This is a genomic window from Pseudomonas sp. DE0010 (genome assembly GCF_007680745.1).
In the GTDB taxonomy this organism is placed as follows: Bacteria; Pseudomonadota; Gammaproteobacteria; order Pseudomonadales; family Pseudomonadaceae; genus Aquipseudomonas; species Aquipseudomonas parafulva_B.
Map to the genome: position 1 here is coordinate 57,287 of NZ_VEJQ01000007.1, position 115,343 is coordinate 172,629.

97 protein-coding genes and 2 riboswitches (2 of these 99 running past the window's edge) are annotated in these 115,343 nt (G+C 63.5%); of the genes, 62 read left to right on the forward strand and 35 right to left on the reverse strand.

Annotated features, from left to right (window positions below; translation table 11 throughout):
- The 3 genes from FS767_RS07560 to FS767_RS07570 all read left to right on the forward strand — a co-directional run.
- Positions 1-2,379 carry the 3' portion of an Hpt domain-containing protein gene (locus FS767_RS07560; RefSeq protein ID WP_256674243.1) on the forward strand. The gene continues 2,571 nt to the left of window position 1, outside the view, so 2,379 of the gene's 4,950 nt are visible here — the last part of the coding sequence; its start codon lies beyond the left edge, outside the window; it ends in the stop codon at positions 2,377-2,379.
- On the forward strand, positions 2,372-2,854 hold the full coding sequence (locus FS767_RS07565) for a chemotaxis protein CheW (RefSeq protein WP_144964739.1): 483 nt from the start codon (positions 2,372-2,374) through the stop codon (positions 2,852-2,854). Before FS767_RS07560 ends, FS767_RS07565 begins: the two co-directional genes overlap by 8 nt.
- 68 nt (positions 2,855-2,922) lie before the next feature.
- Complete coding sequence (locus FS767_RS07570) at positions 2,923-3,540, forward strand: hemolysin III family protein (RefSeq protein WP_023532881.1); 618 nt, start codon at positions 2,923-2,925, stop codon at positions 3,538-3,540.
- Positions 3,541-3,581: 41 nt separating this feature from the next.
- On the opposite strand, the gene FS767_RS07575 is transcribed toward FS767_RS07570, so the two are convergent.
- Both FS767_RS07575 and FS767_RS07580 read right to left on the reverse strand, forming a co-directional pair.
- Positions 3,582-4,301 carry a 16S rRNA (uracil(1498)-N(3))-methyltransferase gene (locus FS767_RS07575; protein ID WP_144964740.1) on the reverse strand — a complete coding sequence of 240 codons (720 nt, stop codon included), beginning with the start codon at positions 4,299-4,301 and terminating at the stop codon, positions 3,582-3,584.
- A 102-nt stretch (positions 4,302-4,403) separates the two neighbouring features.
- On the reverse strand, positions 4,404-5,810 hold the full coding sequence (locus FS767_RS07580) for an adenosylmethionine--8-amino-7-oxononanoate transaminase (RefSeq protein WP_058638876.1): 1,407 nt from the start codon (positions 5,808-5,810) through the stop codon (positions 4,404-4,406).
- A gap of 206 nt (positions 5,811-6,016) precedes the next feature.
- On the opposite strand from FS767_RS07580, the gene FS767_RS07585 reads away from it, so the two are divergent.
- The 3 genes from FS767_RS07585 (at position 6,017) to FS767_RS07595 (ending at position 9,329) form a co-directional block, all read left to right on the forward strand.
- Positions 6,017-7,921 carry an FAD-dependent oxidoreductase gene (locus FS767_RS07585; protein WP_144964741.1) on the forward strand — a complete coding sequence of 635 codons (1,905 nt, stop codon included), beginning with the start codon at positions 6,017-6,019 and terminating at the stop codon, positions 7,919-7,921.
- 243 nt (positions 7,922-8,164) lie between these two features.
- Complete coding sequence (locus tag FS767_RS07590; RefSeq protein ID WP_058638878.1) at positions 8,165-8,716, forward strand: cytochrome b; 552 nt, start codon at positions 8,165-8,167, stop codon at positions 8,714-8,716.
- A 34-nt stretch (positions 8,717-8,750) separates the two neighbouring features.
- Complete coding sequence (locus tag FS767_RS07595) at positions 8,751-9,329, forward strand: YceI family protein (protein ID WP_058604050.1); 579 nt, start codon at positions 8,751-8,753, stop codon at positions 9,327-9,329.
- Between the two features lie 49 nt (positions 9,330-9,378).
- Here the strand turns inward: FS767_RS07595 and FS767_RS07600 are convergent, their stop codons facing one another.
- The 4 genes from FS767_RS07600 to ahcY all read right to left on the reverse strand — a co-directional run bounded on the left by FS767_RS07600 (position 9,379) and on the right by ahcY (position 14,814).
- Positions 9,379-11,259 (reverse strand): DEAD/DEAH box helicase, encoded by a 1,881-nt coding sequence (locus FS767_RS07600; protein WP_144964742.1) that lies wholly within the window; start codon positions 11,257-11,259, stop codon positions 9,379-9,381.
- A 218-nt stretch (positions 11,260-11,477) separates the two neighbouring features.
- Positions 11,478-12,266: an ABC transporter substrate-binding protein gene (locus FS767_RS07605; protein WP_144964743.1), complete on the reverse strand. Its 789-nt coding sequence runs from the start codon at positions 12,264-12,266 to the stop codon at positions 11,478-11,480.
- A gap of 133 nt (positions 12,267-12,399) precedes the next feature.
- Positions 12,400-13,245: a methylenetetrahydrofolate reductase [NAD(P)H] gene (metF, locus tag FS767_RS07610; RefSeq protein ID WP_144964744.1), complete on the reverse strand. Its 846-nt coding sequence runs from the start codon at positions 13,243-13,245 to the stop codon at positions 12,400-12,402.
- Between the two features lie 159 nt (positions 13,246-13,404).
- Positions 13,405-14,814, reverse strand: coding sequence for an adenosylhomocysteinase (gene ahcY, locus FS767_RS07615; protein WP_027914022.1), 1,410 nt, complete (start codon positions 14,812-14,814; stop codon positions 13,405-13,407).
- A gap of 20 nt (positions 14,815-14,834) precedes the next feature.
- A riboswitch (S-adenosyl-L-homocysteine riboswitch) is annotated at positions 14,835-14,931 on the reverse strand.
- A gap of 178 nt (positions 14,932-15,109) precedes the next feature.
- On the opposite strand from ahcY, the gene FS767_RS07620 reads away from it, so the two are divergent.
- Positions 15,110-15,511 (forward strand): acyl-CoA thioesterase, encoded by a 402-nt coding sequence (locus FS767_RS07620; RefSeq protein ID WP_023533000.1) that lies wholly within the window; start codon positions 15,110-15,112, stop codon positions 15,509-15,511.
- A 34-nt stretch (positions 15,512-15,545) separates the two neighbouring features.
- On the opposite strand, the gene FS767_RS07625 is transcribed toward FS767_RS07620, so the two are convergent.
- Positions 15,546-16,781 carry a sodium:proton antiporter gene (locus tag FS767_RS07625; protein ID WP_144964745.1) on the reverse strand — a complete coding sequence of 412 codons (1,236 nt, stop codon included), beginning with the start codon at positions 16,779-16,781 and terminating at the stop codon, positions 15,546-15,548.
- Positions 16,782-17,023: 242 nt separating this feature from the next.
- Here FS767_RS07625 and FS767_RS07630 point away from each other — a divergent pair, with 242 nt between their 5' ends.
- On the forward strand, positions 17,024-17,857 hold the full coding sequence (locus tag FS767_RS07630; RefSeq protein ID WP_144964746.1) for a DMT family transporter: 834 nt from the start codon (positions 17,024-17,026) through the stop codon (positions 17,855-17,857).
- Positions 17,858-17,884: 27 nt separating this feature from the next.
- Positions 17,885-18,271, forward strand: a complete 387-nt coding sequence (locus tag FS767_RS07635) for an MAPEG family protein (protein ID WP_100850657.1) — start codon at positions 17,885-17,887, stop codon at positions 18,269-18,271.
- A gap of 27 nt (positions 18,272-18,298) precedes the next feature.
- On the opposite strand, the gene FS767_RS07640 is transcribed toward FS767_RS07635, so the two are convergent.
- The gene (locus FS767_RS07640; protein ID WP_144964747.1) at positions 18,299-19,450 is read right to left on the reverse strand and encodes a murein transglycosylase A; all 1,152 of its coding nucleotides are present in this window, start codon (positions 19,448-19,450) and stop codon (positions 18,299-18,301) included.
- A 119-nt stretch (positions 19,451-19,569) separates the two neighbouring features.
- On the opposite strand from FS767_RS07640, the gene FS767_RS07645 reads away from it, so the two are divergent.
- The gene (locus FS767_RS07645; protein ID WP_144964748.1) at positions 19,570-20,028 is read left to right on the forward strand and encodes a cytochrome c; all 459 of its coding nucleotides are present in this window, start codon (positions 19,570-19,572) and stop codon (positions 20,026-20,028) included.
- A 49-nt stretch (positions 20,029-20,077) separates the two neighbouring features.
- Here FS767_RS07645 and FS767_RS07650 read toward each other — a convergent pair whose 3' ends face one another.
- The 4 genes from FS767_RS07650 to FS767_RS07665 form a co-directional block, all read right to left on the reverse strand.
- The gene (locus FS767_RS07650) at positions 20,078-20,470 is read right to left on the reverse strand and encodes a DUF1090 domain-containing protein (protein ID WP_100850659.1); all 393 of its coding nucleotides are present in this window, start codon (positions 20,468-20,470) and stop codon (positions 20,078-20,080) included.
- Between the two features lie 138 nt (positions 20,471-20,608).
- Positions 20,609-22,306, reverse strand: a complete 1,698-nt coding sequence (ligB, locus tag FS767_RS07655; RefSeq protein WP_144964749.1) for an NAD-dependent DNA ligase LigB — start codon at positions 22,304-22,306, stop codon at positions 20,609-20,611.
- A 143-nt stretch (positions 22,307-22,449) separates the two neighbouring features.
- Positions 22,450-23,640 (reverse strand): methionine adenosyltransferase, encoded by a 1,191-nt coding sequence (gene metK, locus FS767_RS07660; RefSeq protein WP_023532964.1) that lies wholly within the window; start codon positions 23,638-23,640, stop codon positions 22,450-22,452.
- Between the two features lie 18 nt (positions 23,641-23,658).
- Positions 23,659-24,651, reverse strand: coding sequence for a metalloregulator ArsR/SmtB family transcription factor (locus FS767_RS07665; RefSeq protein ID WP_144964750.1), 993 nt, complete (start codon positions 24,649-24,651; stop codon positions 23,659-23,661).
- 228 nt (positions 24,652-24,879) lie between these two features.
- Between FS767_RS07665 and tkt the strand changes: the two genes are divergently transcribed.
- From tkt to FS767_RS07715, 10 genes are all read left to right on the forward strand, one after another.
- Entirely contained in the window at positions 24,880-26,877 is a 1,998-nt protein-coding gene (gene tkt / locus FS767_RS07670) for a transketolase (RefSeq protein ID WP_144964751.1), read from the forward strand.
- A 184-nt stretch (positions 26,878-27,061) separates the two neighbouring features.
- Positions 27,062-28,123, forward strand: coding sequence for an erythrose-4-phosphate dehydrogenase (gene epd, locus FS767_RS07675; protein WP_058604038.1), 1,062 nt, complete (start codon positions 27,062-27,064; stop codon positions 28,121-28,123).
- Between the two features lie 12 nt (positions 28,124-28,135).
- The gene (locus FS767_RS07680; RefSeq protein WP_144964752.1) at positions 28,136-29,299 is read left to right on the forward strand and encodes a phosphoglycerate kinase; all 1,164 of its coding nucleotides are present in this window, start codon (positions 28,136-28,138) and stop codon (positions 29,297-29,299) included.
- The gene (locus tag FS767_RS07685; RefSeq protein WP_144964753.1) at positions 29,299-29,550 is read left to right on the forward strand and encodes a hypothetical protein; all 252 of its coding nucleotides are present in this window, start codon (positions 29,299-29,301) and stop codon (positions 29,548-29,550) included. Before FS767_RS07680 ends, FS767_RS07685 begins: the two co-directional genes overlap by 1 nt.
- Before the next feature lie 74 nt (positions 29,551-29,624).
- A complete protein-coding gene (locus FS767_RS07690; protein WP_023532913.1) occupies positions 29,625-29,954 on the forward strand; it encodes an MliC family protein in 330 nt (109 codons plus the stop codon).
- A 118-nt stretch (positions 29,955-30,072) separates the two neighbouring features.
- Complete coding sequence (fba, locus tag FS767_RS07695; protein ID WP_023533056.1) at positions 30,073-31,137, forward strand: class II fructose-bisphosphate aldolase; 1,065 nt, start codon at positions 30,073-30,075, stop codon at positions 31,135-31,137.
- Positions 31,138-31,368: 231 nt separating this feature from the next.
- Positions 31,369-33,504: a bifunctional diguanylate cyclase/phosphodiesterase gene (locus FS767_RS07700; RefSeq protein ID WP_144964754.1), complete on the forward strand. Its 2,136-nt coding sequence runs from the start codon at positions 31,369-31,371 to the stop codon at positions 33,502-33,504.
- 31 nt (positions 33,505-33,535) lie between these two features.
- A complete protein-coding gene (locus FS767_RS07705) occupies positions 33,536-34,036 on the forward strand; it encodes a M48 family metallopeptidase (RefSeq protein WP_144964755.1) in 501 nt (166 codons plus the stop codon).
- 11 nt (positions 34,037-34,047) lie between these two features.
- The gene (locus FS767_RS07710; RefSeq protein ID WP_144964756.1) at positions 34,048-34,344 is read left to right on the forward strand and encodes a helix-turn-helix domain-containing protein; all 297 of its coding nucleotides are present in this window, start codon (positions 34,048-34,050) and stop codon (positions 34,342-34,344) included.
- Between the two features lie 145 nt (positions 34,345-34,489).
- Positions 34,490-35,227, forward strand: a complete 738-nt coding sequence (locus FS767_RS07715) for an ABC transporter substrate-binding protein (protein ID WP_144964757.1) — start codon at positions 34,490-34,492, stop codon at positions 35,225-35,227.
- 213 nt (positions 35,228-35,440) lie between these two features.
- Here the strand turns inward: FS767_RS07715 and yccS are convergent, their stop codons facing one another.
- From yccS to FS767_RS07750, 7 genes are all read right to left on the reverse strand, one after another.
- Positions 35,441-37,639 carry a YccS family putative transporter gene (gene yccS, locus FS767_RS07720; RefSeq protein WP_144964758.1) on the reverse strand — a complete coding sequence of 733 codons (2,199 nt, stop codon included), beginning with the start codon at positions 37,637-37,639 and terminating at the stop codon, positions 35,441-35,443.
- A gap of 124 nt (positions 37,640-37,763) precedes the next feature.
- The gene (locus FS767_RS07725) at positions 37,764-38,945 is read right to left on the reverse strand and encodes an NAD(P)/FAD-dependent oxidoreductase (protein ID WP_144964759.1); all 1,182 of its coding nucleotides are present in this window, start codon (positions 38,943-38,945) and stop codon (positions 37,764-37,766) included.
- A gap of 147 nt (positions 38,946-39,092) precedes the next feature.
- The gene (gene dbpA, locus FS767_RS07730; RefSeq protein WP_240928486.1) at positions 39,093-40,430 is read right to left on the reverse strand and encodes an ATP-dependent RNA helicase DbpA; all 1,338 of its coding nucleotides are present in this window, start codon (positions 40,428-40,430) and stop codon (positions 39,093-39,095) included.
- Positions 40,431-40,542: 112 nt separating this feature from the next.
- The gene (mdtD, locus tag FS767_RS07735) at positions 40,543-41,970 is read right to left on the reverse strand and encodes a multidrug transporter subunit MdtD (RefSeq protein ID WP_023533030.1); all 1,428 of its coding nucleotides are present in this window, start codon (positions 41,968-41,970) and stop codon (positions 40,543-40,545) included.
- A gap of 100 nt (positions 41,971-42,070) precedes the next feature.
- Positions 42,071-43,390, reverse strand: a complete 1,320-nt coding sequence (locus tag FS767_RS07740; RefSeq protein ID WP_144964761.1) for a TldD/PmbA family protein — start codon at positions 43,388-43,390, stop codon at positions 42,071-42,073.
- Positions 43,390-44,832: a TldD/PmbA family protein gene (locus tag FS767_RS07745; protein ID WP_144964762.1), complete on the reverse strand. Its 1,443-nt coding sequence runs from the start codon at positions 44,830-44,832 to the stop codon at positions 43,390-43,392. The genes FS767_RS07740 and FS767_RS07745 overlap by 1 nt, the downstream gene beginning before the upstream one ends.
- Before the next feature lie 118 nt (positions 44,833-44,950).
- Positions 44,951-45,322: a LysR substrate-binding domain-containing protein gene (locus FS767_RS07750; protein ID WP_144964763.1), complete on the reverse strand. Its 372-nt coding sequence runs from the start codon at positions 45,320-45,322 to the stop codon at positions 44,951-44,953.
- 32 nt (positions 45,323-45,354) lie between these two features.
- Between FS767_RS07750 and FS767_RS07755 the strand changes: the two genes are divergently transcribed.
- Positions 45,355-46,005, forward strand: coding sequence for a DMT family transporter (locus tag FS767_RS07755; protein WP_256674244.1), 651 nt, complete (start codon positions 45,355-45,357; stop codon positions 46,003-46,005).
- A gap of 18 nt (positions 46,006-46,023) precedes the next feature.
- Here FS767_RS07755 and FS767_RS07760 read toward each other — a convergent pair whose 3' ends face one another.
- Complete coding sequence (locus FS767_RS07760; RefSeq protein ID WP_144964764.1) at positions 46,024-47,826, reverse strand: acyl-CoA dehydrogenase; 1,803 nt, start codon at positions 47,824-47,826, stop codon at positions 46,024-46,026.
- Positions 47,827-48,446: 620 nt separating this feature from the next.
- Here FS767_RS07760 and FS767_RS07765 point away from each other — a divergent pair.
- Positions 48,447-48,884, forward strand: a complete 438-nt coding sequence (locus tag FS767_RS07765; RefSeq protein ID WP_256674245.1) for a hypothetical protein — start codon at positions 48,447-48,449, stop codon at positions 48,882-48,884.
- 145 nt (positions 48,885-49,029) lie between these two features.
- Here the strand turns inward: FS767_RS07765 and putA are convergent, their stop codons facing one another.
- Positions 49,030-52,983 (reverse strand): trifunctional transcriptional regulator/proline dehydrogenase/L-glutamate gamma-semialdehyde dehydrogenase, encoded by a 3,954-nt coding sequence (putA, locus tag FS767_RS07770; protein ID WP_144964766.1) that lies wholly within the window; start codon positions 52,981-52,983, stop codon positions 49,030-49,032.
- Between the two features lie 359 nt (positions 52,984-53,342).
- Here putA and putP point away from each other — a divergent pair, with 359 nt between their 5' ends.
- The 9 genes from putP (at position 53,343) to FS767_RS07815 (ending at position 63,919) form a co-directional block, all read left to right on the forward strand.
- Positions 53,343-54,821 (forward strand): sodium/proline symporter PutP, encoded by a 1,479-nt coding sequence (gene putP / locus FS767_RS07775; protein WP_144964767.1) that lies wholly within the window; start codon positions 53,343-53,345, stop codon positions 54,819-54,821.
- 170 nt (positions 54,822-54,991) lie between these two features.
- Positions 54,992-55,828: a 23S rRNA (adenine(2030)-N(6))-methyltransferase RlmJ gene (locus FS767_RS07780; protein WP_023532963.1), complete on the forward strand. Its 837-nt coding sequence runs from the start codon at positions 54,992-54,994 to the stop codon at positions 55,826-55,828.
- 232 nt (positions 55,829-56,060) lie between these two features.
- On the forward strand, positions 56,061-57,818 hold the full coding sequence (locus tag FS767_RS07785; protein ID WP_144964768.1) for a carbamoyltransferase: 1,758 nt from the start codon (positions 56,061-56,063) through the stop codon (positions 57,816-57,818).
- Positions 57,802-58,929 carry a glycosyltransferase gene (locus tag FS767_RS07790; RefSeq protein WP_144964769.1) on the forward strand — a complete coding sequence of 376 codons (1,128 nt, stop codon included), beginning with the start codon at positions 57,802-57,804 and terminating at the stop codon, positions 58,927-58,929. Before FS767_RS07785 ends, FS767_RS07790 begins: the two co-directional genes overlap by 17 nt.
- On the forward strand, positions 58,929-59,825 hold the full coding sequence (locus tag FS767_RS07795; protein WP_144964770.1) for an antimicrobial resistance protein Mig-14: 897 nt from the start codon (positions 58,929-58,931) through the stop codon (positions 59,823-59,825). The genes FS767_RS07790 and FS767_RS07795 overlap by 1 nt, the downstream gene beginning before the upstream one ends.
- Entirely contained in the window at positions 59,822-61,252 is a 1,431-nt protein-coding gene (locus tag FS767_RS07800; RefSeq protein WP_144964808.1) for a PIG-L deacetylase family protein, read from the forward strand. The genes FS767_RS07795 and FS767_RS07800 overlap by 4 nt, the downstream gene beginning before the upstream one ends.
- Positions 61,249-62,394: a glycosyltransferase gene (locus tag FS767_RS07805; protein ID WP_058604014.1), complete on the forward strand. Its 1,146-nt coding sequence runs from the start codon at positions 61,249-61,251 to the stop codon at positions 62,392-62,394. Before FS767_RS07800 ends, FS767_RS07805 begins: the two co-directional genes overlap by 4 nt.
- A complete protein-coding gene (locus tag FS767_RS07810; RefSeq protein WP_144964771.1) occupies positions 62,391-63,275 on the forward strand; it encodes a glycosyltransferase in 885 nt (294 codons plus the stop codon). Before FS767_RS07805 ends, FS767_RS07810 begins: the two co-directional genes overlap by 4 nt.
- 5 nt (positions 63,276-63,280) lie before the next feature.
- Positions 63,281-63,919 carry a CatB-related O-acetyltransferase gene (locus FS767_RS07815; RefSeq protein ID WP_058638908.1) on the forward strand — a complete coding sequence of 213 codons (639 nt, stop codon included), beginning with the start codon at positions 63,281-63,283 and terminating at the stop codon, positions 63,917-63,919.
- Here the strand turns inward: FS767_RS07815 and FS767_RS07820 are convergent.
- Positions 63,896-65,104 carry an acyltransferase gene (locus FS767_RS07820; RefSeq protein WP_144964772.1) on the reverse strand — a complete coding sequence of 403 codons (1,209 nt, stop codon included), beginning with the start codon at positions 65,102-65,104 and terminating at the stop codon, positions 63,896-63,898. The genes FS767_RS07815 and FS767_RS07820 overlap by 24 nt on opposite strands.
- Position 65,105: 1 nt before the next feature.
- A complete protein-coding gene (locus FS767_RS07825; RefSeq protein ID WP_058604010.1) occupies positions 65,106-66,962 on the reverse strand; it encodes a bifunctional O-antigen ligase/aminoglycoside phosphotransferase family protein in 1,857 nt (618 codons plus the stop codon).
- A gap of 146 nt (positions 66,963-67,108) precedes the next feature.
- On the opposite strand from FS767_RS07825, the gene msbA reads away from it, so the two are divergent.
- Together msbA and hldE are read left to right on the forward strand one after the other, a co-directional pair.
- Positions 67,109-68,914: a lipid A export permease/ATP-binding protein MsbA gene (gene msbA, locus FS767_RS07830; protein WP_058604009.1), complete on the forward strand. Its 1,806-nt coding sequence runs from the start codon at positions 67,109-67,111 to the stop codon at positions 68,912-68,914.
- A gap of 128 nt (positions 68,915-69,042) precedes the next feature.
- Entirely contained in the window at positions 69,043-70,464 is a 1,422-nt protein-coding gene (gene hldE / locus FS767_RS07835) for a bifunctional D-glycero-beta-D-manno-heptose-7-phosphate kinase/D-glycero-beta-D-manno-heptose 1-phosphate adenylyltransferase HldE (RefSeq protein ID WP_023532960.1), read from the forward strand.
- A gap of 138 nt (positions 70,465-70,602) precedes the next feature.
- Here hldE and FS767_RS07840 read toward each other — a convergent pair whose 3' ends face one another.
- The 4 genes from FS767_RS07840 to FS767_RS07855 form a co-directional block, all read right to left on the reverse strand.
- Entirely contained in the window at positions 70,603-71,574 is a 972-nt protein-coding gene (locus FS767_RS07840) for a hypothetical protein (RefSeq protein ID WP_058604008.1), read from the reverse strand.
- A gap of 46 nt (positions 71,575-71,620) precedes the next feature.
- Positions 71,621-72,433, reverse strand: a complete 813-nt coding sequence (locus FS767_RS07845) for an aldo/keto reductase (RefSeq protein ID WP_144964773.1) — start codon at positions 72,431-72,433, stop codon at positions 71,621-71,623.
- The gene (locus tag FS767_RS07850) at positions 72,430-73,605 is read right to left on the reverse strand and encodes an FAD-binding oxidoreductase (RefSeq protein ID WP_144964774.1); all 1,176 of its coding nucleotides are present in this window, start codon (positions 73,603-73,605) and stop codon (positions 72,430-72,432) included. Before FS767_RS07850 ends, FS767_RS07845 begins: the two co-directional genes overlap by 4 nt.
- 104 nt (positions 73,606-73,709) lie before the next feature.
- Complete coding sequence (locus FS767_RS07855; RefSeq protein WP_144964775.1) at positions 73,710-74,042, reverse strand: multidrug efflux SMR transporter; 333 nt, start codon at positions 74,040-74,042, stop codon at positions 73,710-73,712.
- 83 nt (positions 74,043-74,125) lie between these two features.
- Here FS767_RS07855 and FS767_RS07860 point away from each other — a divergent pair, with 83 nt between their 5' ends.
- Together FS767_RS07860 and waaA are read left to right on the forward strand one after the other, a co-directional pair.
- Positions 74,126-75,016 carry a LysR family transcriptional regulator gene (locus FS767_RS07860; RefSeq protein ID WP_144964776.1) on the forward strand — a complete coding sequence of 297 codons (891 nt, stop codon included), beginning with the start codon at positions 74,126-74,128 and terminating at the stop codon, positions 75,014-75,016.
- Between the two features lie 11 nt (positions 75,017-75,027).
- Entirely contained in the window at positions 75,028-76,299 is a 1,272-nt protein-coding gene (gene waaA, locus FS767_RS07865; RefSeq protein ID WP_144964777.1) for a lipid IV(A) 3-deoxy-D-manno-octulosonic acid transferase, read from the forward strand.
- 83 nt (positions 76,300-76,382) lie between these two features.
- Here the strand turns inward: waaA and FS767_RS07870 are convergent, their stop codons facing one another.
- Positions 76,383-77,816 (reverse strand): TolC family outer membrane protein, encoded by a 1,434-nt coding sequence (locus FS767_RS07870; RefSeq protein WP_058604002.1) that lies wholly within the window; start codon positions 77,814-77,816, stop codon positions 76,383-76,385.
- Between the two features lie 160 nt (positions 77,817-77,976).
- A riboswitch (TPP riboswitch) is annotated at positions 77,977-78,083 on the forward strand.
- A 154-nt stretch (positions 78,084-78,237) separates the two neighbouring features.
- Here FS767_RS07870 and thiC point away from each other — a divergent pair.
- Positions 78,238-80,118 (forward strand): phosphomethylpyrimidine synthase ThiC, encoded by a 1,881-nt coding sequence (gene thiC / locus FS767_RS07875; protein ID WP_144964778.1) that lies wholly within the window; start codon positions 78,238-78,240, stop codon positions 80,116-80,118.
- Between the two features lie 120 nt (positions 80,119-80,238).
- Positions 80,239-81,522 carry a putative hydroxymethylpyrimidine transporter CytX gene (gene cytX, locus FS767_RS07880; RefSeq protein ID WP_144964779.1) on the forward strand — a complete coding sequence of 428 codons (1,284 nt, stop codon included), beginning with the start codon at positions 80,239-80,241 and terminating at the stop codon, positions 81,520-81,522.
- On the opposite strand, the gene FS767_RS07885 is transcribed toward cytX, so the two are convergent.
- Positions 81,491-82,237: an RsiV family protein gene (locus tag FS767_RS07885; protein ID WP_023533033.1), complete on the reverse strand. Its 747-nt coding sequence runs from the start codon at positions 82,235-82,237 to the stop codon at positions 81,491-81,493. The genes cytX and FS767_RS07885 overlap by 32 nt on opposite strands.
- A 185-nt stretch (positions 82,238-82,422) precedes the next feature.
- On the opposite strand from FS767_RS07885, the gene FS767_RS07890 reads away from it, so the two are divergent.
- The 9 genes from FS767_RS07890 to FS767_RS07930 all read left to right on the forward strand — a co-directional run bounded on the left by FS767_RS07890 (position 82,423) and on the right by FS767_RS07930 (position 91,733).
- Positions 82,423-83,040: an NUDIX domain-containing protein gene (locus FS767_RS07890; protein WP_023532940.1), complete on the forward strand. Its 618-nt coding sequence runs from the start codon at positions 82,423-82,425 to the stop codon at positions 83,038-83,040.
- On the forward strand, positions 82,995-83,483 hold the full coding sequence (locus FS767_RS07895; RefSeq protein ID WP_205885101.1) for a DUF1249 domain-containing protein: 489 nt from the start codon (positions 82,995-82,997) through the stop codon (positions 83,481-83,483). The genes FS767_RS07890 and FS767_RS07895 overlap by 46 nt, the downstream gene beginning before the upstream one ends.
- 12 nt (positions 83,484-83,495) lie before the next feature.
- Positions 83,496-84,296, forward strand: coding sequence for a 3',5'-cyclic-AMP phosphodiesterase (gene cpdA, locus FS767_RS07900; protein WP_144964780.1), 801 nt, complete (start codon positions 83,496-83,498; stop codon positions 84,294-84,296).
- A 241-nt stretch (positions 84,297-84,537) separates the two neighbouring features.
- Positions 84,538-85,146, forward strand: a complete 609-nt coding sequence (locus FS767_RS07905) for a YqiA/YcfP family alpha/beta fold hydrolase (protein ID WP_144964781.1) — start codon at positions 84,538-84,540, stop codon at positions 85,144-85,146.
- Between the two features lie 35 nt (positions 85,147-85,181).
- Complete coding sequence (gene parE / locus FS767_RS07910) at positions 85,182-87,086, forward strand: DNA topoisomerase IV subunit B (protein ID WP_058603996.1); 1,905 nt, start codon at positions 85,182-85,184, stop codon at positions 87,084-87,086.
- Positions 87,083-88,069, forward strand: coding sequence for an esterase-like activity of phytase family protein (locus FS767_RS07915; RefSeq protein ID WP_144964782.1), 987 nt, complete (start codon positions 87,083-87,085; stop codon positions 88,067-88,069). The genes parE and FS767_RS07915 overlap by 4 nt, the downstream gene beginning before the upstream one ends.
- Complete coding sequence (locus FS767_RS07920; protein ID WP_058638923.1) at positions 88,066-88,584, forward strand: TIGR02281 family clan AA aspartic protease; 519 nt, start codon at positions 88,066-88,068, stop codon at positions 88,582-88,584. The genes FS767_RS07915 and FS767_RS07920 overlap by 4 nt, the downstream gene beginning before the upstream one ends.
- A 10-nt stretch (positions 88,585-88,594) precedes the next feature.
- Positions 88,595-90,850 (forward strand): DNA topoisomerase IV subunit A, encoded by a 2,256-nt coding sequence (gene parC / locus FS767_RS07925; protein WP_144964783.1) that lies wholly within the window; start codon positions 88,595-88,597, stop codon positions 90,848-90,850.
- A gap of 172 nt (positions 90,851-91,022) precedes the next feature.
- Positions 91,023-91,733 (forward strand): membrane integrity-associated transporter subunit PqiC, encoded by a 711-nt coding sequence (locus FS767_RS07930; RefSeq protein ID WP_023532908.1) that lies wholly within the window; start codon positions 91,023-91,025, stop codon positions 91,731-91,733.
- A gap of 85 nt (positions 91,734-91,818) precedes the next feature.
- Here the strand turns inward: FS767_RS07930 and FS767_RS07935 are convergent, their stop codons facing one another.
- A complete protein-coding gene (locus FS767_RS07935) occupies positions 91,819-93,261 on the reverse strand; it encodes a histidine kinase (protein ID WP_144964784.1) in 1,443 nt (480 codons plus the stop codon).
- Positions 93,262-93,395: 134 nt separating this feature from the next.
- Between FS767_RS07935 and serB the strand changes: the two genes are divergently transcribed.
- Positions 93,396-94,610, forward strand: coding sequence for a phosphoserine phosphatase SerB (gene serB, locus FS767_RS07940; RefSeq protein ID WP_058604066.1), 1,215 nt, complete (start codon positions 93,396-93,398; stop codon positions 94,608-94,610).
- Between the two features lie 75 nt (positions 94,611-94,685).
- On the opposite strand, the gene asd is transcribed toward serB, so the two are convergent.
- Genes asd through FS767_RS07950 form a run of 3 tightly spaced genes read right to left on the reverse strand, consistent with a single transcriptional unit; the run spans position 94,686 to position 97,946 of the window.
- Positions 94,686-95,549 carry an archaetidylserine decarboxylase gene (asd, locus tag FS767_RS23195; protein WP_078477903.1) on the reverse strand — a complete coding sequence of 288 codons (864 nt, stop codon included), beginning with the start codon at positions 95,547-95,549 and terminating at the stop codon, positions 94,686-94,688.
- A 9-nt stretch (positions 95,550-95,558) separates the two neighbouring features.
- Positions 95,559-96,368: a rhodanese-like domain-containing protein gene (locus tag FS767_RS23200; protein ID WP_256674246.1), complete on the reverse strand. Its 810-nt coding sequence runs from the start codon at positions 96,366-96,368 to the stop codon at positions 95,559-95,561.
- A gap of 42 nt (positions 96,369-96,410) precedes the next feature.
- On the reverse strand, positions 96,411-97,946 hold the full coding sequence (locus FS767_RS07950; RefSeq protein WP_144964785.1) for an HDOD domain-containing protein: 1,536 nt from the start codon (positions 97,944-97,946) through the stop codon (positions 96,411-96,413).
- Between the two features lie 130 nt (positions 97,947-98,076).
- Here FS767_RS07950 and motA point away from each other — a divergent pair, with 130 nt between their 5' ends.
- Both motA and motB read left to right on the forward strand, forming a co-directional pair.
- Positions 98,077-98,928 carry a flagellar motor stator protein MotA gene (gene motA / locus FS767_RS07955; protein ID WP_058605808.1) on the forward strand — a complete coding sequence of 284 codons (852 nt, stop codon included), beginning with the start codon at positions 98,077-98,079 and terminating at the stop codon, positions 98,926-98,928.
- A gap of 3 nt (positions 98,929-98,931) precedes the next feature.
- Positions 98,932-99,954, forward strand: coding sequence for a flagellar motor protein MotB (motB, locus tag FS767_RS07960; protein WP_144964786.1), 1,023 nt, complete (start codon positions 98,932-98,934; stop codon positions 99,952-99,954).
- An 80-nt stretch (positions 99,955-100,034) separates the two neighbouring features.
- Here the strand turns inward: motB and rsgA are convergent, their stop codons facing one another.
- Entirely contained in the window at positions 100,035-101,066 is a 1,032-nt protein-coding gene (gene rsgA / locus FS767_RS07965) for a small ribosomal subunit biogenesis GTPase RsgA (protein ID WP_023532943.1), read from the reverse strand.
- A gap of 139 nt (positions 101,067-101,205) precedes the next feature.
- Between rsgA and orn the strand changes: the two genes are divergently transcribed.
- Both orn and FS767_RS07975 read left to right on the forward strand, forming a co-directional pair.
- Positions 101,206-101,748, forward strand: coding sequence for an oligoribonuclease (orn, locus tag FS767_RS07970; RefSeq protein WP_144964787.1), 543 nt, complete (start codon positions 101,206-101,208; stop codon positions 101,746-101,748).
- A gap of 111 nt (positions 101,749-101,859) precedes the next feature.
- A complete protein-coding gene (locus FS767_RS07975) occupies positions 101,860-102,471 on the forward strand; it encodes a trimeric intracellular cation channel family protein (RefSeq protein ID WP_023532953.1) in 612 nt (203 codons plus the stop codon).
- A gap of 99 nt (positions 102,472-102,570) precedes the next feature.
- Here the strand turns inward: FS767_RS07975 and queG are convergent, their stop codons facing one another.
- Positions 102,571-103,635 (reverse strand): tRNA epoxyqueuosine(34) reductase QueG, encoded by a 1,065-nt coding sequence (gene queG / locus FS767_RS07980; protein WP_058637985.1) that lies wholly within the window; start codon positions 103,633-103,635, stop codon positions 102,571-102,573.
- A gap of 64 nt (positions 103,636-103,699) precedes the next feature.
- Here queG and FS767_RS07985 point away from each other — a divergent pair, with 64 nt between their 5' ends.
- The 11 genes from FS767_RS07985 to FS767_RS08035 form a co-directional block, all read left to right on the forward strand.
- Positions 103,700-104,560: an NAD(P)H-hydrate dehydratase gene (locus FS767_RS07985; RefSeq protein ID WP_144964788.1), complete on the forward strand. Its 861-nt coding sequence runs from the start codon at positions 103,700-103,702 to the stop codon at positions 104,558-104,560.
- Positions 104,548-105,030, forward strand: coding sequence for a tRNA (adenosine(37)-N6)-threonylcarbamoyltransferase complex ATPase subunit type 1 TsaE (gene tsaE, locus FS767_RS07990; protein ID WP_058605813.1), 483 nt, complete (start codon positions 104,548-104,550; stop codon positions 105,028-105,030). The genes FS767_RS07985 and tsaE overlap by 13 nt, the downstream gene beginning before the upstream one ends.
- A gap of 2 nt (positions 105,031-105,032) precedes the next feature.
- Positions 105,033-106,463, forward strand: coding sequence for an N-acetylmuramoyl-L-alanine amidase (locus FS767_RS07995; RefSeq protein WP_058605814.1), 1,431 nt, complete (start codon positions 105,033-105,035; stop codon positions 106,461-106,463).
- Complete coding sequence (gene mutL, locus FS767_RS08000; protein ID WP_058637987.1) at positions 106,460-108,349, forward strand: DNA mismatch repair endonuclease MutL; 1,890 nt, start codon at positions 106,460-106,462, stop codon at positions 108,347-108,349. The genes FS767_RS07995 and mutL overlap by 4 nt, the downstream gene beginning before the upstream one ends.
- Before the next feature lies 1 nt (position 108,350).
- Positions 108,351-109,322, forward strand: coding sequence for a tRNA (adenosine(37)-N6)-dimethylallyltransferase MiaA (gene miaA, locus FS767_RS08005; protein ID WP_144964809.1), 972 nt, complete (start codon positions 108,351-108,353; stop codon positions 109,320-109,322).
- A 94-nt stretch (positions 109,323-109,416) separates the two neighbouring features.
- On the forward strand, positions 109,417-109,677 hold the full coding sequence (gene hfq / locus FS767_RS08010; RefSeq protein WP_015272006.1) for an RNA chaperone Hfq: 261 nt from the start codon (positions 109,417-109,419) through the stop codon (positions 109,675-109,677).
- A gap of 12 nt (positions 109,678-109,689) precedes the next feature.
- Positions 109,690-110,991 (forward strand): ribosome rescue GTPase HflX, encoded by a 1,302-nt coding sequence (gene hflX / locus FS767_RS08015; protein WP_058605817.1) that lies wholly within the window; start codon positions 109,690-109,692, stop codon positions 110,989-110,991.
- A 96-nt stretch (positions 110,992-111,087) separates the two neighbouring features.
- Positions 111,088-112,266, forward strand: coding sequence for an FtsH protease activity modulator HflK (hflK, locus tag FS767_RS08020; protein ID WP_058637989.1), 1,179 nt, complete (start codon positions 111,088-111,090; stop codon positions 112,264-112,266).
- Complete coding sequence (gene hflC, locus FS767_RS08025) at positions 112,266-113,135, forward strand: protease modulator HflC (protein ID WP_144964789.1); 870 nt, start codon at positions 112,266-112,268, stop codon at positions 113,133-113,135. Before hflK ends, hflC begins: the two co-directional genes overlap by 1 nt.
- Before the next feature lie 287 nt (positions 113,136-113,422).
- Positions 113,423-114,610: an ATP phosphoribosyltransferase regulatory subunit gene (locus FS767_RS08030; protein WP_023532898.1), complete on the forward strand. Its 1,188-nt coding sequence runs from the start codon at positions 113,423-113,425 to the stop codon at positions 114,608-114,610.
- A 56-nt stretch (positions 114,611-114,666) separates the two neighbouring features.
- Positions 114,667-115,343: the 5' portion of an adenylosuccinate synthase gene (locus FS767_RS08035; RefSeq protein WP_144964790.1), read on the forward strand. 616 nt of this gene lie beyond the right edge of the window; only the first 677 of its 1,293 coding nucleotides appear in the window; its start codon is at positions 114,667-114,669; the stop codon falls past the right edge of the window.

The following is a 115,343-nucleotide window of genomic DNA, read 5'->3' on the forward strand; positions in this document are numbered from 1 at the left end:
CACCCGGACATGGACGTGCAACTGATCGACACACCGACCCCTGACGTAGCCCTCGACCCGGCGCCAGTACAGCCGTCCCAGGCTCCGGAAAGCGCCGGGGAAGAGCTGATGGAGGTCTTTCTCGAAGAAAGCTCGGACATCGTCGAGAGCGCTGCGGCGGCCCTGGCGCGGTGGCAGGCCGACCCACGCAGCACGGTGGAGGTGGACAACCTGATGCGCGACCTGCACACCCTCAAAGGGGTGGCACGCATGGTCGAAATCGGCCCCATCGGTGACCTGGCCCATGAGCTGGAATTTTTGTACGAGTTGCTCGCGGCAGGGCGCCTGCCACCGAGCGGGGCCTTGTTCTCGCTGTTGCAGAACTGCCACGACCGCCTGGCGCACATGCTCGATGCCGTGCGCCTGGGGCAACCGCTGCACGCTGCCACGGCGCTGATCGATTACATCCGCAACTTCAGCAGCGCAGGGCTGACCGACAGCGCGGCCGGCACCAGCCCGGTCGAAACTGCCGCCAGCGAAGGGCCGGCAGTAACCCCTGAGCGAGTACCGGGGGATATGGTCAAGGTCGATGCCGAATTGCTGGACGACCTGGGCAACCTGGCCGGTGAGCATTCGATCATCCGTGGGCGTATCGAGCAGCAGGTCAATGACGCCCAGTTCACGCTCAACGAAATGGAAACCACGCTCGAGCGCATGCGTGACCAGCTGCTGCGCCTGGATATCGAAACCCAGGGCCGGATCTCCAGCCGCCAGCAGATCGAAGGCGATGTCTATGAAGATTTCGACCCACTGGAAATGGACCGCCACTCGCAGTTGCAGCAGTTGTCGCGGGCCCTGTTCGAGTCGGCCTCGGACCTGCTGGACCTGAAGGAGACCATGGCCCAGCGCGCCCAGGAAGCCTATGGCCTGCTCCAGCAGCAGGCGCGGGTCAACAGCCAACTGCAGGAAGGCCTGACGGCAACCTTGATGGTGCCCTTCGAACGCCTGGTGCCGCGCTTGCAGCGCGTGGTGCGGCAGGTGGCGAGCGAGCTGGGCAAGCAGGTCGAGCTGGTGGTGGGCAACGCCGAGGGGGAGCTGGATCGCAGCGTGCTGGAACGCATGGTGGCGCCCCTTGAACACATGTTGCGCAATGCCGTCGACCATGGCCTGGAAAGTCGCGAAGCCCGATTGGCCGCGGGCAAGCCCGAGCAGGGCACGATCCACCTGAACCTGCTGCACGAGGGGGCGGACATCGTCATCGAGATGACCGACGACGGCGCCGGCGTGCCGCTACACGCTGTCCGGCTCAAGGCCATCAAGCGCGGCCTGCTGGACCCGCAGGCGCAGCTGAGCGACCACGAGATACTGCAGTTCATCCTCAGGCCGGGCTTTTCCACGGCCGAAAAGATCACGCAGATTTCAGGTCGGGGCCTGGGCATGGACGTGGTCCACGAAGAGGTCAAGCAGTTGGGCGGCTCGATGACCATCGAGTCGGCCCAGGGCAAGGGGGCGCGTTTTCAGATTCGCCTGCCGTTCACGGTGTCGATCAACCGCGCACTGATGGTGCACCTGGGCGATGAGCAGTACGCGATCCCGCTCAACATCATCGAAGGCATCGTGCGGGTACCGCCCGCCGAACTGGCGGCCTGCTACGAGCAGGAGCCGCCGCGCTACACCTATGCAGGCCATCAGTACCAGCTGCGCTACCTGGGCGAGCTGGTGCAGGGCGCCCCGCGTCCCACGCTGCTGGGCCAGAGCGTGCCATTGCCCTTGCTGCTGGTGCATTCGCAGGAGCAGTCGTTCGCCATCCAGGTCGACAGCTTGTCGCCCAGCCGGGAGATCGTGGTCAAAAGCCTGGGCCCGCAGTTCGCGGCCGTTGCCGGCCTGTCGGGTGCAACGTTGCTGGGGGATGGGCGAGTGGTGCTGATTCTGGACCTTCTGGGGCAGTTGCGCGGCCAGCAACGGCGGCTTGCTCGTCTGCCTGGAGGCACGCCACGTGGGTTGCTGCCGGCAGCAACCCCGGATCGCACCTTGCTGGTGATGGTGGTGGATGACTCGGTCACGGTGCGCAAGGTCACCAGCCGGCTCTTGGAGCGCCATGGCATGAGCGTGATCACCGCCAAGGACGGGGTGGATGCCATGGCGGTGCTGGAAGGGCACCGGCCCGATGTGTTGCTGCTGGATATCGAAATGCCGCGCATGGACGGTTTCGAAGTGGCGACCCGCATTCGCCAGGACGCCCGTCTCAAGGACCTGCCCATCATCATGATCACCTCGCGTACGGGGCAGAAGCACCGCGACCGAGCCATGGCCATCGGGGTCAACGAATACCTCGGCAAGCCTTATCAGGAGTCGGTATTGCTGCACAGCATCCTCCAGTGGAGCCAGTCCCATGCTTGAACTGATAGCCGGGCAGCGCAGCAGCCTCACCGGGCTGTTGCTGCCTTTGGGCGACCGTACGTTGGTGCTACCCAATGTGGCCGTGGCTGAACTCAGTGGACTGCGCAATGTGGCGTGCCAGCGCGGTGACCTGCCCTGGCACCTGGGCTGGGTCGACTGGCGCCAACAGCGCTTGCCCCTGATCGGTTTCGAAGCGGCCTGCGACAGCCACACGCCCTGTGGCGAACGGGCCCGCGTGGTGGTGCTCAACGCATTGGGCGACACGGGCTTGCGTTACCTAGCCTTGCTGCTGCAAGGCATACCGCGCTCGTGCAAGCTCGACAGCCAGCTCAACTACGTCGACGTGGCATTGGCACCCCTTGAGTTGGCCGCTGTCCAGGTAGGGGATCAGGTGGCGCGCGTACCTGACCTGGTGGGGCTCGAGCGCCTGGTCAGGGACGCGCAACGCAGCGGCAGGCTGCAAGCGCCGGGTTAGAGCGTGCGGCCGTTGTGCGTCGATTGTCGTGGCTGAAACTGGATGGGTTTCGAAAGGTCTTTAAGTGCATGTATTACGGTGAACGCTTCAATGCCTGGACCCACTTGGTGGGTGCGTTGCTGGCAGGCCTCGGTGCCCTCTGGCTGATCGTCGGGGCCATCCTGCAGGGAGACCCCTGGAAGATCGTCAGTTTCTCCATCTACGGCGGCACGCTGTTGCTGCTGTACAGCATTTCCACGCTGTATCACAGCACGCGCGGGCGGGCGAAGGTGATCATGCGCAAGCTCGATCACCTCTCTATTTACCTACTGATTGCCGGCAGCTACACGCCTTTCTGTCTGATCAGCCTGCGCGGGCCTTGGGGCTGGAGCCTGTTCGGCATCGTCTGGGGGCTGGCAGTACTGGGCATGCTGCAGGAAATCAAGCCGCGCTCCGAAGCACGGGTCTTGTCCATCGTGATCTACGCCGTGATGGGCTGGATCGTGCTGGTCGCCGTCAACCCGCTGCTGCAGGCGCTGGGTACCGCCGGTTTTGCCTGGCTGGCCGCAGGGGGCGTGTTCTACACCGTGGGCATCATCTTTTTCGCATTCGACCGGCGTTTTCGTCACTGGCATGGCATCTGGCACTTGTTCGTGATTGCCGGCAGCCTGATGCATTTCGTGGCGGTGTCGCACTACGTGCGTTGATCACCCCAGCCTGCGAGCACCGCCCGTGCGCCTGGGAAAGCTTAGAAATCACCCCAGAGCTGTTGTGCCACTGAAAGGGCCACCACGGGGGCGGTTTCGGTGCGCAATACCCGCGGGCCCAGGCGCGCCGCATGAAAGCCCGCTGCCTTGGCCTGCTCCACCTCGGGTTCGCTCAAGCCGCCTTCCGGGCCAATCAGAAAAGCCAGGCTTGCCGGTTTGGCATGACTGACCAGCGGTTCGGCTACCGGGTGCAACACCAGCTTGAGCTGCGCCTGGGTGGCGGCCAGCCACTGAGCCAGGGTGATGGGCGGGTGGATGATCGGCAGGCTGGAGCGGCCACACTGTTCGCAGGCGCTGATCGCCACTTGCCGCCAGTGGGCCAGGCGCTTGTCGGCGCGCTCGTCCTTCAGGCGCACCTCGCACCGCTCGCTGACGATCGGGGTGATCTCATTGGCGCCCAGCTCGGTGGCTTTCTGGATGGCCCAGTCCATACGCTCGCCCCGCGACAGCCCTTGACCCAGGTGCACCTGCAGCGGTGAGTCGGCTTGGCCAGCGAATGCCTGGTCCAGGCTCACGCGCACGGCTTTCTTGCCCACCTCCAGCAACTGTCCACGGTATTCCTGGCCGCTGCCGTCGAACAGCTGCACGGGGTCACCCGCCGCCATGCGCAATACGCGGCCGATGTAGTGGGCCTGTGCCTCGGGCAGGTCGTGTTCGCCAAGGCTCAGGGGGGCGTCGATGAAGAAGCGGGACAGTCTCATGGGTAAGCTCTGAAAAGGTAAGGACGACCGGAAGGCCCACGCCGGCATGACGCATGCAGCGCAGGTTCCGGCGCGGTCGCAGGCATGGCCTTTGACTCGCTATCAGCCCGGATCGCGAAAATCCGGGTGGAAGGTGCTGGGCACCGTCACGCGGGTGCTGTCGCGGGTGGCGATGTCGATGCCTTCGCTGGCCACTTCGGCCAGGAAGTCGATCTGTTCGGGCGTGATGATATACGGTGGCAGGAAATACACCACACTGCCCAGCGGGCGCAGCAGCGCGCCACGGGTCAGGGCATGCTCGAACACTTTGAGGCCGCGTCGCGCCTGCCAGGGGTAGGGCACCTTGCCGGCCTTGTCCTGGACCATTTCGATGGCCAGGACCATGCCGGTCTGGCGAATCTCGGCCACGTGGGCATGGTCGGCCAGATGCGCGGTGGCGCTGGCCATGCGCGTGGCCAGCGCCTTGTTGGCCTCGATCACGTTGTCCTGCTCGAAGATGTCGAGGGTGGCCAAGGCGGCCGCGCACGCCAGCGGGTTGCCGGTGTAGCTGTGCGAATGCAAGAACGCGCGCAATGTGCGGTAGTCGTCATAGAACGCCTGGTACACCTTGTCGGTGGTCAGGCAGGCAGCCAGGGGCAGATACCCCCCGGTCAGGGCCTTGGACAGGCACAGGAAGTCCGGGCGAATACCTGCCTGCTCGCAGGCGAACATGGTGCCCGTGCGACCGAAGCCAACCGCGATCTCGTCATGGATCAGGTGCACGTCGTAGCGATCGCAGGCTTCGCGCAAGAGCTTGAGATAGACCGGATGGTACATGCGCATGCCGCCGGCGCCCTGGATCAACGGCTCGATGATGACCGCGCTGATCGAGGCATGATGCTCGGCCAAGGTCTGCTCCATGACCTGGAACAGGGTGCGCGAATGCGCCTCCCAGCTGACGCCCTCCGGGCGCAGGTAGCAATCGGGGCTCGGGACTTTCAGGGTGTCGAGCAGCAACGCCTTGTAGGTTTCGGTGAACAACGGGACGTCACCGACGGACATGGCGGCGATGGTTTCACCGTGATAGCTGTTGGTCAGGGTGACGAACCGCTTCTTGTCCGGCTTGCCGACGTTCTGCCAGTAGTGAAAGCTCATCTTCAGCGCCACTTCGATGCAGGACGAGCCATTGTCGGCGTAGAACACCCGGTCGAGCCCGGCCGGCGTCATGGCCACCAGGCGTTCGGACAGCTCGATGACAGGCTGGTGGCTGAAGCCTGCCAGAATCACGTGCTCAAGCTGGTCGACCTGCTCCTTGATGCGCTCATTGATACGCGGGTTGGCATGGCCGAACACGTTTACCCACCAGCTGCTCACGGCATCCAGGTAGCGCCGGCCCTCGAAATCCTCGAGCCACACCCCTTCACCGCGCTTGATCGGTATCAGCGGCAGTTGCTCGTGGTCTTTCATCTGGGTGCAGGGGTGCCAGAGGACCTTGAGGTCGCGCTGCATCCACTGATCATTGAGGCCCATGAGCACTTCTCCTGGCTTGGCGGCGTGGGGGCGTAAGCCTAAGCAATGGCACGGGTGAGAACAACCCGCCAGAAAATGTCATTTAGCCAGACCACTTGATGTCACTACGCTGGCAGCCCTGGCAGCGGTGACGTATTCTAGCGCCTCTCTCGGGGCATCCCGCCTCTCTCTGTTTTTCTGCAACCTTTGACTCGGAGTTCGCCAACATGGCTGCTGCTTGGGTGCGCCTGTGCGCGTTGGTATTGATTGGTGTTTCCAGCGGTGCCGCGCTGGCGAGTGACAAGACGCCCACGGCAATCGTCGTGGGCGGCGGCATGGCGGGCCTGACCGCAGCCTACGAGCTGCAGAACAAGGGCTGGCAGGTGGCCCTGCTCGAAGCCAAGGCAGGCATGGGCGGCCGCTCGGGCCTGGCCACCAGCGAATGGATCGGCAATACCAAGGCGCAGCCGGTGCTCAACCAGTACGTTGATCGCTTCAAGCTCGACACGCTGCCGGCGCCCGAATTCGTGCGCACCCCTGGGTACCTGATCGATGGCGAGTACTTCAGTGCCGCAGACCTGGCCCTCAAGCAGCCGGCCACGGCCGAAGCCCTCAAGCGCTACGAGAAAACCCTGGACGACCTGGCCCGTTCGATCGACGATCCGCTCAACCCCCAGGCGACCAGCACCCTGTTCGCCCTGGACCAGATCAACGTGTCCTCCTGGCTGGACAAGTTGCAGTTACCTGCCACGGCCCGTCAGTTGGTCAACCAGCAGATCCGCAGCCGCTACGACGAGCCGTCGCGCCTGTCGCTGCTGTATTTCGCCCAGCAGAACCGCGTCTACCGTGACGTGAGCGACCGTGACCTGCGTGCAGCGCGGCTGCCCGGCGGCAGCCCGGTGCTGGCGCAGGCGTTCGTCAAGCAACTGAAGACCATCAAGACCGGCTCGCCGGTGAGTGCAATCGTTCAGGACAAGGACGGCGTTACCGTGAAAGTCGGCAGCGTGGGTTACCGCGCCGATTACGTGGTGATGGCCGTGCCCCTGCGTGCACTGGCCAAGATCCAGATGACGCCTGGCCTGGATAACCAGCATGTGGCGGCGCTCAAGGGCACCAACTACGGTTGGCGCGACCAGGTGATGCTCAAGTTCAAGAAACCGGTCTGGGAAAGCCGGGCGCGCATGTCGGGTGAGATCTTCAGCAATACGGGCCTTGGCATGTTGTGGATCGAACCGGCCCTCAAGGGCGGTGCCAACGTGGTGATCAACCTTTCCGGCGACAACGCCCGCCTGCTGCAGGCCTTTGGTGACAAGCAGATGGTCGACCAGGTGCTCATTCGCCTGCATACCTTCTACCCTCAGGCCCGTGGCGCTTTCACCGGTTATGAGGTCAAGCGCTACAGCGCCGATGCCGGCACTGGGGGTGCCTACCTGGCCTATGGACCTGGCCAGATCAGCAAGTACTGGCGCCTCTGGGAGCGCCCGGTACAACGCATCGCCTTTGCCGGTGAGCACACCGATGCCTTGTACCCAGGCACGCTTGAAGGCGCACTGCGCAGCGGTCAACGGGCTGCCGGCCAAGTGCAGGACCTGCTGGCCGGCAAGTCGTTCGACCCGGTCAAGGCCGTGCCAGCGGCAGCGACTGCCGCTGCAGGCGCGGCAGCGGCCAAGAGCAAGGGCAATTTCTTCACCAACCTGTTCGGCGGCGGCGCGTCCGACAAGGACAAGGCAGTCGACCAAGCGCCGGCCAAGCCTGAGACCCAATCGGCCGATGCGACGGGCCAAAAAAAGCCAGGCTTCTTTGCTCGCCTGTTCGGTGCCAAGGAAACGCCGGCGCCAGCGCCTCAACCGGCGGCCAAGGCAGCTGAAGTAGCCCCTGTGGCGCCACCCGCAGCGCAACCGGCGGCGCAAGCCCCGGCACAGGCACCGGCCAGCCCGGCGCCCGTCGTCAAGGCAGCGCCCACGAAGGCGGCAACCACCAAGGCTGCCCCGGTCAAGCAGGCGCCAGCCCACAAGCCAGCGGCCAAACCGGTGCACAAGCCAGCGCACAAGCCTGCCGACAGCAAAAAAGCTGCTACCAAGCCGGCGCCAGCCAAAAAGCCTGCAACCGATAGCCAAGCCAAGGCGAGCTGATACTGCAGGTCTGTCGGGCACTGCGCGGCAGGCCTGTCAGAAGGGCTCAGCCACTTGACTGAGCCCTGTGTCATGCGCGTTGATCGAAGCACTCGCTGCCCGTTATCGGCGTTAACGTTTCCTTAATAGGCCGTAGCGAAACTTGCTATCGGATTTGTCGATAATCCAAAGCAATTTTTTCCGCTTTTATTCGATACGTTTGACGCTAGTCTTTGCATAGCTTTCACGGGGAAGAACGCCAACATGCAAGTGCGCAATTCATCTTCACGCTACGGCGCTGTCAGCATCTTCATGCACTGGGGCGTGGCGCTGACCGTCTTCAGCCTTTTCGGCCTCGGGTTGTGGATGGTCGGGCTCGACTACTATGACCCATGGCGCAAGGCCGGCCCGGACCTGCATAAAAGCATCGGTCTGGTGCTGCTGGCGGTGATGCTGTTGCGCGTGCTGTGGCGCTTTGTGAGCCCCCCACCGCCGGCACTGGCCAGTTATGGCCCGCTCACACGCTTGGGGGCCAAGCTGGGGCATCTGGCGCTGTACCTGGGATTGTTCGCCGTAATGATCGCCGGTTACCTGATATCCACCGCCGACGGCGTAGGTATCCCGGTGTTTGGCTTGTTCGAGGTGCCCGCCCTGGTCAGCAATCTGCCAGACCAGGCGGACCTGGCCGGCGTCATTCACCTGTGGCTGGCGTGGGGTGTGGTGGTTTTTGCGGGGTTGCACGCGCTGGCCGCACTCAAGCACCATTTCATCGACCGTGACGCGACCCTCATGCGCATGCTGGGCCGCAAAGCTTGACGCTCAACCTCAATCGCAAAGGAAGGAAGTAACGATGTTGAAAAAGACTTTTGCCGCTCTGGCGCTCGGTACTGCTCTGTTCTCCGCTGGCCAGGCCATGGCAGCCGAGTACAAGATCGACAAGGAAGGCCAGCACGCTTTCGTGGACTGGAAGATCAGCCACCTGGGCTACAGCTTCATTCACGGTACGTTCAAGGACTTCGACGGTAACTTCACTTGGGACAGTGCCAAGCCTGAAGCCAGCAAGATCAGCGTCGACCTGAAAACCGCCAGCCTGTGGTCGAACCACGCCGAGCGTGACAAGCACATTGCCAGCGCCGACTTCCTGGACGTGAAGAAGTACCCGGATGCCAAGTTCGTATCCACCAGCGTCAAGTCCACGGGTGACAAGACCGCTGACGTGACCGGTGACCTGACCCTGCACGGCGTGACCAAGCCGGTGACGTTCAAGGCCACCTTCAACGGTGAAGGCAAGGACCCGTGGGGCGGTGAGCGCGCTGGCTTCAACGCCACCACCACCTTGAACCTGAACGACTTCGGTATCAAAGGCCCAGGCCCAACCTCGCAGACGCTGGATCTGGACATCAGCGTCGAAGGCGTGAAGCAGAAGTAATAAACGCCAGCCGAATGAAAAACGGGGCCGCTAGCGGCCCCGTTTTCGTTTACGACCCCTTGCGGGTCAGCAGTGCTGGGCGTTCGCCGCGCGGACGGCTTGGCAGATCGTCCAGTTGCTCGGGGGTCGGATAGCGGTCCAGCTTGGATTCCTTGCGGATGATCACAGGCTGATGCTGGGGCTGGCGCGTGTTACCTACGGCCGGCTCCTGGCGGGCAGCGGCGTCACGCGGTGGACGACCACCACGTGCGCCGCCGTCACGGCGGGCAGCGCCGCCATTGTTGGCGCGAGGCGGGCGTTTCTCGCCACCGCCAGTACGGGGTTGACCGTTGTTGCGGCCTTGACCACCGGCATTGGTACGCGGCGTACCCCCTTGCGGTTGACCTCCATTACCGGCTGGGCGACGGTTGCGGCCCTGGCCCTTGCCATTCTGGTAGGGGCTTACGTAGTCGGCACGGTTACCGAAGTTGTCCACATCGTCATCCAGAAACTCTTCCGGGTCGCGGTTGGGCTGCATGACCGGAGGGGTGGCGTTACTGGCCTGTTGCTGGCGAGGCTTTTTGTCGCGTGGCTTGCGCGGCTGTTGCTGCCTGTCGCCGGCCTTTTCCTTGTCAGCGGGTTTGTCCGCAGCCTGCTGGCGGGTCCTGCCCTTGTCCTTGCCCTTGTCCTTGCGGCCACCGTTGGCGTCTTTGCCGCCCTCGCCACGGGCCTGCTGACCACGACCGCCACGGCCATTGGTTTGCTGGCGTTCGCGTACTTCGGGCTTCTCGGCCTCGACCTGGCTGGCATCGAAGCCCATCAGGTCGCCGTCCGCGATTTTCTGACGGGTCACGCGCTCGATGCTCTTGAGCAGTTTTTCCTCGTCAGGTGCCACCAGGGAGATGGCCTCGCCCGAGCGACCGGCGCGACCAGTACGGCCAATGCGGTGTACATAGTCTTCTTCGACGTTAGGCAGCTCGAAGTTGACGACGTGGGGCAGTTGGTCGATGTCCAGGCCGCGAGCGGCGATGTCGGTGGCGACCAGAACGCGAATGTTGTTGGCCTTGAAATCAGCCAGGGCCTTGGTGCGCGCGTTCTGGCTCTTGTTGCCGTGGATGGCGGCGGCAGTCAGGCCGTGCTTTTCCAGGTACTCGGCCAGGCGGTTGGCGCCGTGCTTGGTGCGGGTGAAGACCAGCACCTGTTCCCACGCACCCAGGGTGATCAGGTGCGCCAGCAGAGCACGCTTGTGGCTGGCCGGCAGGCGGTAGACACGCTGCTCGATGCGCTCGACGGTGGTGTTGGGCGGGGTGACCTCGATGCGCTCCGGGTTGTGCAGGAGCTTGTCGGCAAGGTCGGTGATGTCCTTGGAGAACGTGGCCGAGAACAGCAGGTTCTGGCGTTTGGCCGGCAGGCGGGCCAGCACTTTCTTGACGTCGTGGATGAAGCCCATGTCGAGCATGCGGTCAGCTTCATCCAGGACCAGAATTTCTACATGGGCCAGGTCGACCTTGCCTTGACCGGCCAGATCGAGCAGGCGGCCAGGGCAGGCAACCAGGACGTCGACGCCCTTGGCGATGGCCTGCACCTGCGGGTTCATGCCGACGCCGCCGAAGACGCACGCACTGACCAGCGGCAGGTCGCGGGCATACAGCTTGAAGCTGTCGTGCACCTGGGCCGCGAGTTCGCGGGTCGGGGTCAGTACCAGGACGCGTGGCTGGCGTGGGCCATGGCGCTGGGATTTGTCAGGATGACCGGCCGGGAACAGACGTTCGAGAATCGGCAGGGCGAAGCCGCCGGTCTTACCGGTACCGGTTTGTGCGGCGACCATCAGGTCGCGGCCTTGCAACACGGCGGGAATTGCCCGCTGTTGCACGGGGGTCGGCTGGGTATAGCCCGCGGCTTCAATGGCGCGGACAAGAGCCTCGGAGAGACCGAGGGAAGCAAAGGACATGGGCAATCCTGTTCTCGTGTGGGCTGGGCCCGTAGGGATGTTCTGCCTGGCGCGACGGGCATCGGCAAGATGCGATCGCGTCCGGTCCAGCTGGGCGTTCACTGCACATCCGGGAAACGGAGGGCTGACGCCTGAGTGCGTCGATGCCGATCGGGATGCCTGTTGCGAGGCCGAGCGTCCGGGCGTGAGCCGGGCGGGAAGGCCCGAGTATAACAGAGCTAGCGCGCTGTGCTGCTTTCCTGCTGCTCAACGGCGTTCGCAACGGCCTCAGGGTCGTGTGTGTAATGGTCCATGATGGCCCCATAGGCCGGTTCCTGCTTGAAGCGCCGCAGTTCCTCGGCAAAGGCCTGGGCCAGTGCCTCGCGCCCGGGCTTGCGGGCCAGGCCCAGGTATTGGAGCTGACGACTGACGACAAGCGGCAAGGCCTCGATCTGTTGCTCCAGGCCCATGAGCCGGATGACATGCAGGCCGACCCTGCGGTCGGTGATCGCTAGGTCTATGCGCCCCAGCGCCAGCTTGCCGAAGTTCGCTTCATGGGTCGGCGCCGCTTCGCGCTTGAAGAACTCAGCGTTATTGAAAGCCGCACTGTAGTTGTAGCCTGGCGAGGTGCCGACGGTCAGGCCGGCCAGCTCATCCAGGCTCGATACCTCATGCCGGCGTGACTTGGTCTGGAACAGGATCAACTCGGCCGTGGACATAGGTTCTGGGACATACAGCAAATAAGGATGCCGGGACTCGACCTGGAAGACATCCATGATGCCGTCGGCCTGCCCTTGCTCGATCATCGCCAGGCAACGTTTGAAGGGCATGAATTGCCATTGGACCTCGTACCCCAGGCGACGCAGCACCTCGGTCGTGACCTCGTAGTCGATGCCTCGCGGCTGACCGTTTTGCTCGTAGACATAGGGTGCCCAGTCATCGCTTACCAGGCGCAAGCGCTCGCCCAGCGCGAACGGGCTGAGGCAAAAGAGCAGCAGGATCCAGATCAGACGGGCGGAGATTGGCATGCCCGGAGATTACGCGCTCGGCCAGGTCAAGACCAGTGCCGGATTGGGCGGAGCAGGGCGCCGCAGGTGGGGCCTGCGACACGTGCGAATGAACCAGGCGCCGGTCAGAAACCAGCACGTGGTCCATCAGGCTTCAACGAGAGGACTGGAGGTTGTTCCAGATCGCCATGCTCGGTTCTGCCTGGTTCAAGGTGTAGAAGTGCAGGCTCGGTGCGCCGCCTTGCAGCAGCTCCTCGCACATGCGGGTGATGACTTCTTCCCCGAAGGCCTGGATGCTGGCCGTATCGTCCGCATAGGCTTCGAGCTGTTTGCGAATCCAGCGTGGGATTTCGGCGCCGCAGGCGTCGGAAAAACGCGCCAGCTTGCTGTAGTTGGTGATCGGCATGATGCCGGGCACCACTGGAATGTCCACGCCCAGCTTCTGGGCCCGCTCGACGAAGTAGAAGTAGCTGTCGGCGTTGAAGAAGTACTGGGTGATGGCGCTGTCGGCACCGGCCTTGGCCTTGTGCGCGAAATTGGCCAGGTCGGCCTCGAAGTTGCGTGCCTGCGGGTGCATCTCGGGGTAGGCGGCGACTTCGAGGTGGAAGTGGTCACCCGTTTCCTGACGGATGAACTCGACCAGGTCGCTGGCATAACGCAGCTCGCCACTGGCCATGCCCATGCCCGAAGGCAGGTCACCGCGCAGTGCGACGATGCGCTTGATGCCGACTTGCTTGTACTCGGCCAGCAGCGCGCGCAACTCGGCCTTGGTATCGCCCACGCACGAGAGGTGGGGCGCAGCCGGCACCTGCACCTGGCTCTCCAGCTGCAACACGGTGTTGAGCGTGCGGTCGCGGGTGGAACCCCCGGCGCCATAGGTGCAGGAGAAGAAATCAGGATTGCAGGCGGCCAACTGGCGCGCCACGCCCATCAGCTTTTCATGACCTGCGTCGGTTTTGGTCGGGAAGAACTCGAAACTGTAGCGGCGTTCCTGTGACATCACTCGTTCCTCTAACAGCAAGCCCAAAGCTGCAAGCTGCAAGTAGAAGCCAGGTCGGTGATGGCCGACCTGGCCTGGCATCGTTCACGTTTCTTTCAGGCGTGTACTCCAAGCGGCAATGCCACGGTCTGGCACTGCCTGGCGCTTGAAGCGTGCCAATCAGTAACGGTAAGCGTCTGGCTTGAACGGGCCTTCAACGGTTACGCCGATGTAGTCGGCCTGCTGCTTGGTCAACTGGGTAACCACGCCGCCAAAACCGCGGACCATTTCCAGGGCTACTTCTTCGTCGAGCTTCTTGGGCAGTACTTCGACCGTCAGGCGCTCGGCTTTCTTCTCGGCCGACAGGTCGGCGTACTTCTGCTCGAACAGGAAGATCTGTGCCAGGACCTGGTTGGCGAAGGAGCCGTCCATGATGCGGCTTGGGTGGCCAGTGGCATTGCCCAGGTTGACCAGGCGGCCTTCGGCCAGCAGGATCAGGTAGTCGTCGTTCTGAGGATCGAAGCTGCCAGCACCAGTGCGGTGAATCTTGTGCACCTGCGGCTTGACCTCTTCCCATGCCCAGTTCTTGCGCATGAAAGCGGTGTCGATTTCGTTGTCGAAGTGGCCGATGTTGCAGACCACGGCACGCTTTTTCAGGGCCTTGAGCATGTTGGCGTCGCAGACGTTGACGTTACCGGTGGTGGTGACGATCAGGTCGATCTTGCCCAGCAGCGCCTTGTCGACACTGGCCTCGGTGCCATCGTTCAGGCCATCGAGGAAGGGCGATACCACTTCGAAACCGTCCATGCAGGCCTGCATCGCGCAGATGGGGTCGACTTCGGTGACCTTGACGATCATGCCTTCCTGACGCAGCGACTGAGCCGAGCCCTTGCCCACGTCACCGTAGCCGATCACCAGGGCCTGCTTGCCCGACAGCAGGTGGTCGGTGCCGCGCTTGATGGCATCGTTCAGGCTGTGACGGCAGCCGTACTTGTTGTCGTTCTTGCTCTTGGTGACCGAGTCGTTGACGTTGATGGCCGGAACCTTCAGCTCGCCCTTGGCCAGCATGTCCAGCAGGCGGTGCACGCCGGTGGTGGTTTCTTCGGTCACGCCGTGGACGCGCTCGAGCACCTGTGGGTACTTCTTGTGCAGCAGCTCGGTCAGGTCGCCACCGTCATCCAGGACCATGTTGGCATCCCAGGGCTGGCCGTCCTTGAGGATGGTCTGTTCCAGGCACCATTCGTATTCCTGCTCGGTTTCACCCTTCCAGGCGAAGACCGGGATACCGGCGGCTGCGATGGAGGCGGCGGCCTGGTCCTGGGTGGAAAAGATGTTGCACGACGACCAGCGCACTTCAGCCCCCAGGGCGACCAGGGTTTCGATCAGCACGGCAGTCTGGATGGTCATGTGGATGCAGCCCAGGATCTTGGCACCCTTGAGCGGTTGCTCGGCCTGGTACTTGCGGCGCAGGCCCATCAGCGCAGGCATTTCCGATTCGGCGATGATGGTTTCGCGACGGCCCCAGGCGGCCAGGGAGATGTCGGCAACTTTGAAATCGGTAAAACCAGCAGGCATGTTTGCAGCGCTCATCAGAGCCTCCATTCGTAGTGTGCGAATGGGCGCCGTTGTGCGTTGAGCGTCCGCGGGAGCGGACAACGCCCCATCCGAGCCTGACAGGTCGAGCCTGCTGCAGCGCCCCTCGGACAGGTGGCGGGCATGGCGCCGCTGTGGACGGCCATGTAAAACGGCCACGATTATAGCCGGGTGCGGCACCATCCCCAAGGTTTTCTGTCGATTAATCGAGACGATAGTCGATGTTGGGTGGAGTGACGCTGGCCGCTCTGCCATCATCGTTTTACGCAAGCCAGGATGCTCAGGAGTCCCGATGAACTTCCATACCCGCAAGTGGGTTAAACCCGAAGACCTCAACCCCAACGGCACGCTGTTCGGTGGCAGCCTGCTGCGCTGGATCGACGAGGAAGCGGCCATCTATGCCATCGTGCAGCTGGGCAACCAGCGCGTGGTGACCAAGTACATGTCGGAAATCAACTTCGTCAGTGCCTCGCGCAAAGGCGACATCATCGAGCTGGGCATAACGGCCACCGAGTTCGGCCGCACCTCGATCACGCTGCGCTGCGAAGTGCGCAACAAGATCACGCGCAAGAGCATCCTGACCGTCGAACGCATGGTCTTCGTGAACCTGGGCGAGGACGGCCTGCCTGCACCGCACGGGCGTACCGAGATCAAGTACGTGCAGGACCAGTTCCCCGACTCTGCCGTGGAGTGACGGTCTGGGGCTGCAGGGTGCAGCCCCGCTTCTTTCAGGGTTGTGCGCTGACCCTGCGCACCACCTTGCCGATGCTCAGGCCCTGGACCAGGATCGAGGACAGCACCACGATGTAGGTGATCGACAGCAGCAGGTCACGCTCTTCACCCAATGGCAACGACAGCGCCAGGGCTACCGATACCCCACCCCGCAGGCCACCCCAGGTCAGCACCCGCACCGTGCCCTTGGGCACCGCACGCCAACGCCGCAGCAACACGATGGCCGGCGCCACGGTCAGCAGGCGCGACAGCAGCACGGCCAGCGCCAGTACACTGCCGGCGGCCATGTGCAGCCAGTTGAACGGCAGCAACAGCAGTTCGAGGCCGATCAACGCGAACAGCAGCGCGTTGAGCATGTCGTCGATCAACTCCCAGAAACCGTCCATGTAGCGACGGGTCATGTCGTTCATCGCCAGGTTGCGGCCCAGGTTGCCGATGATCAGGCCCGCCACCACCATCGCGATGGGGGCCGAGACGTGCAGCTCGTAGCACATCGCCGAGCCACCGATCACCAGTGCCAGGGTCAGCATGACCTCGACCTGGTACTGCTCCACGCTCTTGATCATGCGGTAGGTGGCGTAGCCGATCACACCGCCGAACAGCACGCCGCCGATGGCTTCGCGAGCGAACAGCAGCGCGGTGTCGGCGATGCTCGGGGTTTCACCGAGCTCGATGATGCCCAGCAACACGGTGAAGACCACAACGGCAGTACCGTCGTTGAACAGAGACTCGCCGACGATGGTGGTCTTCAGGGGTTTTGGAGCGTTGGCCGTACGCAGGGCGCCCAACACTGCAATCGGGTCGGTCGGGGAGATAAGCGCGCCGAACAGCAGGCAGTAGATCAGCGGCACCTGCCAGCCGAACATCGCGAACACCCAGTGCGACAGGTAGCCGATGACCACGGTGGCGATCAGCACGCCCACGGTGGCCAGCAGGCCGATGGGCCAGCGGTAGCTGCGTAGGTCGGACAAGTTCACGTGCAAGGCACCGGCGAACAGCAGGAACGCCAGCATCCAGTGCATCAGCAGGTCATTGAAGTCGATCTGGTTCATCAATGCTTCGACGCGGGCTTCCAGGCCCGGAAAGCCGATCAGGCTCAATGCCTGCAGCATGAGCGAGAACAGCAAGGCCGTGACCATCACGCCGATCGCAGGCGGCAGGCCGATGAATCGATAGTTCACATAGGTGAGAAGGGTGGTGAGGCAGATAAACGCGGCAACTAATTCAAGCATCCCGATTCCTGTAACAGTGGCTTCCAAGTCGTCACCCGACTGACTCGGGCAGCTCTTTGATGACCTGACGAGGGGTTCGGGGCACAGGGTTTGACCGAATTTGCCGTAAACGTTCCCGTTCGAGCCCAGCTGAAGGCGTTGGGCGGGCTGCATCACAGGGATGCAAGGCCGCCTTGTAATTGACGCGTTCACCTGGCCAGGGCTTATAGTCTGCGTCCGGTAACCCATTGAGGACCCACCGCGTGTTGGCCACGTCTCTGGTGCTGATCGCTGCCTTGCTCCATGCCACCTGGAACACCTTGATCAAATTCAGCGGCGAGCGCCTGCTGGTCATTGCGAGCATGGACACGGTGGCCCTGGCGCTGGTGGTGCCTGCGGTGGCCTTCGTGGACATCCCGCCTGCCGGTATCTGGCCCTGGTTGCTGGCTTCGGCGTTTGCCGAGCAGCTGTATCGCTGGCTGCTGATCAAGGCTTACCGCGTGGGCGATTTGGGCCTGGTCTATCCGCTGATGCGTGGGCTGTCGCCCCTGGTCGTGCTGGCGCTAACCCTGGTGTTCGCCGGAGAACCTCTGAGCCAGCAACAAATCATCGGCATTCTGCTGATTCCCTGTGGCATGGCCTGCCTGTTGTGGCAGGGCGGTGGCGGAGACCGGCTGCCCTGGTCGATGTTGCCGGTAGTGGCCCTGATCGGGCTGTGCATCGGGTGCTATACCTGGTTCGACGGTCAGGCCGTGCGCCAATGGGGCAAGCCCTGGGACTACCTGGTGTGGCTGACGTTGCTCAGCGCCTGGCAATTCCCCGCGCTGGCCGTGGTGGCGCGCCGGGCCCCGTTCGTGCTGTTCTGGAAAACCCAGTGGCGGCTGGGCCTGGCCGTTGGGCTGTGCGTGCTGTTCAGTTATGCCCTGGTGCTCTGGGCGATGCACCTGGGGTCGGTGGCCGAGGCAGCGGCGCTGCGCGAGCTGAGCGTGATCCTGGTGGTGTTGCTGGGGATGCGCTACCTCAAAGAACCTTTCGGCGGGCCAAGACTCCTAGCTTGCGGGCTGGTACTGGCAGGTATGCTGGTAATGAAGCTCTGACCGACTGACGAACGAGGAACCCTGTCCATGACCGTTGCCCTGTGGTGCATCCTGATCGCGATGATCCTGCCGCCGCTTTGTGCGCTGATCGCCAAGCTGGCGAGCGGCCGGTTCGGCTTGAAGCACAACCATGACCCGCGCGCCTTCCTCGATACCCTGTCCGGGCTGCCGCGCCGCGCGCACTCAGCCCAGCAGAACGGGTACGAAGCCTTTCCGGCATTCGCCGCCGCCGTGCTGGTGGCAGACATCGTCGGCAATGCCGAACAGGTGACCCAGGATGTGCTGGGGGTGATGTACATCACCAGCCGGCTGCTTTACATCATCTGCTACCTCGCCGACTGGGCGGCACTGCGCTCGCTGGTCTGGTTCGCCGGCCTTGCGATCATCGTGGCGTTCTTCGTGGTCTCGGCCTGATCCCATCGCCCGATGCCAAGGCCCCGGTCACGGGACCTTGGGCACCTCAGGCAGCGGTTGGCCCTTGGGCCACAGCATCCAGATCTGGCCCTGCTGCTTCATGTTCCCTGCAAGGTCTCCGGCTGCCTGGCCGGTCCCCCAGAACAGGTCGGCGCGCACCTCGCCTGCAATGGCGCCTCCGGTGTCCTGGGCCGCGACCGGGCGCACGACGGGGCTGCCGTCCGGGCGTGTGGTCGATAGCCACAGCAGGCTGCCAAGCGGGATGACCTTGCGGTCAATGGCCACACTGTAGCCCGCCGTCAGCGGAACATTGAGCGAGCCACGTGGCCCCTCGTTGCTGTCGGGGCGTGGGCTGAAGAACACGTAGCTGGGGTTGCTGGCCAGCAATTCAGGCACCCGTGAAGGGTTGGCCTGGGCCCACGCATGAATGGCGCCCATGCTCACGTCTTCTTTTTTCAGCTGCCCTTGCTCGACCAACCAGCGGCCAATGGGACGATACGGATGACCGTTCTGGTCGGCGTAACCCAGGCGCAACTGGCGCGCGCCCTCCAGTTGAACGCGGCCAGAGCCCTGGATTTGCAGGAACTGCAAGTCCATCGGGTCGGTCAGCCAGGCCAGTACCGGTGCCTTGGCGCCGTTGCGGTTGATCACCTCTGCGGTGTCGTAGGGCTTGAGCACGCGTCCTTCGAGGCGACCGCGCAGGCGCTTGCCCTTGAGTTCCGGGTACACGCTGGCCAGGTCCACCGTGATCATGTCTTCGGGAGGGCCGTAGACCGCCACATGATAGGTGGCAGATGGGGTCAAGCTGCCGGGGTAGACAGGCTCGTAATAGCCGGTGATCAAGCCGTCGGCACTGTTGTCAGCCGAACGCAGGCCGTAGACCTCAAGGTTCTGCTCGAGAAAGGTGCGCACCTGTGCAGCGCTTGCCGGCTGGCTCCCGGCGGCTTCACAGGTGGCTGCCCAGACCGGGTCGCGCTTGAGCTTTTCGCAGCCGCTGCGCCAGGCATAGAAACCGGCGAGCATGTCTTCGTCGCTGACCGTTGGCAGGTCTTTCCAGGCAACAGGCGCGTAGGTCGCGATGGCGTGGGGCTCGGGCTTTGTCGTCTGGTCATTGTCGCAGCCGGCCAGCAACGCCATTAGCGGGAATGTCCAGGCCAGGTGGCGCAAGGCATGTTTCATCGTTGTATTCCTGTCATGGACGAACACGCGGTTCACCCCTGTTTTTTATGTGGCTATTGGTCTTTCGCCTTTTGCCAGCGATACTGGCCGGCCCTTTTTTCCAGGCATGGGTAGGCGAGATGTTTAAGCGGTTGGGCGTTGTGGTGCTTGCAGCATTGACCTTGGGCAGTGGCCTGACGGGGTGCGGGGGCGTTGACCCCGACTCGCCGCTGGGTAAGCGCAAGGCCATCTTCAAGGACATGCTCACGACAAGCGAGGACCTGGGCGGCATGTTGCGTGGTCGACTGCCGTTCGACGCCGGCCGCTTCGCCCAAGGGGCGCAGACACTGGATACGCTGTCTCACCAACCCTGGCAGCACTTTACGCAGGTGCGTGAAGGCGACACCAGCGCAGCCCGCCCTGAGGTGTGGCAACGGCAGGCGCGCTTTCAGGAACTGGCCCGGCAATTGGAGGCAGCCACTGGCGAGCTCGTACAAGCGACGCGCCAGCCATCGCTGGACGCTGCGCAATTGAAGGCGCCCATGGACAAGGTCGAAAGCGCATGCCGGGCGTGCCATAGCGAATTTCGTAACCATTGAATGACGAGGCGGGCGGCGGCTGGCCCGTGCGCCGCCTCAGGCGCTGGCCTCAGCGGTCAAGGTCGTCTACCGCGTCCTGCAGTTCCTTGCGGGACTCGGCGAGCTTGTCCTTGCGCTTGTTGATCTTTTCGGCATCGCCTTTCTTCTCGGCCTTTTTCAGGTCCTTCTCTCGCTGGGCCACCTCATGGCGCGCATCGAGTACCTTCTGCTCACGCTCCTTGCGCAGGCTGGCGTCGGTGCAGTTGGCCACGCCACGCAAGGCTTCTTCCAGCCCGGCAGCCTGAGCGGCATTGCCATGCTCACGGGCGATTTTGAGCTGGTTCTCGATCGCGCTGCGCTTGGCGTCGCAACCTGTCAGGCCGGCATCGGGCGCGGCTGCTTGTGCAGTGCCTGCGCCCAGGCCCAAGGCCGCGAGCAGAAAAAGGGGGGAAAAGCGTTTCATGAAAAGCCTCCTGGACGGGGCAGGGCAACGAGAAAAATTCTGGATGGAAATCCTGCCTTGGTTTTGGCCATTTAGAAACCCTTGATAAAGCTGGGCCGGTAAATCTCCGGCTTTTCCTACAGGTTTTTTGGTAAATAATCATTGCTCAGGCCTGAGCGGCTGCTCCGAGAACCCGTCTACAGCCTGCCCGGCCAGATGGGCTGCAATGGCTTGCACCTCTGCGCTGGCGAAGAATCGCGCAAGTTCGTCCGCCCGTTTCGAGCCGATGCCAGGCTGGGCTTGCCACTGCGCGCGTGTCTGGGCAACCACTGTCGGCCAGTCACCGGGCAGCAGCACACCTTTGCCAATGGGTGCTCCAATACTGCGAACCCATTGGGAAAATGGGCGCGAACGGGCCTGCTCGAAGGCGGCTAGCAATTGGGCTGCCCTCAGGGTGCTGATGCCTGGCACCTGTTGCAGGCGCCCCTCATCGAGCTCCAGCCAGTCGGTCATCGTCGATACCAGGCCTGCCTCGACCAGGCGCCGCCAGGTCCCTGGGCCCATCCCAGGCAGGACCAGGCCCTGTTTGCCGGCCAGCCAGCTGAGGCGGGCGATGAACTGCTCATTGCAGCTTTCTCCAGCACGCCAGCAGCTATGGGCATGGTATTGGTCGACTGCAGGTGCGGTGACTGGCTGGCGCTCGACCGAGTAATGCACAATCTGGTCGAAACGGGGGATGGTCAGCCCCGCCAGGCTAATGGCTATCTGGTCGCCTGGCCGAACGTCCAATGCCTGCCAGCGTGACAGCGAACCCAGGCTGACACGGGTCACGCGTCGGTCATCGAGGGTGACCGGCTCGAGGTGAACGATGGGGGTAACCTTGCCGGTACGGCCGACCTGGAAGCGCACGTCGCGCACCTGCGCCAACTTTCGTGCGTAGGGGTATTTCCAGGCTGCGATCCAGTACGGCGCCTTGGCCTGCCAGCGTTGGGCGGGCGGGCGTTTGCCCTGGCGCAGGATCACCCCGTCGCTGGCGAAGGGTAGCGGCGTGCTGAACCAGTGGTCCCGCCACCGCGCAGCTTCTTCGGGGGTATTGATCGCAACGCTGTAGCGCTGACTGTCCGCAAAACCTAACTGGACCAGCTGCGACAGGCGCTCGGTTTGCTGCTCAGGCCCCTTGGGCCAATCCCACACGAACAGACCGATGCGCGCGCCTTGCTCCTCGTCGATGTGGTGGCGAGCAAGCAGGCCGGCGACCGTGCCACGGGCATTGATACTCCCTGCGCTTGCCTGTATGTGGTCCTCAAGGCGCAAGTAGAGCTCGCCTTGAAGCGACAGATCGAGCGGGTGGGGCAGTTGCCGGACAATCCGTTCGAGTTGGGGGATGTGGCGGCTCCAATCGTGCCCCTGGACCCCGTCGCCTCGGCTGATCAACTGGGTCAGCCGGCCTTGGCGGTAGACCAGTGAAACAGCCACGCCATCGACCTTTGGCTGTACCCACAGGTCGGTCTTGCCAGCCATCCAGCCGGCAACACGCTGGAAGTCGGCCAGCTTCTGCACGCCGGTGTGCGGCACGGGATGGACGACTGGGCCACCTGCGCTGGCCAGCGGCGAGGCCTGGGTCGCAAGGCCAACGCAGCGTTGCAGCATGGCCAGGTGATCGCGGCTCTGGTCATACAGCTCATCGGCCACCAGTGCCACGCCGTCACGGTGATAACGTTCGTCCCAGTGCGCGAGCGTGGCGCTCAGTTGGGCGATCTCAGCGTGTGAGCGCGACGGTGTCCAATCCGGGCAAGCGTTGGCCCAGGTCGGCGGCAGGTGGAACACCACCATGATCAGCAGCAATACGATTGGCATGGCCCGCTTCCTTGCGTGGCTGAGAATGTGCCGAGCCTATGGGTTTTTCACGGTGTTCGCCTCGGACGGTTTGTCAGGCGATATGTCACAAAAAAACCCCTGCCGATTGCTCGGCAGGGGCTTTCGCTCACCGCTGTAGGAAATTACAGGCCGGCAGCGTCACGCAGCGCTTCAGCGCGGTCGGTGCGTTCCCAGGTGAAGGTGGTGAAGGTGTCGTCACCCACGGTTTTCTGCTGCGGGGTGCGGCCGAAGTGGCCGTAGGCAGCGGTTTCCTGGTACATCGGGTGCAGCAGGTCGAGCATGGTGGTGATGGCATATGGACGCAGGTCGAAGCACTCGCGCACCAGCTGGATGATCTTCTCGTCCGACACTTTACCGGTGCCAAAGGTGTTGATCGAGATGGAAGTCGGCTGGGCCACGCCGATGGCGTACGAGACCTGGATCTCGCAGCGCTCGGCCAGGCCGGCGGCGACGATGTTCTTGGCCACGTAGCGGCCGGCATAGGCGGCGGAGCGGTCGACCTTGGACGGGTCCTTGCCCGAGAACGCGCCGCCACCGTGGCGGGCCATGCCGCCGTAGGAGTCGACGATGATCTTGCGACCGGTCAGGCCGCAGTCACCCACCGGGCCGCCGATGATGAAGTTGCCTGTCGGGTTGATGTGGTACTGGGTACCCTTGTGCAGCAGCTCGGCAGGCAGCGTGTGCTTGACGATCAGTTCCATGACCGCTTCCTGCAGGTCTTTCTGCGATACCTCAGGGTTATGCTGGGTGGACAGGACCACCGCATCGATGCCCACGACCTTGCCACCTTCGTAGCGGCAGGTGACCTGCGACTTGGCATCCGGGCGCAGCCAGGGCAGCAGGCCAGACTTGCGTGCTTCGGCCTGGCGTTCGACCAGGCGGTGCGAGAAGCAGATCGGCGCTGGCATCAGCACTTCGGTCTCGTTGCTGGCGTAGCCGAACATCAGACCCTGGTCACCGGCGCCCTGGTCTTCTGGCTTGGAACGGTCGACGCCCTGGGCGATGTCCACCGACTGCTTGCCGATGATGTTCATCACGGCGCAGGTGGCACCGTCGAAGCCTACGTCCGAGCTGTTGTAGCCGATGTCGATGATGACTTTGCGTACCAGGTCCTCGAGGTCGACCCAGGCCGAGGTGCTCACCTCGCCGGCAATGATCGCCACGCCGGTCTTGACCAGCGTTTCACAGGCGACGCGGGCGTACTTGTCCTGGGCGATGATCGCGTCCAGCACGGCGTCCGAAATCTGGTCGGCGATTTTATCCGGATGCCCTTCGGACACGGACTCGGAGGTGAAAAGGGAGTATTCGCTCATCTCGAAGGTTCCTGAAATTTACCGATGGTGTATGTCGCCAGCCGTCCGCTGGAAATGGCGGACCTGGATCTGGAAACCGTTACGCAGGCCTACGTACAGGCTATCCCCGTGGGACAGACCTGCCGCGTTGGCCCAGCGGGCCAAGTCGTCCTGTTCGAAGCCGAGCCACAGGTCGCCGCAGGCTTCCCGCGCCCACCCCTGGTCATGGCTGCACAACTCGGTGATCAGCAGGCTGCCGCCTGCTTTCACCCGTTTGGCCAGCTGGCACAACGCCAGGGCCGGGTCGCTGAAATGGTGCAGGACCATGTTCAGCACCACGCAGTCAGCGACCACATCCGTTGCACCCAGTGCATCGGCCAACTGCAGGTTCACATTGTCCAGCCCTTCGCGCTGGCAGACCTGGCGGGCGAGTTCGAGCATGGTCGGGCTGTTGTCCAGCGCCGTGACCTGGGCAAAGCGCCGAGCCAGGTCCGGCAGGAACCCGCCATCGCCGGGGCCGACTTCAAGCGCGCTGGCGCTTGGGTCGAAATGCAGTTTGTCGAGCAGCGCCAGCAGGCTCTCGCGGTATTGCGGCAAGCCTGCGATCAGGTCCTGCTGGGCGCGAAAGCGTTCTTCCACACGCAGGAAGAAGTCCTGGCTGGTTGCCGCGCGGCGCTGCTGCACCTGGGCGATGCGGCCCTGCACCTCGGTGGGCAAGGCCAGGTCATCGACCTCGTCGAGCAACGCGGCGTGCAAGCGCCCGCCCAGGCGCAGGCTGTCGGGCAGGGCACGGCGATAGAAAATGGCGTTGCCTTCCCGACGGGTGGCGACCAGGTCGGCCTGGGCCAGCACCTTGAGGTGGTGGCTCATGCCCGACTGGCCGATGTCGAAGATCTGCGCCAGCTCCAGCACGCCGAAGGAATCGTTGGCCAGGGCGCGCAGTACATTCAGGCGCAACTCGTCGCCACTGGCCTTGCACAGGGCGGCCAGTGCCTCGCGTTGTTCCGGGATCGCTTGCGCACGAAGGTTCATGGGGCGGGAGTCTAGACAGGCATCGTTGCCCTAGCAAGGCCTATATCAAAAAGTTTTGATATTGCAGGCCTGCTACCCGGTCACCCTCGCCCCGGCCTTGCCATTGCGCCCGATGATCAGACCAATGCACGCCGCCTGCTGCTTAAATGTTTGCCCCAAGCGCCCCAGTGGGCGAAAATGGCCGCCTTTTTCGTAATACCACCTATTCAAGCCCCCAGGAGATCAGCGATGCCCAGCCGTCGTGAACGTGCCAACGCCATTCGTGCCCTTAGCATGGATGCCGTGCAAAAGGCCAACAGCGGCCACCCCGGTGCCCCCATGGGCATGGCGGATATCGCCGAAGTTCTTTGGCGCGACTACCTCAAGCACAACCCGAGCAACCCGGCATTTCCCGATCGCGACCGCTTCGTGCTGTCCAACGGCCACGGCTCGATGCTCATCTACTCGCTGCTGCACCTGACTGGCTACGACCTGTCGATCGACGACCTCAAGGGCTTCCGTCAACTGCACAGCCGTACCCCTGGCCACCCGGAGCACGGTTACACCCCCGGGGTGGAAACCACCACCGGCCCGCTCGGCCAAGGCATCGCCAACGCCGTGGGCTTCGCCCTGGCCGAAAAGGTCATGGCGGCCCAGTTCAACCGTGACGGCCACACCATCGTCGACCACAACACCTACGTGTTCCTGGGCGATGGCTGCATGATGGAAGGCATCTCCCACGAAGTGGCCTCGCTGGCCGGCACCCTGGGGCTGAACAAGCTGGTCGCCTTCTACGACGACAACGGCATTTCCATCGACGGCGAAGTGCATGGCTGGTTCACCGACAACACCCCCGCGCGTTTCGAAGCCTACAACTGGCAGGTGATCCGCAACGTCAACGGCCACGACGCCGAAGAGATCAAGACGGCCATCGAGACCGCCCGCAAGAGCGACCGTCCGACCCTGATCTGCTGCAAGACCACCATCGGTTTCGGTTCGCCGAACAAGCAGGGCAAGGAAGAGTCCCACGGCGCGCCGCTGGGCAACGACGAAATTGCCCTGACCCGTCAGGCATTGGGCTGGAACCACGGCCCGTTCGAAATCCCTGCCGACATCTACGCCGAGTGGGACGCCAAGCAAGCCGGTGCCAAGGCCGAAGCCGAGTGGAACCAGCGTTTCGACGCCTACGCCCAGGCTCACCCGGAGCTGGCCGCAGAGTTCAAGCGCCGCATGGCCGGTGACCTGCCTGCCGATTTCAGCGAAAAGGCCCAGGCCTACATCGAGGAAGTGGCGGCCAAGGGCGAAACCATCGCCAGCCGCAAGGCCAGCCAGAATGCCCTGAACGCCTATGGCCCGATGTTGCCTGAATTCCTTGGCGGCTCGGCGGACCTGGCCGGTTCCAACCTGACCCTGTGGAAGGGCTGCAAGGGTGTGGAAGCCGGCGACGCCAGCGGCAACTACGTGTTCTACGGCGTGCGTGAATTCGGCATGACCGCCATCATGAACGGCGTGGCACTGCACGGCGGTCTGGTGCCTTACGGCGCGACTTTCCTGATGTTCATGGAATATGCCCGCAATGCCGTGCGCATGTCGGCGTTGATGAAGCAGCGCGTGATCCACGTCTACACCCACGACTCCATTGGCCTGGGCGAAGACGGCCCGACCCACCAGCCGATCGAGCAGCTGACCAGCCTGCGCACCACGCCGAACCTGGACACCTGGCGCCCGGCAGATGCCGTGGAGTCGGCCGTAGCCTGGAAGAACGCCCTGGAGCGCAAGGATGGCCCATCGGCGCTGATCTTCTCGCGCCAGAACCTGCAGCACCAGGCTCGCGATGCGCAGCAGCTCGCTGCCATCAGCCGTGGCGGCTACGTGCTCAAGGATTGCGCGGGCGAGCCTGAGCTGATCCTGATCGCCACCGGCTCGGAAGTGGGCCTGGCCGTTCAGGCCTACGACAAGCTGACCGAGCAGGGCCGCAACGTGCGCGTGGTGTCCATGCCGTCGACCAGCGTGTTCGATGCCCAGGATGCTGCCTACAAGCAGTCGGTGCTGCCGTTGGAAGTCAGCGCCCGTATCGCCATTGAAGCGGCCCATGCCGACTTCTGGTACAAGTACGTCGGCCTCGAAGGCCGCGTCATCGGCATGACCACCTACGGTGAGTCGGCGCCGGCTTCGGCACTGTTCGAAGAATTCGGCTTCACCTTGGAGAACATCCTGGGTACTGCCGAAGATCTGCTGGAAGACTGATGTATCAGGGAGGGCAGGATGCCCTCCTGGTCGTGCGAGGGGAGGGCGTCGCCCTCCATCGCGCCATGAGGCCGCTTCCACAGGTACTACCCTGCCAGCAACGGCGTGGTACCTGTGGAAGCGGCCTTGTGCCGCGATAGGCCGCCATGCGGCCTCGAAGCCATCACGCTTAGCGAGTCAACGAATGTCCCACTTGCGTCCCTATAAAGTTGCACTCAACGGTTATGGCCGTATCGGCCGCTGTGTTCTGCGCGCGCTGTTCGAGCGGGGCAGCAGGGCCGATTTCGAGATCGTCGCACTCAACGACCTGGCCGACCAGGCCAGCCTGGAATACCTCACCCGCTTCGACTCCACCCATGGGCGCTTTCCCGGCGAGGTCAAGGTCGATGGCGATTGCCTGCATATCAATGGCGATTGCGTAAAGGTTATGCGCAGCGCCACGCCCGAAGGCATCGACTGGGCAGCCCTGGACGTTGACCTGGTCCTGGAGTGTTCCGGGGCCTACAACACCCGTGCCGATGGCCAGCGCTTTCTGGAGGCGGGTGCGCCACGGGTGCTGTTTTCCCAGCCCATGGCCAGCGAGGCCGACGTCGATGCCACGGTGGTCTACGGCATCAACCAGGACTGCCTGACCGGCACTGAGCGCCTGGTCTCCAATGCTTCGTGCACCACCAACTGCGGTGTGCCGCTGCTGCGTGTGCTGGATCAGGCATTTGGCATCGACTACGTACAGATCACCACCATTCACTCGGCCATGAACGATCAGCCGGTGATCGACGCCTATCACCATGAAGACCTGCGCCGTACCCGTTCGGCGTTCCAGTCAGTGATTCCGGTGTCCACCGGGCTTGCGCGCGGCATCGAGCGCCTGCTCCCGGAACTTGCCGGGCGAATCCAGGCCAAAGCGGTACGCGTGCCGACGGTCAACGTCTCGTGCCTGGACATCACCTTGCAGACCGCTCGCGACACCACCGCAGCCGAGGTCAACAGGGTGCTGCGCGAGGCCGCGCTGACCGGGCCGCTCAAAGGCCTGCTGGCCTATACCGAGCTGCCCCACGCCAGTTGTGATTTCAACCACGACCCGCATTCGGCCATCGTCGATGCCAGCCAGACCCGTGTATCAGGCCCGCGCCTGGTCAACCTGCTGGCCTGGTTCGACAACGAATGGGGGTTTGCAAACCGTATGCTCGACGTCGCCGGACATTTTCTGCACGTCGTCCACCCAAACCGCAACAAACAGCCCTGAAGGACCGCATTCATGACCGTGTTGAAGATGACCGACCTCGACCTGCAAGGTAAGCGCGTACTGATTCGCGAAGACCTGAACGTGCCTGTCAAGGACGGTGTGGTGACCAGCGATGCGCGCATCCAGGCGGCGCTGCCGACCATCAAGCTGGCCTTGGAAAAGGGCGCGGCGGTGATGGTCTGCTCGCACCTTGGCCGCCCCACCGAAGGTGAATTCTCTGCCGAAAACAGCCTCAAGCCGGTTGCCCAGTACCTGAGCCAGGCCCTGGGCCGCGACGTGCCGCTGGTGGGTGACTACCTGAATGGCGTCGAGGTCAAGGCCGGCGAGCTGGTGCTGTTCGAGAACGTGCGCTTCAACAAGGGCGAGAAGAAGAACGCCGATGAGCTGGCCCAGCAGTACGCGGCATTGTGCGACGTGTTCGTGATGGACGCCTTCGGCACGGCGCACCGCGCCGAGGGTTCTACCCATGGCGTTGCCAAGTTCGCCAAGGTCGCGGCGGCTGGCCCGTTGCTGGCAGCTGAGCTGGATGCCTTGGGCAAGGCGCTGAAGGCCCCGGCCAAGCCAATGGCCGCCATCGTTGCCGGTTCCAAGGTTTCCACCAAGCTGGACGTGCTCAACAGCCTGAGCTCGGTATGCGATCAGCTGATCGTCGGTGGCGGTATCGCCAACACCTTCCTGGCGGCTGCCGGGCACCCGGTCGGTAAGTCGCTTTACGAGCCTGATCTGGTCGAAACGGCCAAGGCCATCGCCGCCAAGGTCAGCGTGCCGCTGCCTGTCGATGTGGTGGTTGCCAAGGCCTTTGCCGAAGACGCCGAAGCCACCGTCAAGGCCATTGCCGATGTCGCTGCCGACGACATGATCCTGGACATCGGCCCGCAGACCGCCGCCCAGTTCGCCGACTTGCTCAAGTCCTCCAAGACCATCTTGTGGAATGGCCCGGTCGGCGTATTCGAGTTCGATCAGTTCGGCAATGGCACCCAGGTGCTGGCCAAGGCGATCGCCGACAGCGCCGCGTTCTCCATCGCCGGTGGCGGTGATACCCTGGCGGCCATCGACAAATATGGCGTCAGCCAGGATATCTCCTACATTTCTACCGGTGGCGGCGCCTTCCTCGAGTTCGTCGAAGGCAAAGTCCTGCCAGCGGTGGCCATGCTCGAAGAGCGGGCCAAAGCCTGATGAACACGGCGCCTGGCAAAAGGAGTGGCCTGGTGGCCAAGCAGTTGCCTGTATTGCTGCTGGCCGGGCTGCTGAGCGCCTGCGCCGGCAGCCCGGATGCCCAGGACGACCCGGCGCAACCGTCCAAGGGCGGGTGCTATCAGTCCGAATGGCAAGCCGAAACCGTGCCAGTGATCAGCAAGCGCGTAGGCCCGGAAGGCCTGGAAAAGTACGACGAAGAGCACCAGCGCAAGGCGCCAGGCTGCCCTTGATCGGGCCGCCGGCAACCTGCAGGCCGGTTTGTGGTCTTGGAGAAGGGCCGTGTGCTGCCCATCGAGGTAACTGAATGAAAGCGCTCTTGGCCGTAACGGCCCTGGCGACACTGGCAGGATGTTCACTGCTGCAACCGGCGCAGACCGCGCCGGCGGACAACTGGACCCGCTGGGTCTGCGACACCCAGGCCGAAGTGCTGTGGCGGTTTGCCGACCCGCAGCGGGACCAGGTCGACGTGCGTCTTGGTGGCGGCGACCAGGTGTACCGGCTCAAGGCCGAGCCCGGCGCGTCCGGCGCGCTTTACAGCGACGGCATGCTGGCGTTCCACACCAAGGGTGAGGAAGGCCTGGTGTACTGGGTGGCGACCAACGATCTGATAGGGCGGGGCTGCAAGGCACCGTGACTGGCCGGGCCCCTAGGCTCTGTGTGAAAAGCCTAGGTGGCCCACACTACTTGAACAGCAACCGCCCCTGCGGCAGGCTTGCACGAAACAACGACGCTTGTCGGGAGAGAGATACACAATGGCACTCATTAGCATGCGCCAGATGCTGGACCACGCCGCCGAGTTCGGTTACGGCGTACCGGCTTTCAACGTCAACAACCTCGAGCAGATGCGCGCCATCATGGAAGCGGCTGACAAGACCGACTCCCCTGTGATCGTCCAGGCCTCGGCCGGTGCGCGCAAGTATGCGGGTGCGCCGTTCCTGCGCCACCTGATCCTGGCGGCCATCGAAGAATTCCCGCATATCCCGGTGTGCATGCACCAGGATCACGGCACCAGCCCGGATGTCTGCCAGCGTTCCATCCAGCTGGGCTTCAGCTCGGTCATGATGGACGGCTCGCTCGGCGAAGACGGCAAGACCCCGACCGACTACGAATACAACGTGCGCGTCACCCAGCAGACCGTTGCCATGGCCCATGCCTGTGGTGTGTCGGTAGAAGGCGAACTGGGTTGCCTGGGCTCGCTGGAAACCGGCATGGCCGGTGAAGAAGACGGTATCGGTGCCGAAGGCGTGCTCGACCACAGCCAGATGCTCACCGACCCTGAAGAAGCGGCCGACTTCGTCAAGAAGACCCAGGTCGATGCCCTGGCCATCGCCATCGGCACCAGCCACGGTGCGTACAAGTTCACCAAGCCGCCTACCGGTGACGTGCTGGCCATCGACCGCATCAAGGAAATCCACAAGCGCATCCCCGACACCCACCTGGTGATGCACGGCTCTTCCTCGGTACCGCAGGAGTGGCTGGCGATCATCAACCAGTACGGCGGCGACATCAAGGAAACCTACGGTGTGCCGGTCGAGGAAATCGTCGAAGGCATCAAGTACGGCGTGCGCAAGGTCAACATCGACACCGACCTGCGTCTGGCGTCCACCGGTGCCATCCGTCGTCACATGGCCATGAACCCAAGCGAGTTCGACCCGCGCAAGTTCTTCGCTGAAACCGTAAAAGCCATGCGCGACGTGTGCATCGCCCGTTACGAAGCATTCGGCACTGCCGGCCATGCCTCGAAGATCAAGCCGATCTCCCTGGAAGGCATGTTCCAGCGCTACGCCAAAGGCGAGTTGGCTGCAAAGGTCAACTAAGCCACCCGGCCCCCGGAAAACCCGCAGCGATGCGGGTTTTTCGTTTCTGGCAGTGGCTGCGAAACCGATCTGCCGTTGCGTATCACAGAATGTCAGCGAAACCGTTATCGGTCGGCTACCTTCAGTCAGTGACTGATGGTTTTGGCGTGTGATGCGTGCTATCAGCTCATGCCTGGGGTAAAACTGGATCCAACGGCCAGTTTGTAGTCGGTCATATAACAGAGATGCAGCATGGATGGCGCTCACCTTCAACTCATGCCACAGGATGGCAGCTCGGTGCTTCTGGTAGTCGACGATTACCCGGAGAACCTCATCAGTATGCAAGCCTTGTTGTCGCGCCAGGATTGGCAGGTGCTGACGGCAAGTTCGGGCCGAGAAGCCCTGAGCGCATTGTTGGAAAACGATGTCGACCTGGTTTTACTTGATGTGCATATGCCCGAGATGGACGGCTTCGAAGTCGCTCGTCTGATGCGTGGCAGCCAGCGAACCCGGCTTACGCCCATCATTTTCCTGACAGCCAACGAGCAGTCCCAGGCCGCTGTATTGAAAGGCTATGCCAACGGCGCTGTGGACTACATGTTCAAGCCGTTCGACCCGCAGATTCTCAAGCCCAAGGTTCAGGCCCTGCTCGACCAGCAGCGCAATCGGCGGCGTTTGCAGGCGCTGACCCGTGAACTCGACGAAGCCCGCGCTTTCAATGCATCCATTCTGGACAATGCGGCCGAGGGTATTTTGGTGGTGGATGCAGGCGGCATCATTCGCTTCGCCAACCCGGCTGTTTGTTCCCTGCTGGCAACGCCTATCGAACAATTGCAAAACGTCGATCTGCTGGGGCTGTTGCAACTGAGCACGCCGAGTACGTGGCAGGATTCGGCGTTCTACCAAAGCTACCTGGCCAGGCGCATCTATCGCGTGCACGACGCCCAATTGCGTCGCCCGAGCGGCGAGCTGCTGCCGGTGGCCCTGTCCTGTGCGCCCCTGCCTGCCGAGCAGCAGGCGATGGTGGTGACCGTGCTGGACATGTCGACGGTGCACAACCTGCACCAACAGCTCGAATACCAGGCCATTACCGACCCGCTCACCGGCCTGCTCAATCGCCGTGGGTTCTACCAGGCGGCCGAAGGGGCGTTGCTGCGTAATGAGCGTTCGGACCGTGCGCAGGCCTTGATGTACATGGACCTGGATGGCTTCAAGCGTATCAACGATTCCCTTGGCCACGATGCCGGTGACCGGGTTTTGCGCTGGGTGGCCGAGCAGCTCAAGGATTGTCTGGGCAGTGAAGCCCTGCTGGCACGCATGGGCGGGGACGAATTCACCGCGCTGTTCGACGGCTTGCCCTATGCCGAGCAAGCCGGGCGCTACGCCGAGCGGCTGCTCGAGCGCATTGCCATCAGCCATCAGATCGATGGGTTGGACGTATGCCTGGGCGTGAGCATCGGCATCGCCACCTACCCCGACTGCGGTGGCAACGTCGAAGGCTTGCTGCGCGCAGCCGACGCGGCCATGTACGCTGCCAAGCAGGCAGGGCGCCAGCAGTATCGCTTTTACGACCAGGAGCTCAATGGCCGCGCCCGTTCCCGCCTGATGCTCGAAGACGGCGTGCGTACGGCCATCGAGCAGCAGGATTTTACTTTGGTGTATCAGCCGCAAGTGGCCTTCGCCGATGGTCGCCTGCGCGGCTTCGAAGCCCTGCTACGCTGGCAGCACCCCAGCGTTGGCGATGTGCCGCCAGGCCTGTTCATTCCCCTGCTCGAGGAAGCGCGGCTGATCAACCGCCTGGCCGGCTGGATCTACGGACAGAGTGCTGCCCAGCGCCAGGCCTGGTACCAATGCTTTGCGACCGACATTGTGTTGGGCATCAGCCTGAGCCGGGCCCAGTTCGTCTCGCCAAGCCTGGTCGAGGAGCTGCAACGGGTCATCCATCGCTATGGCCTGCAACCAGCGCACCTGGAAGTGGAAGTGGCCGAAACCTCGCTCATGTACAACATCGATGCGGCGGTCAAGCAGGTCGACCGGTTGCGCGCGCTGGGTGTGCGGGTGGCGCTGGACGATTTCGGCGCCGGTGACTGCTCACTGCGTATGCTGCGCGATTTGCCCATCGATACCCTGAAACTCGATCGCCACCTGGTGGCGCGCCTGCCGGACGCGTCCGCCGATGCGGCGCTGGCACGCAGCGTCATCGGGCTGTGTGCCGATTACGGGATCACCGTGATTGCCGAGGGCGTGGAAACCCAGGCCCAGGCTCAATGGCTCAAAGCCGCAGGCTGCCAATACGTTCAGGGCTTCTTGGTAGCGCACCCTATGACAGCTGCCGATGCCGGCAACTTCCCGGCAATTTTCCCCTGGCCTGCCCTGCCAGCGGGTTAGAATTGGCGCTCGTTACGCCGACTGTACTGCCATGACCGTCCTACGCTACCTGCAAGCTTACCCACCGCACCTGCAACAACAGGTGCGGCAGATGATCGACAGCGACCGCCTTGGCGAATACCTGCACAAGCGCTACCCAGAGCGCCACGAGGTACAAAGCGACAAGGCCTTGTACGGCTACGCCCAGGAACTGCGCCAGCGTTTTCTGCGCAGTGCACCGCCCCTGGACAAGGTGCTGTTCGACAGCCGGCTGGACCTGACCCACCGGGCGCTGGGCCTGAACACTGCCGTCTCTCGCGTGCAGGGCGGCAAACTCAAGGCCAAGAAGGAAATCCGCATCGCCTCGCTGTTCAAGGAGGCTGCGCCGCAGTTTCTGCGCATGATCGTGGTGCATGAGTTGGCGCACTTACGCGAGCGTGACCACAACAAGGCGTTCTACCAGCTCTGTGAGCACATGGAGCCGGACTATCATCAACTGGAATTCGACCTGCGCGTCTACCTGACCTATCGGGAGTTGCCGGGCAATGCTTGAGGACCCGCAGCATGGAAGTAAGCAAGACCAAGAGCAGTTTCTACCGCCGTCTTTATGTCGCCTGGCTGATCGACAGCCAGGCCGCTACCAGCGTGCCTGCGCTGATGGAGGCTACGGGCATGCCCCGGCGCACGGCCCAGGACACCCTTGCAGCGCTGGCCGATCTGGACATCGTCTGCACCTTCGAGCAGCAAGAAGGCGCGCGCAATCACGCAGGCCACTACCGTGTACAGGACTGGGGGGCCATCGACCGGCAGTGGATCGAGCGTCATCTGAATCAAATACGCAAGGTACTGGGTTATCCCTGACCTGTACCCGTTAAGGCCACTGCAATAAAAATCGTAGGTTCGGCCAGAATAGAGGCTAGATGACACTATTGGCCGCTGCCCCGACCAGAGCCTTTGTGTAAGCTCACCCGCAGTGTACGTTTCTTCACCGCGCAAGGGCTTGGGCATGCGGCTGATGCTTTGTGTTCTCGGGTTACTGGCCACTGTCATGGCGCCTCCGGCCGCCGCCTCCGGCAAGCTGCGCCTGGTATCGGATCATTGGCCGCCCTTCACCGACGCCAGTATGCCTGGCGGCGGTCTGGCCATCAGCATAGTGAGCACGGCGCTGACGCGCGCGGGCTACAGCAGCAGCTTCGAGGAGGCACCCTGGGCCCGAGCCCTGGCAGGCGTCGGGGACGGTCGTTACGACATACTGATCAACGCCTGGCACAACGAATCGCGCGCGCGCATCGGGCTGTTTTCCAGCGCCTACCTGAACAACCGTATCCGCCTGCTGCAGCGTAAGGGTGCGGGCCTGCATTATGAGCACATCTCGGACCTGTATCCCTACAGCATCGCCGTGGTGCGTGATTACGCCTACTCGAGCGCGTTCGACGGCAATACCCGCTTGCACAAGGTAGCGGTGAGTACATTTTCGTCCGCCGTGCGCATGCTGGCGGCAGGGCGTGTGAGCCTGGCCGTGGAGGACGAGTACGTGGCCCGCTATCACCTGCAGCGCGAGCCGGACAATGTGCGTGACAAGGTAGAGCTGGTGGAGCCTGCACTGGGCGAAAACCCGCTGCACATTCTGGTCAGCTTGAAGCACCCGGACCACCAGTCGATCGTCGCGCGCTTCGACGCGGCCATCGCCGCCATGAAGGCCGATGGCAGTTATGAACGGTTACTGCATCAGTATGGTTTCTAGGCGAGCAGGGGGTGGCGTTACGATGCGCCGGCTTGGCAATGGCTTCAGGATTGCAGCTTCGCAGCTCATGGTGCCGGGGCCGCAAAGCGGCCCCGGCAGTATGCGCTGCGAAGGTGAAATATCAGGCTATTGCATAGCCCCTACCAATCCGCTGTCCCTGGAGATTCGTCAGCCTCCGAAGACTAATCAAAGCTATTCATCCTTGCTCCAGACCTAACGCGAAGCGCCACCTGCCGGAGCATCCTTCTTGATCAAATGCGCCGCCAACGTACGCAGCGGAGCCAATTGGCGGCAGATCAGTGCCAGTTGCGTCTGTACCAGGCGCTGATGTTCATCCACCTCTTCGGGCATCTGTTCCAAGGCAGTGGCGAGCGCTTCTTCGTCATCGCTGTGAATCGCTACCGGTGAGCGCGCCGCCAGGCCATTGGCTATTTCCTCAAGGCTGTTTGCCAGGCGGCTGCCTGCGTCTTCGATCAAGTGCTCCCGTGCCTCGGCCGGCAGGGCCGTGTCACGGTGGGCTCCCAGGCCCGACAGGTAGCTGAGCAAGGTGTGCGACAGCACCAGGAAGCGGAAGCCCACATCGGCCTCCTTGCGAAAGTGGCCAGGCTCCATGAGCATGTTGGCCAGGGTCGTCGACAGCGCCGCATCGGCATTGTGGGCATTGCGCCGCGCCAGTCGATAGGCCAGGTCGTCGCGCTTGCCGTAGGCATATTGCTGCATGATCTGGCGCAGGTACTCGCTGGCGCAGATCAGCGTGTTGGCCAGCGCCTTGTTCAAGCGGCGGCCTTGCCAGTCGGGCAGGAACAGGAACACGGCAAGAATGGCGATCAGGCTCCCGACCAGGGTGTCGAACAGCCGCGGCAGGAACAGCCCGTAGCCGTCGCCGATCTGGTTGAAACAGAACAGCACCATCAGTGTGATCGCAGCCGTGGCCAGGGTGTAGCGCGTGGTCCGATTGACGAAGAACACCACCCCCGCCACGACCGCGAACAGCGACTGGATGACCGGGTTGGGGAACAGGTCGAACAGCGCCCAGCCGACGGTCAGGCCCACGGCAGTGCCGATGATGCGCTGCACCAGTTTGCGCCGGGTCGCTCCGTAGTTGGGTTGGCACACGAACAGCGTGGTCAGGATGATCCAGTAGCCCTGGGTTGGGTGGATCAGGTGCACCATGCCGTAACCGATGGACAGGGCCAGCGGCAGGCGCAGGGCGTGGCGGAACAACAGCGAGGTGGGCGTCAATTGCGTACGCAGGCGCTTGCCCATGTCCTTGAGCGAGCGCGGCGAGCGGTCCAGCAAGCTGCTGTCGCTGGCATCGGCCAGGCTGTCAGGGTTGCTTGCGGCACCGAGCAGGCGATCAAGCGTGGCCAGGTTGGCCGCCAGTGCACGCAATGAACGCAGCAGCCCGCGCCAGGCCGGGTTGTTCTGGCCGCGCAGGTGTTCGAGCGAAGCGTTGAGGTCTTCGAGTGCCTCGGTAAAGCCGCTGGCCAGCACGAAGGGTTGGCGCAGCCGAATCGAGCGTGCAAGCTCCTGGCACGAGGCGCCTTGCTTGCGCAGCAGGCGCTGGCACCGGAACATCACATCGCTGTGAAAGAAAGCTTCGGCCAGTGCATTGTAGGGGTAGTGGGAGGCGCTGACCCGCTCATGGATGTCCTGGGCCAGGAAGTAGAGCTTCAGGTAGCGGCTGACCTTGGAGTTGGGCTGGCTGTTGCCCACCCGGTGCAGGATGATTTCCTTCGCCGCATTGAGGGCCGCCACCACCTTGCCATTTTGCTGGGCGAGTTCGAGCCGACGTGCTTCGACGTCCAGGGTGCGGACAGGCTCGAACAGGCTGGCCTTGAGCTTGAGATAGCTGCCCAGTTCGAAGAACAGCTTCGCCAGGCTCTGCTGCACCGGCTGGTTGGAGAACAACGCCTGCCACAGCACCGAGAGCAGCCCATACCACGCCGCGCCTGCCACCAGCAGCATGGGTTCGTGCCAGAAGTCCGTCACCTGCCCGCCGCGCTGGTCCACGCCGATCATCGTGTAGACCGCCGTGATGAGTGTTGCCGATGCGATGGCGCCGTAGCGCTCGCCCAGGGCGCCCAGCATGGTCAAGGCAAACGCTGCCAGGGCCAGGGCGCAGACGAAGATCAGGGGATAGGGGAACAGCAGTTCGACCGCGAGCGCCGCGATGGCAAAACAGACCAGGGTGACCGCCAGGGCGCTGAGGCGGCCTTGCCAGCTGTCGTCGGTTTCAGCCAGGGCACTGGCGATGATGCCCAGAAACAACGGGATCAGCAGGGCCATTTCGTTCTGGTGCCAGCACAGGGCAAGGCTGCCGGTAAGGGCAATGGTTACCCGGATGCTGTAGCTGAACTTGTCCTGGCCCCACAGGCGACGCAGTGAATGACGTAACGAGCTCGATGACATGATGGCCTGCCGGGCAGTGATCGTAGAAATACCGTAGCGATGAGCGGGGCCGCCAGGCGCCCCGCCACCCGCTATTGAGCACGTGCCAGCAAGAAGCGTTCCGTGCTGCGCGGTGGATTCTACCCTAGACGAACTGCGCTGCGGCGTTGGCCGATGCCCAAGCCCACTGGAAGTTGAAGCCGCCCAGGTGCCCCGTGACGTCCAGCACTTCACCGATGAAGTAAAGCCCCGGGCTCTTGAGCGACTCCATGGTCTTGGACGAGACCTCACGGGTGTCCACACCGCCCAGGGTCACTTCGGCAGTGCGGTAACCCTCGGTGCCGGCAGGCACCAGTTGCCAGCGTGCCAGCTTGTCGGCGATCAGGGCCAGTTCAGCCGGTGTGTACTGCTTCATCGGCTTGGATTCGAACCACTGCTCGGCCAGCAAAGTGGCCAGCTTGCGCGTGAACACCTCACCCAGCACGGTCTTGAGTTCAGCATTGCCGCGCTCGGTTTGCTGGGTCTGCAACCAGTCCAGCGCATCGCGGTCAGGCAGCAGGTTGATCTCAAGCGTATCGCCGGCTTCCCAGAACGAAGAGACCTGCAGGATCGCCGGGCCGCTCAGGCCCCGGTGGGTGAACAGCAGGTTTTCACGGAAGCTGGTGCCGTTGCAGCTGGCAGTGCAGTCCAGCGAGGTGCCGGACAGTTCGGTGCACATGGCCTTGAGCTGGGGCTCGGTGATGGTGAATGGCACCAGGCCCGCGCGGGTCGGCAGCAAGGTATGGCCGAACTGTCGGGCCACCTGGTAGCCGAAACCGGTTGCACCCAACGTCGGGATGGACAGACCACCCGTCGCGATCACCAGCGACTGGCAGGCAAATGGGCCGGCGCTGGTCTGCAGCAGGTAGCCATTGTCGGTCTTGTCGATCTGCTCGATGCTGGTGTGCATGCGGATCTGGGCGCCGGCCTCGTCGCACTCGGCCAGGAGCATGTCGAGGATGTCGCTGGCCTTGTTGTCGCAGAACAGCTGGCCGAGCTTTTTTTCGTGGTAGGGCACGTTGTGCTTGCACACCAGCTCGATGAAGTCCCACTGGGTGTAGCGAGCCAGGGCCGACTTGCAGAAGTGCGCGTTGTGCGACAGAAAGTTGCTCGGCTCGGTGTACAGGTTGGTGAAATTGCAGCGCCCGCCGCCGGACATCAGGATCTTCTTGCCTGGCTTGTTGGCGTGGTCGAGCAGCAGGACCCGGCGACCTCGGCGGGCGCTGAGCTGGGCACACATCAGGCCGGCAGCGCCTGCGCCCAGGATGATCACGTCGGTGGAGTGCACGGTGTTACCTCATCAATAGCCGAGGCCGCGTTGCGGCCCATCGCAGGCACGCCAGCGCCTACAGGGACGGCAACTGGCTGGAGGCCTGTGATGATCCTGTAGGGGCTGGCTTGTCTGCGATAGGCTGCAACGCGGCCCGAAAAAATGTCAGACGATGCGGACTTTCAGGGAGCGGCCCTTGATCTTGCCGCTATTCAAGCGTTGCATGGCCTGCTTGGCCAGCGCCCGCTCCACCGCCACAAACGCCTGGAAATCAAAGATCGCAATCTTGCCCACCTGCTTGCCGGGGATGCCGGCATCACCGGTCAGCGCACCGAGAATATCGCCCGGGCGCAGTTTGTCCTTGCGCCCGGCTGCGATGCACAACGTGCTCATGACCGGCAGCAGCGGCTCACCGCCCTTGTTCTTGAGGCTGTCCAACAGGTCCCAGCGCAGCGGGCTCTTCTGCAAGGCTTCGATGGCCTGGGCGCGATGGCCTTCGGCAGGTGCGACCAGGCTGACCGCGATACCCTTCTCGCCAGCGCGGCCGGTGCGGCCCACGCGGTGCACGTGGATTTCGGCATCACGCGCCAGCTCTACGTTGATGACCATGTCCAGGCCGTCGATATCCAGGCCACGGGCGGCCACATCGGTGGCCACCAGCACCGAGCTGCTGCGGTTGGCGAACATGGTCAGCACCTGGTCGCGATCACGCTGCTCCAGGTCACCGTGCAGCGCCTGGGCCACGATGCCCTTGGCCGTGAGGTGGGCCACCACGTCTTCGCACTGCTGCTTGGTGAAGCAGAATGCCACGCAGGACTGCGGGCGATAATGGCCCAGCACCCGGGTAACCGCTTCAAGGCGCTGTTCGGGAGCGATTTCGATGAAGCGCTGCTCGATCTGGTTGTCGGCATGCAGGCTTTCGACCCTGACCTGCTGCGGGTCGCGCATGAAATCGGCAGCCAGCTGCTTGATGCCGGAGGGGTAGGTGGCGGAGAACAGCAAGGTCTGACGGCGCGCTGGGGTCTTGGCGATGATGCTGGCGATGGCATCGAAGAAGCCCATGTCGAGCATGCGGTCGGCTTCGTCGAGGATCAGCGTGTTCAGGCCGCCCAAAACCAGCGTGCCCTTGTCCAGGTGCTGCTGGATGCGGCCCGGGGTGCCGACGATGATGTGCGCGCCGTGCTCCAGGGAGGCGATCTGCGGGCCCAGCGACACGCCGCCACACAGCGTCAGGATCTTGATGTTGTCTTCGGCACGGGCCAGGCGACGCAGTTCCTTGGCCACCTGGTCGGCGAGCTCGCGCGTAGGGCACAGCACCAGCGCCTGGCAGCCGAAGTACCGAGGGTTGATCGGGTTGAGCAAGCCGATACCGAAGGCGGCGGTCTTGCCGCTGCCAGTCTTGGCCTGGGCGATCAGGTCCTGGCCCTTGAGAATGACCGGCAGGCTCTGGGCCTGGATCGGCGTCATCGAGGTGTAGCCGAGGGCGTCCAGGTTGGCCAGCATGGCGGCGGACAACGGCAAGGTGGCAAAGGCGGTGGAATCGGTGGTCACGAGGCGGGCCTGCGGTGCGAAGCGAAAAATGCTGCACAGTCTACCAGCCCCGACGCCATTCGCCCTAAGACTCCACGTGCTCTTCCGGACGACGGGCACGCCTTCCGTCCGTCGGCGCCAGTTGCAGGAAGATGGCCGCCGCCAGCATGGCCATGATGCCGATGGTGAAGAACGTCAGCTGGAACGCACCCAGGGTGGTTTCCACGCCTTCGGCGCTGCCTGCTGCCGTGAAGCCGCCCAGCAGCGCGCCAGCACAAGCCACCCCCAGGCTCAGCGACAGCTGGGCGACCACCGACAACAAGCTGTTGCCGCTACTGGCGCTGGCATCGTCCAGGTCGATCAGCGTCACCGTGTTCATGGCGGTGAACTGCAGGGAGTTCACGGCGCCCAGCAGGCCAAGTTGCACCAGCAGCAACCAGTACGGGGTCTGCTCGTCCACCAGGCCCAGGCCAGCGAGCAGCACGCCCAGCAGCACCGTGTTGCCAGTCAGGATGATGCGGTAACCGAGCCGTTCTATCAGCGGCCTGGCGACGGACTTGGCGACCATGGCCGCCGCCGCCAAGGGGATCATGCTCATGCCCGCCTGGGCCGGTGAATACCCAAGCGCTACCTGAAGCAGCAGCGGTACCAGGAACGGCAGTGCACCGCTGCCCAGGCGGGCGAACAGGTTGCCCAGGATACCGATGGCGAAGGTACGTACGCGGAACAGGCTCGGAGAGAACAACGGCTCCGGGTCGCGCCCGGCTCGCAGCCAGTAGGCCGCCAGGCAGGCCATGCCGGCGAACAGCAGCAACATGACGCGCAAGTGCGGCAGGTGCAGCTCGCCCAGGCCTTCCATGGCGATGGTGATCAGCACCATCGCGGCGCCGAACAGCAAAAAGCCCGGCCCGTCGAACGTAGTGCGCTCGGCGCCGCGCAGGTCGGGTATGAACTTCCAGACGGCGTAACAGCCCAGCAGGCCGACCGGCAAGTTGAGCAGGAAGATCCAGTGCCAGCTCAGGATCTCCACCAGCCAGCCACCTACCGTCGGGCCCAGCAACGGCCCGAGCAGACCAGGGATGGTGATGAAGCTCATGATTCGCACCAGTTCGGTGCGAGGGTAGGCGCGCAGCACCACCAGCCGACCGACCGGCAGCATCAGCGCCCCGCCGAGCCCCTGCACGATCCGCGCGAAGATCAGAAAGCCCAGGCTATTGGCCACTGCGCACAGCAACGAGCCGAAACTGAACAGCAGGATGGCGCTGAAGAAGATGCGCTTGGTGCCGAAACGGTCGGCGATCCAGCCCGAGGCGGGGATCAGCAAGGCCACGGTGAGCATGTACGAAATGATCACACCCTGCATGCGCAAGGGGTCTTCGGCCAGGGAGCGGGCCATGGCGGGCAGCGCGGTGTTGAGAATGGTGCCGTCCAGCGACTGCATGAAGAAGGCGATCGCCACCACCCATGGCAGCCAGCGGGCGGTGATGGGGTCGAGCGGGGTGCGTTCGGGCATGACGTCCTCGTCTGTCTGTACTGGCCTCTCGACGGCAAGCGCCGCGCCTACGGGGCGGGGCAGGCGTGGCTAACGCCGTGAGATGGCCGGCAAAATCCAATCACAATGTCAGCGTCAGCGCTTTGACCAGCGCGCCGGGCAAATGACTCGATCCGGTGCTGCGTTGCCCGTAAGTGCTGGTCGACAGAATCAGCTCCCGCTCGCACGTCAACGCCTCCAGTTGCTCGCCCAGCAGGTTGTACAGGCTGTCATCGAAGCGCATCGTGTTGACCGGCCCCTGAATCTGCCCGTCCTGCACCCAGAACGTGGCGAAGCGGGTCAGGCCGGTCATGCGCGCTGCGGGCAGGTCGGAGTAGTTCAAGTACCACAGGTTGCTGATGTACAGGCCGGTGCCGAGCCGCTCCAGAACCTGTTCACGGGGTAATTGGCCGGGTGCGAGGCTGAGCGCGCAGGGCGACTCGTAGCTGTCGGCCCCGTTGGCCAGCACCCCGAACTCGGCCGCGCTGCGCGCGCAAGCCAGGCGTTGTGCTGGCTTGCCCTGCTCGATCAGCGCCACGTCCAGGCGCGGTGAGCCTTCGTCGGAGAACGCCGGGCTCAATGAACCGCTGACCTGCTCGGCGAAGCTGATCAGTGGGCTCAGGGTGGCGTCACCGCTGTACAGGCGCTGCAAGGCACTGCTGCCGGTCGCCAGGGCCTGCGCCGAGAAGCCGCCCCAGCACAGCATGCCGGCGATTTCGTCCATGGCCGCTGGCGCCAGGTAGGCGCGGTAGCTGCCCGGTTGCAGTACCACCGGCGCACGCCCCAGGTAGCCCAACTGCGCCCGAGCCTGACGCAGGCGGGCGGTGAAGTCGTCGGCACGCCATACCTGCCCGGCATAGTTGGCCTTGACCGCCTGGCCGCTCTCGTGGAACAGGCTCCAGTCGATGTTGAAGCTATTGGCCTGGTGCCAGCCAAAGGCACCGAACGAGCTGGCGAAACCGCGCCAGATCGGGCCTGCGGCATAAATACCGACCAGGTCCAGTTCACCGGCTTCCTGTTCCAGCAGGGCCAGCACCTCATTCAGCTCGGGCAGGGCCTGCGTCTGTTGGCTATCACTGCGCCAGGCACTTTCATCCAGCCTTAGGTACGGGTCTGCCGCCAGTAGCGGCAGCATCTGGCGCAGTTGCGACAGGGCGTCGAGCAGGCGCTGGCGGTCCAGGTGCGCATCACCGCTAAGGGTCACTTGTTGCTCAGCCTGACGACCAGCGTGCATCAAGCGCAGGTGAGCACTGGCCTGGCTCACCTCGCCCGCCTGACGAACCTTGGCATGGTTCAAGCGCACGAACTGCGAATGCTCGGCACTCAACCCCAGGGTGTAGTGTTCGCCTGCTTGCAGGGCAGCGCCCAGGGTGTCGATGAGGGATTGGAAGGCCTGTTTCATCATGCATCTCCTCCAAACACGTCGATGGCGCTGAACACGCAAGCTGGCGAGGCGTGGCCAACACGGATCACCTGGTTGGGCTCGCCCTTGCCACAATTGGGCGTCCCCAGGACCTGGAAGGTGCTGCGGTCGCCGACGGCGGTCAGGTTGCGCCAGAACCGTGCGGAGATGCCGCGGTAGTTGGGGTTCTTCACGATGCCCTTGAGTTCGCCATTTTCGATCAGTTGGCCCCATTCGCAGCCGAACTGGAACTTGTTGCGCGCATCGTCGATGGACCAGGACCGGTTGGTACGCATCAGGATGCCATGCTCGATACCTGCGATCAGCTGATCCAGGGACTGATCACCCGGCTCTATGTTCAGGTTCGCCATGCGGTCGATCGGCGCCCGGTTCCAGCCGCAGGCGCGGCTATTGGCCACGCCGCCAAGACCAGAGCGGAACTGGGAAAGGGCACCGCCCAGCGGGCGCAGCAGCACGCCGTCCTGAATGAGAAATTGCTTGCTGGCCGGCGTGCCATCGTCGTCGTGGCTGTAGCTGGCCAGCTCTTCGTTCAAGGTCGGGTCGAAGGTTACGTTCAGCAGGGAAGAGCCGTACTGCAACTGGCCAAAGTCACTGGCTTTGACGAAGCTGGTACCGGCGTAGTTGCGCTCATCGCCCAGGATGCGGTCCATCTCCAAGGGGTGCCCGATGGATTCGTGGATCTGCAGCATCATCTGGTCAGGCATCAACAGCAGGTCGCGTACGCCGCTGGGTGTGTTCGGCGCCTGCAGCAATTGCAGGGCCTGGTCGGCAACCTGCCGGGCCGAGCCCCTCAGGCCGCAGCGCTCGATGATTTCGAAGCCGCCCTGCTGACCGAAGTTCTCCCTGCCCAGGCTGCGGCTCTGGCTGTCCTGGCCATCGCTGGCCGTCACGGCCAGGCCAGGGAACAGAAAGCGCTGGGCCTGGCGCAGTTCGGCGCCGGCCGAGTTCAGGTAAGTCTGCTCGACCAGGCTCATGCCAAGGCTTGCCTGCCAGTCCACCAGGCGCGAGTCCGACGGCACGCTGGCCGATTCTTCGGCGAGCAAGCCGAGGCAGTCGGCAAGGCCCGGCATCGATTGGTCGAAATGAGGCGAAAGGTAATCGTGGCGCCCGGTCGGCACAGGCTGTTCGCGCAGGTCCAGCAGGCTGTAGCGGGCAATCTGTCGAGCGAGGGTTTCAGCCTGCTCCAATGCGCGCTGCAGGCCACTCTGGGACAGATCGGCCGTGGCGGCGTAGGCCTCCACACCGTTGATGCGCACGGTCAGCATGGCGCCCTCGTCCTGGCTCAAGGCAGGCGGTTCGGCAACGTTGCGGCGCACGGACAATGCCTGGTGCGACTGCCTGACATGGCGCAAGGAAAACAGATCGGCCGTGCTGCGCAGGGCGGCGAAGCGCTGGCGCAGCAGGGTACTGGAATCGAACATGGACAAGCCTCCGGATACACGGTGGCTCCCTGGAACCACGCGCTGGGCAATGCCGAGACGGGCCGCGCTGCGGGCTCGGGCAATGCCGGGTCATTATGGCAGCCTGCTGATATGCTGGTCAGGCATTAACGGGCGTTTGCGTTGCTGCGAGCTCTGAGTCGGCTTCTTTTTGAATCGCAGCCTTGAGCACTGCGTGCAGATGTACTGCCACAGGGTGCGCGGAGTCCGTCAGCAGGTAGATGCCGTGCGCCGGAAGCGTCGGCAGGTCCTGGTCATGCAAGAAGACCAGCGAGTCGTCGGCTTCGAGCTCCTCGACGATGCCGACTGCCAGGCCACTTTTGACACAGGCCAGTACGGCATGCCAGTTGGCACTTTCCAGCAGGATACGGTACGCAATGCCTTCGGCCTTCAATGCCTGGACCGCTGCCTCCCGGTAGGGACAGCCCTTTAGCTGCAATGCCAGAGGTAGCGGGCGGCTGTCATCGCGGATGAAGCCCTGTCCACATTGCCATACGCGGTGGCTTGCCTGCGGGGATAGCCGCCATCATCTGCGCGCTGCAGCCCCTGATCACGGCGGCGATGGGTAGTGCGGATCAGCAGGAGCGAAGCGGCAGGCAGGAGTGGCTTGGGCTGGTACTCGGGTTTGCCGGGGTCAGTGTGGTGATTCTTGGTGAATACAGCTTGTCTTCAACTCGGCTCGAGCCATGGCTGTATGCGCTGCCGCTGATTGCCGCGATCACGTTATCGATTGCCACCGTTTACCAACGGCGACAGTCGGTCATGGGCACGGATCACAGTAAAGAGGGCTTGTTGATGCCGCTCTTCCTGCAATCGAGCGCGACGCTGGTACTGCTCAGTGTCACGGGAGTGCCGTTGCGCCTGATCGAGCTGCCCAGCAGTGCTCAGGTATGGGTGGCGGTGGCGTGGTTGACCTTGTTTTCGACCTTCATCGCCTACCTGAGCCTGTGGATACTCTTGACCAAACTGTCGGCAACACGGGTGTCCGCGTTGGTTTACCTGGAACCCCCTGTAACGCTCATTTGGGCGGCGTTGATGTTCGGCGATGCCATTCATTGGACGACCAACCTGGGTATCGCGATAGTCGCCACTGGCATTGCCATCACCCGTACCGCTCGACGTGTGCCGTCAGCAGGGGAGTGCCCGCAACGATGAGCGGGCCTGAGCCGTTTTCTAGAACCACTCTTGTTGCATGTTCAAGCTGGTGTCATCGCGCGCTTCAAGCAAGGCCAGGTCTGCATGGCAGCCCGGTATTTCGCAGGTCAGGAAATACCGGGCTGCCTGCAGCTTGCCGAGGTAGAAGTCGCGGTCAGCCGCGGCGCGCTGAAGCAGACCGAGTTCGGCATGAATCGCCTGTTCCAGCCAGCGCCAGCCAATCACGCAATGGCCGAAGACCTTCAGGTAAAGGGCCGAGTTGGCCAGGGCGCCGGCGACCTTGCCCTGGGCCAGGTCGCCAAGCAGGGCCAGGGTGACACCTTGCAAGCGATTGACCAACTGTTCCAGTGGCTGGCGCAGCGAGTCGAGGTTGGGGTGATGGCTGGCGCGCTCACCAGTGACAGCGATCAGGCGCATCAAGTGCTTGAGCCCGGCACCCCCGTTCTGGGCCAGCTTGCGGCCCAGCAGATCGAGCGACTGGATGCCCTCGGTCCCTTCGTGGATGGGGTTCAGGCGATTGTCACGGTAATACTGCTCGACCGGGTACTCCCGGGTGTAGCCGTGGCCGCCGAGAATCTGGATGGCCAGTTCGTTCGCTTTCAGGCAATACGCCGAGGGCCAGGATTTGACGATGGGCGTCAACAGGTCGAGAAGCGCCTGGGCCTGCTGGCGAGTGTTTTCATCGGGCGCCGTGTGGGTATCGTCGAACAGGCGCGCCGCATACAAGCCCAGGTCGAAAGCGCCTTCCACATAGGCCTTTTGTGCAAGCAGCATCCTTTTGACATCGGTGTGCTCGATGATCGGGATGGCCGGGGTTTGCGGGTCCTTGTTGTCGGCTGATCGGCCCTGTGGGCGCTGCCGCGCATAGTCCAGCGAGTACAGGTAACCGGCGTAACCGAGCATCACCGCGCCCATGCCGACGCCGATGCGTGCTTCGTTCATCATCTGGAACATGCAGGCCAGGCCTTGGTGTGGCTGGCCGACCAGATAGCCCACGCACTGGCCGTTGTCGCCGAAGTTCAGCGCTGTAGATGTGGTGCCGCGCCAGCCCATCTTGTGAAACAGCCCCGCCAGCACTACGTCATTGCGCGAGCCCCGGCTGCCGTCGGGCTCGACCAAGTACTTGGGCACGATGAACAGCGAGATGCCTTTGACCCCTGGTGGGGCATCCGGCAGTTTGGCCAGGACCATGTGCACGATGTTTTCCGACAGCTCATGGTCACCGCCGGAGATGAAAATCTTGTTGCCCCGCAGCCGGTAGCTGCCGTCACCGGTCGGTTCTGCGCGGGTGCGGATGTCAGCCAGCGATGAGCCGGCGTGGGGTTCGGTCAGGGCCATGGTGCCGAAGTAGCGGCCCTCGATCATCGGTTGTAGGTACAGACGCTTTTGTTCTTCGCTGCCGAAGCTCTCGATCAGGTTGGCCGCGCCCATGGTCAGGAACGGGTAGGCGGTGGTGCCGGCGTTCGCAGCCTGAAAATGGGCAAAGCAGGCTTGTGACACCAAGCTGGGCAACTGCATGCCCCCGACCTCGAAGTCGCGATTGGCGTTGAGGAACCCGGCTTCAAGAAAGGCATCGACAGCAGGCTTGACCTCGGGGATCAGCTCGGCGCGGCCGTCTACGTAGCGCGGTTCGTTTTCGTCAGCTTTGCGGTTGTGGGGGGCGAAATATTTCTCGGCGATGGTGCGCGCAGTGGTCAGCGCAGCGTCGAAGGTTTCACGGCTGTGCTCGGCAAAGCGCGGGCGTTGGGTCAGGGCTTCGGCGTCGAGGACTTCGTAGAGCTCGAAGGCCAGGTTGCGAGGGCTGAGCAGGGTCTCGGGCATGGGGCGGTCCTAGAGCGGGCTTGGTGCGAGTCTAGGATTGGCCGAACAGGGCTGGCTACCATGATTGATTCAGATGATGTTCAGTCACAGATTCTCGTATTTGGAACGTCTGATGTTGGTTGACGGGGCGAAGGGGCTGGGTTGAGTGAGCGTCAAGAGAAGCGGGTGTTAACAGTAATAGTGCAGCACCTGTGAGATCAAAAGGCATGCATCTGTCAGCCTTGGAACCTTTCAAGCTCTGATGTTCCACTGACGGCATGAAGAATTGGAGGCATCTGAGACTTGTTCGGAGAAGTCAGCAGGAAGCTAGCTTCCTGCGTGCGTTGCAGAAACTTCCTACGACCTCGAGGGGATGAGGGGCGTATTTTTTCGAGCGAGGGGAAAGACTATGCCAATACCCGTAGGCTTGTAAGTCAGAGGTGGGTACCGTTGGGTGAAAATGAGCGGAGTTTCGTCAGGTTATCGGCTATACATCGATATGGCGATGTACGACAGATAACGCAGAACTATGTACAGGCTGACGATGCATGGGCGATCACGGGGCAGTCTTGGCACTGGCGTCCTGTGGTGCCTGACGAGGAGTATGAGTATAGAGGGAGCGCCTATTGATGGTCTCAAATATGAATAAGCAACGATCTATATACTTGTTTTGGGCAGGTATGGATGCTTTTTATATTGTTTTGTACATCTTGCGTAGTGTCGCCCGAGGCGCAATACCTTTTTGGTCAGATTTGAACAGTGGTCTTGAAGTGGTGCGGAGTTGGGGTGGTCCAGGATTTTTGATTTGGATCGGGCTGTTTTTACAGCTTTCAGTTATTGTTACATGTGTGAGTTTTTTCAAGTATCAAAAATTCGCGGTGTTTTTGGCGGTGGTGCAGATGCCATTCAGATTGTTCTTCATTGTTCCTTCAATTTCGGTGGTTTTGCTCTTGCCTATGGTAGTTGCTGGCATCAATAGCTGGATATGGGTTGGGTTGTTAATTGCCTCAGAGGCGATTAAGGGATGGAGTATCTGGCGGCTTTGGCGTACCTCTGGATCGCCTATCCTGGAAAGATAGTGTGGCCGATGCCACGGGCGGCGTTCGGTCTCCGGCGCTGCAAAGGGGGAATGTGAGACTGTCTGCCCATCCCCAGCCTCAAGTCATGCACTCCATAAAAAAGGGAGAGCCGAAGCTCTCCCTTTTTCTTCAACAACCCTCAGCCTCAGCCAATGGTCATCAAGCTGGCGTTACCCCCAGCCGCCGCAGTGTTCACACTCACCGCACGCTCGATCACCAGGCGCTCCAGTGCAATCTGATGATCGCCGCTGGACAAGCCGTGTACGCCGACAATCGCCCCGGCACGCTTGGCCACCTGCTGGCAGACACTGCGCAGCTGGTCCGAATCGCCGTGATGGATCACGGCATCGAACGCCACTTCGTCCTTGCTCCAGTCCGGTACCAGCTTCACCTTGGCCTGCAGTTCGCGTGGCAGGCGGGCGCGCAGGGCCTTGCCTGGTTCGCCGTCGGCCCACACCGCCGAGCTGCCTACCGCCAGCACGGCAGCGAACTGCGCCAGCAGGTCGGTTTCGTTGTCCGCCAGGCACAGCACGTGTTCGCGCGGCAGGATGGTGTAAGTGTTGCGCTCGCCAGTCGGGCCTGGCAGCAGACGGGCGATACCGCTCTGCGACTGGCTGGCGAACTGGCTGCACAGCACGGCGAGGTCGGACAGCTGATTGCTCTCGGCCCAGGCCTTCAGCGCATGGAGCGGCTTGACAAGCTGCTCGTGCAGCGCGCGGTCTGGCTTGGCTTCGCCGTCCTGGTGCTGGAAGTGGCTGCCGATGGCGTCCGCCGGGCGGGTCGACAGCAGGCGGTACAGGTACAGCGGGCCGCCGGCTTTGGGGCCAGTGCCCGACAAGCCTTCGCCACCGAACGGCTGTACGCCTACGACGGCACCGACGATGTTGCGGTTGACGTACAGGTTGCCGGCATGGGCCGACTCGACCACCTTGGCAATGGTTTCGTCGATACGCGTGTGCACACCCAGGGTCAGGCCGTAGCCCGAATTGTTGATCTGTTCGATCAACTGGTCCAGGTTGCGGCGGTTGTAGCGCACTACGTGCAGTACTGGGCCGAAGATCTCGCGCTTGAGCTCGTCGAAGCTGTCCAGTTCGATCAAGGTTGGCATCACGAAGGTGCCGCGCTTGATTTCGGCGCTGTCGGCAATCGCCACCTGATAGACCGAGCGGCCTTTCTCGCGCATGCCCTGGATGTGCTTCTCGATGCCAGCCTTGGCTTCAGCGTCGATCACCGGGCCGATGTCCACGGCCAGGCGATCCGGGCAACCGAGCCGGCTTTCGGCCATGGCGCCCTTGAGCATCTCGATCACGCGGTCGGCGGAGTCTTCCTGCAGGCACAGTACGCGCAGCGCGGAGCAACGCTGGCCGGCACTGTCGAAGGCCGAGGACACGACATCGATCACCACCTGCTCGGTCAGTGCCGAGGAGTCGACGATCATCGCGTTCTGGCCGCCGGTTTCGGCGATCAGTGGCACTGGGCGACCCTGGTTGTCCAGGCGGCCGGCCACGTTGCGTTGCAGCAGACGCGCCACTTCGGTGGAGCCGGTGAACATCACGCCCTTGACGCGCTCGTCACCCACCAGGCCAGCACCGACGGTTTCGCCGCGGCCCGGCAGCAGTTGCAGGACACCTTCCGGAATGCCTGCTTCCAGCAGCAGGCGCACGGCCTGGGCGGCGATCAGCGGGGTTTGCTCGGCAGGCTTGGCCAATACTGGGTTGCCGGCGGCCAAGGCTGCGGCTACCTGGCCAGTGAAGATCGCCAGCGGGAAGTTCCATGGGCTGATGCACACCACAGGGCCCAATGGGCGGTAGGCATCGTTGCTCAGGTCGTTGCGCGCCTGGACGGCGTAGTAGCGCAGGAAGTCGACGGCTTCGCGCACTTCGGCAATGGCGTTGGCAAAGGTCTTGCCGGCTTCGCGGATCAACAGACCCATCAGGGGCTGGATCTCGGCTTCCATCAGGTCGGCCGTGCGTTCCAGGATGGCGGCGCGCTCGGCTGGCGGGGTGGCCTGCCAGATGGGCGCTGCGTTGAGTGCGCACTGGATGGCATTGTCGACGTCTGCAACGGTCGCTTCCTGAACGTGGCCGACCACATCGCGGTGATCGGCAGGGTTCAGCACCGGCGTTGCCGCACTGTCACTGGCGGTGCAGGCCAGCAGCGGACCGGCTTTCCAGTCGTTGTTGGCGGTGGCCAGCATGGCGCAGGACAGCGAAGCCAGGCGGTGTTCGTTGGCCATGTCGATGCCTGCGGAGTTGGCCCGCTCGGTGCCGTACAGGTCACGTGGCAGCGGAATGCGGGGGTGTGGCAAGCCGATGCGGCCTTCCTGGGTACCCATGCGCTCGATGCTGGTAACAGGGTCGGCGACCAGTTCCTGGATGGAAATGGACTGGTCGGCGATGCGGTTGACGAACGAGGTGTTCGCGCCGTTTTCCAGCAGGCGGCGAACCAGGTAGGCCAGCAGGGTTTCGTGGGTGCCGACCGGCGCATACACGCGGCAAGGGCGGTTCAGCTTGCCGTCGGCGATCTTGCCGACCACCTGTTCGTACAGCGGCTCACCCATGCCGTGCAGACACTGGAACTCGTACTGGCCGGGGTAGTAGTTCTGCCCGGCGATCTGGTAGATGGCCGACAGGGTGTGGGCGTTGTGCGTGGCGAACTGCGGGTAGATAGCCTCGGGCACAGCCAGCAGCTTGCGCGCGCAGGCCACGTACGACACGTCGGTGTAGACCTTGCGGGTGTAAACCGGGTAGCCCTCCAGGCCTTCGACTTGGGCGCGCTTGATCTCGCTGTCCCAGTAGGCACCTTTTACCAGGCGGATCATCAGGCGGTGGCGGCTGCGCTTGGCCAGGTCGATCACGTAGTCGATTACATACGGGCAGCGCTTCTGGTACGCCTGGATCACGAAGCCGATACCGTTCCAGCCGGCCAGCGCGGGCTCAAAGCACAGGCGCTCGAGCAGGTCCAGGGACAGCTCAAGGCGATCGGCTTCCTCGGCATCGATGTTCAGGCCGATGTCGTATTGCTTGGCCAGCAGGGTCAGGGACAGCAGGCGCGGGTACAGCTCTTCCATCACCCGCTCGTACTGGGCACGGCTGTAGCGTGGGTGCAGGGCCGAGAGCTTGATGGAGATGCCCGGGCCTTCATAGATGCCACGGCCGTTGGAAGCCTTGCCGATCGAGTGGATGGCTTGCTCATAGGATGCCAGGTACTTCTGGGCATCATGCTCGGTGAGTGCTGCTTCACCGAGCATGTCATAGGAATAACGGAAGCCCTTGGACTCGAAGCGTGTGGCATTGGCCAGTGCTTCGGCGATGGTTTCGCCGGTGACGAACTGCTCGCCCATCAAGCGCATGGCCATGTCCACGCCCTTGCGGATCATCGGCTCGCCGCTCTTGCCGATGATACGGGTCAGCGAGGAGGTCAGCCCGGATTCGTTGTGGGTGCTTACCAGCCTGCCCGTCAGCAACAGGCCCCAGGTGGCGGCGTTGACGAACAGCGACGGGCTGTTGCCCAGGTGCGGCTGCCAGTTGCCGGTGCTGATCTTGTCGCGGATCAGGGCATCGCGGGTGCCTTTGTCGGGGATGCGCAGCAGCGCTTCGGCCAGGCACATCAGCGCCACACCTTCCTGCGAAGACAACGAGAATTCCTGCAGCAGGCCTTGAACGATGCCGGCCCGGCCACCGGTGCTCTTCTGGTTGCGCAGCTTCTCGGCGATGCCGGCAGCCATCTTGTTGGCCGCGTCGGCAAGCGGAGCGCTCAGGCGCGCCTGCTCCAGCAGCATCGGCACCATTTCCTGCTCGGGCCGGCGGTAGGCTGCGGTAATGGCCGAGCGCAGGACCGACTGCGGCAGGATGCTTTCGGCGAATTCCATGAAGCTCTGGTGACCTTGCTCGGGCTGTACATCGCCGGCTTCATCGCTCAGGCCCAGGGCCTGGCCACTGATTTCGGTCAGGGTCGCGCCACCCTCGAGCTTCTCCAGGTAGCTGAAGATCGCTTGCTTGATCAACCAATGCGGCGTGCGGTCCACGGACAGCGCAGCGGCCTTGAGTCGTTCACGGGTAGGGTCGTCGAGTTTGACCCCAAGGGTGGTCGTCGCCATTTCTTATCCTCATTATTGCCACGAGTGCGGCTTAAGCTGGCGACAAGATTATCTGTAGGAAAACGCGGGTGCAACCAGGTGCAACCCTAAAATGTCGCGAATAAGGTGCAACTCGTCAGGCTGTCGTTTTTAGTGAGGGTCAAAGCGTCAAGTCGGCAAGATTTTGTTCTATAAAAGGGCAGCGCCTGCTTCATTAGGGAGCAAAAACGGGGCTTTGTCTGAAAAAGCATACTTGGGTGCAACTTCACAGTGAAAAATGGTTGCACCGGATTTATGTTGTTGAATAGCATCTGCCGCCTGGGTGCAACCACCAACGATGTGGGTGCGCATGAGATAACAACAAACGCCAGGGCCAACACATGGGTAATCCGTTAACGATCACATTCGTGATCTACATCGCAGCAATGGTGCTGATCGGCTTCGCTGCCTACCGCGCCACCAAGAACCTTTCCGACTACATCCTTGGCGGTCGCAGCCTTGGCAGCGTGGTCACCGCGTTGTCGGCCGGTGCGTCCGACATGAGTGGTTGGCTGCTGATGGGCCTGCCCGGCGCCATCTATTTCGCAGGGCTGTCCGAAGTCTGGATCGCCATCGGCCTTACCGTCGGCGCCTACCTGAACTGGCTGTTCGTTGCCGGTCGCCTGCGCGTGCAGACCGAGCACAACGGCGATGCGCTCACCCTGCCGGACTATTTCTCCAGCCGTTTCGAAGACAAGTCTGGCCTGCTGCGAATCATCTCGGCCATCGTCATCTTGGTGTTCTTCACCATCTATTGTGCGTCTGGCATCGTGGCCGGTGCCCGCCTGTTCGAAAGCACCTTCGGCATGTCTTACGAGACAGCGCTGTGGGCAGGGGCTGCGGCCACTATCGCCTACACCTTCATTGGCGGCTTTCTGGCCGTGAGCTGGACCGATACCGTCCAGGCGTCGCTGATGATCTTTGCGTTGATCCTGACACCGGTGATCGTGTTGATCTCCACCGGTGGCTTCGACCAGACCTTCGCCGCCATCGAAGCCGTCAACCCGGCTCACTTCGACCTGCTCAAAGGTGCCAGCTTCATCGGGATCATCTCGCTGATGGGTTGGGGCCTGGGTTACTTCGGTCAGCCCCATATTCTGGCGCGCTTCATGGCCGCCGATTCGGTGAAGTCCATCGCCAAGGCGCGCCGCATCTCCATGACCTGGATGATCCTGTGCCTGGCCGGTACCTGCGCCGTCGGTTTCTTCGGCATCGCCTATTTCTCGGCCCACCCTGAGGTGGCCGGGCCAGTGAATGAAAACCACGAGCGCGTATTCATCGAGCTGGCGAAGATCCTGTTCAACCCGTGGGTCGCCGGCGTCCTGCTGTCGGCCATCCTGGCGGCGGTGATGAGTACCTTGAGTTGCCAACTGCTGGTGTGCTCGAGTGCGCTGACCGAAGACTTCTACAAGGCCTTCCTGCGCAAGAATGCCTCCCAGCGAGAACTGGTGTGGGTCGGTCGTCTGATGGTACTGGCCGTGGCCTTGATCGCCATTGCCATGGCTGCCAATCCTGAAAACCGCGTGCTGGGCCTGGTGGCCTATGCCTGGGCCGGCTTCGGTGCTGCATTCGGCCCTGTCGTGCTGATCTCGGTGCTGTGGAAGGGCATGACGCGCAATGGTGCGCTGGCCGGTATCGTGGTGGGTGCACTGACCGTGATCCTGTGGAAAAGCTTCGACACCATGGGCCTGTACGAAATCATCCCTGGCTTCCTGTTCGCCAGCATCGCAATCGTCCTGGTGAGCAAGCTGGGCCGCCCATCGCAGGCGATGGTCAGCCGCTTCGAAACGGCTGATGCGGCTTATCACGCTGACAAGTGACAGCCGCTAAGGTTCGCTGCTAGCTGAAAGCCGGACCCGCCCAGCAGTGTCCGCACGGCCTTTGAGGGTTCGTGCAGCACTGCGGTGGCGGGTTCGTTGTTTTCTGGCGACCGTCAGGCCTGACGTCGTTTGCCAGGCAGGGTAAACTTGCGTCCTGCGCAGGAGTTGCCATGAACTATCGTCACGCCTTCCATGCCGGCAACCATGCCGACGTTCTCAAACATATCGTGCTGACCCGCCTCATCGCCCTGATGTCGCGCAAGGAGCAACCATTCGCCTACCTCGACACCCATGCCGGGCTGGGGCTGTACGACCTCAAGGGTGATCAGGCGAGCCGAACCGGTGAGTACCTCGAGGGGGTCGCGCGTTTGTGGAACCGTGATGACCTGCCGGCCATGACCGCCGATTACCTGCGCGTCATCAAGCGCCTGAATGCCGATGGCGAGCTGCGCTACTACCCAGGATCCCCTGAATTGGCGCGTCGCCTGATGCGCCAGCAGGACCGCGCCTTGCTCAACGAGAAGCACCCCGAGGACGGGCCGCTGCTCAAGGAAAACATGAAGAAGGATCCGCGCGTGTTCGTGCACCTGGGCGAGGGCTGGCACGTGCCGCGAGCCTTGTTGCCCGTGCAGGAGAAGCGCGCGGTCATGCTCATCGACCCGCCGTTCGAGCAGGCTGATGAGCTGAAGCGTTGCACGGCTGCGATGAAGGAAGCCATTGGTCGGATGCGCCAGACGGTGGTGGCCATCTGGTACCCGATCAAGGACCAGCGCTCGCTGACCCGTTTCTATCAGGACCTCACCAGCACTGGCGCGCCCAAGCTGTTGCGTGTCGAGCTGTATGTGCATCACCAGGACAGCCCGCAGGGCCTCAATGGATCCGGGCTGGCCATCGCCAACCCGCCTTGGGGGCTGGAAGATGAGCTCAAGGAACTGCTGCCTTGGCTAGCCCGGGAATTGGCGCAGACCGAGGGCAGCTACCGCATGGATTGGCTGATCGCCGAATGAGGCCTGGCGGTCGCTGACGGGCCCATTGCGGCCGCCCCGGCTAGGCCGCGCCAGTGACCGCGTGATGGGTGAGCTGCGGGATTGCCGTGTTTGTAGAGTTTGTGCCCTGGCCAAAGGCGTAGCCTTTGCAGAGGCATGCGTACGCTGCGCTTTGCGTTATAATCCCGCCTTTTAGCCGCCACCCGCCCACCAGGCTGCTGGCGCATCTTTACCGAATGAAGAGGCCTATCCCTTGGCATTGACGATTCTTGGCCTGTCCGGCGCCCTCAGCCATGACCCTTCCGCGGCCCTGTACATCGACGGCAAGCTGATTGCCGCCGCCGAAGAAGAGCGTTTCGTGCGCGACAAGCATGCGAAAAACCGCATGCCCTACGAATCGGCGAAGTTCTGCCTGGAACAAGCCGGTATCAAGCCCTCCGACGTCGATGTCATCGCCATCCCGTTCGCGCCCATCAGCCTGTTCGGCAAGGCGCGCTGGCACTACGCCAAACGCTACTGGTACGCACCGGACCGCGCCCTCGACGCGATTCTGATGGGCAACCGCCGCTACAAGCGCTACCGCAAGAAGATCGTCTGGTGCCTGGAACAGCTGGGCTTCGACCCGAAAAAGGTCACGATCGAGCCCGTGGAACATCACCTGGCTCATGCCTCCAGCGCCTACCACTGCTCGGGCTTCAAGGAAAAGACCGCGATCCTGGGCATTGACGGCAAAGGCGAGTACGCCACCACCTTCTTCGGCTACGGCGAGAACGGCAAGATCCACAAGATCAAGGAGTTCTTCGATCCGGATTCGCTGGGTGGCCTGTACGGCGCAATCACCGAATTCCTCGGGTTCGAAATGCTCGACGGCGAATTCAAGGTCATGGGCATGGCGCCCTATGGCGATGCCAGCAAATATGACTTCTCGCGCTTGGCCAGTTTCGAAAACGGCGAGTTGGTGATCAACACCGACTACGCCAACGTCATTGGCTTGCGCCGCTACAAAGAGAAAGGCAAGGGCTTCTACTTCTCGCCCAAGTTGATCGAATGGCTGGGGCCCAAGCGCGAAGGCGACATCGCTGACGAGCCGTACATCCATTACGCAGCCAGCATGCAGGCGCTGTTCGAGAAGATCGCCCTGCAGATGATCGACCACTACCTGGGCGACACCCTGCGCGAAACCGGCAAGCTGGCCTTCGCCGGCGGTTGTGCGCTGAACGTGAAGCTCAACCAGAAGATCATCGCCCGTCCCGACGTGAAGGAGCTGTTCGTGCAGCCAGCCTCCGGCGATGCCGGTACGGCAGTGGGGGCGGCCGCCTACGTGTCCCACGCCCGCGGCGTGCCGGTCGAGAAGATGGAGCACGTCTACCTCGGCCCGTCCTACTCCAACGAAGATGTGATCGCAGCCTGCGCCCGTCACCCCAACGCGCCGAAATGGCGCAAGCTAGACGACATGCCGCAGCGCATCGCCAAGATCATGGTCGATGGCAACCCGGTGGCCTGGTTCCAGGGCCGCATGGAGTTCGGCCCGCGTGCCTTGGGTGGCCGCTCGATCATCGGTTGCCCGAGCGTGCCGGGCGTGGCCAACCGCATCAACGAGCAGATCAAGTTCCGCGAACGCTGGAGACCCTTCTGCCCGTCGATGCTCGATACGGTCGCCCCGCAGATGATCAAGGTCGACCACCCGGCGCCCTTCATGACCTTCACCTTCGAAGTGGCCGAGGAGTGGAAAAGCCGCGTGCCGGAGGTGGTCCATGAAGACGGCACGTCCCGTGCCCAGGTGCTCAAGCGCGAGTACAACCCGCGCTACTACGACATGATGAAGGCGCTGGAAACGTTGACTGGCAACGGCGTCTCGCTGAACACCTCGCTCAACCGCCGGGGTGAGCCGATGATCTGCTCGCCGACCGATGCCTTGAACATGTTCTTCGGCTCCGATCTGCAGTACCTGATCATGGAAGATATCCTTGTCGTCAAGGACGGCGCTGCCGCCTATGAACAGCCGCTCTGAACCGCGCATCCTGCAGTTCTGCCATGGCTATGACGGGCCTTTCCTCGATTGTGCCCGTCAATACGCCAGCCTGTTCGAGGGCAGCGGCTACAAGGTCACGACCGTGTTCCTGACCGGTGCAGCCGACCCGCAGGTGGCGGCTGGTTGTGGGTCGGATGAAGTGCTGTTTCTGGAATTCAGCTCCAAGGCGGTCCGTGGCCTGAAGCTCGGCGCGATCCGGGCGTTGCGCAAGATCGCGGCCCAGCGCAACTTCGCGTTCTGCATCGCTCACCGCTTCAAACCGATCTACGTCGCCTTGCTCGGGACCCGGTTACCGGTGATAGGCGTGCACCACGCCTTTGGCGACTATGAGCGCAAAGGCCGGCGCCTGTTCGCCAACCTGTTCAGCAAGCGCTTGAGCCTGTTGGGTGTATCCGACGCGGTGCGCGACGACATGCGCCGCTGCCTGGCGCAGTGGCCCGCCGACCGCATCCAGACGCTGTACAACCGCATCGACATCGCCACCCTTCAGGCCGCCCTGGTGCCGCGTGCCGAGGCACGCGAAGCCTTGGGGCTGGATGCGCAGGCCTGGGTGGTGGGCAATGTCGGTCGGTTGCACCCAGACAAGGACCAGGCCACCTTACTGCGCGGCTTTGCCCAGGCGTTGCCGGCATTGCCGGTCGGTGCGCGCCTGGCCATCCTGGGCAAGGGCCGCCTGGAATCCAAGCTAAAGGCCCTGGCCCGCGAGCTGGGCATTGCCGATCAGGTCGACTTCCTGGGGCAGGTGCCCGATGCGCGTCGCTATTTCCAGGCCTTCGACGTGTTCGCCTTGAGTTCCGATCATGAGCCCTTCGGCATGGTCCTGCTCGAAGCTATGGTCGCTGGCGTCCCGGTGTTGGCCACGGCCTGTGGCGGTGCGCGGGAAGTGGTCGAAGGTGTCGGCATGCTGTTCCCCCTGGGCGATGCCAGCCAGCTGGCGCAAGGCCTCGAACGCATGGCCGCGCTGGACGACTCGCAACGCCAGGTGTGCGCCGAGCATATGCTCGAACGCCTGCGCGAGCGTTTCTCGGACCAGGCGGTGCGCGACACCTTCTGGCAACTGCCCCAGGTTCGCGCGTTGGTGGGGGCCTGATGTTCAATCATGTAAAAGCCCTGCGCGAGCGTGGCTGGCAAGTCATCGATGCGCAGACCTATGCCCAGGCCTGGGCGCGTTTCGGCGGTAGTGTCGCCACCCATCCCCTGGTGGTCTCGCAGTTGGCGGACCTGGCGCAGATCCCCGTGCGTTACCTGGCCTGGCACCAGGCCGGCGAGCTCAAGGCGGCCATCCCCACCTGGGGGCGTCACCTGGCGCTGTCCAAGGACGTACTCAAGCGCAGCGGCAAGAAGGCATTGTTCGACCTGGGCAATGCCGAAATCATCCTGCCTGCGGCAGCCGACGCCGCCGCGCCGCTGCGCCATGGCGCACGCTACCTGTCCGAACTGAACCAGGGCCGCTTTGTCGGCCTCAAGGCGCAGAAAGAACAGCTGGCGATGGCCCGTGCGCCAGAAGACCTGTCGAAGAAATTCCGTTACAACCAGCGCCGTGAACTGCGGTTGCTGGAAGAAGCCGGTGGCGTGGTGCGGCCGATCAGCGACTTCGATGCCGCTACTGTCGCCGCCATGTATTGCGACCTTTTCCAGCGCCGCTGGGGGTTTGCAGCCACTGGTGCCGAGCGCATGGGCGAAGTGATCGAGCGCCTGCGGGACCTGCTGATCGGCTCAGTCTTGCTGCTCGATGACAAGCCTATCGCCATCCAGCTGGTGTACCGCGTCGAGGCGCCTGAGTGGATCAGCGTCGAATACGTCAATGGCGGCGTCGACCCTGAGACCAAGGCGTTCAGCCCCGGCAGCGTGCTGAGCTTCCTTAATACCCAGGCCGCCTGGGAGGACGCCCGCGCGCGCAACAAGCCATTGCGGTTCTCGTTCGGCCGGGCCGACCGCGAGTACAAGGACCGCTGGTGCCACCCCGTGCCGGTGTACCAGGCGTGAGCCGCAAGCAGCAGTTGCTAAAGCGCCATCGGCGCAACAAGCGCCTCGGGCTGCTGGTGGCCCTGGTGGCGTTGATTGCGCTGGGTGCGTTCATCTGGTGGCTGCCGTTGTTGCTCCTGCCGCTGCTGTGGGTAGCCCACGAGGCGTGGCTGGCCGACCACCTGTTCTACACCCCGGCCGATGACTACACCTATGCCTTCGATGGGGCCGATGAAGTGATGGGCGTAAGCCTGCAGGGCGGCCGTTTGCAATTACCCGCAGCGCCCGTCGCTGAAGGTGCAACATGGGTGCTGCAGGTTGAACTGCGTTGCGCCCTGCTGGGCAGGTTTTTCGACCCCGGGGTGTACATCGAAGGCGCAGGCGGCAAAGACCTGCAGGTGTTCGAACGCGGTGTTCGCGGCAAGCGCTACCTCAACCTGACTGGGCTCGACACGGCGCTGCGTCAAGGCCAGATCACCTTGCGCGGGCGCTTCTGCCGGCTGGTGGGCCAGCCGCGCCTGTGGATGTTCCAGCAGCCAGACCTGCGTCGCAAGCGGGTGATGGTCATCGCGCCCCATGCCGATGATGCCGAACTCGCCGCCTACGGCCTGTACAGCCAGGCAGACGAAGCCTGGATCGTGACCCTGACCGCTGGCGAAATCGAGGCCGAGCACTACCAGGCCATGGGCCTGTCATCTGCCGAGGCTGCGCGCCTCAAAGGGCGCTTGCGGGCCTGGGACAGTATCGCGGTGCCTCGCTGGGCGGGCGTTGCGCAAGAGCGCTGCGTGCAGTTGGGCTACTTCTGCCTGCAATTGCCCGCCATGCGGCAGGCACCGACCACCCCCTTCGGCTCGCGCGAGGCGGACATGACCGATACGCGCCCCTTCCGTACCCTCAACGCGCTGCCTTTGCCGGGCGACGACGGCGTTCCGACCTGGCAGAACCTGCTGGCCGACGTGCGCGCGTTGGTACTACAGGCGCGCCCGGAAGTGATCGTGATGCCGCACCCGGTGCTCGATCCGCATCCTGACCACGTGGCTGCCCAGCAAGCCCTGCAGGAAGCGTTGCAGGGCCTGCAGTGGCAACCCGAGATCCTGCTGGGCTATGCCAATCACCTGCACGACAACGACCGCTGGCCCATGGGCGACAGCGGTGCAGGCGTGGCCTTGCCGCCGGTCACCAGTGAGTTGTCGGTCGGGCGCCCTTGCACCCTGGTGCTGGACCGCTCACTGCAACATGACAAGGCCATGGCATTGGGCATGATGCACGACCTGCAGCCCCGCCCGCCCTTCAAGCGCCGAGTTCGCCGAGTGATCCAGCGCTGGTTGGCAGGCCGGCGCAGTTCGCCTTACGGCGAGAACGAATTTTTCCGCAAGGCCGTGCGTCGCCACGAGCTGTTCTGGGTTCTGACGGACCGCCACCAGGGTGTACATCGGGAAAACGTATGAAGCGTTTCAAAGTCCTGCAACTGCAACCGGACTACAACATCAAGCAGCACGATTTTGCCGACCTGGCCGAACAGATCTTCAAGGCGCTGCCAGCGGATCGGTTCGAAACGACCATGGCCTTTCTCAAGGGCCGGCCTGCGCCTGGCCAACCGGTCAGTCGCGCCGACCATTCGGTGTACTTCGACTTCAGCGACGGTGCGCTCAAGGGCATGCGCCTCAAGGCGCTGTGGCAGCTCTACCGGTTTTGCCGACGCGAACGCTTCGACGTGGTGATCTGCAACCGCTTCAAGCCTGTGAACATGCTGTTGCAACTCAACCGTTGGTTGAAGATCCCGTTGTGCATCGGCATTTCCCATGGCTTTGGCGAGTACGACCGCACCTATCGCCGTCGTCAGACCCAGCGCCTGATCGACGGGCATTGGCAGTTCGTGGGTGTGTCGCCGGCAGTCAAGCAATACCTGCTGGACTGCAAGTGCGGTTTCACCGATGCCAACACCCATGCCATCACCAATGCCATCGACACGGATCAGGCCCAGGCGTTGCAGCTGAACAAGGCCGAGGCCCGCACACAACTTGGCCTGGCCCAGAACGTTCGCATGGTCGGGGCGCTGGGCCGCCTGGTGCCGGTCAAGGGCCATACCTACCTGATCCAGGCGTTTGCCGCCTTGAAGGACAAGTACCCCACCGCGCAACTGGCGATCATCGGGGCGGGTCGTGAGCAGGCGCGCCTGCAGGCCGAGATCGATCGCCTGGGGCTGACGGGCAGGGCGCACTTGCTGGGCTTTCGTGACAACGCCCTGCGCTATGTCCGTGCGTTCGACATCTGGGCCATGCCATCGCTGGCCGAAGGTCTGGGCCTTGCCCTGCTCGAAGGCATGAGCGGGCGTTTGCCGGTCATCGCCAGCGACGTGCCGGCAATGTTGCCGCTGATCACCGGCGCGGGCGGCGAGGTGGTCAAGCCTGCGGACGTTGCCAGCCTGACCACAGCCCTGGACCGCTACCTGGCGCTGGATGACGCGGCGTTGCACGCCAAGGGCGAGCAGGCCTATCACTACCTCAATCAACACCACGACATCGACGTATTCCGTCAGCAATACCTGGCGCTGATCGAGTCGGGCTTGGCTGCGAAGGAGCCGAAATGAGTGCGGACCCAACCCTGGTCACGGTGATCATCGCATCGTACAACCATGGCCCATACATCGAGCAGAGCATTCTCAGCGTGCTGAACCAGACCTACCCGCACATCGAGCTGCTGGTGGTGGACGACGGCTCTACCGATGACAGCGTCGAGCGTATCGAGCGTCTGCAAGCGCAGCACGGTTTCGATTTTCGCGTGCAGCGCAACAAAGGCCTGACCCACACGCTCAACGAGGCCATTGCGCGGGCCAAGGGCACGCTGATCGCGCCGTTTGGTTCCGACGACATCATGATGCCGGACCGCATCGCGATCCAGGTCCAGTACATGGCCGACAAGCCCGAAGTGGGTATCTGCGCTGGCAACATCGAGCTCATCGATTCCCAGGGTGAGCTGTTCCCCGAAGCGCGGCAGCGCCGCGAGGTCCCGTTCAGGCGCCTGGACTTCGAGGACATGTTCCTGGAGCGCAAACCCTACCCACCTGCGCCCACGCTGCTGATCCGCCGCGAGGCACTGCAGAAGGTGGGCGGCTTCGACCCGGATATCCGCCTGGAAGACCTGCTGATCGAGCTGAAGGTGACCCACGCCGGATACTTCATCGATGGCCTGAGCGTGGTCATGGCGCGCTACCGCAAGCATGCCAGCAACTCGTACAAGAACCACCGGTTCATGATCGACAATATCCTGCGCACCTATGCCAAGTTCAAGGATCATCCGGCCTATGAACAGGTCAAGTTCAAGGCGCTGAATTCGATGTTCCTCAAGGTGGCCAACCGTGATCGCAAGCTGGCCCGCGAACTGCTGGCGCAGATTCCACTGCGCGCCTATACGCGCAAGACCTGGCGCGGGCTGGGGCGATTGTTCTTCTCGCCATTGGAAAAGGGCTGAAGGGCATGGGCTGGCTCTCGCGCTACCGGGAAAAACGGGCCAAGCGGGCGATTCGCAAGCTGCCGGCCATCGAGCGCGGGCAGGCGCGATTTGCCGCGCGTTACCCCCAGTACGCTTTCGGCGTGGGCAGCTATGGCGTGCCCGAGGTACACGACTGGCAGGAGGGGACGACGCTGCGCATCGGCGCCTATTGCTCGATTGCCGAAGGCGTGCAGATTTTCCTGGGCGGGCATCATCGGGCCGACTGGGTAACCACTTACCCATTCCCGGCCATGCTGCCCGAGGCATCGGCCATCGAGGGCTATGCCTTCAGCCGCGGTGACGTGACCATCGGAAACGACGTATGGCTGTGCTCCAACTGCACGATCCTGTCGGGGGTTAGCATTGGCAGCGGGGCCATCGTGGCCGCTGGGGCCGTGGTGACCCGGGATGTGCCCGCTTACGCGGTGGTCGGCGGCAACCCGGCCAGCATCGTGCGCTGGCGATTTCCGGAAGCGGTGCGAGAGCAACTGCTGGCCAGCGCCTGGTGGGACTGGCCACCTGCCGAGATTGCCCATGTGGTGGGCAAACTGTGCAGCGATGACATCCAGGCGTTTCTCGCCTATGCCGAGCGGCGCGCCTCAGGCCTGGTGGGTCGAGCCTGACTTCAGGTTCCCAGGCTTGGCCTGCGGGCGCTGGGCCAGGCGCTTGCCCAGGGCGATACCCGGCTTTTCCAGTAGGAGGAACGTGGCGCTACTCACGACCACCAACACGGTGCAGGCGACGGCGATCACGGCCATGAACGCCCCGCGGTCGTCGTAGGTGAACCCGTAAGAGGGATAGAGGCGATAGGCGAGCCACCACAGCACCAGCCCGTGGAGCAGGTACAGGCTATAGCTGATTTCGCCTAGCCAGCGGGCACTGCGCAGGGCCAGGGCGCCCAGTAGGTCGTTGCCTGAGACGATGATGCAGAACACGAGGCTCAGCAGCAGCAGCGGGAACACCGCAAAGGTCTTGTGCAGCGCCGTCATCACCAGCACCAGCAGGCCGATGGCCACCCAGGTGCCGTACCTGCCCTTGGCCCATTGCACCAGTGCCGGGCTGCGTACCCAGTAAACCGCCGCAATGCCGCCTGCAAAGCTCATCAGGTATTTCTTTTTCAGCGCATGTTCCCAGCCCACAAGCTTTGCCAGCAGGTACAGGGCTATCACGCAGGCAATGGCCCTCAAGAGCGTACCGCGGTAGACGAACATCAGGCCCAGCAACGGCAGGGCCAGGTAGAAGTAGATTTCGTAGTTAAGGGTCCAGGTCACGTTCGAGATCAGGTTGCCGGTGCCGGCCAACTGGTTGATGTCGGGGCGGTGGAACAGCAGCCAGGCTGAAAGCTGTTGTGCCAGGGCGGTTGGTGTGTCGAGCAGCTTCCAGCCTTGCAGGTAGAACACCGTCACAAGCACCGCAGCCAGCAGGCCGAAATACAGGGGGTACAGGCGCATGACGCGGGAAATGGCAAAGGCTCGCCAATCGAAGGCGCGGCCCTGGCGCACCAGCCTGCTCCAGAACAGAAACCCGGTGATCATGAAGAACAGCGCGACGCTCGCCTGCCCGATCTGGGCGAAGAAGCGCTCGGGAGGCATGTTGATCTGGCCGGTGTGCTGGTAATGCCAGGCAATGGCGGCATGGTGGATGAAGACTCCCAGGGCCAAGTAGCCCCTCAAGCCATCGAGGGTAGCCCAGCGCCCCGCTACTGGCTCCAGATGGCGCGCCACCCAAGGGCTGCGCAGCAGCAGCCCTGCCAGCAACAAGGCAAGGCCGAACACCAGGAAACTGAGCAGCGGCGCCAGATAGCCCATGTCAGCGTTCCGCTCCCGGGGCCAGTTCGAGCTTCTGGCGCAGGGCGTGGCTCATGGTCTGGCTGGCTGCTGCGCTGTAGCCCTCCAGCAGGGCCTGGACGTTTTCCTCGAACAGCCACTGCTTGTCTTCGGTGTAGCGCTGCATGTGGCGCAAATTGCGCTGGCGCAGCTCCGCCGACAGCGGCGAAGGCAGCAGGCGCATGTCGGCAAGGTCGATCAGGCCGAATTCGCCGTTGTCCATCAGCAGTACGTTGCCCAGGTGCAAGGACCGGAAGTAGACGCCTTGCTGGTGCAGACGCCCCATGAACCGCCCCATACGCTGCACCAGGGCCCTGCGCTCTGCCAGCGATGGGCAGGCCTGCAGCGCCTGGCGCACGGTCTGGCCTGCCAGGGGGATGTAGCGCACGCCTTGGGTGCCATCGGCGTAGTTCAGCAGTTCCACGACGGGGGGCGTGGGAATGCCTTCGAGTGCCAGTTGCTGGCTGTTCCTGGCAAAGCGGCGCGCGTAGGGGTAGAAGGCGCCGGCGGTGTACCAGGCGCGCGGGCGGAACAACTTCAGGAAGCTGCCATCTTGCAGCAGCAGGACCTTGGGGCCCAGCCCGTCCTCTTCGATGACGCGAGCACCCTCATGCAGTTGCCTGGCCTGGGCCTCGCTCAAGCGGGCGCGGTTGGCCGCCACCAGCCTGCCACCCCGGCGGGCGATGTTCAGCCCGGCGACCAGCGCCAGCGGTATCCACAGCAGGAACCAATGCTCCTTGGGCCGCGACAGGATACCGCCGCCCTCGGTCAGGCCCGCACCGATGCCGAACACCAGCAGCGCCGAGGCCATCTGCAAGGCAGGGTGGGTGCGGTACTTCCAGCCGCTGTAAAGCGCGTAGACGATCATGCCCAGCCACGGCAGCAAGCCCAGGATGCCCACGTAATACAGCACGCCCATGACGAAACTGTGGGGCTCGCTCAGCAGATAGCCCACCCCGACATCGATGGACAGGGGCGCGTCGTAGCCATGGCCGATCAGCGGGTGCTGGAGGAACAGGTCCCAGGTAATGCGCCAGATATCGAAACGGTACGAGTCGCCGCGCGCCATGATCAACTGCGGGTCCACCACCAGCACCGCGACGATGAACAGCGGGGCGGCCAGGAACAGGGGGATCGAGCGACGGTCCAGGCAGAGCAGGGCGATCCAGTTCACCGCCAGGGTCATGGCCACCAGGGGCGTGCGGGAACCGGTGGCCACCACCGCGGCGAACATGACCGCAAAGGCCGCCATGCACAGCGACACGGTCAGCGCCCGCTTGCCGTTGACCGCCATCCATAGCCAGTAGGTCCCGAAGAAACCGTACAGGTGCGAGCTGAGCAGCGGGTTGTCCAGAGCGCCGGCCCCGATCAGCCGGCTGCCCGGGGTGTAGGTGAGCATGAACGTGGTCAGGTCCCGCAGCGTGGCCAGCAGCGCCAGCAGCGCAGCGCCCAGGAACAGCCCCTTGAGCGCCTCGGGTCGGTAACGCAGCATCAGCCCGGTGCCCAGGAACAGCATCAGGGTGTGCAGGGGCCGCTTGATCAGGTTGTCCGCCTGCGCCGGCGAGGGTGACCAGCTCAGGCTGAGGATGGCGTAGCCGGCGAAGGCCACGAACAGCCACAGCAGCGGTTCACGAAACAGGGTTTTCAGTTCACGAGGCCGGACGCACAGCGCCAGCAAGGTCGGAATGCTGAAAAGACCGTAGTACAGCTTGTGGTGCAGGCTGCGTTCGGGCAGGAAGAACAGGGCACCGAGCAGCGCCAGCATGCCGGCCGGCAGCAGCCACAGGCACACGAAATCGAAAAAGCGGTTGCCGGCGTTGTGTAGGCTGCTTGGGAACATGGAGAAAGAGGGCCCAGGTCGAAAGAACGGGCAATGTTAACCCAGCTTTGCGCGCATTGCTGCTGGTAAGCGGCGGGGCCGAGTGGTCCGACGCCGCTGCCAACGTGTGGTAAAGTCAGCACCCCATTTTCAGCATGTTCCGTGATATGACAGACGCCAACGGCTCCCAGAGCCCATCGAGCATGAAGATCTATTTCCGTCTACTTGGTTATGTCCGACCCTACATCGGCGTGTTCCTGCTGAGTATCCTGGGCTTTCTGATCTTTGCATCGACCCAGCCAATGCTGGGCTACATCCTCAAGTATTTCGTCGACGGCCTGTCCAACCCGGATGCCTCGCTGTTTCCCAACGTCCCGCACCTGCGCGACCTGAACCTGCTGCACACGGTGCCGGCGCTGATCATCATCATCGCTGCCTGGCAGGGCCTGGGATCGTTTCTGGGCAACTACTTCCTGGCCAAGGTCTCGCTGGGCCTGGTCCATGACCTGCGGGTGCAACTGTTCAATAACCTGCTGAGCCTGCCCAACCGCTACTTCGACCAGAACAACTCCGGGCACCTGATCTCGCGCATCACCTTCAACGTGACCATGGTCACCGGGGCGGCTACCGATGCCATCAAGGTGGTCATTCGCGAAGGCATGACGGTGGTGTTCCTGTTCGGTTCGCTGCTGCTGATGAACTGGCGCCTGACGCTGGTGATGCTGGCCATCCTGCCCCTGATCGCCTTCATGGTGGGCCGTGCCAGCAAGAAATTCCGCAAGCAGAGCAAGAAGATCCAGGTTGCCATGGGCGACGTCACCCACGTGGCGTCCGAGACCATTCAGGGCTACCGCGTGGTGCGCAGCTTCGGCGGTGAAGCCTACGAGCGCCAGCGCTTCCTCAAGGCCAGCCAGAGCAACACCGACAAGCAGCTGCGCATGACCCGCACCAGCGCCATCTATACGCCCCTGCTGCAACTGGTGATCTATGTTGCCATGGCCGTTCTGATGTTCCTGGTGCTCTACCTTCGTGGCGACGCCTCGGCAGGTGACATGGTGGCCTATATCACCCTGGCCGGCCTGCTGCCCAAGCCGATTCGCCAGCTGTCGGAAGTCAGTTCGACCATCCAGAAGGGTGTGGCCGGTGCCGAGAGTATCTTCGAGCAGCTCGACGAGCAGCGGGAAGTGGACAAGGGCACCGTCGAGCGCGATGCGGTCAGCGGGCGCCTGGAAGTTCGCAACCTCAGCTTCACCTACCCCGGTACCGATCGCCAGGTGCTGAGCGACATCAACTTCACCGTCGAGCCTGGGCAGATGGTCGCGCTGGTGGGCCGCTCCGGGAGCGGCAAGTCCACCCTGGCCGGCCTGATTCCACGCTTCTACCACCACAGCAGTGGCGAGATACTGCTCGACGGCGTGGAAATCGAAGACTTCAAGTTGCTCAACCTGCGTCGACACATCGCCCAGGTCAACCAGCATGTGACCTTGTTCAGCGACACCATCGCCAACAACATTGCCTACGGTGACCTGGCCGGCGCGCCGCGTGCCGACATCGAAGCGGCGGCCGAGGCGGCGTTTGCCAAGGATTTCGTCGATCAGTTGCCCAAGGGCTTCGATACCCAGATCGGCGAAAACGGCGTGTTGCTGTCCGGTGGCCAGCGCCAACGCCTGGCCATCGCCCGTGCGCTGTTGAAGAACTCGCCATTGCTGATCCTGGACGAAGCGACTTCGGCCCTGGATACCGAATCCGAGCGGCACATCCAGGCTGCGCTGGACCGTGTGATGCAGGGGCGCACCACACTGGTGATCGCGCATCGCCTGTCGACTATCGAGAAGGCCGACCAGATCCTGGTCATGGATCAGGGGCGCCTGGTGGAGCGAGGCACCCATGCCGAGCTGCTGGCCGCCAACGGTTACTATGCCCGCCTGCACGCCATGGGCCTGGATGAGCCGGCCAAGGCCGACATCACCTGATCCTGCGCGCAAAGGGGCCCAGCGCCCCTTCTGTTTCGGGGTATTCCTCAGCGCGAACTGGCCCTAAAGCCGCCAGCCACGCTGTGCTAATATCCCGTCCCTGTTCACTATTGTCATATGGGTTGCCCATGAAGTTGTCCATGCCGCGTTTCGATCAAGCCCCGGTACTGGTGGTCGGCGATGTCATGCTCGACCGCTACTGGCATGGCGGTACGTCGCGTATTTCGCCGGAAGCGCCAGTGCCGGTGGTCAAGGTCGATCAGATCGAGGATCGCCCAGGCGGTGCGGCCAACGTGGCCTTGAACATCGCCGCACTCGGCGCGCCGGCTTCTCTGGTGGGCGTCACCGGGCAGGACGAAGCTGCCGACAGCCTTTCCAACAGCCTGCAGGCGGCAGGCGTGCGTTCGGTGTTCCAGCGCATTGCGCACCAGCCGACCATCGTCAAGCTGCGGGTCATGAGCCGGCACCAGCAACTGCTGCGCATCGATTTCGAAGAATCCTTCGCCACCGACCCGGTATCGCTCAGCGCAGAAGTCGACGGTTTGCTCGAAGGCGTCAAGGTTCTGGTGCTGTCGGACTATGGCAAAGGCGCGCTGAAAAACCATCAGGCGTTGATTCAGGCCGCACGGGCCAAGGGCATCCCGGTGCTGGCCGACCCCAAAGGCAAGGATTTCTCTGTCTACCGCGGGGCCAGCCTGATCACCCCCAACCTCAGTGAGTTCGAGAACATCGTCGGCCGTTGTGCCGACGAGGCGGAGCTGGTTGCCAAGGGTTTGCAGCTGCTGCAGGAACTGGACATGGGCGCCTTGCTGGTGACCCGTGGCGAGCACGGCATGACCTTGCTGCGCGAGGGCCATCCGCCCCTGCACCTGCCAGCCCGTGCGCGTGAAGTGTTCGATGTGACCGGTGCAGGCGATACCGTGATCTCCACCCTCGCCGCCGCCATTGCCGCCGGTGAAGAACTGCCCCAGGCAGTGGCCCTGGCCAACCTGGCGGCGGGCATTGTCGTCGGCAAGCTCGGTACTGCGGCGATCAGCGCGCCGGAGCTGCGTCGCGCCATCCAGCGCGAAGAGGGCTCCGAGCGCGGGGTGCTGGGCCTTGAGCAATTGCTGGTGGCAATCGACGATGCCAGGGCGCACAACGAGCGCATCGTGTTCACCAATGGCTGCTTCGATATCTTGCATGCGGGCCATGTGACCTACCTGGAGCAGGCACGCGCGCAAGGCGATCGCCTGATCGTCGCGGTCAACGACGATGCCTCTGTCAGCCGGCTGAAGGGCCCGGGCCGGCCGATCAACAGCGTCGACCGCCGCATGGCCGTGCTGGCAGGCCTGGGCGCGGTGGACTGGGTGATCAGTTTCTCCGAGGGCACCCCGGAAAACCTGCTGAGCCAGGTCAAGCCGGATGTGCTGGTCAAAGGCGGCGACTACGGCATCGACCAAGTGGTTGGCGCCGACATCGTCAACGCCTATGGCGGCACCGTGAAAGTGCTGGGGCTGGTGGAAAACAGCTCTACCACCGCCATCGTCGAGAAGATCCGCAAGCACTGACAGGGCAGGGCTGCACGTCGGCCCTTGTTCAGCCGGTCCTTCGAGAGAAGCGTTACATGCCCGCTTCGGCCGTAATGCTGTTCACTTAGGGCCGCAGAGCGGCCCCATCTATCTCAAATGAACAGCGTTACGCTTCGGTCAGGGCTTGTGCAGTGAGGTACGCGCCCGCTTGAGCAGCGCTCGGGCCTTGGCACCGAACCGTTGCAGGTGGGAGGCGCGGGCTGGCTTGGGTTCCACCAGGCCTTGCTGACGCACCCAGTCCTTCCAGCGTATGCGTTCCTCGTTGACCACCCAGCCCTCCTGCCGCGCGAAGCTTTCGGCCAGGTACAACCCCCGTGTGCTGGCTGGCACCAGTTCGTCTTTCTTCAAGGTATACAGCTCGGCCAGGGGCTGGCCGTCCTGTAGCGGCATCAGGTAAAGGTCCGGGCGCTTGCGGTTCAGCCGCGCCACCAACTGGTCACCCTCCAGGCGTTCGTCCACATGGAACAGGCTGAGTTTCTTGATCTCCCTTGGCACTTGCAGGCGCATGTCGTAGATCAGTTGCAGCGAAGCGGTCGGCAGGTGCACGTAGGCCCGGGGTCGTTCCAGCAGGACCAGGTTACCGCAGTAGACCGGGCGGGCGGCACCGGACTGCGGGGCCAGTTGAAAATGCGGCGTCTCTCGGTAGTGCAAGGCTGCTGCATAGGGCACCGGTAGCCAGGTGTCGTTGAAACGGCCGCCCAGCCAACCCTCGGTGGTTTCCAGCAGGCATTCCTCGGCCACTTCCTGCACGGCGGTGTGCAATGGCAGGTTCAGCTCCTGGGCGGGCACGTAGCCTGAGATCAGTTTCAACACCACGTCGCCACGGTCTTGCCGCCGTTGACGGACCAGCACCCAGTAGTCACGGTTCTGCCAGCTCAGCGTCAGGCGCACCGACACACCCAGGTTGGCAAGCTCAACCGCGAACCGCTGCGGGTCTGCCACCGCCACCGGTTTGCGACGTTGCTGGGTCTGGGCGAAATTGAGGGGCATGCCGGTGCCCTGGTAGAGAAGGCTTTCGGCCGTGGCCTCGACATGCAGCGGCAGCGTCTTGAAGTTGCTCGGGTTCTTGCGTATCAGCGTTCGCGCCACGTTGCTCCTCCTTGCGACGGCTCACCCGGCGCGTGGCCAGGCAGACTCAATGCTGGCCCAGGATTCGGGCGACGGTGGCCACGTTATGGGCCAGGTGCAACGGGTTGATGGTGCCCACGATAGCACTGCTGACGCCTGGGTGGGCGAACAGCAGCTCGAAGCTGGCACGGACCGGGTCGACGCCGGGTGCCAGGCAGGCATGGCCGCTGGCCAGGGCCTTTTTAACCAGGATGGCCTTGCCGTGCTGCGCAGCGTAGTCGAGTACCGGTTGCTCCGCCTGTTCGTTCAGGTTGAAGGTCACCATGGCGCAGTCGCCTTGCTCCAACGCCTTCAAGCCTCCGGCCGCCGTCTTGCCTGAAAAGCCGAAACCCAGGAGCTTGCCTTCACGCTTGAGCGCGGCCAAGGTCTCATACACTTCCTGCTGCTCGAGGATGGCCAGGTCATTACCGTCGGAGTGCACCAGCACCAGGTCGATACGGTCGGTTTCCAGCCGGCGCAGGCTGCGCTCTACCGAGCGGCGGGTGTGGGCTGCGCTGAAATCGAAGCGCGATTGACCGCCGTCGTATTCCTCGCCCACCTTGCTCACCAGCACCCAGGCATCGCGCTGACCCCGCAGCAGTGGGCCAAGGCGCTCTTCACTACGGCCATAGGCCGGAGCGGTGTCGAGCAGGTTGATGCCCAGGTCGCGGGCCTGGCCAAGCAGCAGCCTGGCTTCACCGTCGCCGGGGATGGTGAAGCCTGAAGGGTATTTGACGCCCTGGTCCCGGCCAAGCTTGACCGTGCCCAGCCCCAGGGGCGAAACCTGCAAACCCGTGCTGCCCAGGGGGCGATGCAGACCGTGGAGAGTTGGCAGGCTCATGGCAGCAGGGTCTCCCACGCAGGCTGGCCCAGCGGCGGGCGCGGCAAGTCGGTCAGGTCGGCCTGGGCCTGGGGCTGCACGGCGTCGCGTTGCAACTGGCGGATAACCCGATCGCTGAAATCAGGTGCCAGGGCCAGCTTGGTAGGCCAGCCCACCAGCAGCCGTTGCTGCTCGGCAAGAAACGCATTGTCCGGGCGCACCAGGCCGGACTGGGCAGGCTCGGCACGGTCCACCCGCAAGGTGGCCCAGTGCAGCTGGCTTTGATCCACCCAGGGCAGCAGGCTGGCCACTTCTTTCTGTGCCGCGGCGATCTGCTCGGCCGGCTCGCGGGCCACCCCATCGGCTTCGGCCAGCTCGCCGCCCAGGTACCACACCCACTGTCCGTCGGCGGCCGGGTGGGTGGTCACCGTCATGCGCGGCTTGGGGCCTGCGCCCAGGCAATGGGCATAGAGTGGCTTGAGGTTGGCCCCCTTGACCATCACCATGTGCAGGGGGCGGGTTTGCATGGCGGGCTGCTCCAGCCCCAGTGCCTGCAACAGGTCCGCGATGCCGGCGCCGGCGCTGAGCACGATGCGCTGGGCGCGGATGTCACGCCCATCCACACGCAGGCCCACCAGCTCGCCATGGTCGCGCAGCGGCTCGATGCGCTCGCCTGCCAAGAGGCTGTCACCGGCCAGTTCGGCCAGGTTGGCCAATAGGCTGGGCACGTCGATCACCAGCTCGGCCAAGCGATAGACCTTGCCCTTGAAGGCGCGGTCTTGCAACGCCGCAGGTAATTGGTCGCCTTTGACCTGATCCACCCGGCCACGCACCGCCTTGCTGGCGAAGAAGCTGGTGAGGTTGCCGGCCAGGGTGCCTGGAGACCACAGGTAATGCGCATCGGACAGCAAGCGCGTATGGCGCAGGTCCAGTTCGCCGTTGCCCGCCAAGGCTTCGCGCCAGCGGCGCGGCATGTCGGCAATCGCCTCCGAGGCGCCGGTCAAGGCCCCATGCAGTGCGTACTTGGTCCCGCCATGGATGATGCCCTGGGACTTGAGCGTCTGTGCGCCGCCTACCGTGGCGCGCTCCACCAGCACTGTCGAATAACCCAGGCGGCGCAAGCGGGCATTGAGCCAGAGGCCTGCGACCCCGGCGCCGACGATCAGCACGTCAGTGGAAATGGCAGATGGCATGGCGATACCTCGAAAACTGGGACAGCTGGCAAGTATACAGGCTCAGGATCGGATGCACGGGGTGGCGTGCGTCACGCATCCAGAGGCTGCTGCCAAGGCCTGGCTCAATGCCCCGTGGTCTTGGAGAACAACTGGATCACCACCACGCCGCCGACGATCATCGCCATGCCGAGCATCGCCGGGATGTCCAGCTTCTGCCCGTAGATCACCAGTGCTGCCACGCTAATCAGGACGATACCGAGCCCAGACCAGATCGCGTAGGCGATGCCCACCGGAATGCTGCGCACCACCAGCGTCAGCATCCAGAACGCGATGCCATAACCAACCACCATCAGCAGCAAAGGCAATGGCGTGCTAAGGCCTTTGACGGCCTTCATGGAAGCAGTGGCGACGACTTCGGCGCAGATGGCAATCGCAAGGTAGGTGTAGGCATTCATGACGGTTCTCCATTCGATGGGCGCATTCTAGGCCGTGCTCGGATGCGGTAAAGTCATTACCTATCTGGCAAGGAGATAGGTGGATGGCCGAGCAATGGAGTCTGGATCAGCTGCGCACGTTCATGCGAGTGGCTGAGCTGCGTTCGTTTTCGGCGGTTGCACGCGAACAGCACAAGGCTCAGTCAGCGATCAGCAGCGCCATCGCCCTGCTCGAAGCGGACCTTGGGGTCACCTTGTTCGAACGCAGCAGTGGGCGCCAACCGAAGCTCACCGCAAACGGCGAAGCGCTGCTTGCCGATGCCCGTGAGCTGCTGCGCCAATGCGAGCGCCTGGACGGGCGGGCCCTGGCACTGATGCGTGGCCAGGAAGCACTGCTGCGGGTGGCGCAGGATGAGGCAATGCCGTATCAGCCTGTCATCGACAGCCTGGATGAGCTGGCAACCTGTTACCCCTTTCTGGAAGTGCAACTGGCCAGCGGCGCTCAGGGCGATGTCGCGCGCAAGCTGGTGGAGCGGCGCGCCGACTTGGGGTTGTTCTTTCACCACGAGCGCATACCGGCGTCGCTTGAACGGCGGGCCTTGGGTAGCGTGGAAATGGTCACGGTCTGCGCCGTCGGCCACCCTTTGGCGCAGGCCGGCCGGGTGGACCGACAGCAACTGGCGCGCCATCGACAGCTGCTGATCACGCCCCAGCAGAGCGGTTACCCGGGGGGTGAGGCGATCAGCCCGCAGGTATGGCGGGCCGACAGCTTCTATGCCATGGCCGAACTGCTGATGCGTGGGCTGGGCTGGGCATGGCTGCCGCGCCATGTGGTGCAGTACCCCACCTATCAGGCGCACATGGTAGAGCTGGCCAGCGACTGGCGGCCACCGGCGCTGGTGGTGGAGCTTGCCTGGCGTCGGGACGAACCGCTGGGGCCTGCTGCGCAGTGGCTGGCGGAGCGCTTTGCGGTGCATTTGCGTGCGATCGGGTAAACTGCGTCGCCATGAACAGAACCCTCTACACCTTGCTGTTTCACCTGGGCCTGCCACTGCTGGCGCTGCGCCTGTATTTGCGTGCGCGCAAGGCTCCGGCCTACGGCCGCCGCCTCGGTGAGCGGTTTGCCTTCAGGCTACCGGCCATGCGCAAAGGCGGCATCTGGGTGCATGCCGTCTCGGTGGGCGAAAGCATTGCAGCCGCGCCCATGGTGCGCGCCCTGCTCAAGGCCTACCCTGAGCTGCCGATTACACTGACGTGCATGACGCCCACCGGGTCGGAGCGCATTGGCGCCCTGTTCGGCGATGAACCCCGGGTCCAGCATTGCTACTTGCCATATGACCTGCCGTGGGCGGCAGGGCGCTTTCTCGACCATGTGCAGCCAAGGCTGGGCGTGATCATGGAAACCGAACTCTGGCCCAATCACATCCATCAATGCGCCAGGCGTGGCATCCCTGTGGCGCTGGCCAACGCGCGCTTGTCAGAACGCTCGGCCCGTGGCTACGGGCGGTTTGCCAGGCTGACCCGGCCCATGCTGGCCGAAATGAGCCTGATTGCCGCGCAGACCGAAGTGGAGGCCCAGCGCTTTCTTGCACTCGGAGCGCGTACTGGCTGCGTGCAGGTGACCGGCTCGATCAAGTTCGACCTGAAGATCGATGAGCACCTGGTGCCGCGGGCCCAGGCCTTGCGCCAGCAATGGGCCGCCACTTCGCGCCCGGTGTGGATCGCCGCCAGCACCCACGATGGCGAAGATGCCCTGGTCCTGCAGGCGCACCGGCAGTTGCTGCAGGTGCATGGGGATGCGCTGTTGATCCTGGTACCCCGGCATCCGGAGCGCTTTGAGGCGGTCCATGCCTTATGCAGCCAGCAGTTTGCCACGGTGCGTCGCTCCACCGGGCTGCCGGTGCTTGCACAAACCCAAGTGCTGCTGGGCGACACCATGGGTGAGTTGCTGTTCTTGTATGCCCTGGCCGACATGGCGTTCGTCGGCGGCAGCCTGGTGCCGACCGGCGGGCACAATCCGTTGGAGCCGGCAGCCCTGGCGCTACCGGTGCTGATGGGGCCGCACGTGTTCAATTTTCTCGAGATCAGTGCCATGTTGCGCGAGGCGGGCGGGTTGCAGCAGGTCGATGACGCCCAGGGGCTGGCCGGTGCCGTGCAGCGGCTGGTCGAATTACCGCAAGATGCCCGGCGCATGGGTGAGGCGGGCAGGGCGGTGATGAGGGCCAATCAGGGGGCGTTGCAGCGCTTGCTCGAGGGATTGGAAAAGTTGATGCCCTGAGCTCACCACGGGGGCGATGGCTGCGGTTGGCGTGATCAGGGGGCCGCTTTTGCGGCCCATCTTGCAGTTCGGACAGCCCGCCCTCAGGGCCTGCGCTCGAAATTCTTCGCCGCCGCTGCCGCCAGGTCCGGTGGCAGGAAATCCTTGTCCGGGTTGTAGTCGGGTTTCAGGTAGCGCTTGAGGTCCTGCAGGTCTTGCGGGCTCAGGGTACCGGCTGCCTGTTTCAGGCTCAGGTTGTCGAGGATGTAGGCGTACCGGCTGTTGTTGTAGTCGCGCACCGAGGTGTACAGCTGGCGCTGGGCGTCGAGCACGTCGACGATGTTGCGGGTGCCCACCTGATAGCCGATTTCGGTAGCCTCAAGTGCGCTCTGGTTGGAAATGATCGACTGCTTGCGCGCCTGCACCTGTTCGACGTCGGTGTTCACCGCGCGGTGCAGGTTGCGGGTGTTCTCCACCACCTGGCGGCGCAGGCTTTCGCGCTGCTGCTCGCTCTGGCTAAGGCGTTGGTAGGCTTCGCGTACCTGTGAACTGGTCAGCCCGCCGCTGTAGATGGGGATGTTCAACTGCAAGCCAACGGTGGTCTGCTCCACGTCGCCGCCATAGCGAACACCCAGCGGTGAAGGGTTGCTAAAGCCCAGGTTGTCGTTGTCACCCTTCTGGTACTTGGCTACGGCATCCACGGTCGGGGCGTGACCGGCCTTGCGCTGACGCAGCGTTTCTTCCGCCGCGGACACTGCGTAGTTGGTCGCCAGCAGGTTGAGGTTCTGCCGGCCTGCGGTTTCGACCCAGGCCTTGGCGTCGTTGGGCACGGGCACCTGCACCGGCAGGCTGTGCACCACACCCTGGATAGCGGTGTACTCCCGGTTGGTCAGGGTAACCAACGCCTCGAAGGCATCCTGCACCTGACGGTCGGCGATGATGCGGTTGGCGCGGGCCGTGTCGTAACTGGCCTGGGACTGCAGCACGTCGGTCTTGTCCGAAAGCCCCACGTCAAAACGCTCGTTGGACTGGTCGAGCTGACGCTTGAGGGCCGCTTCCTCGGCCTTGCTGGCCGCCAAGTTGTCCTGTGCACGCAGCACCGCGAAGTAGCTTTGCGCCGTCTGCAGGATCAGGTTCTGCTCGGTGGCAGACAGCTCCAGCGCGGCCTGTTCGTTGACCGCTTCGGCAGCCTGCAACTGGAACCAGCGGTCGGCGCGGAAGATGGGCTGGGCCAGGGTCGCGCTCCAGGCATTGCCGCTGCGGTTGGATGTGATCGACGGCTCGTCGAGCTTGGTGCGGGTGCTTTGCATTTCGGCACCGGCCGACAGGTTGGGCAGCAAGCCGGCACGGGCCTGGGGCACGATTTCGCGACGCGCGCCGTAGTCGGCGCGAGCGGCGGCCAGATCGGCGTTGTTCTGTACCGCTTCCTGGTAAACGCTCACCAGATCGGTCTTCACCGTAGCCGGCACGTCCGCTGCCCAGGCCATCGTCTGGGACGCACAAGACACGGCCAGGGCCAGTGAGAGTTTGCGCAGCATAGGGGCAATCCTTGTACGAAATGTAATTACTGAACTATTGAGTTTCGTGTGATGACGCAGTGTAGTGCCACGCGCACCGGGCAACAATCACCCCGGATGCCGTTGATCATTCCCGGGATTGCTCGCTTGGCTTTGCCGGCAACTCCAGTCTAGACTGCGCATGTTCTTGTCGGGGTGCCTTGAAGCAAAGGCTGAGATCGCATAGGTGCGGATCCCGTTGAACCTGATCAGGTTAGCGCCTGCGTAGGGAACAAGATTGCTCGCCTTCCCGGGGAGCCTCTTGTGCCAGGTCCGGGAAAGCATCGGCTGTTTGCAGCCCATGACACCCCGTCTTTGGCACCGCACCCGTCTAGGAGTGCGTCCGCGTCCTTCAGGTTCACCCCGACATTCCACTGCTAGGAAGCCGTCTGGAGAGCCTGTGATGACCCAACAAGAAAAAGCGATGAACCTCAGCGAATCGGCGCAAGTCGATCAGCAGTCCGTGCAGCCGTTTCCGCGCTCGCGCAAGGTTTATGTCCAGGGCTCGCGCCCGGATATTCGCGTACCGATGCGCGCGATCAGCCTGGCCGACACGCCTACCGATTTTGGGGGTGAGAGCAATGCGCCCGTGCTGGTCTACGACACTTCCGGCCCTTACACCGACCCAGAGGTGTTGAACGACGTGCGCAAAGGCCTGGCCGACGTGCGTTCGGCCTGGATCGACGCACGGGGTGACACCGAGCGCCTGAGCGGGCTGAGCTCCCACTTCGGCCAGCAGCGGCTGAACGACGCCGAACTGGCCAAGCTGCGCTTCGCCCATGTCCGCAACCCGCGTCGTGCCAAGCCAGGCGCCAATGTGTCGCAGATGCATTACGCCCGCCAGGGCATCATCACCGCCGAGATGGAATACGTGGCCATCCGCGAGAACATGAAGCTGCAGGAGGCCCGGGCGGCAGGCCTGCTCGATACGCAGCATGCCGGTCACAGCTTCGGCGCCAGCATTCCCAAGGAAATCACCCCCGAGTTCGTACGTGAGGAAGTGGCCCGTGGCCGCGCCATCATCCCGGCCAACATCAACCATACCGAGCTGGAGCCGATGATCATCGGCCGCAACTTCCTGGTGAAGATCAACGGCAACATCGGCAACAGTGCGCTGGGTTCGTCCATCGAAGAAGAAGTGGCCAAGCTCACCTGGGGCATTCGCTGGGGCTCGGACACCGTCATGGACTTGTCCACCGGCAAGCACATCCATGAAACCCGCGAGTGGATCATTCGCAACTCCCCCGTGCCCATCGGCACCGTTCCCATCTACCAGGCATTGGAAAAGGTTGGCGGTGTGGCCGAGGACCTGACCTGGGAGCTGTTTCGCGACACGCTGATCGAACAGGCCGAGCAGGGCGTGGACTACTTCACCATCCATGCCGGGGTACTGCTGCGCTATGTGCCGCTGACCGCCAAGCGCGTCACCGGCATCGTCAGCCGGGGTGGCTCGATCATGGCCAAGTGGTGCCTGGCGCATCACCAGGAGAACTTCCTGTACACCCACTTCGATGAAATCTGCGAAATCATGAAGGCCTACGACGTCAGCTTCTCGCTGGGCGATGGCCTGCGCCCAGGCTCGATCGCCGACGCCAACGATGCGGCGCAGTTCGGCGAGCTGGAAACCCTGGGCGAACTGACCAAGATCGCCTGGAAGCACGATGTGCAATGCATGATCGAAGGCCCTGGCCATGTGCCGATGCAGTTGATCAAAGAGAACATGGACAAGCAGCTCGAGTGCTGTGACGAAGCGCCGTTCTACACCCTGGGCCCGCTGACCACCGACATCGCCCCTGGCTACGACCACATCACCTCCGGCATCGGGGCGGCCATGATCGGCTGGTTCGGCTGCGCCATGCTCTGCTATGTGACGCCTAAGGAACACCTGGGGCTGCCTGACAAGGACGACGTCAAGACCGGCATCATCACCTACAAGATTGCAGCCCATGCAGCCGACCTGGCCAAAGGTCACCCAGGGGCCCAGATTCGCGATAACGCGTTGTCGAAGGCGCGCTTCGAGTTTCGCTGGGAAGACCAGTTCAACCTAGGGTTGGACCCTGACACGGCGCGTGCCTTCCACGACGAAACGCTGCCCAAGGAGTCGGCCAAGGTGGCGCATTTCTGCTCCATGTGCGGGCCGAAGTTCTGCTCCATGAAGATCACCCAGGAAGTGCGTGAATACGCCGCCCGGATCGAAACCGTGGACGTCTCGGTGGAGCAGGGCATGCGCGAGCAGGCCGAGCGCTTCCGCCAGGCCGGCAGCCAGCTGTACCACAAGGTCTGAGGCCCAGCCTTTGGGCCAAGGTGGGCATACCCTACGCCGCGAAGCAGGTACCTGCTGCAACGCGGTTTGCCGCCTGCCTTGCGCCCATCCCTACAATCACATTGCCGAGTGCGAGCAAGCATGACCACGTCCAGTCAATTCTCCCCCGATCATCCCATCCCCAACGGCCAACGCGTGTTCGGCGGCCGCGACCTGTTTTCACTATGGTTTTCCCTAGGCATCGGCCTGATGGTGCTGCAAGTCGGTGCCATGCTGGCGCCGGGCCTTGGCCTGTCCGGGGCTATCCTGGCCATCGCCCTGGGCACCGGGGTCGGTGTGCTGTTGTTAGGTGCTGCCGGTGTGATCGGCAGTGACACCGGCTTGTCCGCAATGGGTACGCTCAAGCTCAGCCTGGGGGCGCAAGGTGCGCGCTTGCCAGCGCTGCTTAACGTATTGCAGCTGATAGGCTGGGGCGCCTTCGAGATCATCGTCATGCGCGATGCTGCCAGCCTGCTGGGTGCACGAGCCTTCGGTGAGGCCAGCGTGTGGAACAGCCCGGTACTGTGGACGCTGTGTTTCGGCGCGCTGGCCACCGTGCTGGCGGTCAGCGGGCCGTTGGCCTTCGTGCGCAAGATCCTGCGGGCCTGGGGTATCTGGCTGCTGCTGGGCGCCTGTGCCTGGCTGACCTGGAACCTGTTCGCCAAGGCTGACCTGGCGACGCTGTGGCAACGCGGCGGGGATGGGTCGATGTCGCTGGCCGTGGGCTTTGACATCGTCATCGCCATGCCCCTGTCGTGGTTGCCGCTGATTGCCGACTATTCGCGGTTTGCCCGTGACGGCAGGCATGTGTTCGGCAGTACGGTGGTGGGGTACTTCATCGGCAACACCTGGCTGATGAGCCTGGGGGTGGCCTACACCTTGGCCTTCGCGGCGCAGGGCGAAGTCAATGCCCTGCTACTGGCGCTCGCCGGGGCTGGCATGGGTATTCCGTTGTTGCTGATTCTGCTCGACGAATCGGAAAAAGCCTTCGCCGATATTCATTCGGCGGCGGTCTCCGCCGGGGTGCTGGCACGCGTGAAGGTAGAACACCTGGCCCTGGCCATCGGTGTGCTGTGCACGTTGATCGCCCTGTTGGCACCGCTTGCGCAGTACGAGAACTTCCTGCTGCTGATCGGCTCGGTGTTCGCCCCGCTGTTCGGCGTAGTGCTGATGGACCATTACTGGGTTCGCCGTCGCAGCGTTCCAGCCCATGTGGGGGCGCTGCACTGGCCGGCATTGCTGGCATGGGCGGCAGGGGTGGCGGCGTATCACATCATCGCCACCCAGGCGCCGGACCTGGGCGCGACCCTGCCGGCGCTGGTGCTGGCAGGGGTGTTGTATGGCGTGTTGAACCTCAGCCGCGGCCGGGGAACAGTTCGGGCTTGATCACGCCATTGAGGCGTGGGTAAGGGATTTTCAGCTCCACATGGCCCATGGAATACGGCGCGATGGCGTACACCTCGTACTTCACCACCACCGCGCCGTAGGTCAGGGCGATATGGGGCGAGCGTTTGAATGGCCAGGTCTTGATGAACTCGGCATCCTTGTCCATGCCGACACTGATCAGCCAGGCGCGGTGCGATTCCTCCACCGTCTTCCAGAACGTTTCTTCCTGGCCCGGGACCAGCATGTCCTGCAGGGTCAGGACCTTGTCCAGCTTGCGTGAATAGTTGATGAAGGCACGACCTGGCATGCCATGGGCGCCACCGGTATCCAGGTAGCTGGACAACTCGATGATCACCAGCCCGTCATGCTGTTCGCGTACCTTGGCCTGCAAGTAGCTGCTGTTGCGCTTCTCGGCGCTGGCCAGGTAGTGCTGTTCGTAGGCTTGCAACGTGGTCGGTGCTGCCCCGTGCTGGTTGTCCTCGGTCAGCTGCAGCAGGCGCTTTTCGACAATACCGTCGAGTTTGGGCAGCGCCGGGAAATGCACGGTGTCAATATTCACCAACGGGCAATCACGCTCGCTGCAGCCTGGCTTGACGTGCTCCCAGGCTTCGCGCTTGACCTCGAGCGGTGCTCGGTAGTTGGGGGCGAACAGGCTCTGGCATGCGCCCAGCGCCAAGGCCAGCACAGCGATGGATGTCAGTTTGACAAGTGTCATGATGATCCTTGCAAGAACAGGGAAAAGTCGGCCTTTGACCGTCGGCATGGCCTTCAGTTCGCCACTAAGCTAACAGAGACCGGGCCCGCTGTGCCATGTACACCAACGGTTGTCGCCGGGGGGTGAAACGTGCCAGCGTGCAGAGTAGGATGGCGCGATGCAGCAGCGATGCAACGAGGATTTTCATGTCGGATACGTTGAATTCAGTGCCCCAGGCGGTCGAGATCGTCAAGCGGGACAAGTGCTTCCAGGGCTTTTACAGGCTCGACAAGCTGCACCTTCGCCATGAGCTGTTCGCCGGTGGAATGGGCCGGGAAATCAGCCGTGAGCTGTTCGTGCGCCATGACGCGGTGTGCGTTTTGCCGTACGACCCGCAGCGCGATGAAGTGGTCCTGATCGAGCAGTTTCGTGTGGGCGCCCTGGACAAGGTCGCCAACCCCTGGTTGATCGAGATGGTCGCCGGGCTGATCGACAAGGACGAGCAGCCAGAAGAAGTGGCGCACCGTGAGGCCGAGGAAGAGGCCGGCCTGACGTTCAGCGCGCTGTGGCCGATGACGCGCTACTTCCCTTCGCCAGGCGGCAGTGACGAATACGTCCACCTGTTCCTTGGCCGCTGCAGCGCCGAGGGTGCCGGTGGCCTGCACGGGCTGGAGTCTGAAGGCGAGGATATCCGGGTGCGCGTGTGGTCGTTCGAGGATGCCTTGCAGGCGGTACGCGACGGGCGCATCTGCAATGCCGCGACCATCATCGGCTTGCAATGGCTCGCCCTGAACCGCGACGAAGTTCGAGGTATGTGGAAGTGAACCTGCTGCGCGAGCGCTACCGGGTCGACCTGGCCGGATTGCAGGCCGCCTGCGAGGCCAACTATGCCCGGCTGATGCGCCTGCTCCCGGACATGCGCACCACCCAGAGCTCGCGCAGCATCGGCATGACCCAGGGCGACCAGATGCTGGGCGTGCTGGTGCTCGACGTGGTCCTGGCCTGCCCCTACACCACCACGCTGCGCATACGCCAGGAGCACAGCCTGCCCTGGCTGCCGGTCCCGGTCATGGAAGTGCAGGTTTACCACGACGCCCGCATGGCCGAAGTGGTGAGCGCCGAGCACGCCCGGCGTCTGCGCAGCATCTACCCTTACCCCAACGCCGCCATGCACCAGCCGGACGAAAAAGCCCAGCTGAACCTGTTCCTGGGTGAATGGCTTTCCCACTGCCTGGCCTGCGGCCACGAACTGGTAAGCGCTCGCTGAAAGGAGACGGCCTTGCCGCACTTGAACCCTGCCGGCACCGTTAACGTGGTGCACCTGACCGACGCCCACCTGTTCGCCAGCCCCGAGGGCAGCATGCTGGGCCTTAATACCCGCGACAGCCTACGCCATGTGGTGCGGCAGGCATTGCGCGAGCAGAGCGACACGCACCTGCTGGTGTGCACGGGGGACTTGTCCCAGGACGCCAGCGTTGCTTCCTACGCGGCCTTTGAGCAATTGACCGCAGGCTTTGCTGCGCCGGCGCGCTGGCTGCCGGGCAACCATGACGAAGCGCAGGTGATGGCGCAGGTGGCGCCCGAGTTGGTGCAGCCGGTTACCGACATCGGGGCCTGGCGCATCGTCATGCTCGACACGGCAGTGCCAGGAGCGGCCCATGGTTGGCTGCAGGATACTCAGCTCAGCCTGCTGGAAACTGCATTGCGCACGTCAGGGGAGCGCCACTGCCTGGTGTGCCTGCACCATCAACCGGTCGACATCGGCTGTGCATGGATCGCCCCCATCGGCCTGCGCAACGCCGATGCGCTGTTCGCCGTGATCGATCGTCACCCCCAGGTGCGCGCGCTGTTGTGGGGGCACGTGCATCAGGAATGGGATCAATGGCGCGGCGACCTGCGGCTGCTGGCCACGCCTTCGACCTGTATCCAGTTCGCCCCAGGCAGTGACGATTTCGAGGTAAGCCAGCAGCATCCTGGCTATCGCTGGATCCGCTTGCAGACTGATGGGACGGTGGACACGGGGGTGGAGCGGGCAGTGGATTTCGAGGTCAGGCTCGATTTCGATAGCCCGGGGTATTGAACCGCGCGGGCTATCCTGCACCCGCTCTCCAAGCGAGCGCGTTTCCATATAGATAGATGCCGGTCAGGCCCCCATCCCGCCGCTTGCACCGAAACTGCGAATCCACTCAGTGACTCTCCATCCTGCCCGTCGCGGAATGTGTTTCAGAAAAACCGGCGCGGCGCCAAAACCTTGCGAACGCGATACACTGCGCGTCCCTGCGCCTGCCTACAGGCGCAACGCTACAGCTTCCGGGGGCAGCATGTCGGGTTCCATCCTCTATATACACGGCTTCAACAGCTCGCCGTTGTCAGCCAAGGCCAGGCAGCTTCAGGCCGTCATGCAGCACCTCGGGCTGATCGACCGGCTGCGCCTGCCAGCGCTGCATCATCATCCCCGCCAGGCCATCGAGCAGCTTGAAGGTTGCATCGCCGAACTGGGCGCGCCGTTGCTGGTGGGCAGTTCACTGGGCGGCTACTATGCCACCTACCTGGCCGAGCGCCATGGCCTCAAGGGCTTACTGGTCAACCCCGCCGTAGGGCCGCACCGCCTGTTCGACGGCTATTTGGGTACCCAGCACAACCATCACACAGGCCAGGCGTGGGAGTTGACCCTCGACCACGTCCAGGCGCTGGCCGAGCTGGAGGTCCCGCCCCCTACGGACCCAAGCCGCTACCAGGTATGGTTGCAGACCGGCGACGAAACCCTGGACTATCGCCACGCCGAGCGGTACTACCGCCACTGCGCGCTGCGTATCCAGGCCGGTGGCGACCACAGCTTCCAAGGCTTCGCCGAGCGCCTGCCGGCCCTACTGGCCTTCGCCGGGGTTGCCCCGACGCAGTACGCTGCACTCGATTTTTCTGTATTTTGATTTTTTTGCATTCACCAGACTGACGACGAGACCCCATGGCCAATCCCAGCGCTAGCGCCTATAACGCAGACGCCATCGAAGTCCTCTCGGGCCTTGACCCGGTTCGCAAGCGGCCGGGCATGTATACCGACACCAGCCGCCCCAACCACCTGGCCCAGGAAGTCATCGACAACAGTGTCGACGAAGCCCTCGCCGGCCACGCCCGTTCGGTGCAGGTCATCCTGCACGCCGACCATTCGCTGGAAGTCAGCGACGATGGTCGCGGCATGCCAGTGGACATCCACCCTGAAGAAGGCGTATCGGGCGTCGAACTGATCCTTACCAAGCTGCATGCCGGCGGTAAGTTCTCCAACAAGAACTACCAATTCTCCGGCGGCCTCCATGGCGTCGGTATTTCGGTGGTCAACGCCTTGTCCACGCAGGTGCGCGTGCGGGTGAAGCGTGACGGCAACGAATACCAGATGACCTTTGCCGATGGCTTCAAGTCAAGCGAGCTGGAAGTGGTCGGCACGGTCGGCAAGCGCAACACCGGCACCAGCGTCTATTTCAGCCCAGACCCCAAGTACTTCGACTCCCCGCGGTTTTCCATCAGCCGGCTCAAGCACGTACTCAAGGCCAAGGCCGTGCTCTGTCCAGGCCTGCTGGTCAGTTTCGAGGACAAGGCCAGCGGCGAGAAGGTGGAATGGCATTACGAAGACGGCCTGCGCTCCTACCTCGTGGATTCGGTCAGTGACTTCCAGCGCCTGCCCGACGAGCCGTTCTGCGGCAGCCTGGCCGGCAACAAGGAAGCGGTCGACTGGGCCCTGCTGTGGCTGCCCGAAGGGGGCGACAGCATTCAGGAAAGCTACGTCAACCTGATCCCCACGGCCCAGGGCGGCACCCATGTCAACGGCCTTCGCCAGGGCCTGCTGGACGCGATGCGTGAGTTCTGCGAGTTCCGCAACCTGCTGCCCCGTGGCGTGAAGCTGGCCCCCGAAGACGTCTGGGAGCGCATCACCTTCGTGCTGTCGATGAAGATGCAGGACCCACAGTTCTCCGGGCAGACCAAGGAGCGCCTTTCCTCGCGCGAAGCCGCCGCCTTCGTCTCAGGCGTGGTCAAGGATGCCTTCAGCCTGTGGCTCAACGCCCACCCGGAGCTGGGCATGCAGCTGGCCGAGTTGGCCATCAGCAACGCCGGTCGCCGCCTTAAGGCCAGCAAGAAGGTCGAGCGCAAGCGCATCACCCAGGGCCCGGCACTGCCGGGTAAGCTGGCCGATTGCGCGGGCCAGGACCCGATGCGCGCCGAGCTGTTCCTGGTCGAGGGCGACTCGGCCGGTGGTTCGGCCAAGCAGGCGCGTGACAAGGAATTCCAGGCGATCCTGCCGCTGCGTGGCAAGATCCTCAATACCTGGGAAGTGGACGGCGGTGAAGTGCTCGCCAGCCAGGAAGTGCACAACATCGCCGTCGCCATTGGCGTGGACCCAGGCGCTACCGACCTGGCGCAGCTTCGTTACGGCAAGGTGTGCATCCTGGCCGACGCCGACTCCGACGGCCTGCACATCGCCACCCTGCTGTGCGCGCTGTTCGTGCAGCATTTCCGGGCACTGGTCGAAGCCGGTCATGTGTATGTGGCCATGCCGCCGCTGTACCGTATCGACCTGGGCAAGGAAATCTACTATGCCCTGGATGAAGCCGAACGAGACGGCATTCTCGACCGCCTGGTGGCAGAGAAAAAGCGCGGCAAGCCGCAGGTTACCCGCTTCAAGGGCCTGGGCGAGATGAACCCGCCCCAGTTACGCGAAACCACCATGGACCCCAACACTCGGCGCCTGGTCCAGCTCACCCTGGACGACGTGCAGACCACGTGCGAGCTGATGGACAAGCTGTTGGCCAAGAAGCGTGCAGGGGATCGCAAGGCCTGGCTGGAAACCAAGGGCAACCTGGCCGAGGTCATGGTTTGATTCGTTGGCTCCTGGCGGCTTGCCTGCCGCTGGTGGCCTTGCCGACCCTGGCAGACACCTGGCCTGAACTTGAACTGATCGGCGAGCACCCCATCGATGGCATGCGTGCCGGTAACCTGTCGGGCCTTGCGCAATGCCGGGGTAGCTTATGGGGTGTCTCGGACCGCGACGACGACCGCCTCTACCGTTTCGAACTCAAGGACGGTGCGTGGCAGGCGCAGGCAGTGGCGTTCGACCCACCACCGGTGCCGGAGAGTGGCTTGCCGTGGGGGCTGAAAATGCGGACCTGGCTGGCGTCGTGGCTGCGCGGTGGCGACCTTGATTTCGAGGGCATCACCTGTGACCAGGCCGGCAACCTGTACCTGGTCAGCGAGGCGCATGCCGCCGTGCTGCAACTGCCTGTTTCGGGCGCGCCGCACTGGCTGAAGATCGATTCGGCCATGGTGCGCCAGGCACGGGCCAGCGGCATGCTGCTGAACTTCAATGCGCTGTTCGAAGGCGTGGCCGTCAACCCTGCCGGCGATCGCCTGTGGCTGGCTGGTGAGCGTGAGCGCCGTGGGCTGGTGGCCATCGAGCGCCAACAGTCGGTGTGGGCCTGCGGGCGACGCTGCGTCCTGTTCAGCGAAGCCGGTGTAGAGATGCAGCCGCCGCAGCTACCCGATGCGCGACCGGTTTCGCGGGACTTTGCCGACCTGGCCTGGTTCGACGGCAAACTGTTCACGCTCGAGCGCAATGCCTATCGCATCTGTCGCCGCGATGCCGACAGCGGTCAGATCGAGCGCTGCTGGTCGTTTGCGGCCGACGCGTTGACCGAGCCACGCCGCTATGACCAGCTGTTCGGTGTGGCCGAGGCGCTAGTGGTCGACGCCGAGGGGGCGTGGATCGGCCTGGACAACAATGAAGACGCGCGTGCCGATGGCGAGCGCCGGCCGATCGTCTGGCGCTTTGCTGCCCCTGCCGGCGGCTGGAGTGCCAAGCCGTGAGCCAGGCACCGGGCAAACGGGCGGGCAGGGTGCTGATGATCCTGGCCTGGGCGGCGGCGCTGTTCCTGGCCACGCGCTTCTTCGGGCAATGGGAAGACCGCCAGCGCAACCCCAATGCCCAGGTCCAGTCCTCCCATGGACAAGGGTTTGTCGAGGTGCGCCTGCTGGGCAATGGCCAGGGCCACTTCGTCGCCGATGGCGCCATCAATGGCCAGGTGGTGCATTTCATGCTCGACACCGGTGCCACGGATGTCGCCATACCCGAATCCCTGGCCGACGGCCTTGCGCTCAAACGTGGCAGCCCGGTAACCGTCAGCACCGCCAACGGTCGCACGCAAGGCTATCGCACCCGGCTGGACAGCCTGCAATTGGGCGATATCCACCTGCGCGACATCCGCGCGATCGTGGTGCCGGGCCTGGATGGCACCACCGTGCTGTTAGGCATGAGCGCCTTGAAACAACTTGAATTTACCCAGCGCGGCGGCACCATGCTGCTGCGCCAGAACCTGAAATGACGAGGCTCGCATGAGCGAACTACAAGACAGTCTGGACGGCGTCGAACGCCGCTCGTTGGCTGACTTCACCGAACAGGCCTACCTCAACTACTCCATGTACGTGATCATGGACCGGGCCTTGCCGCATATCGGCGACGGCCTCAAGCCTGTGCAGCGGCGCATTGTCTACGCCATGAGCGAGCTGGGCCTGGACGCCGATGCCAAGCACAAGAAGTCGGCGCGCACCGTGGGCGATGTGCTCGGCAAGTTCCACCCCCACGGGGACTCGGCCTGCTACGAGGCCATGGTGCTGATGGCGCAGCCCTTCAGCTACCGCTACACACTGGTGGACGGCCAGGGCAACTGGGGCGCGCCGGACGATCCCAAGTCGTTTGCCGCCATGCGTTATACCGAAGCACGGCTGTCGCGGTATGCCGAGGTGCTGCTCGACGAAGTCGGCCAAGGTACCGTGGATTGGGTGCCCAACTTCGACGGCACCTTGCAGGAACCGGCGGTGTTGCCCGCGCGCCTGCCCAACATTCTGCTCAACGGCACCACCGGCATCGCCGTGGGCATGGCCACCGACGTGCCGCCGCACAACCTGCGCGAGGTGGCCAGTGCCTGCGTGCGCTTGCTCGACGAGCCAAAGGCCTCCATCGAGCAGTTGTGCGAGCACATCCAGGGGCCCGATTACCCGACCGAGGCAGAGATCGTCACGCCTCGGGCCGACATTCTCAAGATGTATGAAAGCGGGCGCGGTTCGATTCGCATGCGTGCAGTGTACCGGGTCGAGGATGGCGATATCGTCGTCACGGCGTTACCGCACCAGGTGTCCGGCGCCAAGGTACTGGAGCAGATCGCCGCACAGATGCAGGCCAAGAAGCTGCCGATGGTCGCTGACCTGCGCGATGAGTCCGATCACGAAAACCCCTGCCGCATTGTCATCATCCCGCGGTCCAATCGCGTGGATGCCGACGAGCTGATGCAGCACCTGTTCGCCACTACCGACCTTGAAAGCAGCTACCGGGTCAACGTCAACATCATCGGCCTGGACGGCCGCCCGCAACTGAAGAACCTGCGGGCGCTGCTGCTGGAATGGTTGGAGTTCCGTACCGGCACTGTCCGGCGGCGCTTGCAGCATCGCCTGGACAAGGTCGAAAAACGCCTGCACTTGCTGGACGGCTTGCTCACTGCCTTCCTCAATCTGGACGAAGTGATTCATATCATCCGTACCGAGGAACATCCCAAGCAGGCGCTGATCGCCCGCTTCGACCTCACCGAGATCCAGGCCGATTACATCCTGGAAACCCGCCTGCGCCAGCTCGCCCGGCTGGAAGAGATGAAAATCCGTGGCGAGCAGGACGAGCTGCTCAAGGAGCAGGCCAAGCTGCAGGCACTGCTGGGCAGCGAGGCGAAGTTGCGCAAGTTGGTGCGCAGCGAATTGATCAAGGATGCTCAGACCTATGGCGATGACCGACGCTCGCCCATCGTGGCGCGGGCAGAAGCCAAGGCGCTCTCGGAAAACGAGCTGATGCCGACCGAGCCCGTCACGGTGGTGCTGTCGGAGAAAGGCTGGGTAAGGTGTGCCAAGGGGCATGACATCGATGCCACGGGCCTGTCTTACAAAGCCGGGGATGGGTTCAAGGCCGCAGCCGCGGGGCGCTCGAACCAATTTGCCGTGCTCATCGATTCCACCGGCCGAAGTTATTCGGTGGCCGCCCACAGCCTGCCGTCAGCCCGTGGCCAGGGCGAGCCCCTGACCGGGCGCCTGACGCCGCCACCGGGCGCCACTTTCGAGTGCGTGCTGCTGCCCGAAGACGATGCGCTCTACGTGGTGGCCTCCGATGCCGGCTACGGGTTCGTGGTCAAGGGTGAAGACCTGCAGGCCAAGAACAAGGCTGGCAAAGGGCTGCTCAGCCTACCCAACGGCGCCAAGGTGATGACGCCGCGACCGGTGGCCAATCGGGAGCAGGACTGGTTGGCAGCGGTAACCACCGAAGGCCGTCTACTGGTGTTCAAGGTCAGTGATCTGCCGCAGTTGGGCAAGGGCAAGGGTAACAAGATCATCGGCGTGCCCGGTGACCGGGTCGCCAGCCGGGAAGAGTACGTCACAGACCTTGCCGTGGTGGCCGAAGGGGCCACGCTGGTGCTGCAAGCCGGCAAGCGGACCCTGTCACTCAAGGGCGATGACCTGGAGCACTACAAGGGCGAACGTGGCAGGCGCGGCAGCAAGTTGCCCCGTGGCTTCCAGCGGGTCGATGGGCTGCAGGTCGAGTTGCCCGCCTGAGCATCAGACAGGCCCGCAATGGCGATTTCACCGCCGTTGCGGGCAGAAATGCTGGAGTCGGGCACTTATTTCGCGGATGATATGCCCCCTGCGGTGCCGGCGTAGCCGTGTGCCCGTTTGAATCCATACGTATCACTGCGGCGTGCCTGAAGGCAGCCGCCTGGATGGGATGATGAAATTTCTGCGCCTTCCCTTTGCGCTGTTGATGACGGGTCTATTGGGCCTTGGCGGGTGCACCATGCACCAGCCGGTTGCCTTGTACCAGCTCGACAGCGGTGATCCTGGCCAGCCGTCGCAACATGCGGGCATGGCTGTCGTACTCGGCCCGGTTTCGGTGGCCGACTATCTGCAACGTGAGACGTTCCTGCAACGCCAGGCCGACGGCAGCCTCAGTGCTGCGACCGACGGGCGCTGGGCAGGCAGCCTGTCCTCGGACATCGACCAGTTGCTGGTGCGGCAGCTGGCCTGGCGTCTGGACAGCCAGCGCGTGGTGCTGGCGCCGGCGACGGCAGGTTTCAGCCCGGACGTGCAAGTGCTGCTATCGATCACGCGACTGGACTCTGGCAAGAACCAACCCGCGGTTCTGGATGCACAATGGCGTGTGCTCGACCGCCGTGGTCAGGTGCGTGACAACCGCATCGTACATTTAGAGCAGAAGCATGAAGGCAGCGAGGCCTCCCAGGTCCAGGCGCAAGGGCAACTGCTGCAGAAGCTGGCCGAGCAACTGAGCACTGCGGTCAAGCCGTTGGCAAACCAGCCGGCCATTGCCGAAGCCGCACCCAAGAAGCCTGCAGCGCCTGTGCAGGTCAAGAAGCAGCCCGAGAAATCCAAAATCCCGATGGCCTCGCCGATTCGTACCGACATGGAAGTGTATCGGTTCTGATCGAAGACCAGCCATGAAAAAGCCCGCATCAAGGCGGGCTTTTTCATGGGCGCTGTACAGCGCCGCGCAGCGACCCTGTAATGGCTCAGGCGCGGCGTTCGTGCATGCGGGCCAGTTGGCGCTCCAGCATCGAGGGGTATGGCTCCATCAAGCGCTCCACACAGCAGGCGCCTTCCGGGCTTGCAATGGGGCGGATGCGAGCACGCTGGCGGATCAAACCGTCGTCGTTGACCTTGCGCTCGACCAGCAGCAGGTTGCGGCTGTGTTGAGACAGTGCCAGCGCATCCTGCACCTTCTCAGCCATCAGCAGGTCGACCAGTTCCAGGCCATCGAGGTCATTGCTCATGGCAAGGCCCAGTTGCAGTTGCAAGGTGATGCCGCTGTCAGCGACGTCGATCTGCAAGGCATGGCCCAAGGCACGTAGCAACTCACCGCAACAAATGGCATTGGTAAGGTAGTCCTCGCCGCACTGGCGGCTGTGGAACAGGACCAACGTACTGCCATCGTTGAGGGTGTGGGTTTCGCCCTCGTACAGCGAGGCCGAATGTTCCAGGCACTCCTGATAGCGCTCGGTAAGCTCGGTCAGGCGGGTGCGCGGCAAACGCCGCAGCTGCTCCTGGGAACCCAGTTGCACGGCAAGCACTGCGCTGAACTGGGGCTCATCGGACTCCACTTCGATCGCATGCGCCGGTGTGTCGTCCAGCAGGCCGGCGAATGCCTCGTCGTCATCGTCCGCGCTGGTCACGGTAGTGCGCTGGGCAGGCTTGGAAACGGGGGCGGGCGCTTCATCGAAGTGCTCGTCGTCCTCCGGTTCCGGTTCCGGCTCTGGCGGAGGCGGTGGAGCCAGTCGGGCGTGCAGTTGCCGGGCGATGTCGCCAATCTCGTCCTGGCGGTCGGTGGCGGGCGTGTAATACTGCGGGTCGCGCAACCAGACCCGCAGCTGCAGCAGCGGCAAGGTGATGAATCGGCCCTGGCGCAGGCTCAAGGTCAGGGCGAGCACCAGCAGAATGGCCGCCAGGATAGCCATGCTCTGCATGCTGATCAGCATGGGCTGCTGGAACTGGCTCATGTCCAGGCTCATGCGCAGTTGCCCGGCGGCCACGTCCTGGAAGGTGATCTTGGTCTGATAGACGCCCTCGGCCTCACCCAGCAGGCTGTTGCGCGGACGCTGGCCTGCCTCGGCAAGGATGCGGTTGTCGACACTGTAGATGGCGGCATGCGCCACCAGCGGGTTCTTCACCAGGTTGCCCAGCAGCACGTTGAGGCTGAGGATATCGTTGGCCACCAGCAACTCGGTCGCCGACGTGGCCGTCTGGGTCGTCAGGCTCTGGCCCACGGCATCGGCCTGGTCGTGCATGGCCTGCTTGAACTGCAACCCCATTACGCAGGCATAGATCACCAGCGCCAGGGCCACCAGGAAAATGTTGGTGCAGGCGATGCGCAATGCCAATGGCACGCGACGTTGACTCAGGGCGCGATAGATCATCAGGAAGAAATTGTCTGTTTTGACTGAGGTGGGCCGGTTCACTGAGCTCGGCTCTTAATGGCATGAAGTGGGGGGCAGTATAGCGACACGGGTTTTGTCGGCAAAGTATCGTTAGCGCCCGATGGTCACGGAAAATCGGTAGAATGCGCATTTTTCATCGAAGTCGGAGCCTGGTTGTGCGCGAAATCGTCCTGATCAACATCACCGGTGAGGACCGCCCCGGTCTTACCGCTGCCATCACTGGCGTCCTGCTGCAGGGCGGTGTGAGCATTCTCGACATCGGCCTGGCGGTGATGCACGGCACGCTGTCGTTCGGCATCCTGGTGGATATCCCGGATAACGAAGTGGCGACCAAGCTGCTGCAGAGTGTCCAGGCCAAGGCGCACGAGCTGAACCTGCAGGCACGCTACACACCGATTTCCGAAGCGGACTACCAGCACTGGGCCGATGGCCATGGTGAAGCACGGCACGTGGTGACCCTGCTCAGCCGCAAGATCTCGCCCGACCAGTTGCAACGCGTGAGCGCCATCATCAGCCAGCACGGGCTGACCATCGAGCGCATCGAGCGCCTGTCGGCTCGAGTGGCGCTGGACGCGGACACCAGCAAGGGCAAGGCCGCGGTGGAAATTTCGGTTCGCGGCGAGCCTGACGATGGCCAGGCGTTGCGCGCCGAGTTCTTTGCCTTGTCCGAGGCTCTGAGCATCGACATCGCCTTCCAGCGGGACGACCTGTTCCGCCGCAACCGCCGCCTGGCCGTGTTCGACATGGATTCGACCCTGATCGAGGCCGAAGTGATCGACGAGCTGGCCAAGGCCGCTGGCGTGGGTGAGCAGGTCGCGGCAATCACCGAGCGGGCCATGCGGGGCGAGTTGGACTTCCGGGCCAGCTTCAAAGAACGTATGGCGCTGCTCAAGGGCCTGGATGTCAGCGTACTGGATGAAATCGGCGCATCGCTGCGCTTGACCGAGGGCGCGGAAAACCTCTTTGCCGAGCTCAAGCGCCTGGGTTACAAGACCGCCATTTTGTCGGGTGGCTTCACCTACTTCGCCCGCCAGGTACAGGCGCGCCTGGGCATCGACTATGTCTTTGCCAATGAGCTGGAAGTGGTCGACGGCAAGGTGACTGGCGTGGCGGTGGAGCCTATCGTCGATGCCCAGCGCAAGGCCGAGCTGCTCCAGCAACTGGCCAGCGAAGAGGGCCTGCAACTGGAGCAGACCATCGCCGTTGGCGATGGCGCGAACGACCTGCCGATGCTGGCGTTGGCGGGTCTGGGCGTGGCCTTCCGCGCCAAGCCGCTGGTGCGTCAGTCGGCCAAGCAGGCGATTTCCACGCTGGGCCTTGATGGTGTGCTGTACCTGCTGGGCCTGCGCGATCGCGACACACGCGGCTGATCCAGCCTGCGCATGCGCAAGGCGGCCCCGGGTTTTGGCGTCAGCGCCCGAACCCTGGAGCCACGTCTCGGGCCATCACGCCTGCAACGGCGTGGCCAACAGCTGGCCCATGCGCACCGCCGAGGCGGCGCCCACGTGTTCGGCCCATTTGACCTGGTCGGGGCCAAACAGCACGATCGCCGTCGAACCCAGCTTGAACCGACCTAGCTCGGCGCCTTTTTCCAGGTGAATTGGCGCACGGCTGGCATCGTCGTAGCGGAAGGTCTTGAGCTCGCGCTTGGGCGGCGTGACCAGCCCTGCCCAGACGGTCTCGATGGAGGCCACGATCATGGCACCGACCAACACGACCGCCATCGGGCCGCGCTCGGTGTCGAACAGGCAGACCACCCGCTCATTGCGAGCGAACAGTTCGGGCACGTTTTCTGCGGTGGTCTGGTTGACCGAGAACAGCCGCCCCGGCACGTAGACCATCTCGCGCAGCGTGCCTGCCAGTGGCATGTGCACGCGGTGGTAGTCCTTGGGTGACAGGTAGACAGTGGCAAACTCGCCGCCCATGAAGGGGGCTGCCAGGGCCGGGTCGCCGCCCAGCAGTTCTTGTGCGCTGTAACTGTGGCCCTTGGCCTGGAAGATGCGGCCGTGCTCGATCGGGCCAACCTGGCTCACTGCACCGTCGGCCGGGCACAGGATGGCGCCGGGGGTCTGGTCCAGGGGGCGTGCGCCTGGTTTCAGGGCGCGGGTAAAGAATGCGTTGAAGTGCTCGTAGGCGGTCAAGTCTTCGACCAGCGCCTCACGCATGTCGACCTGGTAGCGCTTGGCAAACCAGGCGGTAAAGGCGTTCTTGAACCAGCGGGCGCGGCACTCGGCAACGCAGCCGGCCAGGCGCGACAGCAGGTGATGCGGCAGCAGATACTGGCTGATGATGAACAGACGGGATTTCATTCAGGTTCCTTAAACTTCGACAGGCGTGTCCGGGTGGTTGCCCCACTCGCTCCAGGAGCCAGCGTACGCTTTGACTCGCGGGTAGCCCAGGGCCTTTGCCACCAGATAAGTGAAACCGGAGCGGCGATGCGTCTGGCAGTGGGTGATCACTTCCTTGTCAGGCGTGATGCCAAGGGACTGCAGCACTTCGGCGATGTCCGGGCGGATGCGCAGATGGTCATTGAGATCCATGCCGGCGGTCCATTCGAAATTGACCGCACCGGGTATGTGCCCGCCTTTGGCCGCGAGCATTTTTTCGCCGGTGAATTCCTGTGGGGCGCGAGCATCCCAGATGGCCAGGTCATCGGCGCCCAGGCGGCTTTGCAGGTACTCGCGGGTGGCGGTGGGTTCCGGATGCAGTTGCAAACTCACCAGCCGGGTACCCTTGGCAGGCACATCGGTACTGAGCCGGTCGGCCGGCCAGGTCTGGATGCCACCGTTGAGATAGTGGTACCGGGTGTGACCGATCACATCGAGCAACCAGATGAAGCGGCCAGCCCAGCCACCGCCATCATCGTCATACACCACGTAGACCGCATCGCTGCGGTGGCCCAGTTCGCCGAACAGCTTTTCCAGGTCGCTCTGCGGCGGTAGCAGCCCAGGCGCAGGCGGCTGGCCGAGCTGGGTCCGCTTGCCCTCGACGAAATGCGCGCCCGGGATATGCCCGCTGACGTAACGATTGGCGCTGCTGAGGTCGACCAGGATCAAGTCGGGCGAGCCCAGGCGTGGCAACAGGTCGGCGGCTTCGATCACCAGCGGCAGGCCGGAAAAGTCGGTCATCCACGGTCTCCAGTGTGCAAAGGGGCGATTGTAGCGCAAGGCTCAGCCCTTGCGGTTGGCAAACACCGACAGCGCCCGTTCGATGCATTGCGAGGTTTTGCCAAAAGCCTGCACGCTGATGTCGGCCAAGGGCCGGCACCCCTGGTCGGCCACCAACAGCATCAGTACCTGGTCATTGACCGCCAGCGAGCGCAGCAGGACATGCTCGCCTCGGAACAGGGCACGCAAGGGCGGCGGCAACAACGAGGCGAACTGCGTATGGTTTTCGGGCGTGATGCGCAGTTGCCCGGCCTTGGACATCAGCTTTTGCAGCAGCTTGTTCGCCGTTACCGGCAATACCAGGCTGGTCGCCTCTTTCGCTAGCCCGGCCGCCTGTTGCACGCGCAGGCAGTCATTGGTCCTGTCCAGGCCAAGCAGCAGCAGGCGTTGCATGCCGCACGCCAGTACCGCTTCACGGGCTTGGGCCGCCAAGTGCACGGTATTGGTGAAAGGGCTGGGCTGGGCCAGCAAGTCCTGGCAGAGCGACCGCCAGCGCGCCAGTTCATCGGCGGTGGGGGGCGGGGGCGCCAGCATGTCCGGGTGGGGGCGGCGTTGATGCCACGGCCAGATCAAGGCCTCGGCTGGGTGGAACAGTGCCAGGCGCGCATGACGCCTGGCACTGGCCGCGGCTTGTTGGTGCACCTGCTGTTGTACGTCTTCGAGCGAGGTCTGCAGGTAGAGTGCGGTCAGCAGTTGCCAGCGCAGCAGATGGGGATTGTCCCAGCCCACCTGGGCTGCCAGCGCCAGGTTATTGGCCAACAGCACGGTGTTGGCCGGTTGGTTGAACCAGCGCCGCAGACCGGGCTCGGCATCGAGCCGATGTTGTTGGTTGAGCAGGTCTTCGTCCCGGGCGATGTTCAACACCTGGGCAAGCTGCTCGCGCTCTTCGAGCAGCAGACGGTAACCCTGGGTCACCCATTGCGGCAGGCGCCACTGCTGGGCCACGGCCTGGCACAGCGCCATGATGCGAACACCGAACAGCTCCTGCTCGACAATAGCGGCGTCTTCTCCTTTATGGATGACCCGCAGCTCCCAGGTGTCGAGCAGCTTCGGGTGGGCCAATGCCAGCGGCCATAACGGGGACAGAAACAGCAGGCTACCCCAGTGGATTTCCTGCCACAGCCGCGCCAGTCGGCTGGCGAACAGGCCACTGGCCTGCTGCGAGGCATGCTGGCTGATCATCTGGAACTGGCGCAGCACCGGCGGGATGTCTTCCATCGGCAGCGCTGGCAGGCGCTTGAGCAGCAGTGCGCTGCGCTCAAGGCCCAGGCGATTGAGGGCAATCTCCAGGCTTTCGGCCGGCTCGGCCTGGCTGGCGTTGGTCGGGTGGTTGGCTTCGCGCATCACCGACAGCACCAGGGCCGGGCTGTCCTGCATCAGCTCGGCGATATCGCGCAATGAACGCCGGTTATCGTTGATGGCCGCCATGACCCGGTCGTAGCTGTGCTTGGGCACAGGAATGCGCACACTCTCCAGCAGCTTCACCCAGGCTTCTAACGTACGTGGGGCCTGGCCGGATACCTCGGTTTCAATTGGCATTTTGACATCAGTCCGAACTGGCTTTTCGCTTTTAGTGGCTATAGTCTGGCGCAGTTCTGCCGATAAGGAGAAGAAGAGTTTTGACGCTCCCGCCTCTTTCCCTGACCACGACAGCAAGTGCTTTGAATCTATGGCTAAAATTATCGGCATCATCGTCGTATTCGCGAGCGTACTCGGCGGCTACGTCCTTTCCCACGGCAAGATTGCGGCGCTGATCCAGCCGTTCGAAGTGCTGATCATCGGCGGCGCGGCCTTTGGTGCGTTTCTGCAGGCCAACCCTGGCTACATGACGATGCACGTTCTGAAGAAGTCGATGAAGATGTTCGGCTCGCGCTTCACCCATGCCTATTACCTGGAAGTGCTGGGGCTGGTCTATGAAATTCTCAACAAGAGCCGCCGCGAAGGCATGATGGCCATCGAGGCCGACATCGAAGACGCCTCGGCCAGCCCGATCTTTGCCAAGTACCCGACCGTACTGGCCGATGAGCGCATGACCGCGTTCGTCTGCGACTACCTGCGCATCATGTCCACCGGCAACATGGCCCCCCACGAACTCGAAGGTCTGTTCGACATGGAGCTGCTGAGCATGAAGGAGGAGCTGGAGCATCCGTCCCACGCGGTCACTGGGGTTGCAGACGGCATGCCAGGCTTCGGTATCGTTGCAGCTGTATTGGGTATCGTTGTCACCATGGCATCGCTGGGCGATGGTGACCAGGCAGCCATCGGTATGCACGTGGGCGCCGCCTTGGTGGGTACCTTCTTCGGTATTCTCGCCGCCTACGGTTTCTTCGGGCCACTGGCCAAGTGCCTTGAGCACGATGCCAAGGAAGAACTCAACCTGTACGAGTCGATCAAGGCCTCGCTGGTCGCCTCGGCCTCGGGCATGCCGCCGTCGCTGGCCGTGGAATTCGGGCGCAAGGTGCTGTACCCCAAGCATCGCCCCAGCTTCTCCGAGCTCGAGCAAGCGGTACGCGGTCGCTGAGTCATGGAGAACAATCAGCCCATCATCGTCAAGCGCGTAAAGCGCTTTGGCGGCGGCCACCACGGTGGCGCCTGGAAGATCGCCTTTGCCGACTTCGCCACGGCCATGATGGCGTTCTTTCTGGTGCTGTGGTTGCTGTCGACCGCAACCCCTGAGCAGAAGATCGCCATCGCCGGGTACTTCAAGGACCCGATCGGCTTCTCCGAGAGTGGTACACCTTACGTCATCGACCTGGGCGGCTCGCCCGAGCTGGCGCCGGAGAAGACCATCAACCCCGAGGTGAAATCGGAGCCGACCCCAGACACCAGCATCGAACTGAACAAGGACCAGGTGGAAACCATGGCCGAGCAGGTCGAGCGCGAGCGCCTCGAGCTGCTGCTGCAGGAGTTGCAGAACAAGGTGGAGGAGAACCCGCAGCTGCAGAAGTTCAAGGACCAGATCCTGTTCGAGATCACCCAGGACGGCCTGCGCATCCAGATCATGGACGCCGAGAACCGGCCCATGTTCGACATCGGCAGTGCACGCTTGCAGCCCTATTTCGAGGACATCCTGCTGGCCATGGCCGATACCATCAAGACCGTGCCCAACAAGATCAGCGTCAGTGGCCATACCGATGCCAAGCCGTACGCAGGCGCTGGCGAGTTCGGCAACTGGGAGCTGTCGGCCAACCGTGCCAACGCTGCGCGGCGGGCCCTGGTGGCAGGGGGTTATCCAGATGGCCAGGTGGCACGGGTGGTGGGGTATGCGTCTTCGTCGCTGTTCGATCGCAAGAACCCGTTCAACCCGGTAAACCGTCGGATCGACATCATCGTGCTGACCAAGAAGGCCCAGCGTGATATCGAAGGCGAGCAGGGCGCCGCGCCACCGCCGGCGCAAGCCCCTGCTGGGGCGCAGCCACCTTCAATGACCGCGCCGGCACCCTCGGCGGCCGATGACCAGACGCCCATGCAACCACGTGAGTTGCGCCAGAAGCTCAACATCTTCGAGGACGGCACGTTGAAGATGGATGAGACCAAGGAACAGTGAAGGCTTGGCAGCCCCGTTGGGCTGCCGGTCACTGCCGGGGCGGACAAGGCACCCCGCCTGCATTGGGCATGCAGGGTTGATCAGTAGGTTTCTTCCGGCAGGCTGGCGATGATCGAGCGGTAGCTGTTCATCCGCTGTGGCTTGATTCGCCCGTCTTCCAGGGCCTTGAGCAGCGCGCACCCAGGCTCGCGATCATGTTTGCAGTCGCGGAAGCGGCAGGTGCCGAACAGGTCGCGGAACTCGATAAAGCCCTCTTCCACATCGGTGCGGCTGACATGCCCCAGGCCGAACTCACGGATGCCCGGCGAGTCGATCAGGTCGCCCCCGTTGGGGAAGTGGTACAGGCGGGCGGTGGTGGTGGTATGGGTGCCCTGGCCCGACCATTCCGACAGGTCACCGACCCGGGTACCGGCCTGTGGCAGCAGGCTGTTGACCAGCGACGACTTGCCCACCCCCGACTGACCGACGAAGACGCTGATGTGTCCATCCAGTGCCTGCTGCAGGCGCTGCATGCCATCCCCTTGATGCGCCGACACCTCCAGCAGCGGGTAGCCCAGTTCACGGTAGACGTCCAGGAGCGCTTGCAGGCCTGGCCCGTTCTCGTCATTGACCAGGTCAGCCTTGTTCAGCAGCAACAGGGGGCGCAGGCCGGCATGCTCGGCGGCCACCAGGTAGCGGTCGATGAGGTTGGGGTGCGGTTCCGGCGCCGGTGCGAAAACGATGACGATAAGGTCGACATTGGCCGCCACTGGCTTGAGCTGGCCATGGTTGTTGGGCCGGCACAGTTCGGTTGCACGGGGCATCTGCGCAACGATGACGCCGATCCCCTGGTTGCCGGCACGCCAGACCACGCGGTCGCCAGTGACCAACGCAGGAAGGTTGGCGCGCAGGTGGCAGCGAAACACCTGGCCTGCGGTGTCGCCATCCTGGGCTTCGACTTCAACTTGTACACCGAAGTGCGCGATCACCAGCCCCAGCTGCTCGGGCCCAAGGTCGCCGCCTTCCAGTTCCTGCAAGGCATGCTGCTCTCGCTTTGCCGCACGTGCAGCGCGCTCGTTCTGAATCTTTTCGATACGCCAGTTCTGGCGACGGTTGAGCTGGCGTTTGGCCATGAACGCTCCGTAGAAGGCCCCGTGCGGGGCGTAGAAAACGACTGGCAGTCTAGCATGCCGGGCCTGAACGCTGTCCGCTTCACTTTGGTTCGTGGGGGTGCACTGCGCTAATATAGGCCTCCATCGGAGGAGTGCCTGCATGCAAAACCCACAGAACCTGATCTGGATCGACCTGGAGATGACCGGGCTGGATCCGGACAGCGATGTCATCATCGAGATGGCCACCATCGTCACCGACAGCGATCTCAATACGCTGGCCGAGGGCCCGGTCATCGCCATCCACCACAGTGATGAAGTGCTGGCGCGCATGGACGACTGGAACACCCGCACCCACGGCGCCTCCGGCCTGACCCAGCGTGTGCGCGAGAGCAAGGTGAGCATGGCCCAGGCCGAGGCCCAGACCATCGCCTTCCTTGAGCAGTGGGTACCTAAAGGCAAGTCGCCGATCTGCGGGAACAGCATCTGCCAGGACCGTCGGTTCCTGTACCGGCACATGCGTCAGCTGGAAAATTACTTCCACTACCGCAACCTCGACGTCTCCACCCTCAAGGAACTGGCAGCGCGCTGGGCCCCCGAAGTGCGAGACAGCTTCAGCAAGGGCAACACGCACCTGGCGCTGGACGACATTCGCGAATCCATCGCCGAGCTGCGCCACTACCGCGAACACTTCATCAAATTCTAAAAAAACGCAGCTCACGCGCTTCACGCGACCATCAGCGTACGGCCCCGGCACTTCTGCCCGAGGCCGTGCGCTGATGGTCGCTTGAGCGGGTGATCGGTGTGGGTCTTGCTCATGTTGCTGATGCTTTATCTGATCGCCATCACCGCCGAAGCGATGACCGGTGCGCTGTCGGCCGGCCGTCGTGGCATGGACTGGTTCGGGGTGGTGCTGATCGCGTGCGTGACCGCATTGGGCGGGGGGTCGGTGCGTGACGTGCTGTTGGGGCACTACCCGCTGACCTGGGTCAAGCACCCGGAATACCTGGTGCTGACCAGCTGTGCGGCGCTGTTGACCATTTTCATCGCGCCGATGATGCGCCGCCTGCGTTCCCTGTTTCTGGTGCTCGACGCCTTGGGGCTGGTGGCCTTTACCCTCATTGGCTGCATGACCGCGCTGGAGATGGGGCAGGGCATGCTGGTGGCGTCCATCAGCGGGGTGATCACAGGGGTCTTCGGCGGGATTTTGCGGGATATCTTTTGCAATGACATCCCGCTTGTGTTCCGCCGAGAGCTTTACGCGAGCGTGTCGTTCGCTGCGGCCTGGTTCTACCTGGGCTGCGACTACTTCAAGGTGCCCGCGGAGCAAGCCATGCTGCTGACCTTGTTCGGTGGGTTTCTGGTGCGGTTGCTGGCTATCCGCTTTCACTGGGAGATGCCCAAGTTTCATTACAATGACCAGCAGTGAGGGTGGGCGCCCGCTGTAGGCTAAGCGGGCCTAGGCTTTGCGCTACATCGCAAAGGTGCAGAGGCCGCTGTGCGGTCTGTCGCGGCCTCCCCTAGAGGGTCATGCCACCCCGTGCCGGGCAAGCGCCCATTCCACGTGTTCCCTCACCAGTGGCGAGGCATCGTCGCGCCGCGCCTTGAGGGCTTCGATGACCGGGATCGTGGAAGGGGCGTTGCCCAGGCCGACGGCCAGGTTGCGCAGCCAGCGCTCATAACCGGCACGGCGCAGAGGCCCGCCTTCGGTCTTGCGCAGGAAAGTAGGCTCATCCCACAGGAACATCTGCGCCAGTTCCGCATTCTCCAGGCCGTGGCGGGGCTGGAAGTCCTGCTCGCGGGTGGGCTTGGCGAAGCGGTTCCAGGGGCAGACGATCTGGCAGTCATCGCAGCCGAACACCCGGTTGCCCATCATCGAGCGCAACTGCACCGGGATCGGCCCCTTGAGCTCGATGGTCAGGTAGGAGATGCAGCGGCGGGCATCGAGCACGTACGGGCCGACGAAGGCCTGGGTTGGGCAGATGTCCAGGCAAGCCGTGCAGCGGCCGCAATGCTCGCTGGTGGTGGCCTGGTCCACTGGCAGGGGCAGGTCGACGAACAGTTCAGCCAGAAAGAAATAGCTGCCAGCCTTGCGGTTGAGCAACAGGGTGTTCTTGCCGATCCAGCCAAGCCCGGCTTGTTCGGCCAGCGCCTTTTCCAGCACCGGCGCGCTGTCGACGAAGGCTCGGTAGCCAAAGGGGCCGATGGCCTGCTGGATGCGGTCGGCCAGCGACTGCACACGCTTGCGCACCAGCTTGTGGTAGTCCCTGCCCAAGGCATAGCGGGATACGTAGGCCTTTTCCGGTTGGGCCAGGCGCTGCGCCATTTGCGTGTCGCCGGGCAGATAGTCCATGCGCAGCGAGACGACGCGCACGGTGCCTGGAATCAGCTGCTCTGGGTGGGCACGCTTGCTGCCGTGTGCCCCCAGGTATTCCATCTCCCCCTGATAACCGGCGTCCAGCCAGCGCTGCAGGTGATGCTCGTGTTCGCCCAGGTCGATACCGGCGATGCCGACGTGGGCAAAGCCCAGTTCCTGGCCCCACAGCTTGATGTTATGGGCCAGTGCGTCGAGGTCAGGAGTGAAGGCGGACATGGATGGGCAAGCAATACGGGCAGAGGTGCGTATAATTCTGCCAGACATTGGAGCTTTTGACCCCATGCAACAGACCAGTAACCCCGTACACGCCCCCGCAGTGCTGAGCAGCCTGGCCGTTGCCCGCCTGCCGCCACGCCCTGCTCAGGCCCATAAAGGTGACTTCGGCCATGTGCTGGTGGTCGGCGGCGACCTTGGCACCGGCGGCTCCGTCCTGCTCAGCGCCGAGGCCGCGTTGCGCTGCGGCGCAGGGCTGGTGAGCGTAGCCACGCGGCCGGAGCACGTGGCCGCCGGGCTGACCCGCATGCCCGAAACCATGTGCCTGGGCGTGCAGTCGGCCAACCAGTTGATGACCGTGCTGAGCCGCGCTTCTGTGGCGGTCGTGGGGCCTGGCCTGGGGCAGGCGGCATGGGGGCGCAGCCTGCTGTCCGCCGTGGCCAACGCCGAGGGCGCGCAGGTCTGGGATGCCGATGCCCTGAACCTGCTGGCAGCCTCGCCCCTTGCGCTGCCCAGTGGCAGTATCCTGACCCCGCACCCAGGCGAAGCTGCACGGCTGCTGGGCATTTCCACCGAAGCGGTGCAGGCGGACCGCCCGGGTGCAGCGCGCAAGCTGGCACGCCGCCACAACAGTGTGTGCGTGCTCAAAGGGGCAGGTACCTTGGTCGCCGATCCCGAAGGGCGGTTGGCGCGCTGCGACCGTGGCCATCCAGCCATGGCGGGCGCAGGCCTTGGGGATGTGCTCAGTGGTGTGTGCGGCGCGCTGCTGGCCCAGGGGCTTGGCGCCTGGGACGCCGCAGGCCTGGGCGTCTGGCTGCATGCCTGTGCTGGCGAGCGCCTGGGTAGCGGCGGCCGGGGGTTGGCGGCCAGTGATCTGATACCTGTGATTCGTGCGTTGTTGGAGGAGCATTCAGCGTGTCTGGCTTAAACCTGTTTCTGGCCGATGAAGCGGCCATGGTTGCCTTTGGCGGCCAACTGGCCGGTGTGACCGGTGGGCGCGGGATCATCTTCCTGGAAGGCGACCTCGGCGCTGGCAAGACAACCCTGTCTCGCGGCCTCATTCGTGGGTTGGGCCATACGGGTGCAGTGAAAAGCCCTACGTTTACCGTGGTAGAACCCTACGAGATTGGTGATGTCCGAGCTTTTCACTTCGACCTCTATCGGCTGGTCGATCCGGAGGAGCTTGAGTTCATGGGCATTCGTGACTATTTCGAGGGTGATCCACTGTGCCTGTTCGAGTGGCCACAAAAGGGTGCGGGCGTTTTGCCAAAGCCTGACCTGACCATTACCATAAGCCCCCAGGCGAGCGGACGCTCGCTTGTACTTTCGCCGCAGGGGGCTCGCGGCGACGCCTGGTGCGTGGCACTGGCCGAATACTATAAACAGCAAGCGGGGTAGGTATGCGCATACGCGCACTGGTCGCCATCGTTGGGCTTTTGCTGACAACGGTGACCGTTGAGGCTCTGGCCGTCACTCAAGTCAAGAGCGTGCGCCTGTGGCGTGCGCCGGACAACACCCGGCTGGTCTTCGACCTGTCTGGCCCTGTGCAGCACAGTGTCTTCACATTGAGCGCACCCGATCGGCTGGTCATCGACATCAACGGCGCAACCCTGGGCGCACCCTTGAAGGTGGCGACGTCCAATACGCCGATCAGCAGCGTGCGCTCGGCCCAGCGCACGCCGACCGACCTGCGGGTGGTCGTGGACCTGAAGAAGTCGGTCACGCCCAAGAGCTTCACCCTGGCGCCTAACGCGCAATACGGCAATCGCCTGGTGGTCGACCTGTACGATCAGGAGGCGGACGCCATTGCCGCCAGTGCCCCACCGCCTGCGCCGCCACCGGTGCAAACGCCAGCCACCACGCCAGCGGTGCCCGTCACGCCAACCCAGCCAGCCATCAAGCTGCCACCGGTGCCCAGTGGCAAGCGCGATATCGTGGTGGCCATCGATGCCGGCCACGGTGGCGAGGATCCAGGCGCTTCGGGCTCCAGCGGGCAGCATGAAAAAGACATCGTCCTGCAGATCGCCCGCGAACTGCAGCGCCAGATCAACAGCGAGAAGGGCTTTCGCGCTGAGCTGACGCGCACCGGCGACTACTTCATCCCGTTGCGCAAGCGCACCGAGATCGCCCGGAAGAAAGGCGCCGACCTGTTCATCTCCATCCACGCCGATGCTGCCCCGTCGCGCGCTGCCTTCGGCGCCTCGGTGTTCGCCTTGTCCGACCGCGGTGCCACCTCCGAGACCGCACGCTGGCTGGCCGATACGGAAAACCGCTCCGACCTGATCGGCGGTGCCGGCAATGTCAGCCTCGATGACAAGGACCGCATGCTGGCCGGGGTGCTGCTCGACCTGTCGATGACTGCCACGCTCAGTTCCAGCCTCAACGTCGGCCAGAAGGTGCTGGGCAACATGGGGCGTATCACCTCGCTGCACAAGCAGCGCGTGGAACAGGCCGGCTTCATGGTGCTCAAGTCCCCGGACATTCCCTCGATCCTGGTGGAGACCGGCTTCATCTCGAACAATGCAGAAGCGGCCAAGCTGGCCACACGCAGCCACCAGCAGGCATTGGCCCGCTCCATTCACACCGGGGTTCGCCAGTACTTCCAGCAGAACCCACCGCCAGGCACTTACGTGGCGTGGCTGCGCGACAGCGGCAAGATCGCCCAGGGCCCGCGTGAACATACGGTGCGGCCTGGCGAAACCCTGGCCATGCTTGCGGTTCGCTATCAGGTCAGCGTCACCAGCCTGCGCAGCACCAATAGCCTGAAGACCGATGAGCTGAAGGTCGGCCAGCGCCTGGACATTCCTGCCACCACGTTGGCTTCGCAATGAGCGGCGGCTCACGTATCCAGCTGCTCAGCCCGCGGCTGGCCAACCAGATTGCGGCTGGCGAGGTGGTGGAACGGCCGGCATCGGTTGCCAAGGAGCTGTTGGAAAACAGTCTTGACTCCGGTGCTCGCCGAATCGATGTGGACGTCGAGCAGGGTGGCATCAAGCTGCTCAAGGTGCGCGACGATGGCAGCGGCATCTCTGCCGACGACCTGCCGCTGGCGCTGGAGCGCCATGCCACCAGCAAGATCCGCGAGCTCGAAGACCTTGAAGGCGTCCTGAGCCTGGGGTTTCGCGGTGAAGCCTTGGCCTCGATCAGCTCGGTCGCACGGCTGACCCTGACCTCGCGCACGGCCAACGCCAGCGAAGCCTGGCAGGTGGAAACCGAAGGGCGTGAGATGACCGCACGGGTGCAGCCTGCTGCGCACCCAGTCGGCACGTCCGTGGAAGTGCGCGACCTGTTTTTCAACACGCCGGCGCGGCGCAAGTTTCTCAAAGCCGAGAAAACTGAATTCGACCACTTGCAGGAAGTGATCCGGCGCCTGGCACTGGCCCGGTTCGACGTGGCCTTCCATCTGCGGCACAACGGCAAGAGCATTCTGAGCTTGCACGAGGCACGCGAGGAGGCCGACCGTGCCCGGCGGGTGGGCGCCATCTGCGGTCCGGGTTTCATGGAGCAGGCCCTGCCCATCGACGTGGAGCGCAACGGCCTGCGCCTGTGGGGGTGGGTCGGGTTGCCGACCTACTCGCGCAGCCAGGCAGACTTGCAGTACTTCTTCGTGAACGGGCGCGCGGTGCGCGACAAGCTGGTGGCCCATGCCGTACGCCAGGCTTACCGGGACGTGCTGTTCAACGGCCGTCACCCCACCTTCGTCCTGTTTCTTGAGCTTGAGCCCAATGGCGTGGACGTCAACGTTCACCCGACCAAGCACGAAGTGCGCTTCCGTGAAGGACGCAGCGTCCACGACTTTCTGTACGGCACCTTGCACCGTGCCCTGGCCGATGTGCGTCCCGAAGACCAGTTGGCTGCCCCGGCTGCCCTGCCTGAGGCGACCCGCCCGACGGGGCAGCAGGCAGGCGAGTTCGGGCCCCAGGGCGAAATGCGCCTGGCTGCGGCCGTGCTCGAGCAACCGCGTGCTGCGCCGTCTCCCGTTGCCGGCAGTGGCAGCGGCGCGGGTTACCAGTATCAATACACACCCAGGCCGTCGCAGCCATTGCCGGCTGCCGAGGCCCAGGCGGTCTATCGCGAGTTCTATAAGCCCTTGAGCGAAGGCGCCGCCGCGCTGCCGGAAAGCCAGGGCGACATCCCCCCGCTTGGCTTCGCGTTGGCCCAGCTCAAGGGCATCTACATCCTGGCCGAGAACGCCGCAGGCCTGGTGCTCGTCGACATGCATGCCGCCCATGAACGGATCATGTACGAGCGGCTGAAGGTGGCCATGGCCAGCGAGGGTCTTAGCGGTCAGCCGTTGCTGGTGCCCGAAACGCTCGCCCTGAGCCAGCGCGAGGCCGATTGCGCCGAAGAACACGCCGCCTGGTTCCAGCGCCTGGGCTTCGAGTTGCAGCGCCTTGGCCCGGAAACCCTGGCGATTCGCCAGATCCCTGCGTTGCTCAAGCAGGCTGAAGCCAACCGCCTGGTACAGGATGTGCTGGCGGACCTCATGGAGTACGGCACCAGCGACCGTATCCAGGCGCACCTGAACGAATTGCTCGGCACCATGGCCTGCCACGGTGCCGTGCGTGCCAATCGGCGCCTGGCGATCCCGGAGATGAACGCCTTGCTGCGCGATATGGAAAACACCGAGCGCAGCGGCCAGTGCAACCATGGCCGTCCCACCTGGACCCAGATGGGCCTGGATGATCTGGACAAACTATTCCTGCGCGGTCGATGAAATGAGTGGCAAGCCCCCTGCAATATTCCTGATGGGCCCGACGGCGTCAGGCAAGACCGACCTCGCCATCGAGCTGAGCAAGGTTTTGCCCTGCGAGCTGGTGAGCGTCGATTCCGCCCTGGTCTATCGGGGCATGGACATCGGTTCGGCAAAGCCCTCCAAGGCTGTGCTGGCTGCCCATCCGCACCACCTGATCGACATCCGCGACCCGGCCGACGCCTACTCGGCTGCGCAATTTCGTGCCGACGCCTTGCGCGTGATGGCCCAGATCACAGCCCGCGGCAATATCCCATTGCTGGTGGGCGGAACCATGCTCTATTACAAGGCGTTGACCGAGGGGCTGGCCGACATGCCGGCGGCCGATGCCCAGGTCAGGGCCGAGCTCGAGGCCCTGGCCGAGGCCGAGGGCCTGGCGGCGCTGCACCAGCAATTGGCTGAGGTCGATCCGGAGTCGGCCGCGCGCATCCATCCCAACGATCCGCAGCGGTTGATCCGGGCGCTGGAGGTGTATCGGGTCAGCGGGCAAAGCATGACGGCCCATCGACAGCGTCAATTGGCTGAAAGTAGCGGTGCAGACGCAAGCGCCTGCGGTCATTTGCCCTATACTGTCGCCAGTCTTGCGATTGCGCCTACAGATCGTCACATTCTGCATCAGCGAATTGCGTTACGATTTTCACAGATGTTGGAACAGGGCTTTGTCGACGAGGTCCGATTGCTGCGAGCCAGAAGTGACTTGCACGCCGGGCTGCCGTCTATACGGGCAGTGGGCTATCGGCAGGTCTGGGATTACCTGGACGGCCAGCTGACTGAGAATGAGATGCGTGAACGCGGTATCATCGCGACCAGGCAGCTGGCCAAGCGGCAATTCACCTGGCTGCGTAGCTGGCCAGACGTGCATTGGCTCGACAGCCTGGCCTGCGACAATCTGTCCCGCACCTTGAAATACCTTGGGGCCGTCTCCATATTGAGCTGAGTCCCTGCTGATTGCCGTCTATCCTTGTGAAAGCCGGCCTTACTTATCGTTTTTTCAGATTTTCCAATTATTTATCCTTACAGGAGTGCGGCATATGTCAAAAGGGCATTCGCTACAAGACCCTTACCTGAATACCTTGAGAAAAGAAAAGGTTCCGGTTTCGATCTATCTGGTAAACGGCATCAAGCTGCAAGGCTCGATCGAATCGTTCGACCAGTTCGTGGTGCTGCTGAAGAACACCGTCAGCCAGATGGTTTACAAGCACGCCATTTCCACTGTTGTACCTGCCCGCCCGGTTCGTCTGCCAAGCCCGTCCGATTCCGATCACGGCGACAGCGAGCCAGGCAACGCCTGATAGGAGCCTGCATTGTTCTTTGAGCGCCACGGTGGTGGTGAACGCGCGTTGCTCGTTCACTTGGAAGGTCAGAACCCTGAGGCGCGCGAAGACCCGCAGGAGTTTCAGGAACTCGCGTTGTCGGCCGGTGCCGACATCGTCTCGCTTGTAACGGTCTCGAGGCATCAGCCCTCGGCCAAGTACCTGATTGGCAGTGGCAAGGTCGAGGAGTTGCACGACCGTGTCCATGCCGAGCAGGTAGACCTGGTGATTTTCAATCACACCCTCACGCCCAGTCAGGAGCGCAACCTCGAACGCGTGTTCGAGTGCCGTGTGCTCGACAGGACCGGGCTGATCCTGGATATCTTCGCCCAACGGGCACGTACCCACGAAGGCAAGCTGCAGGTCGAACTGGCCCAGCTTGAGCACATGAGTACGCGGCTGGTACGCGGTTGGACCCACCTTGAGCGACAAAAAGGGGGTATTGGCCTGCGGGGGCCGGGTGAAACCCAGCTCGAAACCGACCGTCGCCTGCTGCGCGTACGCATCCGGCAGATCAAGTCCCGCCTCGAGAAAGTGCGCAGCCAGCGTGAACAGGCGCGTCGCGGGCGCAAGCGCGCGGACATTCCGTCGGTCTCGCTGGTGGGCTACACCAACGCCGGCAAGTCCACGTTGTTCAACGCCCTGACCCAGTCCGAGGTGTACGCCGCCGACCAGTTGTTCGCCACCCTCGACCCGACGCTGCGTCGGCTTGAGCTCAACGACCTGGGGCCTATCGTGCTGGCCGATACCGTGGGCTTCATTCGCCACCTGCCGCACAAGCTGGTCGAGGCGTTTCGGGCTACGCTCGAGGAGTCGAGCAACTCCGACCTGCTGCTGCACGTGATCGATGCCCATGAGCCTGAGCGCATGGAGCAAATCGAGCAGGTGCTGGCCGTATTGGGCGAGATTGGCGCCGAAGGCTTGCCGATCCTCGAGGTGTATAACAAACTCGACCTGCTCGAAGAGGTCGAGCCGCAGATCCAGCGCAATGCCGACGGCAAGCCTGAGCGGGTCTGGGTTTCGGCACGTGACGGGCGTGGCCTGGAGTTGGTTGGCCAGGCGATTGCCGAGCTGCTGGGTGATGATCTGTTTGTCGGCACCTTGTGCCTGGAGCAACGTTTTGCCCGCCTGCGCGCGCAATTCTTTGACCTGGGCGCGGTGCAGAGTGAAGCGCATGATGAAGAAGGGCGCAGCCTGCTGAGCGTGCGTCTGCCCAGGGTAGAGCTCAATCGCCTGGTCAGCCGTGAAGGCATGGAGCCGCAAGTGTTTGTCGAGCAACACACTTTGCAATAAATGCCCTACGAGGTCGTCGGGCAGCAGTGACAGGCATTCTGTAGCATTGGACGGCGCGCCGTGGGCGCGTCTTTGCTTTATCAGATGGAGAGCGCTATGGCTTGGAACGAGCCGGGTGGCAACTCGAACAATCAGGATCCCTGGGGCGGCCGCCGCGGTGGCGGTGGTGGCGGCGACAAAAAAGGTCCGCCGGATCTGGACGAGGCCTTCCGCAAACTGCAGGACAGCCTCAACGGCATGTTCGGTGGTGGCAAGAAACGGGGTGGCGGTGACCGCAATGTCGGCAAAGGCGGCGGCCTCGGGCTGCTGGCCATCGGCCTGGCAGTGCTGGCGGCCATCTGGCTGTACAGCGCCGTGTATGTCGTCGACGAGCAGGAGCAGGCCGTTGTGCTGCGCTTCGGCAAGTACTATGAGACGGTCGGTCCCGGCCTGAACATCTACTTCCCGCCGATCGATCGCAAGTACATGGAAAACGTCACGCGCGAGCGGGCCTATACCAAGCAGGGCCAGATGCTGACCGAAGACGAGAACATCGTCGAGGTACCGCTGACCGTCCAGTACAAGATCAGCAACCTGCAGGACTTCGTGCTCAACGTCGACCAGCCTGAGGTCAGCCTGCAGCATGCGACCGACAGCGCCCTGCGTCACGTGGTGGGCTCTACGTCCATGGACCAGGTATTGACCGAAGGTCGTGAACAGATGGCCGTGGACATCCGCGAACGTCTGCAGCGTTTCCTCGACAACTACCGCACCGGCATTACCGTTACCCAGGTCAACGTGCAGAGCGCGGCAGCCCCGCGTGAAGTGCAGGAAGCCTTCGATGACGTGATCCGGGCGCGCGAAGACGAGCAGCGTGCCCGCAACCAGGCCGAGTCCTACGCCAATGGCGTGGTGCCCGAAGCCCGTGGTCAGGCCCAGCGCATCATCGAAGACGCCAACGGCTACCGCGATGAAGTCATTGCCCGCGCCAAGGGTGAGGCCGACCGCTTCACCAAGCTGGTCACTGAGTACCGCAAGGCACCTGATGTGACCCGCGAGCGCCTGTACCTGGAGACCATGCAGGCGGTGTACAGCAATTCGAGCAAGGTCATGGTGGCAACCAAGGACGGGCAGAACAACCTGCTCTACCTGCCACTGGACAAGATGGTCGAAGGCAGCCGCAACTCGTCCGCACCTGCAAGCGGTGTATCGTCGGCCAACGACGCTGCCGCTGCGCGCTCGGCGCAGGACACGCAACAGCAACAGCAGCCGCTGCGCACTAGGGAGAGCCGCTGATGAGCAACCGATCGCTGATCGCCCTGATCGCCGCCGTGGTTCTGGCCATCGTGGCCTGGAACAGCTTCTACATCGTGTCCCAGACCGAGCGGGCAGTACTGCTGCGCTTCGGTAAGGTGGTCCAGGCCGATGTCCAGCCAGGGCTGCACGTGAAAGTGCCGTACGTGAACCAGGTACGCAAGTTCGACGCCCGCCTGATGACCCTCGACGCCCCTACCCAGCGGTTCCTGACCCTGGAGAAGAAAGCGGTGATGGTCGACGCCTATGCCAAATGGCGCGTCAAGGATGCCGAGCGCTTCTACACGGCCACTTCCGGCATGAAGCAGATTGCTGATGAGCGTCTGTCCCGTCGTCTGGAAAGCGGCCTGCGTGACCAGTTCGGTAAGCGCACCCTGCACGAAGTGGTGTCCGGTGAGCGTGACGCATTGATGGCCGACATCACCGCTTCGCTGAACCGCATGGCCAACAAGGAGCTGGGTATCGAGGTCATCGACGTCCGCGTCAAGGCCATCGACCTGCCCAAGGAAGTCAACCGCAGTGTGTTCGATCGCATGAGCACCGAGCGTGAGCGCGAGGCGCGCGAGCACCGGGCCAAGGGTAATGAGCTGGCCGAAGGTATTCGTGCCGACGCCGATCGCCAGCGCCGTGTGCTGCTGGCCGAGGCCTATCGCGAATCTGAACAGACCCGCGGTGAGGGTGATGCCCAGGCGGCTGCCATCTACGCCAAGGCCTACACGCAGGACGCTGATTTCTACGCGTTCTACCGTAGCTTGCAAGCCTACCGCGAGAGCTTCTCCAGCAAGAGCGACGTGCTGGTCCTGGATCCGAAGAACGAGTTCTTCCGCTTCATGGACAAGAGCAAGCCCTGAGTCGAATTCGGGCAGGCGCCCCGCCTGGCAGCTAAAACGCCAGGCAGGGTGCATCCCGAATCAAAAGGGGTGTATGATGAGTCAGCCGGGAAATTTCCCGGCTTTTTTGCGTCTGCAAGGTTGATCGGCTTGGTGTCGGTTCGCCTTTGACACGTTCGCAAGGCAATTCGAGGGTATCGGGTACGGTGGCTGCGCTGGGATCAGTGCTGCCCGTTGCTGTGCGCGATACCTGCTTTACTGACGGCCGGCTTGCTGGCGGCCGCCCGGACCAGAGGGGAAAAGGCGTAATGGCAACGGTAGACCGCTGGCTGCTGCCAGATGGCATCGAGGAAGTACTGCCACCTGAGGCTGCGCGCATCGAGATCGCGCGCCGCCAGGTGTTGGACCTGTTCCAGAGTTGGGGTTACGAACTGGTCGTCACCCCGCATATCGAGTACCTGGAATCGCTGCTTACCGGCGCTGGCCAGGACCTGGATCAGCGTACCTTCAAGGTAGTGGACCCGCAGTCCGGCCGCCTGATGGGCTTTCGTGCCGACTTCACGCCGCAGGTCGCGCGCATCGACGCCCATACCCTGCGCCGTGAAGGCCCAAGCCGGTTGTGTTACGCCGGCAGTGTGCTGCATGCCCAGCCGCGTGCTTTGTCTACCTCGCGCAGCCCTATCCAGCTGGGTGCCGAACTGTACGGTGATGCCAGCCCCACCAGCGATGTGGAGGTCATCAGCCTGATGCTCGCCACACTGCAGTTGGCCGATGTGCCTGATGTCCACATGGACCTGGGCCATGTGGGCATCTACCGTGGCCTGGCTCGGGCCGCCGGCCTGTCGGGCGCGGTCGAGCAGCAGCTGTTCGACGCCCTGCAGCGCAAGGCGGTCGACGAAGTGCAGGCGCTGACGGCCGACTTGCCAAAGGATGTGGGCAACATGCTGCGAGCCCTGGTCGAGCTGTGCGGCGGCAGGGAAGTTCTGGCCGAGGCCCGCGTACGCCTGGGTCGTGCACCTGCAAGCGTGCTGGCGGCCCTGGACGATTTGCTGGCCATCGCCGACCGGTTGGCCGCTCGTTACCCGCAGTTGCCGTTGTACTTCGACCTGGGTGAACTGCGCGGTTACAACTACCACACAGGCGTGGTGTTTGCGGTGTTCGTGCCAGGTGAAGGGCAGTCGATTGCCCAAGGCGGACGCTATGACGACATCGGTGCCGACTTTGGCCGGGCGCGCCCGGCTACCGGTTTCTCCACGGATTTGAAGACCCTGGTCACACTGGGGCGAGCGGAGGTCGTACTGCCCACGGGCGGCATCTGGATGCCGGACAGTGGCGATGCGGCCCTATGGCAGCATGTCTGCCAGTTGCGCAACGAGGGCCAGCGTGTGGTCCAGGCCCTGCCTGGTCAGCCGCTGAGTGCTGCCCTTGAAGCGGATTGTGATCGTCAATTGATTCAGCAAGACGGGCGCTGGCAGGTTCTGCCGCTGGCCCAGTGAGTTTCTGCGTCGGCAACAGGCCGGCAACCAAGTTTGCGTGAATGAGGACCAATGTAATGGGTAAGAATGTCGTCGTCCTGGGCACCCAGTGGGGTGATGAGGGCAAAGGCAAGATCGTCGATCTGCTGACCGAACATGCTGCCGCCGTCGTGCGCTACCAAGGTGGCCACAACGCGGGTCACACCCTGGTGATCAACGGTGAAAAGACCGTTCTGCACCTGATTCCATCCGGCATCCTGCGTGAAGGCGTGCAATGCCTGATCGGCAACGGTGTGGTCGTTGCACCCGATGCGCTGATGCGCGAGATCACCAAGCTGGAAGAGAAGGGCGTACCGGTGCGCGAGCGCCTGCGCATTTCCCCGGCTGCGCCGCTGATCCTGTCGTACCACGTCGCGCTGGACCAGGCCCGTGAAAAAGCCCGTGGCGAAGCCAAGATCGGCACCACCGGCCGTGGTATCGGCCCAGCGTACGAAGACAAGGTCGCCCGCCGTGGCCTGCGCGTGGGCGATCTGTTCCACCGCGAGCGTTTTGCCGCCAAGCTGGGCGAGCTGCTGGACTACCACAACTTCCAGCTGGTCAATTACTACAAAGAGCCTGCCATCGACTTCCAGCAGACGCTGGACGAGTGCATGGCCTATGCCGAACAGCTCAAGCCGATGATGCTCGACGTCACTGCCGAGCTGCACAACCTGCGTCGTGCCGGCAAGGACATCATGTTCGAAGGCGCGCAAGG

What these genes read in the sequence shown, in the direction of transcription:
- FS767_RS07690 (WP_023532913.1), top strand. Translation starts at nt 29,625, where the DNA reads ATGAAAGCGCTCTTGGCCGTAACGGCCCTGGCGACACTGGCAGGATGT.
- metF (WP_144964744.1), bottom strand. Translation starts at nt 13,245, where the DNA reads ATGTCACAGGAACGCCGCTACAGTTTCGAGTTCTTCCCGACCAAAACC.
- FS767_RS07570 (WP_023532881.1), top strand. Translation starts at nt 2,923, where the DNA reads ATGTATTACGGTGAACGCTTCAATGCCTGGACCCACTTGGTGGGTGCG.
- FS767_RS07635 (WP_100850657.1), top strand. Translation starts at nt 17,885, where the DNA reads ATGACCGTTGCCCTGTGGTGCATCCTGATCGCGATGATCCTGCCGCCG.
- FS767_RS07715 (WP_144964757.1), top strand. Translation starts at nt 34,490, where the DNA reads ATGCGGCTGATGCTTTGTGTTCTCGGGTTACTGGCCACTGTCATGGCG.
- FS767_RS07805 (WP_058604014.1), top strand. Translation starts at nt 61,249, where the DNA reads ATGAAGCGTTTCAAAGTCCTGCAACTGCAACCGGACTACAACATCAAG.
- mdtD (WP_023533030.1), bottom strand. Translation starts at nt 41,970, where the DNA reads ATGCCCGAACGCACCCCGCTCGACCCCATCACCGCCCGCTGGCTGCCA.
- FS767_RS07765 (WP_256674245.1), top strand. Translation starts at nt 48,447, where the DNA reads ATGAATAAGCAACGATCTATATACTTGTTTTGGGCAGGTATGGATGCT.
- FS767_RS07595 (WP_058604050.1), top strand. Translation starts at nt 8,751, where the DNA reads ATGTTGAAAAAGACTTTTGCCGCTCTGGCGCTCGGTACTGCTCTGTTC.
- metK (WP_023532964.1), bottom strand. Translation starts at nt 23,640, where the DNA reads ATGAGCGAATACTCCCTTTTCACCTCCGAGTCCGTGTCCGAAGGGCAT.
- FS767_RS07590 (WP_058638878.1), top strand. Translation starts at nt 8,165, where the DNA reads ATGCAAGTGCGCAATTCATCTTCACGCTACGGCGCTGTCAGCATCTTC.
- FS767_RS07700 (WP_144964754.1), top strand. Translation starts at nt 31,369, where the DNA reads ATGGATGGCGCTCACCTTCAACTCATGCCACAGGATGGCAGCTCGGTG.
- FS767_RS07870 (WP_058604002.1), bottom strand. Translation starts at nt 77,816, where the DNA reads ATGCTGCGCAAACTCTCACTGGCCCTGGCCGTGTCTTGTGCGTCCCAG.
- parC (WP_144964783.1), top strand. Translation starts at nt 88,595, where the DNA reads ATGAGCGAACTACAAGACAGTCTGGACGGCGTCGAACGCCGCTCGTTG.
- FS767_RS07685 (WP_144964753.1), top strand. Translation starts at nt 29,299, where the DNA reads ATGAACACGGCGCCTGGCAAAAGGAGTGGCCTGGTGGCCAAGCAGTTG.
- FS767_RS07745 (WP_144964762.1), bottom strand. Translation starts at nt 44,832, where the DNA reads ATGTTCGATTCCAGTACCCTGCTGCGCCAGCGCTTCGCCGCCCTGCGC.
- FS767_RS07895 (WP_205885101.1), top strand. Translation starts at nt 82,995, where the DNA reads ATGGCTCGCCCTGAACCGCGACGAAGTTCGAGGTATGTGGAAGTGAAC.
- FS767_RS07890 (WP_023532940.1), top strand. Translation starts at nt 82,423, where the DNA reads ATGTCGGATACGTTGAATTCAGTGCCCCAGGCGGTCGAGATCGTCAAG.
- FS767_RS07855 (WP_144964775.1), bottom strand. Translation starts at nt 74,042, where the DNA reads ATGAATGCCTACACCTACCTTGCGATTGCCATCTGCGCCGAAGTCGTC.
- hldE (WP_023532960.1), top strand. Translation starts at nt 69,043, where the DNA reads ATGAAGTTGTCCATGCCGCGTTTCGATCAAGCCCCGGTACTGGTGGTC.
- FS767_RS07790 (WP_144964769.1), top strand. Translation starts at nt 57,802, where the DNA reads ATGAACAGCCGCTCTGAACCGCGCATCCTGCAGTTCTGCCATGGCTAT.
- tkt (WP_144964751.1), top strand. Translation starts at nt 24,880, where the DNA reads ATGCCCAGCCGTCGTGAACGTGCCAACGCCATTCGTGCCCTTAGCATG.
- mutL (WP_058637987.1), top strand. Translation starts at nt 106,460, where the DNA reads ATGAGCGGCGGCTCACGTATCCAGCTGCTCAGCCCGCGGCTGGCCAAC.
- FS767_RS07600 (WP_144964742.1), bottom strand. Translation starts at nt 11,259, where the DNA reads ATGTCCTTTGCTTCCCTCGGTCTCTCCGAGGCTCTTGTCCGCGCCATT.
- FS767_RS07975 (WP_023532953.1), top strand. Translation starts at nt 101,860, where the DNA reads ATGTTGCTGATGCTTTATCTGATCGCCATCACCGCCGAAGCGATGACC.
- FS767_RS07565 (WP_144964739.1), top strand. Translation starts at nt 2,372, where the DNA reads ATGCTTGAACTGATAGCCGGGCAGCGCAGCAGCCTCACCGGGCTGTTG.
- FS767_RS07815 (WP_058638908.1), top strand. Translation starts at nt 63,281, where the DNA reads ATGGGCTGGCTCTCGCGCTACCGGGAAAAACGGGCCAAGCGGGCGATT.
- FS767_RS07625 (WP_144964745.1), bottom strand. Translation starts at nt 16,781, where the DNA reads ATGCTTGAATTAGTTGCCGCGTTTATCTGCCTCACCACCCTTCTCACC.
- waaA (WP_144964777.1), top strand. Translation starts at nt 75,028, where the DNA reads ATGAACAGAACCCTCTACACCTTGCTGTTTCACCTGGGCCTGCCACTG.
- FS767_RS07580 (WP_058638876.1), bottom strand. Translation starts at nt 5,810, where the DNA reads ATGGGCCTCAATGATCAGTGGATGCAGCGCGACCTCAAGGTCCTCTGG.
- FS767_RS08030 (WP_023532898.1), top strand. Translation starts at nt 113,423, where the DNA reads ATGGCAACGGTAGACCGCTGGCTGCTGCCAGATGGCATCGAGGAAGTA.
- FS767_RS07760 (WP_144964764.1), bottom strand. Translation starts at nt 47,826, where the DNA reads ATGCCCGAGACCCTGCTCAGCCCTCGCAACCTGGCCTTCGAGCTCTAC.
- FS767_RS07680 (WP_144964752.1), top strand. Translation starts at nt 28,136, where the DNA reads ATGACCGTGTTGAAGATGACCGACCTCGACCTGCAAGGTAAGCGCGTA.
- thiC (WP_144964778.1), top strand. Translation starts at nt 78,238, where the DNA reads ATGACCCAACAAGAAAAAGCGATGAACCTCAGCGAATCGGCGCAAGTC.
- FS767_RS07620 (WP_023533000.1), top strand. Translation starts at nt 15,110, where the DNA reads ATGAACTTCCATACCCGCAAGTGGGTTAAACCCGAAGACCTCAACCCC.
- FS767_RS07845 (WP_144964773.1), bottom strand. Translation starts at nt 72,433, where the DNA reads ATGAGCCTGCCAACTCTCCACGGTCTGCATCGCCCCCTGGGCAGCACG.
- orn (WP_144964787.1), top strand. Translation starts at nt 101,206, where the DNA reads ATGCAAAACCCACAGAACCTGATCTGGATCGACCTGGAGATGACCGGG.
- yccS (WP_144964758.1), bottom strand. Translation starts at nt 37,639, where the DNA reads ATGTCATCGAGCTCGTTACGTCATTCACTGCGTCGCCTGTGGGGCCAG.
- FS767_RS07795 (WP_144964770.1), top strand. Translation starts at nt 58,929, where the DNA reads ATGTTCAATCATGTAAAAGCCCTGCGCGAGCGTGGCTGGCAAGTCATC.
- ligB (WP_144964749.1), bottom strand. Translation starts at nt 22,306, where the DNA reads ATGCCAATCGTATTGCTGCTGATCATGGTGGTGTTCCACCTGCCGCCG.
- FS767_RS07995 (WP_058605814.1), top strand. Translation starts at nt 105,033, where the DNA reads ATGCGCATACGCGCACTGGTCGCCATCGTTGGGCTTTTGCTGACAACG.
- motA (WP_058605808.1), top strand. Translation starts at nt 98,077, where the DNA reads ATGGCTAAAATTATCGGCATCATCGTCGTATTCGCGAGCGTACTCGGC.
- parE (WP_058603996.1), top strand. Translation starts at nt 85,182, where the DNA reads ATGGCCAATCCCAGCGCTAGCGCCTATAACGCAGACGCCATCGAAGTC.
- FS767_RS07885 (WP_023533033.1), bottom strand. Translation starts at nt 82,237, where the DNA reads ATGACACTTGTCAAACTGACATCCATCGCTGTGCTGGCCTTGGCGCTG.
- FS767_RS07740 (WP_144964761.1), bottom strand. Translation starts at nt 43,390, where the DNA reads ATGAAACAGGCCTTCCAATCCCTCATCGACACCCTGGGCGCTGCCCTG.
- FS767_RS07930 (WP_023532908.1), top strand. Translation starts at nt 91,023, where the DNA reads ATGAAATTTCTGCGCCTTCCCTTTGCGCTGTTGATGACGGGTCTATTG.
- FS767_RS07605 (WP_144964743.1), bottom strand. Translation starts at nt 12,266, where the DNA reads ATGCCAATCTCCGCCCGTCTGATCTGGATCCTGCTGCTCTTTTGCCTC.
- hflK (WP_058637989.1), top strand. Translation starts at nt 111,088, where the DNA reads ATGGCTTGGAACGAGCCGGGTGGCAACTCGAACAATCAGGATCCCTGG.
- putA (WP_144964766.1), bottom strand. Translation starts at nt 52,983, where the DNA reads ATGGCGACGACCACCCTTGGGGTCAAACTCGACGACCCTACCCGTGAA.
- FS767_RS07810 (WP_144964771.1), top strand. Translation starts at nt 62,391, where the DNA reads ATGAGTGCGGACCCAACCCTGGTCACGGTGATCATCGCATCGTACAAC.
- FS767_RS07905 (WP_144964781.1), top strand. Translation starts at nt 84,538, where the DNA reads ATGTCGGGTTCCATCCTCTATATACACGGCTTCAACAGCTCGCCGTTG.
- FS767_RS07950 (WP_144964785.1), bottom strand. Translation starts at nt 97,946, where the DNA reads ATGCCAATTGAAACCGAGGTATCCGGCCAGGCCCCACGTACGTTAGAA.
- motB (WP_144964786.1), top strand. Translation starts at nt 98,932, where the DNA reads ATGGAGAACAATCAGCCCATCATCGTCAAGCGCGTAAAGCGCTTTGGC.
- rsgA (WP_023532943.1), bottom strand. Translation starts at nt 101,066, where the DNA reads ATGGCCAAACGCCAGCTCAACCGTCGCCAGAACTGGCGTATCGAAAAG.
- asd (WP_078477903.1), bottom strand. Translation starts at nt 95,549, where the DNA reads ATGAAATCCCGTCTGTTCATCATCAGCCAGTATCTGCTGCCGCATCAC.
- FS767_RS07575 (WP_144964740.1), bottom strand. Translation starts at nt 4,301, where the DNA reads ATGAGACTGTCCCGCTTCTTCATCGACGCCCCCCTGAGCCTTGGCGAA.
- FS767_RS07705 (WP_144964755.1), top strand. Translation starts at nt 33,536, where the DNA reads ATGACCGTCCTACGCTACCTGCAAGCTTACCCACCGCACCTGCAACAA.
- FS767_RS07710 (WP_144964756.1), top strand. Translation starts at nt 34,048, where the DNA reads ATGGAAGTAAGCAAGACCAAGAGCAGTTTCTACCGCCGTCTTTATGTC.
- putP (WP_144964767.1), top strand. Translation starts at nt 53,343, where the DNA reads ATGGGTAATCCGTTAACGATCACATTCGTGATCTACATCGCAGCAATG.
- epd (WP_058604038.1), top strand. Translation starts at nt 27,062, where the DNA reads ATGTCCCACTTGCGTCCCTATAAAGTTGCACTCAACGGTTATGGCCGT.
- cytX (WP_144964779.1), top strand. Translation starts at nt 80,239, where the DNA reads ATGACCACGTCCAGTCAATTCTCCCCCGATCATCCCATCCCCAACGGC.
- FS767_RS07665 (WP_144964750.1), bottom strand. Translation starts at nt 24,651, where the DNA reads ATGAACCTTCGTGCGCAAGCGATCCCGGAACAACGCGAGGCACTGGCC.
- miaA (WP_144964809.1), top strand. Translation starts at nt 108,351, where the DNA reads ATGAGTGGCAAGCCCCCTGCAATATTCCTGATGGGCCCGACGGCGTCA.
- FS767_RS23200 (WP_256674246.1), bottom strand. Translation starts at nt 96,368, where the DNA reads ATGACCGACTTTTCCGGCCTGCCGCTGGTGATCGAAGCCGCCGACCTG.
- ahcY (WP_027914022.1), bottom strand. Translation starts at nt 14,814, where the DNA reads ATGAGCGCTGCAAACATGCCTGCTGGTTTTACCGATTTCAAAGTTGCC.
- FS767_RS07645 (WP_144964748.1), top strand. Translation starts at nt 19,570, where the DNA reads ATGTTTAAGCGGTTGGGCGTTGTGGTGCTTGCAGCATTGACCTTGGGC.
- dbpA (WP_240928486.1), bottom strand. Translation starts at nt 40,430, where the DNA reads ATGCTGGCCAACCTGGACGCCCTCGGCTACACCTCGATGACGCCGATC.
- msbA (WP_058604009.1), top strand. Translation starts at nt 67,109, where the DNA reads ATGACAGACGCCAACGGCTCCCAGAGCCCATCGAGCATGAAGATCTAT.
- FS767_RS07820 (WP_144964772.1), bottom strand. Translation starts at nt 65,104, where the DNA reads ATGGGCTATCTGGCGCCGCTGCTCAGTTTCCTGGTGTTCGGCCTTGCC.
- FS767_RS07850 (WP_144964774.1), bottom strand. Translation starts at nt 73,605, where the DNA reads ATGCCATCTGCCATTTCCACTGACGTGCTGATCGTCGGCGCCGGGGTC.
- FS767_RS07650 (WP_100850659.1), bottom strand. Translation starts at nt 20,470, where the DNA reads ATGAAACGCTTTTCCCCCCTTTTTCTGCTCGCGGCCTTGGGCCTGGGC.
- FS767_RS07985 (WP_144964788.1), top strand. Translation starts at nt 103,700, where the DNA reads ATGCAACAGACCAGTAACCCCGTACACGCCCCCGCAGTGCTGAGCAGC.
- FS767_RS07780 (WP_023532963.1), top strand. Translation starts at nt 54,992, where the DNA reads ATGAACTATCGTCACGCCTTCCATGCCGGCAACCATGCCGACGTTCTC.
- FS767_RS07640 (WP_144964747.1), bottom strand. Translation starts at nt 19,450, where the DNA reads ATGAAACATGCCTTGCGCCACCTGGCCTGGACATTCCCGCTAATGGCG.
- FS767_RS07825 (WP_058604010.1), bottom strand. Translation starts at nt 66,962, where the DNA reads ATGTTCCCAAGCAGCCTACACAACGCCGGCAACCGCTTTTTCGATTTC.
- hfq (WP_015272006.1), top strand. Translation starts at nt 109,417, where the DNA reads ATGTCAAAAGGGCATTCGCTACAAGACCCTTACCTGAATACCTTGAGA.
- fba (WP_023533056.1), top strand. Translation starts at nt 30,073, where the DNA reads ATGGCACTCATTAGCATGCGCCAGATGCTGGACCACGCCGCCGAGTTC.
- queG (WP_058637985.1), bottom strand. Translation starts at nt 103,635, where the DNA reads ATGTCCGCCTTCACTCCTGACCTCGACGCACTGGCCCATAACATCAAG.
- hflC (WP_144964789.1), top strand. Translation starts at nt 112,266, where the DNA reads ATGAGCAACCGATCGCTGATCGCCCTGATCGCCGCCGTGGTTCTGGCC.
- FS767_RS07860 (WP_144964776.1), top strand. Translation starts at nt 74,126, where the DNA reads ATGGCCGAGCAATGGAGTCTGGATCAGCTGCGCACGTTCATGCGAGTG.
- FS767_RS07585 (WP_144964741.1), top strand. Translation starts at nt 6,017, where the DNA reads ATGGCTGCTGCTTGGGTGCGCCTGTGCGCGTTGGTATTGATTGGTGTT.